Raw genomic sequence first — 102,039 nt, 5'->3', positions numbered from 1 at the left:
GCCCCCACCCGCCGGGGGCCGCGCCGGCCTCAGCGGCCCGGCCTCCCGCCCGCGCCCCCGCGCAGCGCCGCGCGCGCCGGCAGCCCGGTGGAGGCGAGGCCGAGCACCACGACACCGGCCGCGAGGGAGCCGTACAGCAGCGGCGGCACGTACGGTCCCTCGCCGGTGAGACCGCGCGTCATCGGGACCAGCGTCGCCAGCGCGATGCCCGTGCCCAGGGCCAGGCCGCCGAGCGCGACCAGCAGGGCCTCCCAGCGGATCATGCGCAGCACCTGGCGGCGGGTCGTGCCGATCAGCCGCAGCGTGCCCAGCTCGCGGCGCCGGTTCAGGACCGTCATCACCAGCGTGTTGGCGGCGGCGACCGCCGCGAAACCGCCCAGGACGGTGGCCATCACCCGGTTCGCCCAGGCGTTCAGCTCCTGGTCCACGCTCCGCGCGGCCGCCCGCCCGGCGCCGTCGGTCACCGTCCCCAGGGCCTCCAGGCCCTCGCCCGTACCGCCCCGGACCAGCACCTCCGTCGCGTACGGGGAGGTGACCCGGCCCGCCAGGTCCGACGCCGGCAGCGTCACCTCGGCGATCCCGAGCCCCCGCGCGTACGTGGCCACCACCAGCGGCTTCGCCTCGGCGCCGTCCGGCATCCGCAGCGTCATCCGCTCGCCGGCCCGGACGCCGGCCGCGTCCGCGAGCCGCTGGTCGACGGCGACCGTGCCCGCCCGCAGCGCCGCCAGGTCGCCCGTCCGGACACCGAGGTCCTGCACCGGCGACGGATCGCCGGAGACGGCCTGCGCGGACGCCGCGGAGAAGAGCACGCCGGACGGCACGAGGACGGACGTCCGCCCCACCGCCACGGCCGCCGTCACCCCGGGCGCCCCGGCCGCGCGCGCCGCCGCGTCGGCCGGCAGACCGGCCGGGTCCGCCACGACGTGGTCGGCGGTCAGCCCCGCCCGCCGCTGGTGCTCGGCGGCCCGGTCGGTGCTCGTGTGGAGGAACAGCAGGGTCGAGACGAAGGCCGTGGCCAGCACGATCGGGGTGATCGCCGAGGCCAGCCGCCGCGCGTTCGTACGGGAGTTGGCGGCGGCCAGATGACCAGCGGCGCCCGACCGCCGCAGCACCGTCCCGGCCAGCCCCGCGCACACCCGGGCCACCACCGGTCCGAGCAGCGCGACGCCCAGCATGTACAGGAACACCACCCCGAGGGCCGTGTTCGCCGCGTCGTCGCCGGACAGCCCCGCCGACACGCCCGCGAGGACCGTCCCGCCGACCAGCGCGAGGATCCCGAGCGGCGTCCGCACCGGCCCCGCCCCGGCCTGCTCCACCCGCGACTCGGCCAGCGCCCGGCCCGGCTCGATCCGCGAGGGCCGCCGCGCCGCGAGCAGCCCGCCCAGCAGCGCGGTGACGACCACGACGCCCACGGCCACCGCGTACGGGATCACGCCCCGGTCCAGACCGAGGCCCTCCGGCACCGCCCCCTTCGCCTTCAGCTCCCCGAACCACCAGACCGCCAGCGCCGTCCCGGGCAGGCAGCCGAGCACACCGGCGAGCGGGGCCACCAGCAGCGCCTCGGTCGCGATCGACCGCCGGAGCTGCCGGGGCGTCGCCCCGATCGCCCGCAACAGCGCGAACTCACGGCTCCGCTGGCCCACCGACAGGGCGACCGTCCCCGCCGCCGTGAAGACGGCCACCAGCGCCGCGACCCCGCCGAACGACCCCCCGAGGCCCGTCAGCAGCGCACGCGCCGCGGGCAGCGCCGAGCCCTCCGCGAGCGCACGGTCGTCCCCGGTCAGCACCCGTGCCCGGTCGCCGAGCGCCTCCGCCGCGCGGGCGGCGACCGCACCGGCGTCCGCCCCCCGCTCCGGCAGCACCGCGACGGCGTCGACCGTCCCCGGATGCCCCGAGACGGCGAGCGCCCCGGCGTCCGAGAACCACACCCCCGGACCGCGGGCGGTCCCGGACACGGTGAACTCCCGCTCACCGGCGGGCGTCCGCAGCACGACCCGGCCGCCCACCCGCGCGTCCGCGCCCCCGACCACCGCCTCTCCCGCTCCCGGGGCGCGCCCGGAGACGAGTCCGGCCCCGGTGAAGGACGCCGCACCCCAGCCGGAGGCGGTCAGCGGCGCCGACGCCCCCGCCCCCGGCGTGACCACCCGCACCGGGAAGGCGACATCGCCCACCGCCCGGGCCACGCCCGGCACCCGCTCCACCGTCCGCACCAGGGCGGCGTCGAGCCGCGCCCGGTCCGGCACGGCGGCCGACTCCACGGACCGCTCCGCGCCGTGGCGCACGGTCATGTGGACCTCCTGGTCGGCCGCGGCCACCACGGGCGCGCCCGCGTACCGCCCGGCCGGGACGGAGGCGGTCACCCCGGTCTGGAGGAGCAGCCCGCAGCCGGAGACGACGGCCGCCGCGAGGAGCAGCGCGACGAAGGTGCCCACGAAGGACGACGGCTTGAACCGCACGGCCGCGCGGGCGAGTCCGTTGGGGCGGAACGACCGCCGGGCGGGGCCGCCGCCGGAGCGCGTACGGGAGGAGGGGAGAGGGGACGTACGGGGGGACGTGCGAGGAGAGGTACGGGAGGACGGGCGGGAGGACCTGCGAGGAAGCATCAGCGCGTCACCGCCGCGCCGGCCGGTCCGGCCGCTCCGGCGAGGGCCTCGGCCCGCCGTCCGGCGCCCGGGAGGCTCGCCATCCGGGCCGCGATCCGGTCCGGCGTCGTCCGGGCCAGGGTGCCGGCGATCGATCCGTCCGCGAGGAACAGCACCCGGTCCGCCCAGGCCGCCGCGACCGGGTCGTGGGTGACCATGACGACCGTCGCGCCGAGGCCGTCCACGGCGTCGCGGAGCAGCGCCAGCACCTCGGCCGCCGTCGTCGTGTCGAGCGCGCCGGTGGGCTCGTCGGCGAAGACGACGTCGGGCCGGGTGACGAGCGCGCGGGCGAGCGCCACCCGCTGCTGCTGGCCGCCGGACAGCTCCGACGGCCGGCGTCCCGCCATGCCGTCGAGGCCCACCCGGGCCAGCAGCCCGGCCGCCCGCCGCCGGTCGGGGCGCTGCCCGGCCAGCCGCATCGGGAGCAGCACGTTCTCCTCGACGGTGAGCGAGGGCAGCAGGTTGAACGCCTGGAAGACGAAGCCCAGGCGGCTGCGGCGCAGTTCGGTCAGCCGGTTCTCGCCGAGCCCGGTGATCTCCGTGCCGCCGAGACGCACCGACCCGGCGGTCGGCCGGTCGAGCCCCGCCGCGCACTGGAGGAACGTCGACTTGCCCGATCCCGACGGCCCCATCACGGCGGTGAAGCTGCCGTGCGGGAGGGCCAGGTCGACGCCCCGCAGCGCGTGGACGGCGCCGTCGCCCCGCCCGTACTGCCTCCGTACCCCGTCGAGTTCGACGGCGTGCCCGGCCGGGTGCCCGGCCGGGCGTCCGCCGGCCGCGGGCCGCTCCGCCGGGTCTCGTACGGGGTCGCGTCGCGTGCCGCCGCGTCGCAGGCGCATGGTGTCTCCGCTCGTTCGGGGTGTCTTCTCCCGAACGTACGGAAAAGCGCAGGTCAGGAACCATGGCGGCGGCAGGTGGATCATTACGGGGGATTTCCCCACCCCGGTCCCTCCGGCCGGCCGCAGGGACCTGACGGCAGACGGAAACGGGGTGGGGCGGGGCCGGCCGGCCGTGATAGGCACTACCTGCACGGGGGAGGTGCGGACCGGTCACGGAGCGCGGGGACGCGCGGCCGTCCGGCGGAGGGGCGCGGACGTGTGCCGCGGCCGTCGGCCGCCCCCGTCGTACCGGCACCACCGAACGGAACACGGGAGACACCGCATGCGCGTGAAAGCCTTCGACCACCTCGTCCTCAACGTCACCGACGTCGAGCGGGCCCTCGCCTTCTACACCGGCCCGCTGGGCCTCGCGCCGGAGCGGGTCGAGGAGTGGCGGGCCGGCAAGGTGCCGTTCCCGTCCGTCCGGATCGACGAGGGCACCGTCATCGACCTCTTCTCCCGGCCCCGCGGCGAGTCCAACGTCGACCACATCTGCCTCGTCGTCGACCCGCTCGACTGGCAGGAGGTCATAGACTCCGGCGCCTTCGACGTCCTGGAGGGCCCCGTCCCGCGCTGGGGCGCCCGCGGCTCGGCCCAGTCCGTCTACGTGAAGGACCCGGACGGCAACACGGTCGAGCTCCGCTGGTACCCGCAGGACCAGCAGGCGTAGCCACCCCCCCCGCGGCCCGGGTGCCGTCCGCTCCGTACGGGCAGGCTTCCGCCATGACCGACGACACCTGGGCCACCGTCACCCGCCTCCACGACTGGCTCACGGACCATCAGGACCTGCCGCCCGGACAGGAGATCCTGCTCCGTGTCCTCAAACTCTCCGAGGAGGTCGGGGAGGCGGCCCAGGCGGTGATCGGGGCGACCGGGCAGAACCCCCGCAAGGGCACCAGCCACAGCTGGGGCGACGTCGAGGCCGAACTCTGCGACGTCGTCATCACCGCCATGGTCGCCCTGCGCACCCTCACCCCGGACGCGGCCGAGGTCTTCGCCGGCCATCTCCGGCGGGTGGCGGACCGCTCCCTTCCCCCGGCACCGCCCGGCGGGGGAGCCGCGCCGGGCGGGGACGGGCGGGCGCCGGAGATCCCCCGCGACCAGGCCCGATAATGGAGTCGTGATCGACAGACAGCTCCGCGTGGTCCTGGCCGAGGACTCCGTCGTCCTGCGGGACGGCATGGTCGAACTGCTCGGCGCCCGCGGCTGCCGGGTGGTGGCCACCGCCGGGACGGCACCCGAACTGGTCGCCGCGGTCGACGCGCACCGGCCCGACGTGGCCGTGGTGGACATCCGGATGCCGCCGACCCACACCGACGAGGGGATCCGGGCCGCCGTCGAGATCCGGGCGCGGACCCCCCAGGTCGGCATCCTGGTCTTCTCCCAGCACATCGAGACCGTCTGGGCCTCCCGGCTGCTGGCCGGCGGAGCGGCCGGCGTCGGCTATCTGCTGAAGGAACGCGTGGCCCGCACCGACGAGTTCGTGGCGGCGCTGCACCGGATCGCCGACGGCGGCACGGCTCTCGACCCCGAGGTGGTCACCGGGCTGATGCGCGGCGGGCGGCGCGGCCCGGTGGACGCGCTGACGGCGCGCGAGCGCGAGGTGCTGGAGCTGATGGCCCAGGGCCGTTCCAACCGTTCCATCGCCGCGTCGCTGGTGGTGTCGGAGCGGGCGGTGGAGAAGCACGTCGCCGCCGTCTTCGTGAAGTTCGGGCTGCGCGCGACGGACACCGACAACCGGCGCGTGAAGGCCGTCCTGGCGTACCTGGCGGAGAGCGGCGCCGGCTGAGCACCGCCGAGACGCGACGGCCGGGCACCGCGATCGCGGACGCGACGGCCGGGCAGCGCCGTTCGCGGACGCGGCGGCCAGGCAGGGCTCTCAGGGACGGGGGTACCGCTCAGAGGCGCGCCGGCAGTTCGGCGGTGACCGTGGTCGGGCCACCGGGCGGACTGTCCACCGCGAGGACGCCGTCCACCGCCGCCAACCGCTCCGCCAGGCCCGCCAGACCGGTGCCGGCGCCGGGCGCCGCACCCCCACGCCCGTCGTCGCGCACGGTCAGCAGGACCCGCCCCTCCGAGGCGCTCGCCAGGAGCTCGGCCCCGGTCGCGCCGCTGTGCCGGGCGACATTGGTGAGCAGTTCGGCGGCGCAGAAGTAGACGGCCCGCTCGACCGCCGGATCCGGGCGCTCCCGCAGATCCAGCCGGACGGCGACCGGCACCGGCGAGGTGGCGGTGAGGCCAGGCAGCGCCTGGGCGAGGCCGCCGTCGAGGGCCACCGGCCGGATGCCCCGGGTGAGCCGCCGGAGTTCGGCGACGGTGTCGTCGGTCTGGCCGCGGGCCCGTTCCACCAGGGAGCGCGTCCGTGCCAGGTCCGGGCCCGCGGCGGGCGCGAGGGCGTCGTCGGCCAGCGAGAGGGTGATGGCGAGGGCGACCAGCCGGGCCTGGGTCCCGTCGTGCAGGTCCCGCTCCAGCCGGTGGAGCCGGTCGGTGTTCTCCGCGAGCAGGGTGGCGCGGGCCGACTCCAGCCTCCTGACCCGCTGCTGCGCGGGGGCGGGGCCGAGCAGCGCACCGGCGAGCCGCCGGTTCGCGCGGCTCAGCGCCCTGATCGCGCCCGGCAGCGCGGCGAGCAGGAGAAGCCCCAGGGGTACGGAGACGGCGTCCGCCCAGCCGAACGGCCGCGGCTCCGGCTCCAGGAGCCGGGCCCAGAGGGGAAAACCGATCAGCCAGCCGCAGCCGGCCGGGAGCGCCACGGCCACGGCGAACCCCAGGACGCCGAGCGGCAGTCGCAGCACCAGGTAGAGCAGCGTCCGCCAGCCGACCGGGTCGGTCAGCACGGCCCGCCCTCGGGCGATCGGGCCCGTGGCTCGCGGAGGCCGGGACGGTGCCTCGACCCGCTCCCCGAGCAGCCGGCCGACCAGCCACCGGTGCGGCGTGCCGAGACCGCGCGCGCCCCGCAGCGCGGCGACCACGAACGGCAGCCCCAGCACCGTCAGCGAGAGCAGCACGCCCGCGTACAGGACGGCGATCGCGTACACGCCGCAGAGCAGCGCGAACGGCAGTCCGACGACGGCGAAGGCCCACTCGCCGCCCCGCACGGAGTACCGGCTCCGCCGCGCGGCCCTCGTCTCCGCCGCCCCGGTCCTGCCCGTCTCCGCCGCCCCCGCCCTTCCCGTCTCCGCCCTTCCCGCTTCCGCGCCGGGGACGGGCGCGGTGCGGGACCGCGCGCCGTCCGGCCCTGCACGGACCGGGCCGTCCCCGGCCGGGCCCACGCGGCCCGTGCACGCGCGGCCCGTGCCCCCGTCGGATCCGGCGCTCCCGTGTCCGGGTGCCGGGCCGTCCTCCCGTTCAGTCACCGTCCCCTCCCACACGGGCCGCCGCCGGCCCGTGGATCGCCCGCAGCCCGGTGGCCAGGATGACCGGGACGGTCAGCGTGGCGGCGCCCGCCACGATCCAGGCGCAGGTGGCCGCCGGGACGGCCGGGACCGGCGAGCCGGTGACCGCCGTGCTGAACGCGGCGGACGCGGCGCCCGCGACCGTGGCGCCGAGCAGGACGCCGACCACCGTCGTCAGGACGGCTTCCGCGGTCAGCATGCGCAGCAGTTGGGACGAGGTCGCGCCGACCAGCCGCAGCAGGGCGAACTCGCGGCGCCGGCCGGAGGTCACGGCGATCAGGGTGTTGACCGTGGACACGGTGGCGAAGCAGATCAGCAGGGCGAGTTCGCACTGGCGCAGCCAGCCGTCGGTGGCCGAGGTGACGCCGGTCCCGGCCATGCCCGGTGCGTGCGCGGCGGTGCTTGTCATGATCGACATGGTGCCCGACAGGCCCACGAGCAGCGCGACCGGCACCACGGCGGACGACAGCCGTCGCGCGTATCCGCGCAGGTTGGCGTCGGCGAGCCACCCCGCGCGCGGCGCCAGGAGCCGGACCGGCGCTCCCGCACCGGTCGCGAGCAGCCGGGCCGCGAGCGGGCCGAGCAGGGCGACCGCGACCAGCAGCACCAGCGAGCCCAGCAGCGCCGCCTGCCCGGCCTTGTCCGCCTCGTCCACCGGCCGTGTCGCCGCCAGCCGCAGCAGCAGACCGCCGCCCACCAGCGCGCCGGCGCCGGCGAGCAGCCGAAGCGCCCCCGTCCGGCCCTGCTCGGTCGCGCTCGCGGTGAGGGCGGCCGCGGGCGCGATCCGGGAGACGCGCCGGGCGGCGACGGCCGAGGCCGCCAGGCCGACGACGAGGGCGGCGGCCAGGGCCACCAGCATCGGCAGGAGGGTCTCCGGCACCCGCAGACCCGGTGCGGCCATGCCCCGGCGCTGGAGCTCGGCGAGGAAGCGGCGCGCCGCCCACGCGCCGACGGCCCAGCCCGGCGCGGTCATCAGCAGAATCGTCGCCACGACCTGGCCGCGGACCAGCCGCCGTGCCTGGCGGGGCGTGGCCGCGATGGTGCGCAGCAGGGCCAGTTCGCGGTGCTGCTGCCGGAGCGCGAAGCCGAGCGCGTTCACCACGACGAAGAACGCGACCAGGACGGCGATCTCCCCGAACGCACCCGCGATCACCATCGGGCCTGGCCCGGCGACCGTCCCCCGGACATCCGGCCCGGCGGTGAGCTCGGCGGCGAGGAGCAGGCCGAACGTCGTCACGGTGGCGATGGCGAGGAAGAGCGCGACGGCGAGGCCGGCGAAGGCGGCCGGGCGCCGGCGCAGCGGGCCGAGGGCGAGCGTCACCATCCGGCTCACCCGCCCAGCCGGCTCAGCCGCTCGCCCACCTGGGCCGCGGTGGGCCGGTCGAGCTCGTCGACCACCACGCCGTCGGCGAGCAGCAGCACCCGGTCCGCGTACCCGGCGGCGACCGGATCATGGGTCACCATCACACAGGTCTGCCCCTCCCGGTCCACCCCGGTCCGCAGCAGGCCGAGGATCTCGTGCCCGGTCGCCCGGTCGAGCGCGCCGGTCGGCTCGTCGGCGAAGAGCACCCGGGGCCGGGCGACCAGCGCCCGGGCGATGGCCACCCGCTGCTGCTGTCCGCCCGACAGCTGCCCGGGCCGGTGCCGGGCGCGCCCGGCCAGCCCGACCTGGGCGAGCGCGTCCAGCACCCGGCCCCGGTCCGGGCGTTCGCCGGAGAGCCGGCCGGGGAGCTCGACGTTCTGCGCGACGGTCATCGCCGGCATCAGGTTGAATCCCTGGAAGACGAACCCGACCCGGCTGCGCCGCAGCTCCGCCAGCCGCCGCTCGGGCAGCCGCGCGATCTCCGTACCGCCCCACCGGACCGACCCCCGGGTCGGCCGGTCCATCCCCGCGAGGCAGTGCAGCAGGGTGGTCTTGCCGGAGCCCGAGGGCCCCATCACCGCCGTGAACGTGCCGGGCGCGAACGCCACCGACACCCCGTTCAGCGCCCGTACGGCCGCCGCGCCCCGCCCGTACACGCGGTGCAGGTCCTCCGCCCGCGCGGCGGCTTCCGTCCCGATGTCCCTCGCCGTCTCGATCATGCCCTCATCCTCGGCGGACGGGGGAACGACGGTCGATGGTGCCCGCACCCGGACCGGGGGTTCGGGAAACCGAACCCCCGGTCCGGCGGAGGCACACCGGGCGGCCGTACTCCGAGGCCGGGGCGGGACCTCGGGTGATCGGACCCCGGGTCCGGCGGAAGGCGCCGAGGGCAGAGCGGAAGGTGCCGACGGTTGACACCCACCGCCGACGGCGGACGATCATGGTCCATGACCCGCGACTTCTCCACACCGCCCGTCATCGCCCCCGGCGTGCTCGGCGGCTCCCCCCAACCCCTGGTCCCCGCCGCCGGCGGGCTGCTGCTGCGCCCCTGGGAGGACGCCGACGCCCCCGCCTTCCTCTCCGCGTACCAGGACGAGGAGACCCGCCGCTGGCACACCCGCAGGCCCTCCTCCGAGGCGCGGGTCCTGGAGTGGTTCGACGCCTATCGCCAGGACTGGACGGCGGAGCGGGGCGGCCACTGGGCGATCACCCGCGACGGCGCCGAGGTGCTCGGCAGGATCGCGCTGCGCGGCCTGGACTTCGACGACGGCATCGCCTGCGTGGGGTACTGGGTGCTCCCGGCCGCCCGCGGCGCCGGCGTGGCGACGCGCGGCCTCGGGGCGCTCACCGCCTGGGCCCTGGACGAGGCCGGCTTCCACCGCCTGGAGCTGGACCATTCGACCCGCAACCACGCCTCGTGCGGGGTGGCCACCCGGGCCGGCTACCTCCTGGAGGGCACCAGGCGCAGCGCCGCCCTCCACGACGACGGCCGCCACGACATGCACCTGCACGCCCGCACCCGGGACGCCTGAACGGGCGGGGCCACCACGGCCGCCAGCAGGTGCGGGGGAGGTGCTAGGCCCTGTCCGGGGCAGCGCCGAGGCGGTCCCGGAGCGCCGTGCCCGCCGCGTCGAGGCCGGTGATCTCGACGGTCTTGCCGCGCCGGGCGTACGCCGCCTCGACGGCGTCCAGGGCGGCGACGGCCGACGCGTCCGAGACCTGTGCGGCGGACAGGTCGATCACGACCCGGTCCGGGTCCCCGGCGTGGTCGAAGCGGTCGGCGAACGCCTCGGCGGAGGCGAAGAACAGCTCGCCCGAGACCCGGTACACCACGCTCGTCCCGTCCGGGTCGGTGACGGAGGTGACGGTGGTGCGCCGGGCGACCCGCCGGGCGAAGACGACGGTGGCGGTGACCGAGCCGACGACGACGCCGAGGGCGAGGTTGTGGGAGACCAGGACGCAGCCGAGGGTGACCAGCATGACGACGGTCTCCCCGACGGGGGCCTTCCGCAGGGTGCGCGGGGCGACCGACTCCCAGTCGAAGGCGGCGACCGACACGATCACCATGACCGCCACCAGCGCGGCCATCGGGATCCGGGAGACCACCGGCCCGAGCACCACGCACAGCACCATCAGGAACACGCCGGCGAGGAAGGTGGAGACCCGGGTCCGGGCACCCGCGACCTTCACGTTCATCATCGTCTGGCCGATGACGGCGCAGCCGCCCATCCCGCCGAAGAGACCGGTGACGACGTTCGCGACGCCTTGCCCGACCGACTCCCGGGTCTTGCTCGACGGCGTGTCCGTGAGCTCGTCGACGAGCTTCGCGGTGAGCAGCGACTCGACCAGCCCGACGAGGGCGACGGCGAAGGCGTACGGGGCGATCGTCGCCAGCGTGTCCAGGGTGAACGGCACGTCGGGCAGGCCGGGGACGGGCAGCGCCGACGGCAGCGCGCCGCGGTCGCCGACGGTCGGCACGGCGATCCCCGCGGCCACCGTCACCAGGGTCAGGACGGCGATCGTGACGAGCGGGGCCGGGACCAGCGTCGTCACCTTCGGGAAGAGCACCAGCAGGACGATCCCGGCCGCGATCAGCCCGTACACGGCCATCGGCACGTTCCGGGTCTCGGGGAGCTGGGCGAGGAAGACCAGGGCGGCCAGCGAGTTCACCGAGCCGACCAGCACGGGCCGCGGGACGAACCGCATCAGCTTCGCCACCCCCACGATCCCCAGCGCGATCTGGAAGAGGCCGGCGAGGACGACCGTGGCGATCAGGAACTGCACGCCGTGCTCGCGGTTGACCGGGGCGATGACGAGCGCCACGGCACCGGTGGCGGCCGAGACCATCGCCCGCCGTCCGCCGACGATCGCCGTCGTGACCGCCATCGTGAACGAGGCGAAGAGTCCCATCGCCGGATCGACCCCGGCGATCACCGAGAAGGCGATGGCCTCCGGGATCAGCGCCAGGGCGACGACGAGCCCCGCGAGCACCTCCGTGCGCCACACCCGCGGGTCGCGCAGCCAGTCGGGCTTCCGGGAGCGGAACCGGGAGCGGACCGGGGCAGGGGCGGCCATGGGGGCGACGGCGGAAGGCAAGGAAGGAGGACCTGTCGTACGAGGGAGGGCGAGCCCCGGGCGACGGCTCGGCGGCTCGGGCGACCCGGAGACTTTACCTGGCCCGGCGCCCAGGATCCGGCCGCCTGTTCGACCGGATCCGGATCGGGCGGAACCGCCCGGGTGCCGCGCCGGCCGTCAGACCTGCCGTACCGGGTGCTTGCTGAGGATCGACACCCGGTTGAAGGCGTTGATGGTGATGGCCACCCAGATCACGGCGGAGAGCGCGGCGTCGTCCAGGACCTCGCGGGCCTCGGCGTAGGCCCGCTCCTGGGCGTCGGCGTCGGCCGGGTGGGTGGTGGCCTCGGCGAGGGCGAGGGCGGCCCGTTCGCGCGGGGTGAAGACCTGGGTGTCCCGCCAGGCGGCGAGCAGGCCGAGGCGGCGGGGGGTCTCGCCGGCGGTGAGGGCGGCGCGGGTGTGCGTGTCGAGGCAGTAGGCGCAGCCGTTGAGCTGGGAGACGCGCAGGTTCACCAGCTCGACCAGGATCCGGTCGAGCCCGGCCTCGTCGGCGGCGGCCCGGACCGTCTGGGCGGTGCGGACGTACGCCTTGTAGGCGTCCGGCGTCTGCTTGTCGAGGAAGATCCGCTGCCCGGCCGGTGCCGCCACGGCGTCGCTCACTGTCCGCTCCTTCACGGTCGCCCCGCGCCTGCCGCGGGTCGTGCGGACATCATCCCCCGAGTGATGGTTGAAAATCAAACTAAAAGCCTTCCGGGTGGCCGGGAGCCCGCCTCCCGCTGTGGGCGACGGGCTCCCGGCGGTCGGGAAAGGACCCGGGTCACCAGCGGTACCACCGCGAACCCGAGCCTCGGAACAGGAAGCCGAGCACCCAGAGGACCAGCACCACCAGGGCGATCCACCAGAGAGCCTCGACGGCGAAGCCGGTGCCGAAGAGCACCAGGATCAGCAGCAGTACGAGCAGAAGAGGGACCATGACCGAGCCTTTCGGATGACATGAAGCGGATGACATGAAGCGGATGTCGGGGGACGGGGAGGGTGGCCGGGGCCCGGAGGGACCCGGCCGGGCGGGCTCAGCGCGGCGGCGTCGGCCGCTGCCCGGCGGGGGAGTCGGGAGGAGGGGGCGGTACGGGACCCGCCGGTGGCCCGGCAGAGCGTCCGGCGTCGACGGGCCGGAGCCGGCCGCGCCAGGCGCCGGTCGCCGCGTGCCGGTCCTCGACGAAGTCCTTGAAGCGCCGGAGATCGCCCGAGACCCGGCTCGACACGACGCCGAGCGCCGTGGCAGCCTTCACCGCCCGCCCCTCGGGCTCCAGCTCCATCACCAGCCGCACGCGCGTGTGCGTGGCGTCGACGGCCTCGAAGGTGACGACGCCGCGCTGGCGCACCTCGCCGCCCACGGTCCGCCAGGCGATGCGCTCGTCCGGCAGCTGGTCGACGATCTCGGTGTCGAACTCCCGCCGGATCCCGGCGATGCCGGTCCGCCAGTGCAGATGGCGCGCGTCGGTCTGGTCCACCGCCACCACGCCGTGCATGAAGCGCGGGAACTCCTCGAACTGCGTCCACTGGTCGTACACCCGCCGCAGCGGCGCGTCGACCCGGATGGTGTCGTGGACCACCGTCGTCACCTCCTCGCGCGGCCGGACGGATCCGGCCTCACACCCCGCCTCTGCCCCTTGCGGGGCGGGGCACTCGCGGAAGCCCGCTCCACCGCGCCTCGCCTCACGCACCGGGGCGAGGACGCCGTCCCGTTCCCCGGTCACCGCGCGGTACGGCCCCGGTCGCGGCCTTCACCCGGACAGCCGGTCCCGGTCGCGGGGTACGGGTGACCCCGCGAGGCTGTGGCTGTCACGAGAGAGCGGCCCCCGCGCACAGAAGTGCGCGGGGACGGCCGCAGTGTCAGGAAGGTGGCGACCATGGCGGAGACACCCGGCGGTGTGCGACACGCCTCGGCGGAGCACCGCGACGCCCGGGGGGTGCCCGGCTCGTCCCTCTTCGCCGGCATCGCTCTGGAGCTGAGCGGAAGCCTGAGCATCGCCCTGGGCGCTGCCGGCATCGCGAACGACACGATCTTCAGGGCGTCACGCTACGTCTACCAGTTCAACCTGACGGCCTGGGGCTGGATCCACGTCGTGATCGGCGTCGGGCTGATCGCCGCCGGCCTGGGGGTGCTGCTCGGCAAGGGCTGGGCCAGAGGGGCCGGTGTGGCCCTGGGCGCGGTGAGCCTGATCTCGCAGTTCATGTTCATCCCGTACTACCCGATGTGGTCGATCACCGTGATGACGCTCGACATCGTCGCGATCTGGGCCCTCAGCAGGTTCCACGCCGGGTAGACCGCGCGCGGCCCGTCGCACGCGGGCGACGGCCGGCGGCGGGCGTGGGGAAGGCACTTGTCGTCGGCGGGCGCGTCGCGGAGGATCTTCCCCGATGGACCAGGGTGGGGACACGAGGGGAAGGGTCCGAGCGCGATGACGACGCTGATCAAGGGGGGCAACGGCTTCGTGCCCTCGGTGCCGTTGCGGATCGCCGTGCGCGGCCGGGGAACGGACGCCATGGCGCTCCTCCTCACCGAGCGGGGGCTCGTCCGGGGCGACGCCGACGTGGTCTTCCACGGCCGGCACGCGCACCCGGACGGCGCCGTGCGGCTGACCCGCGCCGAGGACGGCGGCGACTGGCTGGAGATCGGGCTGCCGGCCGTCGGGCCCGACGTCGCCCGGATCCTCGTCGTCGGCTCCACGGACCGCGGCGCCCTCCGGGACGTGCCCGGGCTCGGTGTGGAGGCGTTCGCCCCCGACGGCACACCGGTCGCCCGTTACGACGTGACGGACGCGGCGGGGGAGACCGCGATGGTCCTCGCCGAGCTCTACCGGCGGGCCGGCGGCTGGAAGTTCCGGGCCGTCGGCCAGGGCTGGGCCGACGGCCTGGAGGGCCTGGCCACCGACCACGGCGTCCATGTGGCCGGCGCGGAGACGCCCCGGGCCCCCGCGCCGCAGCCGCCGGCACCCGCCGTCGCGCCTCCGGCCCCCGTGCCCGCTTTCGCGCCGCCGCCCGCACCGGCCGCCTCCGGCCCCGGCGTCCCTCCGCCCGCCCCGGTCCCGGGTTTCGCGCCCCCGCCGGCCGCGCCCGCCCAGGTCCCGGGCTTCGCGCCCCCGCCGGCCGCGCCCGCCCCGGCACCGCTCACGCCGGCACCGTTCGCGCCGCCCGCCCCCGTACCCCCGCGGTCCCCGGCGGCTCCCGTCCCGGCCGCCCAGGCCCCGTACGGCGCCCCCGCGCCCGTGCCGCCCGCCCCGGCCGCGCCCGTGACGCCCGCCCAGGACGACGTGTGGGCCTACGGGCCGGTCTTCGCCCCGTACGTCCAGACCGGCCGCGACAACGACGTGATCACCGTCGAGGGGCTGCCGCCCGGCCCCGTCGTCGTCCAGCTGGAGGTCCCGGACGCCGGCTACACGGGCCTGACGGTCCTCGACCGGCGGAACAAGGAGCAGGACGACCTGGTCAGCAGCACCGAGGACCACTACTTCGGCCGGGTCCTCGCCACTGTCCCCGCCCACGGCACCCTGCGGTTCCGCCTGGAGGCCGAGGGCCCGTGGCGGGTGGAGGTCTCGCCGCTCGCCTCGGCCCGGCGGCTGACCGAGCAGGAGGGGGAGTTCCGCGGCCCGGACGTGCTGCTGCACACCGGTGGCGTCGCCGACCTGGCGATCCACTACCGCGGCGACGACAACCTCATCGTGAACGTCTTCGAGCTGGCCGGCCACGACGACCACTCCGCGCTCCCCGACGACGAGAACGTCGTCAACGAGATCGGCAAGCGGCGGGAGACCGTGCCGCTCACCGAGGGCCCGCTCCTCGTCCAGTTCGAGATGGCGGACGGCCCGTGGCGCGCCCGGCTCAAGCGCGTCCAGCCGCGCTCCGGCCCGCTCTTCGCGGGCGGGGCCCCCGCGAACCCCTGGCAGGCCCCCGCCCCGGCCGACCGCGGGAGCTGGTTCCCCCGGGGCCGCTGAGGCCCGCCCGCGGGACGCCCTCAGAAGCTCCGGCCGACCGGTGGCGGCCCGCCGAACACCTCGTCGCGGGCCGCCGCCAGGGCGAGCTCCAGGGCGCCGGCGAGCACCGGGTTCCCGGTCACCGCCGACAGCCGGATCCGGGCCCGCGAGTGGGCCAGGACCCGCAGCTCGCGCTCGACCAGCGCGCGCAGCGGCTCGCCGCCGGCCGCGCACAGCCGGCCCGCGAGGACCACGAGCCCGGGGTCCACGACGGTGACGATCGACGCCAGACCGGCGGCGAGCCGCGCCGCCACCAGCCCCAGCGCGGCCCGCGCCGCCCCGGCCCCGTCACCCGCCGTCCCGGCCTGCGCCGCCCCGGCCCCGCTCGACGCCGGGGGCGCTTCCGCCACCCCGTCCGGCGCCGGGAGCGGCTCCGCCACGCCGTCCGCCGCCGGCCCGTATCCGGCCCGGCGCACCGCCTCCGCCACCGCCTCCGCGAAGTCCGCTCCCGGCACCCCGTGGGCGTGCAGCAGCTCCCGTACGGCGTCCCCGCCCGCCAGCTCCTGGTAGCCGTGGCGGCCGTAGCGGTCACCGGCCTCCCGTGCGGTCGGCGCACCGGGCAGGGGCAGGTAGCCGACCTCGCCCGCGCCGCCGAAGTGGCCCCGGTGCAGGCGCCCGTCGAGGACGAGGGCCGCGCCGAGGCCCTCGTCCGCCCACAGCAGCACGAAGTCCGGGCAGCCGGCCGCCGCGTGCGCCCGCTCGGCGACGGCGGCGAGGTTGACGTCGTTCTCGATCCGGACGGGGAGCCCGAGGGCCTCGCCGAGCGTCCGCTCCACGTCGGGGAAGAGCCAGGCCGCCATGTCCTCCTCGCTGGCGTGGGCGAGTCGGCCGGTCGTCGGGTCGACCGCGCCCTGCACACCGACCACCACCCGCCGCGGCGGCCCCGGCGTCGGGATCCGGCCGAGCGCCGCGCGCAGCGCCGCCACCAGCTCCTCCCGGCCGGCCCCCGCGGGCGCGGGCGCCTCGGCCTCGCCGAGCACCGCGCCGGTGATGTCGGCCGCCCGCACCGCGATCCACTCCGGGGTCACGTCCACGGCCGCCACGTAGGCCGCCGCCGGGTTGACCCGGTACGTCTCCGGGACACGGCCCGGCAGGCCGGTGCGCAGCCCGTTGCCGACCACCAGTCCGGCGTGTTCGAGGCGGGCGAGGACCTGGGAGGCGGTGGGCTTGGACAGCCCGGTCAGCCGGCTGATCTCGGGTCGGGTGAGGGGCCCCTGACGGAGCAGCAGATGCAGGGCGGCGCGGTCGTTGACCGCCCGCACGAGGCCGGGGGTGCCGCGGACGAGCTCGGTCAACTGCCCTCCGCACGCGCATCGGCCTCGGTCCGGTCGCCACCCTACAACGCGCCCCCGGGCCCGGGGACGGGGACGGAGGGACCGCGGGCCGTGGCCCGTTCGGAGGACGCCGGGGCCCGTCGCGTGTCCCCCGGCGGAACGTTCCGTTGAGGAGGTGTGACCTCACCTCGACGCATCTCCTCGGTCCTCGCGGTCGCCGCCGCGTTCTCCTGCCTCGGCGGCGCCGCCACGCAGGCCGTCGCCGCCCCCGCGGGACCGCTCGGACCGCCGATCAGCCCGATCGCCGAACTGGACGCCCTCGCCACCACCGGCATGACGGAGGAGGCCCGCGCCTCCTACCCCGGCGTCGGCGAGCAGCTCGGCGGACTGAGCCGGCTCAGCGAACTCCACCAGCTCCACCAGCTCACCGACCAGGCGGCGCCGGTCGCCGGGCTGCTCCCCGAGATCTCCACCTGACGCACCGCCACCCGCGGGCGCGCCCCGCACGACTCCGGCGCCCGGACGGCCGCAGCACGACCGTCCGGGCGCCGGCTCGTCCCGGCCGGGTGCCGGGCCGGCCGGCGCGTCAGCGCAGGTCGAAGCGGTCCAGCTTCATCACCTTCGACCAGGCCGCGACGAAGTCACGGACGAACTTCGCGCCCGCGTCCTTCGCGGCGTACACCTCGGACAGGGCCCGCAGCTGGGCGTGGGAGCCGAAGACCAGGTCGACGGCGGTGCCCGTCCACTTCAGCTGCCCGGAGGCCCGGTCCCGGCCCTCGTAGACGTTCTCGTCGGTCTCCGAGACCTTCCACTCCGTCCCCATGTCGAGCAGGTTGACGAAGAAGTCGGTGGTCAGGCTGCCCGGACGGTCGGTGAACACGCCGTGCCGCACCCCGCCGTGCCCCGTGTCGAGCGCCCGCATGCCGCCGATCAGCGCGGTCATCTCCGGCGCGGTCAGCGTGAGCATGCTGGCCCGGTCGAGCAGCAGCGTCTCCGGCGACAGCTTCTCGCCCGGCCGCAGGTAGTTGCGGAAGCCGTCGGCGCGCGGTTCGAGCACCGCGAACGCCGCCACGTCCGTCTCCTCCTGCGCGGCGTCCGTCCGCCCTGGGGCGAACGGCACGGTCACCTCGTGGCCCGCGTCCTTCGCGGCCCGCTCGACCGCCGCGCAGCCGCCCAGGACGATGAGGTCGGCCAGCGAGATCCGCGTACCGTCGGTCCGTCCGGCGGCGAACTCCTCCCGGATGGCCTCCAGGGCGCCGATCGCCTCGGCCACCTCCGGCAGGTCGTTGACGTCCCAGTCCTTCTGCGGCGCGAGCCGGATCCGGGCCCCGTTGGCGCCGCCGCGCTTGTCGGTGCCGCGGAAGCTCGCCGCCGACGCCCAGGCGGTGGTGACCAGCTGGGGCACGGTCAGCCCGGAGGAGAGGATCCGCTCCTTGAGGGCGGCGATGTCCTCGTCGGAGACCAGGTCGTGGTCGACCGGCGGCACCGGGTCCTGCCACAGCTGCGGCTCCGGGACCCACGGGCCGAGGTAGCGCGACAGCGGCCCCATGTCACGGTGGAGCAGCTTGTACCAGGCCCTGGCGTACGCATCCGCCAGCAGCTCCGGGTTCTCGTGGTAGCGGCGGGCGATCGGCCCGTACACCGGGTCCATCCGCAGCGACAGGTCGGTCGTCAGCATCATCGGCGCGTGCCGCTTCGACGGGTCGTGCGCGTCCGGGACGGTGTCCTGGGCGGCCGCCTCGACCGGCTTCCACTGCTGGGCGCCCGCGGGGCTGGTCGTGAGCTTCCACTCGTACCGGAAGAGGTTGTCGAGGAAGCCGTTGTCCCAGGTGGTCGGGTTGTTGGTCCAGGCTCCCTCCAGGCCGCTGGTGAGGGCGTCGTCGCCGGCGCCCGTGCCGTACGAGTTCTTCCAGCCGAGCCCCAGCTGCTCGATCGGCGCGGCCTCCGGCTCCGGGCCGATGTACTCGGGGTTCACGGCGCCGTGACACTTGCCGAAGGTGTGGCCGCCGACGATGAGCGCGACCGTCTCCTCGTCGTCCATGGCCATCCGGGCGAAGGTCTCGCGGATGTCGCGGGCGGCGGCCAGCGGGTCCGGGTTCCCGTTCGGGCCCTCCGGGTTGACGTAGATCAGGCCCATCTGTACCGCGCCGAGCGGGCCCTTCAGCTCCCGGTCGCCGCTGTAGCGCTCGTCGCCGAGCCAGGTGTCCTCCGGGCCCCAGAAGATCTCCTCGGGCTCCCAGATGTCCTCGCGGCCGAATCCGAATCCGAAGGTCTTGAACCCCATCGATTCCATCGCGCAGTTACCGGCGAATACCAGGAGATCGGCCCAGGAGATCCGCTGTCCGTACTTCTGCTTGACCGGCCAGAGAAGACGCCGGGCCTTGTCCAGGCTGGCATTGTCGGGCCAGCTGTTCAGCGGAGCGAATCGCTGCGCGCCGCTTCCGCCGCCGCCCCGGCCGTCGGCGATGCGGTAGGTGCCGGCCGCGTGCCAGCTCATCCGGATGAAAAGCGGACCGTAGTGTCCGTAGTCCGCCGGCCACCATTCCTGCGAATCCGTCATCAGGGCGATGACGTCCCGCTTCAGTGCGTCGACGTCGAGGCCCGAGAACTCCTTCGCGTAGTCGAAGTCCTGGTCGAGGGGGTCGGCCTGAGGATCGTTCCGATGGAGTACGGAGAGGTCCAGCTGATTCGGCCACCAGTCCCGATTGGTCCGGGGCCGGGTGTCCTTCGGGCTGGGGGAGGGAATTACCGGGTTCTCGCTCTCGCTGCCGGTCACGTACGGCCTTCTTCCTGTGTGCTCGCTCTTTCCCGCCGCCGGCCGGGATTCTCACGACGGCGCGTCCGTATGGTCGCGCACCGGGATCCTCGCGGCCACGTGAACACGCAGGGCCGGGCCGCGCGGAATACGGCGGAACGGCGGTCCGACGGTTCGGGAGGCGTTCCTGTTGAGCCCCCGGAATCGCCTCCCTACGCTGGAGAAGTCCGCGGTTCGGGAAAGGCGAGCGACGAGGAGGACGCCGATGGCCGTCGTCGCCGTGCACCGGGCCGTCCTCGGCGGCGGGCGCCCGACGCTCCCGTACGCGGAGGCCGGCCGGCCCGGGAGCGGACCGCCGCTCGTCCTGGTCCACGGCTACGCCGACTCCTGGTGGACCTTCGAGCCGATGCTGCGCGCCCTGCCGTCCGCCCTGCACGCCTACGCGCCGACCCAGCGCGGCCACGGCGACGCCGACCGGCCGGAGGACGGCTACCTCCCCGACGACTTCGCCGACGACCTCGTCGCCTTCCTCGACCACCTCGGCATCGAGCGGGCCGTCCTCGTCGGCGGATCGAGCGGCGGGGTCCAGGCCCGGATCGTCGCGGGTCGCCGGCCCGACCGGGTCGCCGGCCTCGTCCTCCTCGGCGTCCCCGCCCTGCTGGCCGACAAGCCCGGTGTCACCGGCCTCTGGGAGACCGTCCAGGCCCTGGGGGACCCGGTGGACCGGGCGTTCGCCGCGGAGTTCACCCGCGGGCTCGCCGCCGGCAGGGTGGCACCCGGCTTCCTGGAGACCGTGGTCGACGAGAGCCTCAAGGCCCCGGCCCGCGTCTGGCGCGAGACCCTGCGCGGACTCCTGGAGACCGATCTGGCGGCCACGCTCACCGGGATCCTCGTCCCGACCCTCGTCGTCTGGGGCGACCGCGACCCGCTGCTCACCCGTTCGGACCAGCAGCTCCTCCTCGACGCGATCCCCGACTCCCGGTTCCTCGTCCACGAGGGCGCCGGCCACGTCGTGTACTGGGAGGACCCCGACCGGGTGGTGCGCGAACTCGCCGCCTTCACCGCCGCGCTGCGCGCCTGAGCCGTGCCCCCGCCCGGCCCGCCCGCCGCGCTCCCGGCCGGAAAACCCGTGGACCTCCCGGTCCGTCCTCCGCCACACTCCGTCACCGAACGTGTCGGAACGACGACGGAAGGTCGTGATGGGAACGTCTGAACAACGCGGCGGCGGACCGGGCAAGGGCTCGATCCGCCTCGCTCTCCGCCACTACGGGGGAGAGCTGGTCCGGCTCCGGCGGGTGGCCGCGCCCGCGCTGCTGATGCCGGCGCTCGGCAACATCTGCATCCAGTACCTCGCCCCCCTCGTGGTCGCCAAGCTCGTCGGCCGGGTCGCCGACGGCGGCTCCACCACCTTCGACCAGGTCCTGCCCTACGCCCTCGGCTTCGCCGCCGTCCTGCTGGTCGGCGAGGCGCTGTGGCGGGTCGGGTTCCACTGCCTCAACCGGCTCGACGCCCGCGGCATCGAGCACCTCTACGTCGTCGGGATGGACGAACTCCTCGCCAAGGACGCGGCGTTCTTCCACGACAACTTCGCGGGCTCGCTCACCAAGCGGGTCATCAGCTTCGCCGCGCGCTTCGAGGACTTCGTCGACACCCTGACCTTCCAGGTCATGGGCAGCCTCGTGCCCCTGCTGTTCGCCTCCGTGGTCCTCTGGCAGTACGACCCGCTGCTCGTCGTCGGCCTCCTCGTGATGATCGCGCTCACCGCCGTGTGCGTGTTCCCGCTCGTCCGCCGCCGCCAGCGCATCGTCGCCGACCGCGAGCAGGCCATCGCCCGCGTGTCGGGGCACGTGGCCGACGTGCTCACCAACATGGACAGCGTCCGCTCCTTCGCCGCCGAGGAGCGGGAGGCGGCCGAACACCGCGCCCGGGTCGGCGAGTCGCGCCGGATCACCCTGCGCTCCTGGGACTACGGCAACCTGCGCATCGACACCCTGGTCGCGCCGCTCTCCGTCCTCACCAACGTGCTCGGGCTGGTGCTCGCCCTGATGCTCGGCGCGGGGGAGCGGGGTGTGGAGGCGATCATCGTGGCGTTCACGTACTACGCCAACGCCACCCGGATCATGTTCGAGTTCAACCAGATCTACCGGCGTCTGGAGAGCTCCATGACGGAGGCCGCCCAGTTCACCGAGCTCCTCCTCGAACCGCCGACCGTCGTGGACCCGCCCGCCCCCGAACCGCTCGCCGGGCCGTCCGGCCACGTCCGGTTCGAGGGGGTGCACTTCGCCCACCGGGGCGCGAAGCCGCTCTTCGAGGGGCTCGACCTGGACGTGCCCGGAGGCACCAAGGTCGGATTCGTCGGCCGCTCCGGCGGCGGCAAGACCACCCTGACCCGGCTGCTGCTGCGGATGACCGACGTCGACGGCGGGCGGATCCTGATCGGCGGTCAGGACATCAGCCGCATGCGCCAGTCCGACCTGCGCGGTCTCATCGCCTCCGTGCCGCAGGATCCGGCGATGTTCCACCGCACCCTCAGGGAGAACATCGCCTTCGCCCGGCCCGGGGCCACCGAGGCCGAGATCCGGCGGGCCGCCGAGGCCGCCCACGTCACCGAGTTCGCCGACGGGCTGCCCGACGGGTTCGACACCCTGGTCGGGGAGCGGGGGGTGAAGCTGTCCGGCGGGCAGCGGCAGCGGGTGGCGCTCGCCCGGGCGATCCTGCGGGACGCGCCGATCCTCCTCCTCGACGAGGCGACCAGCGCCCTCGACTCGGAGAGCGAACTCCTCGTCCAGGACGCGCTGTGGCGGCTCATGGAGGGCAGGACCGCGCTCGTCGTGGCCCACCGGCTCTCCACCGTCGCCGGCATGGACCGGCTCGTCGTCCTCGACCGGGGCCGGATCGTCGAACAGGGCGACCACCACCGGCTGCTGGCGGCGCGGGGCGCGTACGCCAAGCTGTGGCAGCACCAGTCGGGCGGCTTCCTCGACGCCGACGACGACGCGGCCGGGCGGACCGGTCCGGGGGCCACCGTGTCCCGCTGACGGAAGCACCCGGCCGGCACCGCCCCGACCAGCGGGTTCGCCCCGTCCGGCGGTTCCGGGGGCTGCGGGCCGTGCGGGTGCGGACACGGTCCGCGTCTGCCAGCCTGGTGGCAGCGTGCCCGGCACAACGCCTTGACGGAAACCGTCCGTCCCACCGCTTCCGGGCGGTGGGACGGCGTACGACGGAAGGAGGCGGTCATGCTCATCGGCCACGCCTTCGAGGAGGGCGTCCTGCACCTGTCGCTCCCGGGCGACCTCGCTCTCACCAGCCGATCCGCGGCCGACCTGGAGGCCCAGGCATTGGCCCTCGCCCACCGGCCCCGGCACGTCCGGGTCCAGCTCTCCACCGCCGACCCCACCCCCGCCTCGCTGAGCGTGCTCTCGCGCGTGCGCCGCTTCTGCGAGAACGTCCGGATACCCCTCACCGTCGTCGGCCCGGTCAGGGTCGCGGCGGCACCCCTCCAGGAATGACCCGTGCTCCCCCCGGCGGCCCGCCGCCGGGGGGAGCACGGGCGCGACGGCCGGCCCGCGCGGGCCGGCCGTCGGACTTCCCCTCGTACCCGGTGGACTTGCCTCCGTTTACGACGGGCCGCCTCCGGCAAGGCGCCGCGCATGACGGATTTCGGCTACACGATGATGACCGAGCAGGCGGGCCCCCGCGCGCTCGTCGATCACGTGGTCGAGGCCGAACGTGTCGGTTTCGACTTCTCCGTGATCTCCGACCACTCCTTCCCGTGGCTCGACGCCCAGGGCCACGCGCCGTACGCCTGGAGCGTGCTCGGCGCGGCCGCCCAGGCCACCAGCCGCATTCCCCTGATGACCTTCGTGACCTGCCCGACCTTCCGCTACCACCCGGCCGTCGTGGCGCAGAAGGCGGCGACGCTGCAGCTCCTCTCCGAGGGCCGCTTCCGGCTGGGCCTCGGATCCGGCGAGAACCTCAACGAGCACGTCGCCGGCGTCGGCTGGCCCTCCGCCCGCGACCGCCTGGACCGCCTGGAGGAGGCCGTCGGCATCATCCGCGCCCTGTTCACCGGCGCGTACGTCACCCACCACGGGCGCCACTTCGACGTGACCGCGGCCCGCCTCTGGGATCTGCCCGACCGGCCGCCGCCGCTCGGCGTCGCCGCCTCGGGGCCGCGCTCCTGCGCGCTCGCCGGCCGCCTCGCCGACCTCCTCGTCGCCGTCGAGCCGCGGCGGGAGCTCACCGAGGACTTCGCGCGGCACGGCGGCTCCGGCAAGCCCCGGATCGGCCAGCTCGCCCTCTGCTACGACACCGACCGCGACGCGGCGGTGGCCCGCGCCCACGCGCAGTTCCGCTGGTCCCTCGGCGGCTGGGGGGTCAACGCCGAGCTGCCGCTGCCGGCGGGTTTCGCCCAGGCCACCGCGCACCTCGGCCCCGAGGACGTGGCCCGGGCGATCCCCTGCGGCGACGACCCCGGCGCCGTGGTCGAGGCCGCCGCGGCCTACCGGCGGGCGGGCTTCACCGACCTCGCCCTCGTCCAGATCGGGGGTGACCACCAAGGCCCCTTCCTGGAGTGGGCCGGGACCACTCTGCTGCCCGCCCTGCGGGCGGCGTGACGGCGGCGACGGAGGACGCGGTGACGCGCACGGTGGGGGTCGAGGAGGAACTGCTCCTGGTGAGCGAGCGGACGGGGGAGCCGCTGGCGCTCTCCACGGCGGTGCTGGCGGCCGCCGCGGCGGACGGGGACGACGGACGGGACGACGCGGCCCTGGAGAAGGAGCTGCACCAGGAGATGGTCGAGTTCGCCACCCGGCCGCGGCGCACCATGGACGGTGTGCGCGCGGAGGTCGTCCGGCGGCGCGCCGACGTCGCCCGGCACGCGCGCGGGGCCGGTGCCCTGGTCGCCGCCCTGGCGACCTCGCCGGTGCCGGTCCAGCCCTCCCTGAACCTCGGCCGCCGCTACCGGTGGATGGCGGAGCAGTTCGCGCTGACCACCCAGGAGCAGCTCACCTGCGGCTGTCACGTCCACGTGGCCGTCTCCTCCGACGAGGAGGGCGTCGGCGTGCTCGACCGGATCCGCGGCTGGCTCGCCCCGCTCAACGCGATCAGCGCCAACTCCCCCTTCTGGCAGGGCCGCGACAGCGGCTACGGCAGCTATCGCAGCCGGGTGTGGAACCGCTGGCCGTCCGCCGGACCGTACGACCCCTTCGGCGGCGCCGACGGCTACCACGCGCGCGTGCGGGAGATGATCGCCACGGGCGTCCTGCGCGACCCGGGGATGGTCTACTTCGACGCCCGGCTCTCGCACTCCAACCCGACCGTGGAGATCCGCGTCGCCGACGTCTGCCTCGCGGCGGACACCACCGTGGTCGTGGCCGCGCTCGTCCGCGGCCTGGTGGAGACCGCCGCCCGCGACTGGCGGGACGGCGCCCCGGTGCCGGACCTCCCGTGCGCCGTGCTCCGGCTCGCCTCCTGGCGGGCCGCCCGCTCCGGGCTCGCCGGACCGCTCCTCGACCCCCGCACCCTGCGGGCGGCCCCCGCCGAGGTGGTCCTCGGCGCCCTCGTCGAGCACACCGAGGCGGCGCTGCGGGACGCCGGGGACCTCGGTCTGGTCCGCCGCGGCCTGACCCGCCTGCTCGCCGAGGGTGGCGGCGCCGAGCGCCAGCGGGCCCTGTACGAGGAGCGGCGGGACCTGGGCGCCGTCGTCCGGGCCTGCGCCCGGATCACGGCCGGAGCCGGCTGACCGCACGGACGCCCGTGCCCGGGCGCGGGGCGGTGTCTGCGCCCGATGCGATTGATGTGACGTTATGGGCCTTTTGCCCCTATAAGGGAGTATCTCTTCGCTGGGACCCTCGTGGGGGGAAAGTCCACGGGGGAACCATGAGGAGGTCCTGTCGATGACCGGCACCACCACGCCGTACGGGGCGGGTGCCGCACCGGCGCCGGGGAGCGGCCACGCCGTCTCCCCCCGGGTGATCGGGCTGGTACTGGCCCTGGTCGCCGCCCTGTACGTCGTCGCGCCCGCCATGAACGCGGCCGTGGCCCCCCTCGTCCACACCGACCTCGGCGTCACCGCCGAGGACAACGCCGTCGCCCGGATCACCGGCGCCTGCCTGGCCATCGGCGTCCTCGCGGCGACCGGCCGCGCCGGCGACCTCAAGGGCCGGCGGACCGTCCTCACCGCCTCGCTCGCGGCGCTCTGCCTCGGCTCCCTCGTCCTCGCCGGCTCCTTCGACCCCGCCACCTACGTGCTCGGCCGGATCCTGGTGGCCACCGCCCTGGCCGCCGTCTTCGTCTCCTGCCTCGCCTTCATGACCACCGTCTCCATGCCCGGCCGCATCCGCCGGATCATGGGCGGCTGGCTCGCCGCCATGTCCGCCGGCTTCGTGCTCGCCGTCAACCTCGCCCCGCACGCGGCGGCGCTCACCGGCTGGCGCGTCACCGCCGGCCTCATGGCCGCCGCGGCCGGCACCGCCCTCGTGCTCGTCCGCCGGCTGCTCCCCGAGGCCGTTCCGCTCTCCCGCGAGGCGCTGCCCGACCCCGTCCGCACCGTCTGCCAGGTCCTGTGCGCGGTCGCGCTGGCCGCCGCGCTCCAGCTCGCCCCGCTCTGGGGCTGGCAGGACGTCCGCGTCGGCGTCCTGCTCACCACCGCCGTGCTCGCCTGCGCCGCCGCCCGGGCCCGCGCCCTGCGCCGTACCCCCGAGCGCCCCCGGCCCGAGCACGTGCCCGGCACCGTGTGGACCGGGGCGCTCGTCGCCGGGCTCGCCCTCGGCTTCACCCAGGTCGTCCTCACCATGGCCGTGCCGACGCTCGTCTCCGCCGTCGGCCTCTCCACCGCCACCGCCGCCCTGGTGCTCTCCGCCTTCGGCGCCGGCGGCGCGGCCGCCTGCCTGCTGATCCGGTACCGGGCCGTGTCCCCGCTGGCCGGCGCCTCCCTCGGGCTGCCGCTCGCCGCCCTCGGCCTCGCCCTGCTGCACGCCCTCGTCGACCACGCCACCCACGCCCTCGTGGGCGGCATCGCGGTCGTGACCCTCGTGGGCTTCGGCACCATGCTGGCCGCCGCCCCGCAGATGGCCCGCTTCCTCGCCGCCGTCCCCCGCCCCCACCTGGGCGTGAACGCGGCCCTGCTGCCCTGCGCGATCCTCGTCGGCACCGCCGCCGCCCAGGCCCTCCCCTACACCTCCGCCCTCGGCCCCCTGCCGCTGCCGGCCGAGGCCCGCGAGTTGCTCTGGGTCGGCACCGTCGTGGTCGCCGTCGCCGCGCTCGCCCTCGGCCGGCCCGTCGTCGCCCTCGCCGTGGCCGCCGCCTCGGTCCTCCAGTACGTGATGGTGGACGCCGACACCAGCCAGCCCATGAGCGTGATCGTCGCCCTCGCCGCCGGCGCGGCCGCCGGTGCGGTCGCCTGGGCGCGCCGCGAGCAGACCGAGCGGCTGACCCGGACGCGGGAGACCGCCACCGCCCTCCAGTGCGCCGTGCTGCACCCCATCCCGGACCGGCTGGGCGGCCTCCGTCTCGCCGGCCTGTACCGCCCGGCGACCGCGGGCACCGCCATCGGCGGCGACTTCCTCGAAGCCCTCGACACCCCCTACGGCACCCGCATCCTCATCGGCGACGTGCGCGGCAAGGGCCTCCAGGCCGTCCAGACCGTCACCGACCTGCTGGGCTGCTTCCGCAGCCAGGCCCACGAGACCGAGGACCTGGGCGAGGTCGCCGCCTGTCTGGACCGGCAGGTCCGGCGGGCCGCCACCGCCCGCGGCGACGAGGAGCTCTTCGCCACCGCCCTCCTCCTCCAGCACACCGGCGGGTCCCCGGACCTCCACGCCGTGAACTGCGGCCACCTCGCCCCGCTGGAGGTCGCCCCGGAGCGCACCCGCGAGCTGCACGTGCCCGCCGTCCTGCCGCTGGGCTTCGGCGTGCTCGGCGCGGCCGGAGCCGTACGGCCCCACCGGCTCGCCCTGGCCCCCGGAGCCACCCTGCTCACCCACACCGACGGCCTCAGCGAGGCGCGGAACTCCACCGGCGAGTTCTACCCCCTCGCCGAGCGGCTCGCCGCCGTACGCCCCGGCACCCCCGACGACCTCGTCCGTCACCTCGACGACGACGTCCGCGACTGGACCCACCACCTCGCCGACGACATCGCGGTCATCGCCCTCGGCGCCCGCTGACGGCCGGTTCCCGGGATGCGGGGCGCGGGGTGCTGCCGTTGACTGGGGCCGACGATCGCGCGAGAGCCGAGGGAGACCACGACATGACCGGACGCTGGGTACGCGGCGCCGCCGGCGGCCTGCTGGCGGGAGCCGTCCTGATGGGCACGGCGGCCTGCTCCGACGACGGCGACAACCCCGTGTCGGGGGCGGTCAGCGAGGCCGCCTCCGCGGTCGCCTCCGCCGCCGAGGGGGTCTCCGAGGCCGCCTCCGAGGCCGCCGAGAAGGCCGAACAGCAGATGTCGGAGATCAAGGACGGCGTCGACGCCAAGGACGAGGTGGAGCTCGGCGCCCCCGCCACCGACGCCGACGGCCGCACCACCGTCCCGGTCACGGTCGACAACACCGACGACAAGACCCGGTCCTTCGCGGTCCAGGTGCAGTTCAAGGACGGCGACGGCACGCTCGTGGACACCGTCGTCGTCACCATCTCCGACGTGCCCGCCGGCAAACCGGGCGACGGCACCGCCCGCAGCACCCACAAGCTCTCCGGCTCCGTGACCCCCTCGGTCGCCACCGCCCTGCGCTACTGACCCCGGCGGAACGCGCCGCGCCGGAAAACCGGTACCGTCCGGGCCGCCGGGCGCCCAGACTCCTGTCATGACCGACATGGACGCCTTCCGGGCCGAGGCCGCCGCCTGGGCGGCCGGCGGACCCGGCGACACCGCGCGCGAGCTCGCCGCACTCCTGCCCGTCCGCACCGTGGTGCTCGTGGAGGGACGCAGCGACGTGGCCGCGGTCGAGGCGCTCGCCGCGCGGCGGGACCGCGACCTCGCCGCCGAGGGCGTCTGCGTACTGTCCATGAACGGCGCCACCAACGCCGCCCGCCATGCCCGCCTCCTCGGCCCGCCCGGCCTCGGCCTGCGCCTCACCGGCCTCTGCGACGACGCCGAACGCGCCCACTACGCCCGCGGCCTGGAGGCCGCCGGGGCGGATCCCGGCGCCTTCTTCGTCTGCGTCGCCGACCTGGAGGACGAGCTGATCCGCGCCCTCGGCGTGGACCGGGTCGGAGAACTGGTCGAGTCCGAGGGCGAGGGGCGCGCCCTGCGCACCTTCCTGAACCAGCCCGCGCAGCGCGACCGGAGCCCCCTGCTGCGGATGCGCCGCTTCCTCGGCACGACGTCGGGACGGAAGATCCGCTACGGACGCGTCCTCGTCGAGGGCCTCGGCCCCGGCCGCGTCCCGGCCCCGCTGGACGACCTGCTGGCCTCCCTCTGAGCGGGGCCGCTCACGGGGTGACGATCGGGAAGTCCTGCCGCGGCGCGTCGAGGACGCCGAGGAGCCGGGGCAGCAGACCGCGGTCGCCGGTCATGGCGATCCCGTCGGTGCCCTGACCGGCGAGGAGCCGCAGCAGCTGGGGCCTCGTACATCCGGGCCCGCTGGGCCAGCAGCGCCGCCGCCTTGCGGGCCGTCCCCCACTCCGGCGGCACCGGCTCCGCGTGGGCCCGCCACCGCTCCGCCTGCCTCCGCGCGGCGGCCACGTAGAGCGCCTCGCGGTCCGCGAAGTGCACGAAGACCGTCCGCTCGGACACCCCGGCCCGCTCCGCGATCGCCTTCCGCGTCGGCTCCCGCCCGCTCTCGGCCACCAGCTGGAGCAGCGCGTCGACCAGCGCCGCGTACGTCCACTCCGGGTCCCGTCTCCGGCGTCGCGCCGGTCCCCCCGCACCCTCGCCGCTCCCGGCCGCCGTGTCGCTCACGGGCTCATGGTGACAGAGTGCCGGGATGCCGGAGCGTCAGTCCGGGGGCATCAGGGCGTCGAGGGCGCGGTCGAGCGCGGCGAGCAGGGACGGCGCCTCGCCGGGGGCGTAGAGCATGCGCAGGGCGAGACCGTCGGAGACGGCGATGAGGGCGTCGGCGGTCGGTTCAGGGAGCGGGCCGCCGAGGGATCCGAGCCGGCGGGCCAGCGCGTCGCGCAGCTCCCGGTCGACCCGCCGGCGGACCTCGGCCAGCCGGGGATGGTGGGCCGCGTGCACCGCGAAGGCCAGCTGGGCGGCGGTCTCGGCGCGCCGCTCCTCGTCCAGCGGCAGGGTGGTGAGGATCAGCTCGCGCAGCGCCCGCCGCGGCGGCAGGGAGGGGTCGATCGCCCCCATCCGGTGCTCGATCCGCTCGCCGGCGAGCTCGGAGGCGAACAGGAGCAGGTCCTCCTTGCTGCGGAAGTACTTCTGGACCGCGCCCGGGGAGCGGCCGCTCGCCGCCGCCACCGTGCGCACGCTCACCTGGTCGAGCCCCTCCTCCCCGGCCAGGCGCAGCAGGGCGGCGCCGATCTGCCGGCGTTGTTCCGACCGGTCGACGGTCCTGGGCATCGGCACGCTCCGCGTTTTAGGATACGGTCGTATCTTAACGAATGGGGGAACACATGGACCAGCAGCCCGACCGATCCGCCGACCCGCTGCGGAAGCGGGACACCGCCCCGGCCGTGCGCGTCTCCGACCAGGAGCGCGACGCCGCCGTCGACATCCTCGCCGCCGCCCTGACCGAAGGGCGGCTGGAGCCGCACGAACACGCCGAGCGCGTCGGCGCCGCCCTGAGCGCCCGCACCGCCGCCGAACTCGCCGCCCTCACCGCCGACCTGCCCGCCCCCCGGCCCAGCCCCGAGGAGCGCAAGCGCAAGGAGCTGGCCGACTGGTACGCCGAATGGCGCCACTGGCTCGGCGGCCTGCTGGTCATGTCGGTGATCTGGGGCGTCAACTGCCTGCGCCACGAGGAACTGGACTTCTACTGGCCGGTGACCCCGCTCGCCATCTGGGGAGCGGTCATCCTGGCCGCCGCGCTCCGCCCAGGAGGCGGGAAGGACGACGACACCCGCTGACACGCCCGGGAGGACGCGTCGAGCCCCCGTCTTCGGGGTAAACAGAGACCGAACGCCTCCTCTCCCGAACGGACTTGTGTGCGTTGAGCATGCCACTCGGATCCCGTGTGCCAGGCAGGACCTGGACGATTCGCCTCACCGGCCACCACGACCACTCGGCGCGGGTCAGCTGCACCACCGCGGGCTGCCGCATGCCCGACCGCTCCAAGGACGTGCGCGCCCTGCGCGCCTTCGCCGCCGAGCACGTACGGGCCCACGCCCGGCTGGCGACCCCCCGCCCGAACGCCTCGTGCGCCTGCGGGGGCGCCGGCTGCCGTCACCACCAGGCCCGGGCCCTGTGCTCCGGCCGGACCCTCCTCGTCCTCATCCACAACCCGGCCGTCGGCGAGGTCTGGACGCTCGCCGAGATCTGCGAGGCGTGCGCCCCGCTGATCACCCACGCCCGGATCGTGGCGCGCGCGGCGAGCCCCGCCGAGACCCGCGGACCGGAGCGGGTGCCCGAGCCGCGGACCGCCGCCCCGGCCGCCGCCTCCGGCCCGCCCGTCCCGGTGCTGTTCTCCTCGCCGGAGGCCGCCGGCGGAGCCACCGACTCCGGCGGCCCGCGCCAGGGCCGCCGCCCCCGCCGCGGCGGACGGGGGAACCGTACGGGTGGCGGACGGTACTGAACGCGGCGGGGGAGCGCCCCCCGCCGGGCCACACGCCGCCCCGCCCGGGCCCCGGAGCCCCCGGGCCCGCCCCACCCGGCCCGCCCCGCCGGGTCACGCGCCGGTGTGCCCCTGCCGGGGGACGAACGCCGGGCGCAGGGACGGGTCGACCGGGTCGTAGTAGCGGTGGAAGACCGGTGTGGCCGCGCCGGACAGGGGCGGGACGATCCAGCTCCAGTCGGCCGGTGTCGGCCGGCCGTGCCGCCGCTCCCGCGCGATGTGCTTCAGGAAGCGCTCGGACTCGGTGTGGTGGTCCGCCATCGTCACCCCGGCCTCCTGGAAGGAGTGCAGGACCGCCACGTTCAGCTCCACCAGCGCCCGGTCCCGCCACAGCGTCCGCTCCGAGGAGCGGTCCAGGCCCAGCTTCTCCGCGACCAGCGGCAGCAGGTCGTACCGGTCCGCGTCGGCCAGGTTCCGGGCGCCTATCTCGGTGCCCATGTACCAGCCGTTGAACGGCGCCGCCGGATACCGCACCCCGCCGATCTCCAGCACCATGTCGCTGATGGCCGGCACCGCGTACCAGCGCAGCCCGAGCCCGGCGAACCACGCGTGCTCCGGATGGCGCAGCGCCACCTCCTGCACCGCGCCGTCCGGCAGCTCGTACCACTCCGGGCGGGCGCCGGGCCGCTCCCGCACCATCAGCGGCAGCACCTGGAAGGGCTCCTCCTCCCGCTTCCAGCCCAGCTCGCGGGCGAGGGCCGTGACCGCCGCCGCGCGCGGATCCCCGATCCACCGGCCGGCGGGGGCGCGGTGGCCCGCGTACCGCACCAGCTGGTCGTTGACGATCCGGGGGGCCGGGCGGCCGGGCCGGTCCGGGGCGAAGACGGTGAGGACCGGGCGGATCCGCCCGCCGTTGCCCGCCGCGCGCAGGTGCTCGGCACAGGCGGCGGCGATCCCGTCGGCGGACGACACCCCGCGCAGGTCCCGCACGACGAGGCTGCTCCAGTAGAGCCGCCCGATGCAGCGCGCCGCGTTGCGCCAGGCGACCCGGGCGCCGAAGGCCAGCTCCTCGGGCGTGTGCTCGTAGGTGCCGGTACGGGCGATCTCGGCCCGCACCGCGCGGACCCGGGCGTCCGCGTCCCCGGCGCCCGGGGACTCCTCGTGGAACTGCCGTACGAACTCCTCCGCCTGCCGCCGGTCCACCCGGTCCGGCTCGCGCGCGGCGGCCGGGGGCGGCACGGGGACGGAGGCCGCGGCGGCGGCCGAGTAGGGGCATGCGGCGCCGGCGGGAGCGGACGCGCGGCGACGGATCAGACTGAAGACCAAGGTGTTTCCTCCCTGGCCCCATGACTACCGTACGGATTCGTCCGACTGTGGAGAGTGTTCGAACTTCGCCGGGAAGGACGGTCCGTCCTGGTATGGTGCCCGGCCCGCGCGCCCTCAGAGGACGGTCAGCACGTCCTCGCGCACCCGCTCCAGGACGAGCCCGCCGTCGAGCCGCACCCGTGCCGTGCCGACCGGCCGCCGGTTCCGGTACGCCTGCCACGCCGGCTCCAGGGCGCGCACCCGCTCCTCGGCGCGTTCCCGGCTCGCCGGCGGCATCTGCGCGCCGAACGACTCCAGAAGCGAAACGAGGCGCTCGTACTCCGCCGCCTCCGGGTCCGGCCCGGCCTCCTCCGGCGCGTCGACCCGCTCGACGACCCCCTCCGTGCCCTCCCCGAGCAGCAGCGCCCCGGCCACCGCCGCCGGCTCCTCGGCCGGATCGCCGGCCAGCGTGACCGTCCCGGCCACCCTCAGATCGGCCGCAAGGCGTACCCGCCGGCCCCGTGTGAGCGTCATCCGGCCTTCTTAGCACGGCGGGGATCCGCCGCCGGCGGCGGCGGGATCCGGAAGTACCGCCTAGGCGGGGACGGCGGCGGCCCGCTGCCGGGACGGGACGCCCCCGACCGGCGGCGAGGGCCTGTCCCTGACCACGAGAAGGGCCGTGGTGTCGTCGTCCAGGCCATGGGCGCCGAACCGGTCCAGATCCGCCCTGAGCAGCTCCGGGATCCGGTCGGCGGGCTCGGCAGCCCAGGCGCGCAGCCGGCGCTCCAGCGGGTAGAAGGCGCCGCTCGCGTCGCGGGTCTCGGAGACGCCGTCGGTGAACATCAGCAGCCGGTCGCCGGGCCCGAAGGGGACCTCCTCCACGGTGAACGGGGCGTCGACCGGCACCGGCAGATGGACCGGGACCGAGGGCGCGGAGAACTCGACCGTCTCCACGGCCCCGCCGCGCTGCACCACCGGCGCCGGGTGGCCGCAGCTGAGCAGCCGGATCACCGGGCGGTCGTCGGGGATCTCCGCCAGCAGCACCGTCGAGAAGCGGTCGGCCGCCTCCGACTCCGGGGCCCGTTCCGCGTACCGGGCCATGCTCGCCTCCAGGCGCTGGGCGATCGCGGGCAGGTCCGGAGCCGTGTAGGCGGCCTCGCGGAAGGAGCCGAGGAGCAGCGAGGCGGCCTCCACCGCCGGCAGGCCCTTGCCCTGGACGTCGCCGAGCATGATCCGGACGCCGTCCCGGACCTGGAGCGCCTTGTAGAAGTCCCCTCCGACGTGCGCGCCGGCGGCGGACGCCTCGTACAGCAGCCGGAGGTCGACGGTGCCGATGCGGGGCGGCAGCGGGCGCAGGACGGCCGTCTGGGCGGCCTCCGCGACCGCGCTGATCTGGCGCAGCTCGGCCTCCCGGCGCTGCCGGGCGTGGCTGGAGGCGGCCGCGGCGAGCACGACGACGGCGAGCACCACCTCGTTCGCGAGGAGCGCGGGGTACGGGTCCGCGCCGCGCACGGCCGAGAGGCCCGCCGTCGCCGCCATCGCGAGCGCGCCCACCGCGGCGGTGCCGCGGGCGCTCCAGGTGGCCGCGGCGAGCGCCGGGGCGGCGATCAGGAATCGGTCGAAACGTTCGTCCGGCGGAGTGAGGACGTCGGCCAGGGAGGTGAGCACGATCACCAGGAAGGGCAGCGCCCGCCCGAGCAGGTAGCGCAGCTCCGCCCGGCGGGCGGGGCCGGAGGGGGCGGCATCCGGGCCGGGGGCCCGCCGCGCGGTGGCGCTCGGATCCGCAGGCATGACTCTCCTTCGTCGGACTCGTCGGGTTCCCGCCGGAGGCGGGTCGCAACGGCCTTCGTCGGCAAGGATGCCCGGCGGCGGGGGCCGTCGGGCAGGGCCGGACGTCACCCGCGGCAGGGACGTCCGTCCCTGCCCGGGAGGAGAAGCCTCGGGTCCGCCTAGGACGGCAGGTTCTGCTCGGCCCAGACGACCTTGCCGCCGGAGGTGCGGCAGGAGCCCCAGCGGCGGCACAGCATGTTGACGAGCTGGAGGCCGCGGCCGCCCTCGTCGCTGAGGTCGGCGTGCTGGATCTGCGGCAGGTCGGGGCCGGTGTCCGAGACCTCGACGACCAGCCGCTCGCCGCGCAGCAGCCGCAGCTCGCCCGGCCCGTTGCCGTACCGCAGGGCGTTGCCCACCAGTTCCGAGACGACCAGCTCGCACACGTCGGCGAGGTCGTCCAGGCCCCACTCGGCGAGCTGGCCGGTGACCAGCCGCCGGGCCTCCGACGCGGCCCTGCCGTCGCCGGACAGCGGCCACACCCGCAGCCCGGTCTCGGCGCCGAGCGGCACGGCCCGCGCCGTCAGGAGCACCGCCTCGTCGGAGCGGCCCGGTCCCGCCGGGGCCGCCGTGATCAGCCCGCCCCCCTCCAGGGCCGAGGGCGGCAGCGCGAGCGCCGCCGTGCGGAGCCGGTCGAGCTGCTTCTCCAGGTCGGCGCCGCGCGCCTTCACCAGGCCGTCGGTGTACAGCACGAGCGCGCCGCCCTCCGGCACGGTCACCGTCACGGGGTCGTACGGGATCACCCCGGCGCCCAGCGGGGCCCCGGCCGGCAGCGCGACGAACTCGGCCCCGCCCCGTCCGTCGAGCAGCAGCGGCGGCAGCAGGCCGGCGCCGGCCAGGGTGCAGCGGGAGTCCGCCGGGTCGTAGACGGCGCAGAGGAAGGTGGCGACCTGGTCGTCCTCCAGGTCGCGGGTGGCGAGGTCGAGCCGGGCGAGGACCCGTTCGGGTGCCATGTCCAGCGTCATCAGGGTCCGGGCGACGGCCCGGAGCCGGCCCATGGTGGTGGCGGCGGGCAGGCCCTGGCCCATCACGTCGCCCGCCATCAGGGCGGTCCGTCCGCCGGGCAGGGACATGACGTCGTACCAGTCGCCGCCGACCGCGTGACGGACGGCCGAGGGCGTGTACTCGGCGCGCACCCGCAGCCCCGGGGTGACCGGGGTGGCGCGGGGCAGCAGGCTGCGCTGGAGCGAGACGACGTGCTCGCGCTCCCGGCCGTAGAGGCGCGCGTTGTCGATGAAGACGGCGGCGCGGGACGCCAGCTGTTCGGCGAGGGCCAGGTCGGTGGGGGAGAAGGGCGGGCTGCCGGGGCCGCGGACGAAGTCGGCGCTGCCGAGCAGCAGCCCGCGGGCGATCAGCGGCACCGCGAGATAGCTGTGCACGCCCAGGGCGCGCATCGCCGCCGCGCCGCTCGCGGTGGGCGCCACGCGGTCGAAGTCCTCGTCGCGCATCCGGGCCACCAGCACCGGCTTGCCCTGGCGCAGGCAGTAGCGGTGGAGCAGCGTCTCGTGGCGCTTCTGGTCGCGGACGAAGGTCTCGCCGACCGGGGTCGCCTCCAGGGTGGACATGGTGTCGACGGCGGAGAGGGCGACCGCCCGCATCGGCGGGACGCCGCGCCCCGTCCAGCGGGAGCCCTCCTCGCCGTGCAGGACGCTCTCCATGAGGTCCACGGCGGCCCCGTCGGCGAAGGCCGGCACGGTGAAGTCGGCCAGCTCCCGGGCGGTGCGCTCCAGGTCCAGGGTGGTGCCGATGCGGGTGCTCGCGGCGTTGAGCCAGGCGAGCCGTCCCTCGGTGCCGGTCCCGTCGAGCGGAATCGCCCCGCCGGCCCGGCGGCGCCGGGCGCGGAGCGCCGCGGACCGGTACACGGTCGAGGTCCGCACGGGCGAGACCCTGCCGGTCAGGCGCCGTCCGCCGCTGCCGCCGCTCACTCTTCCGGCCTCCAGACGGGAACTCGACCAGGTGTGGTGCACAGTCTGCACCGGAACCCCGTCCGGCGCACCATCCGAACAGCAGCGGAATCGAAGCCGAACGGTAGCTCTGTCACATCCGCCGAACGGGTGAAACCTGTTCGGGGTCTTGTTCGTCCTCTCCCCCGGGAGCGCGCCGGAAGGCGCGGGGTCGCATCGGGAACGCGAGGATCGGAGGGCGCATGCGCCGGATGGGCAAGTACACCGCGCACGTGGCCGTGTTGGCGTCGGCGGTCGGCATCAGTCTGGCCGCGTGGGGGGCCACGGCGCTGGTGGGCGGGGAGGACGACGCCGCCGCACCGGGGTCCGGGGGAGCGGCCCGGCCGGGGGTGCCGGCGCAGCGGGCCGAGGAGCCGGGCCGGCCCGCGAAGCCGACGGTCCGGGTGCCGGAGGGGATCGCGCACGCGGCCGAGGCGGGCGGACGGGCCGTCAACATCACCATCGACGACGGGCCGGATCCGCGCTGGACGCCGAAGATGCTGGACATCCTGAAGGAGAACGACGTCAAGGCCGTCTTCTGCATGATCGGCCCGCAGGCGAGGCAGCACCCGGACCTGGTGCGGCGCGTGGTGGCCGAGGGGCACCGGCTCTGCGACCACACCATGACCCACGACACGACGATGGACCGCAAGCCCGTCCCGTACCAGAAGCGGCAGATCCTCGACGCGCGGAAGATGATCGAGGAGGCCGCCGGCGGGGTGGAGGTGCAGTACTACCGCGCTCCGGGCGGGGCCTTCACGCCGGACAGCCGGAAGATAGCCGCGGCCGCCGGGATGCGGCCGCTGGGGTGGAACGTGGACACCAAGGACTTCGAGCGCCCCGGCGCGGCGGCGATCGTGGCGACCGTCAAGAACGAGCTGTCCAACGGGCCGACGATCCTCTTCCACGACGGCGGCGGCGACCGCTCGCAGAGCGTCACGGCGCTGCGGGAGGTGCTGCCGTGGCTGAAGGAGCAGGGCCGTACGTTCAGCTTCCCGGTCCGCACGGCCCCGGACACCCCGTGAGGCCCGGGGCCGTACGGACCGTCAGCGCTTGACGGTGTCGTCGGTCTTGAGGTCCTCGACGGCCTCGTCGAACTCGTCCACCTGGTCGGGGCAGTAGACCTGGAGCACGATCCGCTCGGCGTCGATGGCCTTGGAGTCGGCGATGATCGGGCGGCTGCCGGGGCCGGTGGCGCCGTTCGACAGCTGATGGAGGCGGTACAGCGCCTTCTTCAGGGCGTTGCCAGGGTCCTCGCAGACCTGGCCGCCGTCGCTGCCGAGCAGCCGCTCGACGGTCTCCTGGTCGGGAGCGGGGTAGCCCGCCTCCACCAGCTCCTCGCTGAGCTGCCCGGCCCTCTGGGCGGACAGGGCGTCCCGCTTGACGGCGCTGTACCGGACGAGGCCGGTGATCAGCAGGCCGACCAGGATCACGATCGCGCCCCAGTAGATCCACTTGTGCTCGGAGGCGAAGCGGGTCGGGCTCATGCGGCGTCTCCCTCGCTCTGGGCGGCGGCCTCGGCCGTGCGCCAGCTGGGCTTGCGGAACTTCAGGAAGGCCCAGGGGATGAGCAGTCCGAGGATCAGCAGACCGCCGCCGACGATGACGATGTACGACCAGACGCTGCCGCTGCCGAACTGCGAGGGCGGGACGAAGCCGATGAACATGGCCGCGAGCGAGGCGAGCAGGCCGACCGAGCAGATCAGGCCGAGGGCGGGCGCCCGGTAGCCGCGCGGGTGGTCCGGCTTGAGCTTCCGCAGCCGCATGGCGGCGACGAACATCAGCAGGTAGACGATGAGGTAGACCTGCGTGGTGATGGTCGAGAAGATCCAGTACACGCTGGAGACGTTCGGGATCAGGGCGTAGCCGAGGGCGATGACCGAGGTCACGATGCCCTGGGTGACGAGGATGTTCTGCTGGATGCCGAACTTGTTGAGCTTCTGCAGGAACGGCGGCAGGTAGCCCTCGCTGCGGGAGATCTCCAGGAGGCCCTTGGACGGGCCGGCCAGCCAGGTCAGCATGCCGCCGAGGGAGGCGGAGATCAGCATGATGGCCGCGATCGGGGTCATCCAGCCGATGTCGAAGTAGGCGAAGAAGGCGTCGAACGCCTGCATCACGCCGGCGGTGAGGCTGAGCTGGTCCGCCGGGACGACCCAGCTGATCGCCAGGGCCGGGAGGATGAAGATCAGCAGGACCAGGCCCATCGCCAGGAACATCGACTTGGGGTACTCCTTCGCCGGGTCCTTCAGCGAGGAGACGTGCACCGCGTTCATCTCCATGCCCGAGTACGACAGGAAGTTGTTGACGATCAGCACCAGGCTCGCGAGGCCGGTCCACTGGGGGAGCAGGTGGCTGCTGTCCATCGGCGCCGCCGAGGGGTTGCCCTGGCCGAGGAAGACCATGCCGAGCACGACGAGGATCGTGCCGGGCACCAGGGTGCCGATGATCAGGCCCCAGCTGGACAGTCCGGCGAGGGCCTTGGTGCCCCGCGAGGAGACCCAGACGCCGGTCCAGTACAGGACCATGATGACGATCGCCGTGTAGACGCCGTTCGAGGCGAGCGAGGGGTCGATCACGTACGCGATCGTCGAGGCCACGAAGGCCAGCAGGCTCGGATAGTAGAAGATCGTCATCGCGAACTGGCACCACACCGCGAGGAAGCCGAGCGGCTTCGTGAGCCCCTCGGCGACCCAGCGGTAGACACCGCCGGACCAGCCCGAGGCCAGTTCGGCGGAGACCAGGGCCGTCGGCAGCAGGAAGACGATGGCGGGCACCAGGTAGAGGAAGACGCAGGCGAGTCCGTACACCGCCATCGTCGGCGCGGCGCGGAGGCTGGCCACCGAGGCGGTGGTCATGAGGGCGAGCGTCACCCAGGTGATCGTGGGCGGTGCGACCGGCCGTGCTTCGGCGCGGGGTTTCGGCAGATCGGCCGGGACGTCCATCGATGCCATGGGCCCTCCCTGGGGGATTCGACGTGTTGCGCACCAGGCTCGGCGACGGCGGGCGCGCACGCAGGGCGGGGAGGCCGTTCGGGTGACGGACGGGCCGGGAGGGGCGCGGGGAACCGGCGGCGGATGCCGGGTGCGGCCGGACGGGGGATGCTGAGCTTTCGTCACCCTGTGCGCGAGGAGGCGGCCGTGGCACGAACGGCGGGGGACCCGGAGGAGCCGGTGGCCGGTGCCGCCGGTGCGCCCGGCACCGTGGGCGTCGTCGGTGCGGAGGGCACGGGCGGCGGGGGCGACGGGAGCGGCGCGGACGACGGGGGGCCGGACGGGGTCGCCGGGTTCCTGGCCCGGCTCACCGGGCTGATGCTGCGGACCTCCGGCGAGGGCGCCGAGCTGATCGCGCGCGAGGTCGTCGCGGCCGGACGCGCGCTGGGCGCCGAGGTGTCGGTGCTGCTCGTCATGGACACCGCCACCCTGACCGTCGCCGTCCCGGACGGGCGGGCGCGCACCGTCATCGTGCACGCCGCGCCCGAGGTGGCGCGGCTGGACCGGATCGCGGCCCTGAAGCCGCTCGTCGCCGACGTGTGCGCCGGCCGCGCCGGACTGCCGGAGGCGGGCGCCCGGCTGGCACGGATCGAGGCGGCGCCGGCGCCGTACCCGTGGTGGCTGAAGCTGTGCGGGATCGTGCTCTTCGCGCTGGGCTTCGCCCCGCTGATGCAGCCCACCTGGTACGAGCTCGGCACCACCGCCGTCCTCGCGGGGCTCGCCGCGGTCCTCGCGGTGGCGTCCGACCGGGTCCCGCGGCTGGCCCGGGTGCTGCCGCTGGTCGCCTCGGTGCTGGTGTCGGTCGTCACCCTGGCGCTGTTCGCCGGCGATCCGGCGCGCGGCGGGCCGGTGCTGCTCATGCTGCCCGCGCTCTTCTTCTTCGTCCCCGGCGACTATCTGAGCGCGGCCGCCGCCGAACTCGGCGCCGGGCTCATCACGACGGGCGCGATCCGGCTCGTGTACGCGGCCTTCCTGCTGGTCCAGCTGTGCGTCGGCGTCCTGCTCGGGGTGTACGTCACCGGCACCTCCACCCGCGCGCTCTTCGACACGGCGGCCGAGGCCGACCTGCCCCGCTGGGTGCTCTTCGCCTCGTGGACGGTCTTCACCGCCGGGACGGTGCTGGCCTTCGCGATCCCGCGCCGCTTCTTCTGGACGCTGCTCGCCCTCGTCTACCTGACCGTCGGCGTGCAGTCCGGGGCCACCGCGCTGATCGGGGAGACCGGTGGGACCTTCGTGGCGGCGGTGGTGCTCGCGGTGGTGGCGACGCTGCTGTCCCGCGGGCCGGCGCGGCCGCCCCGGCTGCTGCTGGTCCTGCCCGGGTTCTTCACGCTGACGGTCGGTTCGCTCGGCATGAGGGGGCTGACCACGCTGGCCGGCGGGCACGTCGTCGACGGCTTCTCGGACCTTCTCGAACTCGTCCTCGTCGTCACCGCGATCGCGGTCGGACTGGTCCTCGGCGCCACGCTCGTACCGGATCGGAGCGGTCGGAGGGAACCCCCTGTTCGGCCAAACTGAGCTTAGGCTAACCTAAGCATCGTGCAAGCAGGTGAAGAGACCCCCACGGTCCCCCGCCCGCACGGTCACGAGCTGTCGGCCACCGCCGTCACCGTCGCCTACGACGGAGTCGACGTCGTCCACGACGCCTCCCTGACCCTGCGGCCCGGCCAGGTGACCGTCCTCGTGGGACCGAACGGCAGCGGCAAGTCCACGCTGCTCCGTACGGTCGCACGCCTCCAGCGGCCCCGCAGTGCCGAACTCGTCCTCGACGGCGACACCGACGGGCTCGCCCTGAGCCCCCGTGAGTTCGCCCGCAAGGTGGCGCTCCTGACCCAGGGCCGGCCCACCCCGGGCGGGCTCACCGTCCGTGACCTCGTCGAGTTCGGCCGCTACCCGTACCGCGGCCGCTGGGGGAAGTCCGACCCGGACGGCCCCGCCGCCGTGGAGCGGGCGCTCACGCTCACCGGAGTCGCCGAACTCGCCGACCGGGGAGCCGAGCACCTCTCCGGCGGGCAGCTCCAGCGGGTCTGGCTCGCCGGCTGCCTCGCCCAGGAGACCGGCGTCCTCCTCCTCGACGAGCCCACCACCTACCTCGACCTGCGCTACCAGGTCGAACTCCTCGACCTCATGCGCGACCTGGCGGACCACCACGGCATCGCCGTCGGCGCCGTCCTCCACGACCTCGACCAGGCCGCCGCCGTCGCCGACCGCATCGTCCTGCTCCACGCCGGACGCGTCGTCGCCGACGGCCTCCCCGAGGACGTCCTCACCGGACCCCGCCTCACCGAGACGTACGGCATCCGCATCGAGGTCGACACCGACCCCCTCACCGGCCGGCTGCGCACCCGCGCCCTCGGACGGCACCACACGCGAACCCCCGCGCGACCCGAAAGGCTCACCCCCACCCCATGAGAAAGCACCTCCTCACCGCCGCGGCCCTCACCACGGCGGCCCTCGCCCTGACCACTCTCACGGCGTGTGGCACCACCGAGCCCGCCGCCGACGCGAAGGCCGACAAGAAGGCCGAACCGATCACCCTCACCGACGACACCGGCACCGAGGTCAAGCTCGACGGCCCCGCCACCAAGGTCGTCGGCACCGAGTGGAACGTCGTCGAGCAGCTCGTCTCGCTCGGCGTCGACCCCGTCGGCGTCTCCGACGTCAAGGGCTACAAGACCTGGAACACCGCCGTCCCGCTCAAGAACGAGCCCAAGGACGTCGGCACCCGCGGCGAGCCCAGCATGGACACCATCGCCGCCCTCAAGCCCGACCTCATCCTCGCCACCTCCGACCTGCCGCCGGCCGCCGTCAAGCAGCTCCGCGCCGTCGCGCCCGTCCTGGAGGTCAAGGCCGCCGACGGCGCGAACCCGATCGGCCAGATGACGAAGAACCTCGACCTCATCGCCAGGGCCACCGGCACCACGGCCAAGGCCGACGAGCTCAAGAAGGGCTTCGAGGCGAAGCTGGAGGAGGGCAAGAAGGCCCTCGCCGACGCCGGTCTCGCGGGCGCCGAGTACGCCTTCGCCGACGGCTACCTCGTCTCCAACCAGGTCTCCATCCGCCCCTTCACCAGCGGTTCGCTGATCGGCGGCGTCAACGAGAAGCTCGGCCTGAAGAACGCCTGGACCGTCAAGGGCGACCCGGCCTACGGCCTCGGCGCCACCGACGTCGAGGGCCTCACCAAGCTCTCCGACGGCGTCCACTTCGCCTACATCGGCAACGACGGCGACCCGAGCGCCACCCCCTTCTCCGGCGTCCTCGCCAAGGACAAGGTGTGGACCTCCCTGTCCTTCGTCAAGAAGGGCAACGTCCACCGCCTCCCCGACGGCATCTGGATGTTCGGCGGCACCGAGTCGATGAACCAGTACGTCGACTCCGTCGTCACCGCGCTCACGAAGAAGTAGGACACGAGGAAACCCCGCACCATGGCCGTCACCGCGACCACCCCCGCCGCCCGTCCCCAGGCCGCAGCCACCCGCACGGGCGCGGCAGCGGTGACGGCCGCCCTGCTCCTCCTCGTCACCTGCCTCGCGCTCGTCGACATCACCCAGGGCACCGCCTCCGTCGGCGCGGCCGAGATCGTCAAGGCGATCACCGGCCACGCCGACCCCGGCGACACCTCCGTCGTCGTCGCCTCCCGGCTGCCCCGCATGGTCGCCGGCCTCCTCGTCGGCGCCGCACTCGGCATGGCAGGCGCCGCCCTCCAGGCCGTCAGCCGCAACGCCCTCGCCGCGCCCGACACCCTCGCCGTCAACTCCGGCGCCTACTTCGCGCTCGGCCTCGCCGCCGCCACCGGCGTCTCCCTGCCCTTCCTCGCCTCCTCCGGCATCGCCTTCGCCGGCGGACTCCTCGCCGCCGCCGTCGTCCTCGGCCTCTCCGGCCTCGGCTCCGGCACCGTCCGGCTCGTCCTCGCCGGCAGCGCCCTCAGCCTGGGCCTCACCGCCCTCACCGAGGGCCTGCTCCTGCTCTTCCCGCAGCAGACCGAGGGCGTCTACCACTGGAACCAGGGCAGCATCGCCCAGAACGGCTTCGACGGCGTCCTCCAGATGCTGCCGTTCGCCGTCGTCGGCCTCCTCGGACTGCTCCTCCTCGCCCGCCGCGTCGACGCCCTCGCCCTCGGCGACGAGGCCGCCCGCGGACTCGGCGTGCCGGTCCGCTCCACCCGCGTCATCGCCGTCGTGCTCGCCGCGCTCCTCGCCACCGCCGCCGTCACCCTCGCCGGGCCCGTCGGCTTCGTCGGCCTCTGCGCCCCGGCCCTCATGCGCCCGCTCGCCCGCCGCTTCCGCGGCTACGCCCGCAGCCGGGTCTTCGTCCCCGCCGCCGGACTCGCGGGCGCCGCCCTCGTCCTCGGCGCCGACGTCCTGCTGCGCGCCGTCGTCCCCGCCGACACCGCCGTCTCCGTCCCGACCGGCGTCGTCACCAGCCTCGTCGGCGCCGTCTTCGTCATCGTCATGGCCACCCGCCTGCGGGACACCGGCGACGTCGCCGTCGACCGGCTCCGCATCCGCAGCCGCACCGCCTTCCTCGCCACCACCGCCGTCCTCGTCGCCGCGCTGGCCGGCGTCACGATCGGCGGCGTGCTCCTCGGCGACGCCAAGCTCCTCCTCGGCGACGTGAGCAACTGGGTGGCCGGACAGGCCGGCCAGACGGTCTCCTTCGTCCTCGACACGAGGGTGCCCCGGGTCCTCGCCGCGCTCCTCGCGGGCGCCGCCCTCGCCCTCGCCGGCACCCTCGTCCAGGCCGTCACCCGCAACCCGCTCGCCGAGCCCGGCATCATGGGCGTCTCCGGCGGCGCCGCCCTCGGCGCCGTGCTGCTCGTCACCACCGTGCCGATGGCCGGCTCCTGGAGCGTGGCCGGCGCCGCGTTCACCGGCGCCGCGGGCGCCGCCCTGATCGTCTTCGGCTTCGCCGCCCGCGGCGGCTTCAAGCAGACCCGGCTCGTCCTCGTCGGCTTCGCCGTCCACACCGCCACCGCCGCCGTCGTCGCCCTGCTCATCATCCTCACCGACCCCTTCAACGCGACCAAGGCCCTCACCTGGCTCTCCGGCTCCACCTACGGCCGGACCCTGCCCGACGTCCTGCCGCTGGCCGTCGCCGTCGCCGTGGGCGTGGCGATCGCCCTCGCCCGCCGCACCGAACTCGACCTGGTCTCCCTCGACGAGGACACCCCCCGCCTCCTCGGCCTCCCGCTCGGCCCCGGCCGGCTCGGCTTCCTCGTCCTGAGCGTGGTCCTCAGCGCCACCGCCGTCGCCGCCGCCGGCACGATCGGCTTCGTCGGCCTGGTCGCCCCGCACGCCGCCCGCGCCCTCGTCGGCCGCCGCCACCACCGGGTGATCCCGGTCGCGGTCCTCCTCGGCGCCGTCCTCGTCGGCGCCGCCGACACCGTGGGCCGTACCGTCATCGCCCCCGCGCAGCTCGGCGCCGGCACGATGACGGCCGTCATCGGCACCCCGTACTTCCTGTACCTCCTGGTCCGCAGCCGCCGCTGACCGGCCCGTAGGATCACCGGGACGTACGGGTGAGAGCGAGGAGAGCGTGGCCGTGACCGCCGTGGTGGAACCGACCCTGCCGGCCCTGCCCGCGCCCCCCGAGCTCCTGGAGCGGGACGAGGACGGGCAGGCGCTCGGCGCCCTTCTGTGGCGCCACGGGCCCGGCTGGCGGGCCGTCAGCAGCGCGGTGCTCGGCGGCGGGATCGGGGAGCGGTCCTGGGTGATGAACGTCCAGGTCGCCCACGGCTACACCCGCACCGACCCCGAGGCGCACCTCGCCGGCCTCGCCCGCCGGGCCGGCCTCCACGGCCCCGGGGTGGGACTGATGACCGCCGCCGACGTCGCCCGGCACGGGACCGCCTCCGACGGTGGCGTCGACGCGGTGGCCACCGCCGGCATCGACGTGCGGGGCTGGGCGGCGGCACCGGGACCGGTCGTGCCCGCGCCCCAGCCGCCCGGGACGATCAACATCGTCGTCACCGTGCCCGCGCCGCTCACCGACGCCGCCCTCGTCAACGCCGTGGCGACCGCCACCGAGGCCAAGGTGCAGGCGCTCCTCGACGCCGGTCACGACTGCTCGGGCACCCCGACGGACGCGGTCTGCGTCCTCGCCCGCCGGCCCGTGCCCGGCGGCCCCGCCGAGCCCTTCGCCGGCCCCCGCTCCCTCTGGGGCGCCCGGCTGGCGCGGGCCGTCCACGCGGCGGTCGGCGCCGCGCTGCCGGCGCCCGGCGTCAGCTGACCGCGGCGACCTCGGCGAGCAGGGTCTCCCGGTCGACGGCGTCGCTCACGGTGGCGGGCACGGTGCACGCGAACGCGCCGGAGACCGCTCCGTACAGGGCGCACCGCTCCGGCGGTTCGCCGGCCAGCCGGCCGAAGAGGAAGCCCGCCGCGTAGGCGTCGCCCGCGCCGTTGGAGTCGACGACCGGACCGCGCGGGGCGACCGCGGGGACGTGCAGCGGCTCGCCGCCGGCGCGCGTGAGCACGTACGAACCCTCCGCCCCGGCCGTCGCCACGGCGACCTCCGCGCGGCCCCGCTCCAGGATCCCGCGCAGCGTCGCCACCGGGTCGGGCAGGGCCGTCGCGGAGACGAAGACGACGTCGGAGCCGTACGCGAACGGCTCGTGGTAAGGGTTCTCCCCGTCCCAGTTGTGCAGGTCGGTCGAGACCGTGAGGCCCGCCTCGCGGAGCAGCGGCAGGGCGAACGCGCACGGGTACGTGATCGAGACGTGCGCGTGCCGCGAGACGGCGGCCAGCTTGCGTACCAGGTCCTCGGGGAGCCGGTCCGACTCCCGGGACCGGCTGTCGTCGTAGAGCGAGAGCCGGCGGCCGTCCGGCCCCACCAGGTTGACGGCCCGCTTGGTGCCGCCGGGGGAGGGGACCTCGGTGAAGTCGATGCCCCGGTCGCGGTGGAAGGCCCGCACCAGGTCGCCGGCCGTGTCGTCGCCGATCAGGTCCATGTGGTGGGTGCGCAGCCCCAGGGTGCTCAGACCCAGCGCCACGAAGTCGCCGGTCTGGCCCGCGCGGGCCTCGATGCCGGGACGGATCATGTAGCTGTCGGCGTACGGGAGCGGAAGCTCGGGGACGTACACGATCGTGTCGACGCCGGCCCCTCCCAGGACGAGGACGTCGTACGTGCTGCTCATGGCTCTGCCTCCCACGGGAACGCGGCTGCGTGTCCGGCGAGTCAACCAGCCCCCGCACGGCTCGGCAAGATCTTGCGCAAGTTTGCGGCAACTCCTTGCGGAGGGGGTGCCCCTGACGCACCGGTGGCCCGCCCCCCGAAGGGGACGGGCCACCGGTGCGCGGACGAGGGTGCGTCAGCCGAGCACGACCGGAAGGTCGAAGAGGTCGTTCTGGGTCACGACCGGCTTGTTCCGCAGCTCCTCGCGCGGCACCGCCAGCCGCAGCCCGGGGAAGCGCGCGTACAGCGCCGGCAGCGCCACCGACGCCTCCAGGCGGGACAGCGCGGCGCCCGGGCAGACGTGCGGGCCGTGACCGAAGGAGATGTGCCGGATCGGGCTGCGGGTGACGTCGAAGTCGCCCGCCGTCCCGCCGTGCTGCACCTCGTCCCGCCCGATCGCGCCGTGCGACACGATCAGCGCCTCGCCCTTCGGCAGGACCCGGTCGCCGACCTGGATGTCCTCGCTCGCGAACCGGATGAGCACGTGCGAGGTCGGCGTCGACCAGCGCAGGGTCTCCTCGATCACGTTCTCCCACGGCACCTCGCCCTTGAGGACCAGGGCGCGCTGCTCCGGGTGGGTCTCCAGGGCGACCACGGCGTTCACGATGAGGCTGATGGTCGTCTCGTGCCCGGCGGCCACCATCAGCTGGAGCGTGTTGGTGATCTCCTCCGTGGTGAGCCGGTCGCCGTCCTCCGACGCCTCGATCAGCGCGCTCGTCAGGTCGTCGCCGGGGGACTCCATCTTGCCCGCCACGATCCCGGCGAAGAGCGTGCCGAGGTCCGCCATCATCTGCGGCACCTCCTCCGGCGGCGTCTGCGTCGAGAAGAACTTCTCGAACAGCGCCTTCATCCGCGGGTGGTCCGCCGCGTCCACGCCCATCAGCTCGCTGACCACGTTCATCGGCAGCGGGTAGGCGAACTCGGCCTTCAGGTCCACCGTCTCGCCCGCCGGTCGCCCGGCGAGGCGGTCGAGCAGCCCGCCCGTCAGCTCCTCGATGCCGGCCCGCAGCCGCTCCACCCGGCGCGCGGTGAGCGCCTGGGCGACCAGGGTGCGCAGCCGGCGGTGCTCCTCACCGTCCACCGTCAGCATCGACCTGCCCGGGTTGGCGAGGCCGATCAGCGGCCAGTCGAGCGGTATCTCGCCGCGCTGCCAGGCCCCCCACTGCTCGATGTCCTTGACGAGCCGGGCGTCGGTGAGGAGCGCCCGGGCCTCGGCGTGGCGGGTGACGGCGAAGCAGGGCACGCCGCCGGGGAGCACGACACGGGCCAGCGGGCCCGCCGCGCGGAGCCGGGCGCCCTCGCCGTCGAGGTCGGTGACGAACGGGTCGAGGACGACGGGCTCGGCGGCCGCGGCGTGGTCGATGGGGGAGGTCATGCGGTCCCTCCAAGGGCGGGGGTCGGGGTGTACGTCACCGGCAGCGCGGTGAGGCCGCGCAGCCAGGGGGAGGGGCGACGGGTCAGGGTGGGCTCGGCGACGGCGAGATCGACGTCCGGCAGGCGGTCGAGGAGGACCTCGATGCCGGTCCTGGCGATGGTCTCGGCGACCTCCTGCGCGGGGAACGGGCAGCGGTGCTCGCCGTGGCCGAAGGAGAGGTGGGCGTTGTTGCCGCCGGTCAGCGCGCCGGCGTCGGCGCGGACGTGCGGGTCGGCGTTGGCGGCGGCCAGGCCGAGCAGGACCAGGTCGCCCTGCTCGATCCGCCGCCCGCCGAGGTGGGTGTCGCGCGAGGCCCAGCGGCCGGCGACGTTCTGCGTGGGGGTGTCCTCCCACAGGACCTCGTTCATCGCCTCGCCGACGCTGTGCCGTCCGCCGGAGAGCGAGGCCGCGAAGCGGTCGTCGGTGAGCATCAGCCGCAGCGAGTTGCCGATCCAGTCGGCGGTGGGCTGGTGGCCGGCGGCCATCATCACCATGAGGTCCTGGGCGACCTCCTCGACGGTGAACCCGGCGGTGTTGCCGAGCATCCGCGAGGCGACGTCGTCGCCGGGCGTCTCCGCCTTGGCGGCGAGCAGCGCGCCCATCGACCCGGCGAGGTGCCGCTGGCCGGCCAGCGCGCCCGGACCGCCGTTGATCATGTCGTTCATGGCGGTGACCAGCGCCGGCCCCTGCTCGTCGGCGAAGCCGTAGATGCTGGCGAGGACCCGCACCGGCAGCAGCATGGCGTACTCGGCGATGATGTCGCACTCGCCCTTGCCGCACAGCCCGTCGATGAGCTCGTCGGCGAACCGCTCGGCGCGCCGCCGCAGTTCGAACGGGTCGACGGACTCCAGCGCGGCGGAGATCACGCCGGCCCGCTCGCGGTGGCGCTCGCCGACCGTGTACAGGATCGACGGCTGCTTGCGGCCGATCATGGGGAGCAGCGGCCAGTCGGCCGGGATGGCGTCCCACTGGTTCCACAGCTCGGAGTCGCGGGAGAAGAGCACCGGGTCGCTGGTGACCTGGTGCAGCTCGCGGTAGCCGAGGACGAGCCACGCGGGCACGTCGCCGTCGAGGACGACGGGGGCGACGGCCCCATGGTCCCGCCGGATCCGCCGGTACAGCTCGACGGGGTCGGTGTGGAAGCGCGGGCCGCTCAGCGGGACGGGCGCGGGCTCGGCAGGGTTCACGGGGCGGGCTCCGGGACGGGCCGCGGACCCTGCTCGGGGTCGGCGGCGACGACGTTCTTCAGGTGCTCGACGAGCGAGATGAGGACCTGCTTGCTGGACTCCCGGGACCGGGCGTCGCAGAAGACCAGCGGGACCTCGTCGGGGAGGTCGAGGGCGTCGCGGATCTCGGCGGCGGTGTGCCCGGGCCCGCCGAAGTCGTTGCAGGCGACGACGAACGGGGTGCCGTGGTGCTCCAGGCGGTCGACCGCGTACCAGGAGTCCGCGATCCGGCGGGTGTCGACGAGGACGACCGCGCCGAGCGTCCCGGAGAACAGCCGGTCCCACAGGAACCAGAACCGCTCCTGGCCGGGCGCGCCGAACAGGTACAGCACGTTGTGCGCGTCGAGCGAGATCCGGCCGAAGTCGAAGGCGACGGTGGTGGCCGTCTTGGCGGCCACGCCGCCGGTGTCGTCGATGCCCTCGCCGGCCTGCGACATCGTCTCCTCGGTGTTCAGCGGGCGGATCTCGCTGACCGAGCGGACCAGGGTGGTCTTGCCGACTCCGAAGCCACCGACGACGACGATCTTCAGTCCGTTGTCGGCGGTGCTGCTCAGGGTCTGGTGCTGCTCAGAGATTGCGGAGTCCAACGAGCACCTGCTCCAGGATGTCGTGATCGGGAAGGCGGTACGAGGTGGGGCGCGGGTGCCGCGCGCTGATCCGGCCGGTGTCGTGCAGGTCGGCCAGGAGGATCCTGGTGATCGACACCGGCAGTCCGAGCCCGGCGGCGACCTCCACCACGGCGGTGGGGAAGCGGCACATGCGCAGGATGGCGGCGTGCTCGGACTGCATGCCGGGCACCGGATCGCACTCCGACACGACCAGCGTGACCACGTCGAAGGCGGTGGAGCCGGTGCCGCTGCGGCCGCCGGTCAGGGTGTAGAGCCGGTCGGGGGAGTCGTCGCGACCCGGCCTGACGCGGCTCATCCCCGCGGCCTCGCGACGAGGTGCTCGCCCAGCTGCTCGACCAGTTCGGTCATGTTGTGCCCGATGAGCCCGGCGTCGGCGTCCTCGTCGGCGACGAGCGCGAGGTGGGCGCCCTCCCCGGCCTCGACGATGAAGAGGATGCCGCCGTAGAACTCGGCCATCGCGGAGCGGACCCCGCCGGTGCCGTCGCCGAACTCCACGGAGGCGCCGTGCGACAGGCTCTGGATGCCCGCGGCGATGGCGGCGAGCTGGTCGGCCTGGTCGACGGAGAGCCCGGACGTGCGGCAGAGCTTGAGGCCGTCCCGGGAGAGCACCAGGGCGTGCCGGGTGCCCGGGGTGCGTTCCAGCAGGCCCTCCAGGAGCCAGCTGAGCTTGTCGTCGGTGGTCGTGCCGGTCATCGCGGATTGCCTTCCGAATGGGGGTGGTTCGAGGGCGGCGTGGTCGGTTCCGCCGCGGGGGGAGCGGCGTCGGGGTCGGTGGCGGGGGTACCGCCGGCCTTGCCCTCGGTGCCGCGGAGGCCGCTCTGGAAGCCGCCGAAGCGGGCGCGGGCCGCCTCGCCGGTGCGGGGCGTGGGCTTGCGGGCCGGGTCGGCCGGGGCCTTCCCGCCCTCCTGGTGCGCGGCCAGGGTCCGGCCGCGCCGGCGGCGCGGCAGCAGGATCCCGGGTGCGGCGTCCTCGGCCGGGGTCTCGTCCGCGGCCCCGCGGCCGGGCTCGGGCGCGGCGGCCGGCAGGGAGTCGGGGGCGGTGCGCGGGCCGGGCACGGCGCGCGGTGCGGCGGCCGGGGCGGGGGCGGGCACGGCGACCGCCTCGGCGCCGCGGGTGACGATCTCCTGGGGGATCATCAGGACGACGCCGGTGCCGCCGCGCGCGGAGGGCCGGAAGGAGACGGACAGGCTGTGCTTGCGGGCCAGCCGTCCGACCACGTGGAGGCCGAGGCGGGTGCCGGAGAGGCCGGCCAGGTCCTGGGTCGCCGCGTCGACGGCGGCCTCGGCGCGCCGCAGCTGGACGTCGCTCATGGTCAGACCGCTGTCCTCGACGGTGATGACGACGCCCGCCGGGACCTCCTCCACGTAGACGTGGACCTCCGCGCTGGGCGGGGAGAAGTTGGCGGCGTTGTCGAGGATCTCGGCGAGCGCGTGCATGACGCCCTCGGCGGCGTGGCCGGCGACGGCCGCCTCGCACTTGGAGTGCAGCCGGACCCGCTGGTAGCCGGCGATGCGGCCCATGGCGCCGCGCAGGATCGACTCCATGACGATGGGCCGGGCCCAGCGGCGGCCGGAGCGGGCGCCGGTGAGGACGGCGACGGAGTCGGCGAGCCGCCCGGCCTGGGCGGTGCGGTGGTCGAGGTGGAGGAGGTCGGAGAGGACGTCCTCGTCCGCGTGCCGGTGTTCCATCTCGCGCAGGTCGGCCATCATGCTCGTGGCCAGCGCCTGCATGCGGCCGGCCGCGTTGGCGGCGGCGGCGAGGGCGGCGGAGCGGGCGGACTCGGCGCGGCGCAGCCGCTGCTCCAGGCCGGCGACGGCGGCGGCGTGGCCGGCCGCGAGCCGCTCGGCCTCGGCCCGCTGGGCGCGGGTCAGTTCGTCGGCGCGGGCCGCGTGGGCGGCCGCCTCGGCGGCGGCCTGGGCCTCGTGACGCTCCTTCAGGGCCGCGGCCTCGCGCTCGGCGGCGGCCTGGCGCTGGGCGGCGTAGGTGTCCTGGGAGGCGACCTGGGCGGTCAGCCGTTCGGCCCGCTTGGCGAGGCCGCGCGCGGTGCGCGCGTACCAGGTGACGGCGAAGGTGGCGGCCGCGAGGAGCAGCACGCCGCAGACCGCGAACCAGGCCAGGGGGGCGCGGACTTCGGCCGGTGCGGCACTCGTCGCGGCGGCGGTGAGGGTACCGCCCGCGGCGACGGTCAGCACGGAGGCGATCAGGGCGGGGCGGAACGGGGTGGGCGATGCCGACATCAACCGGACTCTCGAGAGGCAGGCACAGGGGAGGTTCGGAACGACCGCACTATAGAGGCGTTCTTGATCGGTTCGGAACTCTCCCTGACCGGATTGGTATCCGAGATGACGCAAAACCTTCCAAATGGGAGGAGAGATTCCGCGCGGGCTCCGCGGTGAAGTCCGCCGGGGGCCGCCATGAGGCCCCTCGGATTCCGTCGTGGGCTCCGTCATGGGCTCCGCTCCGCCGCGGACGGAGGGGCCGCCGCGTCCATCGCCCCCGGGGGAGAGGCAGAATGACGGTCCGTACGGAACCTCCCCGTACCGAACGTCCCCGAGCGGAAGGCACAGCGGTGCAGCTGCCCGACACCGGCAGGCGCGTCCTCGTCAGCGGCGCCGCGCGCGGCCTCGGCCGCGCGGTCGCCCGCGCGTTCGCCGCCAACGGCGACAGGGTCGCCGTCCACTACGGCACGCGGGCCGAGGAGGCCCGCGCCACCCTCGCCTCCCTCGACGGGACCGGACACGTGCTGGCCGGCGGCGACCTGGCCGACCCCGCCGGGGCGGCGGAGGTCGTCGACGCGGCGGCCGAGGGGCTCGGCGGCGGGATCGACGTCCTGGTCAACAACGCCGCCGTGAACCTCCCGCACCCCCTGGCCGACACCCCGTACGAGGAATGGGCCGCGCTCTGGCAGCGGCACGTCGCCGTGAACCTCCTCGCCACCGCCAACCTGAGCCACCTCGTGGCCCGCGGGATGATCGACCGCGGCACCGGCGGACGGATCGTCAACATCGGCTCCCGCGGCGCCTTCCGGGGCGAACCCGACCACCCCGCCTACGGCGCCACCAAGGCCGCCGTCCACGCGCTCGGCCAGTCCCTCGCCGTCTCCCTCGCCCCGTACGGCATCGGCGTCGCCTCGGTCGCCCCCGGCTTCTTCGCCACCGAACGGGTCGCGCCCCGCCTGGAGGGACCCGAGGGCGAGGCGATCCGCGCGCAGAGCCCCTTCGGCCGGGTCGCCGGCGCGGACGAGATCGCGGAGGCCGTCCGCTGGCTCGCCTCACCGGCCGCCGAATGGGCGTCCGGCACGATCCTCGACCTCAACGGGGCCTCGTACCTGCGCAGTTGAACGGGCTTCTCCGGGCGGGCGCCGGCCCGGTCCGGCCGGGAGCCCCGGCGTGCGCCGGGTGAACGACTCGAACGCGTGCCTCCCGCGCGCTTGCCCGAAAGGATGAACGGCGGGCGTCGGCGGCGTTTCGCACCGGGGCCGCCGTCACCCTGCTGACGTGCGTAAGGAGCGCGAGTTCACGGTCCCCTCCCAGCGGACGCCGCGGCGGCCCCGGCCCGGTCCCGGTCCGGCCGCGCGGGCGGCCGGACCACCGGCGGCCGGGCCCGGGGTGCGGGCCAGGGCCCGGTACTGGGTCGACCGGACGGTGGTGCGCGGGGTGAGCGCCCTCGTCGCCTGGCTGGCCCTCGCCTGCCTGGGCCTGGTGGCCCCCGCGAGCGCCCTCCTCGTCTGGACCGACAGCAAGGCCCCGGACACCCTCCAGGGCAAGGCGGCCACGATCTGGCGGACCGTCGGCCAGACCCTCCGGCTCGGCGGCGAGGTCGGCCCGCCGCTGCGGATGGTCCTCTCGGTCTTCCTGGCGCTCGTCTCCCTGCTCTACGTCTCCTTCCTCGTCGGGATCGTGACCACCGCCCTCACCGACCGGCTCGCCGAGCTGGAACGCGGGCAGACCACCGTGGTCGAGCGCGGCCACACCCTGGTCCTCGGCTGGTCCGAGCAGACCCCCACGGTCGTCGCGGAACTCCTCGCCGCCCACGCCCAGCGGGGGCGCGGCGCCGTGGTGGTCCTCGCCGACCGCGACAAGACGGAGATGGAGCGGGAGTTACGGGACGCGCTGCCGCCCCGCGCGCGGGTGCGGCTGCTCTGCCGCCGGGGCCGCCCCGCCGACCCGGCCGCGCTCGCGCGGGTCACCCCCGCCGCCGCGGAGGCGGTCGTCGTGCTGCCTCCGGACACCCCCGGCGCCGACGCGCGGGTCATCAGGACGCTGCTCGCCCTGCGGGCGGCGGTGGGGGAGGGCTGCGCGGTACGGATCGTGGCGGCGGTCCGCGACGGCGCCCACCTCCCGACCGCCCGCCTCGCCGCCGGGCCCGGGGCGGTGGTCCTGGACGTCGACGACCTCGCGGCCCGGCTGCTCGTCCAGTGCGTCCTGGAGCCCGGGCTCGCCCTCGTCCTGGAGGACCTGCTCGACTTCGCGGGCGCCGAACTCCACGTCCTGCGCCCGCCCGGCCTCCCCGGCCGGCGCTACGGAGAGCTGGCCGCCGCCTGCCCGGACGCCTGCGCGATCGGGATCGTCCGCGCCGACGGCACCCCGCACCTCAACCCGCCCCCGGAGACCGTCCTGGTCCCGGGCGACGGTCTCGTCGTCCTGGCCGAGGACCACCGCGCCACCGTCCTCCCCGCCGCTCCGCCGTCCGGCGCGGTCCCCTTCCCCCTCCGGCCCCCGGCGGCGGCCCGTCCCCGCCGGGCCCTCGTCCTGGGCTGGAACCGCCGGGGCGAACGCGTGGTGGAGGGCCTGGCGCGCGGCGGTGTGGCGGCGGTGCGGGACGACGGCGACGGGGAGCCGGCGGCACCGGAGGAGTACGACCACGTGGTGGTCCTCGCCGGCCCGGACGACGACGGGCACCCCGACCCCGACGGCCGGGCCCTCGTCACCCTGCTCCACCTCCGGGCGCGGGCCCGGGAGTCGGGCCGGAGCGTGCCCGCGGTGGCCGAGCTCACCGACGCGCGCAACCGCCCCCTGGCCCCCGCCGGCCCCCGCACCGACCTCCTGCTCACCGGCCGGCTGGCCGCCCTCCTCATGGCCCAGGTCTCCCAGGACGCCCACCTCGCGGCGGCCTTCGACGCGCTCTTCGCCCCCACCGGCGACGGCGTCCGGCTCCGCCCCGTCACCGACTTCGTGCCGCCCGGCACCGAGGCCCCCTTCGCGACCCTGGTCACCGCCGCCGCCCGGCACGGCGCCGCCGCCATCGGCTACCGCCCCCGGAACTCTCCCCGGCCCCGCCTCAATCCGCCGAAGACCGGCACCCGGCAGTGGGGCCCCGGAGACGTCCTCATCGTCGTCGGGCCGGCCTGAACCGGCCCGGCCGGCACCCCGCGGGCGCGGTGCCGGCCGGCTGCCGCCCGTACGATCGAGGCCGACCGGAAGGCTTCCGCATGCAGTTCGTCCTCGACCCGCCCCACGGCGTGGCGCCCGTCCGGCTGGGCATGACCCTCCCCGAGACCGTCGCCGCCGTCTCGGCCTGGGGCGCGCCCCGCGTCCACCGCGCCGACGCCGTCCGCCCCTTCGACCTCGTCTCCACCGCCTACGACGGCATCGGCTTCCAGGCGGTCCTGGAGGGCGACGGCCGGGTCACCGCCGTCACGCTCTGGGGGCCCGACGAGGACGAGGACCCGGACGTCACGGTCCTCTGGGACGGCCTCGATGTCTTCCGCACCCCGGCGGCCGACCTCCTCGCCCACGCGGCGGGGCGCGGCCTGGCCGTCGCCGACGCCGACCCGCGGGCCCCGTACCTGCCGGGACTCACCCTCGCCTTCACCCGGGACACCTCCCAGGACGTGCCCCGGGACGCCACCGGGCTGCCGCTCCACTTCACCTCGGTGCTCGTCGCCGGCGAGGCGTACCGGGAGCGGTGACGCCCCCCCACCGGCCCGGCTCACCGCCGGCCCGGCCCGGCCTCGTCCCGCCTCGTGCGAGTTGCCGATTTTCGCAATTGGTCATATCGCTCATAGGATCGGTGGAGTGAACGAGAACCTGCCCCCGTGCCCCGAGTGCTCCGGCGTCTACACCTACGAGATGGGCGCCCTGCTGGTCTGCCCCGAGTGCGGCCACGAATGGCCGGCGGCCGGTGAGGCCCCCGCCGAGGGCGAGGCCGGCGGCGCCCAGGTGATCAAGGACGCCGTGGGCAACGTGCTCGCCGACGGCGACACGGTCACCGTCGTCAAGACGCTCAAGGTCAAGGGCAGCCCCACCGGCATCAAGGCCGGCACCAAGGTGCGCAACATCCGGCTCGTGGACGGCGTCGACGGCCACGACATCGACTGCAAGGTGGACGGCTTCGGCCCCATGCAGCTCAAGTCGAGCGTGGTCAAGAAGGTCTGACCGCGCCATGACCGGGTCCGCGCCGCTCTATCAACTGAAGGCGGAGTTCTTCAAGACGCTCGGCCATCCCGTGCGCATCCGCGTCCTGGAGCTGCTGAGCCTGCGCGAGCACGCCGTCGCGGAGCTGCTCGCCGAGATCGCCGTCGAGCCCGCCCACCTCTCGCAGCAGCTCGCCGTGCTGCGGCGCGCCAACCTGGTCGTCGCCCGCCGCGAGGGCTCCTCCGTGCGCTACTCGCTGACCGACCCACAGGTGGCGGAGCTCCTCGCGGTCGCCCGGGGCATCCTCTCGGGTGTCCTCGCCGGCCAGGCCGAGCTCCTCGCCGGCCTGCGGGCCGCCGGGCCGGAGGCGGCCGTCGCCACCGCCGGGCCTGAGACGACCGCCCCCACCACCTGACCGGTCGACCGCTCCCGCCGTCCGACCGATCGACCACCCGCACAGCCCGACCGAGGCCGTACCGGGGAGGGTGCCCCCTCCCCGGTACGGCCTTTCGCTTGTCGAGTCCGAAATGTCATGCCTTGACCCGTGTCGACCGGTCAATACCCCCTCGGTGCCCCCGTGTTCCGGCCCGGTGCCCCGTTCATTGTTGGAAATGAAAACGATTTCCGATAACGTCTGCGGCGCACGGACCGACGGCAGTCTGGGAGGAACCCCGTGGGACATCTGCTGGTGATCGAGAGCTGGGTGGGGTCGATGAGCAGGCTCCTGCCCGCCGCCATCCGCCAGGACGGGCACGAGTTCACCTTCGTCACCCGCGACCTGCACCACTACCTGCGCGGCACGACCGCGGACGAGGGCCCGCACCCGCTCCTCACCGCCCGCAACATCGTCACGGCGGACACCAACGACCTCGACGCCCTCCTGCCGCGGCTGGAGGCCCTGCACGCCGTCCTCCGCTTCGACGGGGTCGTCTCCTCCTGCGACTACTACCTCCCGGCCGTCGCCCGTACCGCCCGCCGGCTCGGCCTCCCCGGCCCCGCGCCGCAGGCCGTCGAGGCCGCCTGCCGCAAGGACCTGACACGCCGTACGCTCGCCGCCGCCGGCGTCGCGGGCCCCCGGTACGCGCTCTGCGAGGGAGCGGGCGAAGCCGCGGCCGCGGCACGGGAGATCGGCTACCCGCTCGTCGTCAAGCCCGTGGACCTGTGCGCCGGCATGCTGGTCCGCGCGGTGCGCGACGAGCACGAACTGGAGCGCGCCTGCCAGGACCTGGCCGACTTCCCGGTCAACGCCCGCGGCCAGGACCGCCACCCCGCCGTCCTGCTCGAAGAGCTGCTCCAGGGGCCCGAGGTCAGCGTCGAGACCGTCACCACCGGCGGCACCACCCACGTCGTCGGCGTCACCGACAAGAGCATCGGCGGAGCCCCCGCCTTCATCGAGACCGGCCACATGTTCCCCGCCGGGATCGAGGAGACGGCCGCCGCCGAGGCCGCCGCCACCGCGCGGCACGCCGTCCAGGCCCTCGGCCTCGACCAGGTGGTCTGCCACACCGAGCTCAAGCTGACCCCCGACGGCCCGCGCGTCGTCGAGGTCAACCCCCGCCCGGCCGGCAACCGCATCACCGAACTCGTCCGCCACGTCACCGGCGTCGACCTCGCCGTCGCCTGCGTGGACGTCGCCCTCGGCCGCGCCCCCGACCTCGCGCCCCGCCCGACCGGCGTGCGCAGCGCCGCCATCGCCTTCCTGCTGCCCGACACCGACGGCGTCCTCGCCGCCATCGACGGAGCCGACGCCGTACGGGACCGGGCCGAGGTCCTGGAACTCACCCTCGCCGCACCCGGCCGGGCCGTCCACCCCGCCACCAGCAACAACGCCTACCTGGGCCACGTCATGACCGCCGACACCGACGGTCCCGGCGCCCGCGCCGCCGCCGAGCGGCTGCTCGCCGGCCTGCGCCCCCGCTACACCGCGGCGGCGGTGCCCGCGTGACCCTCCCCGCCCCGCCCCCGCCCCCCGCCGTGTCACCCGCGCCCCCCGAGGCACCGGCCTCCGCGCCCGCCGGCGTCCCGGCCCCCGGCGTCCCGGCCCCGTCGCCGCACCCGCTCCCTGCCGCCCGCCCCGGCGTCCACGGCGAGCCGGTGGTCCGGAGCCTCGCCGGCCTCTTCCGTCTGGTCCGCGCCGGAGCGTACGGGCCCGACCCCGCGGGCGCCCGGATCGCCCTCGCCTTCACCACCGCCCAGGCCGTACGGCACCCGGGCCGCGCCCACGGCTACCGCAACGAGGTGCTGAGCCTGCGGCTCGCCGCCGCCGTCGGCTCCTGCGCCGTCGAACCGGGGGCCCTGCCCCCGGGCGCCCTCGACGACTGCGTCGGCGCCACCGTCGCCGACCTCCTCGACCACCCGCTGACCCCGGTGCGGATCGCCGCCCTCGACGCCTACCTCGCCCACGCGCGCCCCCACACCCCCGCCCACGGCGCGCGCCCCCACCCGCTGCCGGCCGGCGACAGCCTGACCCGCTCCCGCACCCGGGCCCGCGCCGTCGTGGACCTGCTGCCCGACCCCCTCCCGGGGCCCGGCGGCCGCCCCGGCCCGGTCCTGGTCGTCGGCGTCGTCAACTCGCTCCTGGAACGGCTCCGCGCCCGCGGCCTCGCCTACCTGCCCTGCGACCTCAAGGGCGGCACGACCGAGTGGGGCGAGCCCGTCCTCACCGACGCCGCCGCCCACCTCGACCGCTGCGGCGCCGTCCTCGCCTCCGGCATGACCCTCGGCAACGGCACCTTCCAGGACCTCCTCGACCACGCCGCCGGCACCGGCAAGCCCCTCGTGATGTTCGCCCAGACCGGCAGCGCCGTCCTGCCCCGCTTCCTCGGCGCCGGCCTGACCGCGGTGTCGGCGGAGCCGTACCCCTTCTTCTGGCTCGACGGCGGCCCCGGCACCCTCCACCGCTACGGAGACCGCGCATGACGCCCGCCCCCACCCTCACCCCGACCCTGCCCCCGCCCCGCTCCGGCACGGAGCCCGCCGAACCCGGGCTGCTGTCCCTGCTCGGCCGCACCCCCCTCGCCCGGATCCACACCCCGCTGCCCCACCCCCACCCCGGCTTCTGGGCCAAGCTCGAATGCCTCGGCGCCGGCGGGATGAAGGCCCGCGCCGCCGTCTCCATGCTCACCGGCGCACGGCGGCGCGGCGAACTGCTCCCCGGCGCCACCGTGGTGGAGTCCACCTCCGGCACCCTCGGCCTCGGGCTCGCCTTCGCCGGACAGGCCCTCGGCCACCCCGTCGTCCTCGTCGGCGACACCGAACTCGAACCGTCCATGCGCCAGTTGCTCCGCAGCCACGGCGCCCGGCTGGAACTGGTCGACCGGCCCGCCCCGCGCGGGGGCTGGCAGGCCGCCCGCCTCGCCCGGCTCCGGGAGGTGCTCGCCCGCACCGACGGCGCCTACTGGCCCGACCAGTACAACAACCCCGACAACCCCGCCGGTTACCGCTCGATGGCCGCCGAACTCGTCGCCCAGCTCGACCACCTCGACATCCTCGTGTGCAGCGTCGGCACCGGCGGACACAGCGCCGGTCTCATCGGCCCGCTGCGCCGCCGCTGGCCCCGTCTGCGGGTCGTCGGCGTCGACTCCGTCGGCTCCGCCCTCTTCGGCCAGCCCGCCCGGCCCCGCCTGATGCGCGGCCTCGGCAGCAGCATCAGCCCCCGCAACGTCCGCCCCGAACTCTTCGACGAGGTCCACTGGGTGGGACCCGCCGAGGCCGTCGACGCCTGCCGCCGGCTCGCCCGCGGCAGCTTCGTCTCCGGCGGCTGGAGCACCGGAGCCGTCGCCCTCGTCGCCGCCTGGGCCGCCCGCGCCGAGCCCGGCGCCGCCGTCGCCACCGTCTTCCCCGACGGCCCCCACCGCTACCTCGGGACCGTCTACGACGACGACTTCTGCGCCGCCCACGGACTCACCGGCACCACCCCGGCCGCCCGCCCGCTGGAGATCCCGCACCCGCGCGCGGCCGAGGCCGTCGGCTGGACCCGCTGCCGCACCCCCGCCCCCGCACGCCGCGCGCCGGCCCCCGGAGGAGCCGCATGAGACTCACCTGGACCACCACCACCCTCGAACTCGCCGAACCCCTCCGCATCTCCCGCTCCGTCACGGCCCGCCGTGACGCCGTCCACGTCCGGCTGGAGCACGCCGGGCTCGACGGCTGGGGAGAGGCCGTCAGCAGCACCTACCTCGGACTGCCGACCGACGCCGTCCTGCGGTCGCTCGCCGCACTGCGCCCCGCCGTCGAACGGCTGCCCGACCCCGAGACCGCCTGGGCCGAACTCGCCCCCACCGGACCCGTCGGCGCCGGCCGGCCCGCCGGAGTCCTCGCCGCCGTCGAGTCCGCCGTCCTCGACCTCGCCGGCCGCCGCGCGGACACCCCCGCCCACCGCCTCCTCGGCACCCCCCGGCCGCCCTCCGCGCCCACCGCCCGCACCCTCGGCATCGTCCCGCCCGCCCGCGCCGCCGCCCAGGCCGTACGGCTCGCCGCCGCCGGGTTCACCGTCCTGAAGATCAAGGCCGGCGCCCCGGACCCCGCCGACGACCTCGCCCGGGTCGCCGCCGTCCGGGACGCGGCCCCCGGCGCGGAGCTGCTGCTCGACCCCAACGGCGCCTGGAGCGAGGAGCGGGCCCACGCCCTGCTGCCCCGCTTCGCCGCCCTCGGCGTCACCGCCGTCGAACAGCCCGTCCCGCCCGGCCGGCCCGACAGCCTGGCCAGGGTCGCCGCCGCCTCCCCCGTCCCGGTCATCGCCGACGAGGACGCCGTCACCGTCGAGGACGCCGTCGCCCTCGCCGGCCGCGTCCACGGCGTCAACGTCAAACTCGCCAAGTGCGGGGGAGTCCGGGCCGCCCTCCGCATCCACGCCGCCCTGCGCGGCAGCGGCACCGACCTCATGCTCGGCTGCCTCACCGCCAGTTCGCTCGGGATCGCCCCCGCCGTGCACCTCGTCGACCGGGCCCGCTGGGCCGACCTCGACGGTCACCTCCTCCTCGCCGACGATCCCTGGACCGGCATCGGCGGCCACGACGGCACCGTGCGCACCGCCGCCCGCCCCGGTCTCGGCGTCCGCCCCCGGACGGACTCCACCGGGGACCCCACGCGGAACACCACCTGGGACCCCACGCCGGACTCCGCCCGGACCCGGACGCAGGACACCGCCCACCTCCGGACGCAGGACACCGCCCGCCCCCGGACGCAGGACACCGTCCGCACCGGCATACCGGGGGAGCCGCGGACGTGAAGACCCTCGCCGCCGTCCGCGGATTCCCGCCCGCCGTCCGGCTCCTGCTCGTCAACCAGCTCGGCGTCAACACCGGCTTCTACCTGCTCGTCCCCTACCTGGCCGTCCACCTCACCGACGACCTCGGGCTCTCCGCCGCCGTCGTCGGCCTCGTCCTCGGCCTGCGCAACCTCAGCCAGCAGGGCCTCTTCATCGTCGGAGGCTCCGCCGCCGACCGCCTCGGCGCACGCGGCGTGATCATCGCCGGCTGTGCGCTCCGCACCCTCGGCTTCGGCCTCTTCGCCCTCGGCGACGGACTGCCGGTGCTGATCGCCGCCTCCGTCCTCAGCGGCCTCGCGGGCGCCCTCTTCAACCCGGCCGTGCGGACCTACCTCGCCCAGGAGGCCGGCGACCGCAAGGCCGAGGCGTTCGCCCTCTTCCAGGTCTTCGCCACCACCGGCGCCCTCCTCGGACCGCTCCTCGGCGGCCTCCTGCTCCTCGGCGGATTCCGTACCGCCGCCCTCGCCGCGGCCGGTCTCTTCGCCGTCCTCACCGTCGCCCAGGCGGCCGTCCTGCCCGCCCGCCCCGTGCCGCCGCCGGCCGGCACCGTCCTCGGCGACTGGCGCGAGGCCGCCGCCGACCGCCGCTTCGCGGCCTTCGCCCTGGCCACCGTCGGCCTCTACGGCCTGGAGAGCCAGCTCTACCTGCTGCTGCCGCACGCGGTCCGGGAGGCCACCGGCCACCCCGCCGCCGTCGGCCTCCTCTTCGTCACCGGCACCCTCGCCGGCCTGCTCCTCCAGCTCCGCCTCACCCGCGCCCTCACCGCGCGCGGCGGCGGCAGGGGCCGCTGGATCGCCGCCGGACTCGCCCTCGCCGGCCTCGGCTTCCTCCCGCCGCTGCTCGCGGCCGGCGCGGGGGAACCGCACCCGGCCCGGCTCGCCGCCGTCCTCGCCGGCGTCCTCCTGCTGTACGCGGGACTCATGACCGCCCAGCCGTTCGTCATGGAACTCGTCCCCGCCTTCGGCCGGCCGGACCTCACCGGCACCCGCTACGGCCTCTTCTACGCCGTCTCCGGTGTCACCGCCGCCGGCATCGGCCTCGGCGTCGGCGCGGCCATGGACACCGCCGCCCGCGGCGGCCCGCCCTGGCTCCCGTACGCCTGCTGCGCCGCCCTCGGCCTCGGCTCGGCCGCGGCCGTCGCCCTGCTCCACCGGCGCCGGGCCCTCCCGGAACCGCCCGCCCCCGCCCAGGACGGGCCACGACCCCGCAGCGAGGCCCGATGAGCTCCGGCAACCTCCTCACCGACCAGCCCGAGCTGTACGAGGAGCGGTTCCCCGACCCCGAACGGCTCGCCGCCCGCTGGGCCGAGTCCGTCCTCCGCCGGTACGGCGCCGGCCCCCGCGTCCTCGACCTCGGCTGCGGCACCGGGCGCGACGCCGCCTGGCTGCACCACCACGCCGGCCGCCACGTCACCGGCGCCGACACCGCCCCGACCATGCTCGCCCACGCCCGGCGCCACCACCCCGGCCCCGACTACGTCCACGCCGACATGCGCGACGCCGACCTCGGCCGCACCTTCGACGCCGTCCTCTGCCTCGACAGCGCCCTCCTCCACTGCCACACCAACGCCGACCTCGCCGCCTGTCTCGCCGTCTGCGCCCGCCACCTCGCCCCGGGCGGGCTCCTCGTCGCCGAGATGCGCAACGGCGCCTTCCTCCTCGGCGACGGCTCCCTCCTCGACGGACCGGTCACCGCCGCCTTCCGGAGGCGCGGCACCACCCACACCTCCCGGACCACCCTCTCCCTCGACCACGGCGCCCAGCTCCTGCGCCGCCACCGCGTCTGGACCACCGACGACGGCTCCCCGCCGTACGAGGAACGGACCGCATGGCGGCTCCTCCTCCCGCAGGAGCTGCGCTACTTCCTCGCCGTCGCGGGCTTCGACGTCCTCGCCCTGTACGACGGCCCCGGCCCCCGCACCGAACCCCCCTGGAGCGAGGGCGACCCGCCCGGCACCGCCGCCGGTGCCGACCGCCTCCACCTCGTCGCCCGCCTCACCACCCCGCACAGCAACGGAGACACCACACCGTGACCAGCCCCCGCCCGCGCCTCGTCCTCGCCCGCGCCCGCCGGCGCCTGCTCCTCGTCACCGCCGCGGCCGCCCTCGCCCTCACCACCGGCTGCGCCGGCGGCACCGGCACCGCCGACGACCGCGGCCCCACCGCCGGACCCCAGCGCGGCGGCACCCTGCGCGCAGCCTTCGCCGGCGGTGGGGCGGCCGAGACCCTCGATCCGCACGCCGCCAACCTCTTCGTCGACGCCGCCCGCGCCAAGGCCCTCTACGACAAGCTCGCCGACTTCGGCGCCGACCTCGCCCCCGTCCCCCGGCTCGCCGCCCGCTGGAAGGCCAACCGCACCCTCGACACCTGGACGATCACCCTCCGCGAGGCCGTCTTCCACGACGGCCGTCCCGTCACCGCCGACGACGTCCTCTACAGCTACCGCCGCATCGCCGACCCGAAGGGCACCTTCCGCGCCAAGGCGTCCCTGGAACCCATCGACCTCGCCGCCAGCCGCGCCCCCGACGCGACCACGGTCGAGTTCCGCCTCAAGCGCCCCTACGCCGAATTCCCCAACGTCCTGGCCGCGTTCGGCACCTCCATCGTCCCCGAGGGCACCACCTCCTTCGACCGGCCCGTCGGCTCCGGCCCCTTCCGCTTCGCCTCCTTCACCCCCGGCACCTCCCTCGCCGTCACCCGCAACGACGCCTACTGGGACGGCGCCCCCCACCTCGACCGCGTCGAGTTCGTCATCGCCTCCGAGGAGTCCGCCCGCACCTCCGCCCTCCTCGCCGGCCAGGTCCAGTACGCCCACGAACTCGACCCCGCCACCGCCCGCACCCACGAACGCGGCGGACGCGTCCGGATCGTCCGGCTCCCCGGCAGCGCCCTCCAGGGATTCGTCATGAAGACCGACCGGCCCCCCTTCGACGACAAGCGGGTCCGCCAGGCGTTCTTCCTCATCGCCGACCGGCGCGAACTCGTCGACGGCGCCCTCTCCGGAGCCGGCGAGATCGGCAACGACCTCTTCGGCAAGGGATACAAGTACTACGCCTCCGGCATCCCGCAGCGCACCCAGGACCTCGACCGCGCCCGCGCCCTCCTCAAGGCCGCCGGCCAGGAGAACCTGAAGGTCACTCTCGACACCGCCCCCGCCGCCACCGGCTTCGTCGAGGCCGCCGGGATCTTCAAGGAGCAGGCCGCGAAGGCAGGCGTCACCGTCGAGGTCGCGGTCGGTGACAAGGACACGTACTGGAAGGACATCCTCGACGGCGGCACCTTCGCCTCCTACCGGTCCGGCGCCATGCCCATCGAGTCCCACGTCTCCCAGCGCCTGCTCACCGGCTCCACCACCAACGCCACCCACTGGCGCCACGACGACTTCGACGCCCTCTACCGCGAGGCCCAGTCCACCGCCGACGAGAAGCGCCGGACCGCCCTGTACGAGCGGATGCAGCGCCGGCTCCACGACGAGGGCGGCTTCCTCGTCTGGGGCTTCTCCGACTGGATCGTCGGCACCGCCCCCGGCCTCCAGGGCGTCGACACCGAGGCCCCCGCCAACACCCTCGACTGGGCCCGCTTCGACAAGATCTGGCTCACGTGACCCGGCACCTCCCCTGGATCGGCCGCCGTCTGCTCCTCGGAGCGGCGCAGACGGCGGCCGTCGTCCTCCTCGTCCTCCTCCTCACCGAAGCCCTGCCCGGCGACGCGGCCGTCGCCCTCGCCGGCGACCAGCCCGACCCGGAGCGCATCGCCCGGATCCGGGCCGGACTGGGCCTGGACCGGCCCGTCGGCGAACGCCTCCTCGACCGGATCGGCGGACTCCTCCACGGCGACCTCGGCACCTCCCTGGTCAGCGGCCGGCCCGTCGCCGAGCTGCTCGGCGGGGCGCTCGGACCGACGGCGCTGCTCGCCGCCGCCGCGCTCGCCGTGCTGGTCCCGCTCTCGGTGACGCTCGGCACGGTCTGCGCCCGGCGCGAGGGCGGACCGCTCGACCGGACGCTCAGCGCGCTGACCCTCGCCGTCCACTCGATCCCCGAGTTCGCCCTCGGCGTCCTGCTCGCCACCGTGTTCGGCCTCTGGCTCGGCTGGCTGCCGCCCACCGCCGTCGGCGTCGACCCGCTCGCCGCGCCCGCCGTCCTCGTCCTCCCGGTCCTCGTCCTCGTCGCCCGGCCCGTCTGCACCATCGGCCGGCTGGTCCGCGCCGGCATGATCGACGCCCTGGCCTCCCCGTACGTCGCCCAGGCCGTCCGGTACGGCGTCGGCGGCGCCCGGGTCCGCTGGACCCACGCCCTGCCCAACGCCCTCGCGCCCGCCGCCCAGCAGCTCGCCCGCACCTGCGACTGGCTCCTCGGCGGGGTCATCGTCGTCGAGGCCCTCTTCGTCGTGCCCGGGCTCGGCACCGTGACCGTCGACGCCGTCGCCACCCGCGACGTCCCGGTGCTCCAGGGCGCGGCCGTCGTCTTCGGCACGGTCACCGTCCTCGTCAACCTCGGCGCCGACCTCGTCGCCCGCCGCCTCGCGCCCCGGACGGAGGTGGCCGCGTGACCCGGAGCGGCACGGCCTCCCGCTACGCCCTCGCCACCGCGCTCGTCGCCGTCCCCCTGCTCCTCGCCGTCCTCGGACCGCTCGCCGCCGGGACCGCCGGGCCGCGCACGGTCTCCTTCGACCCCGCGGCGGGCCCGCTCGGCAGCGACTTCGCCGGCCGCGACGTCTGGCGCCAGATCCTCCTCGGCGGCCGCTCCGTCGTCCTCGTCGCCCTCGCCGCCACCGCCCTCGCCTACCTCGTCGCGGTCCCGCTCGGCCTCGCCGCCGCGCTCACCCGCCGCGCCTGGCTGGAGGAGGCCCTGATGCGCCCCCTGGACGTCCTGCTCGCCGTCCCCTCGCTGCTGCTGGTGCTCCTGGTGGCGGCGACCCTCGCCCCGGGGCCCGCCGGGCTGACCGTCCTCGTCGGCGTGGCCGCCGTCCCCGACGCCGCCCGCGTCGTGCACGCCACCGCCACCGGGATCGCCGCCCGCCCGGCCGTCGAGGCCCTGCGCATGCAGGGCGAGTCCTGGGCCCGCACGGCCCTGGGCCACGTGGCCCGGTCCATGCGCCGCACCCTCGCCGCCGACGCCGGGATCCGGCTCACCGGGGCCCTCTACCTGGTGGCCACCGCCGCGTTCCTCGGCGTCGGTGTGGCACCGGACGCCGCCGACTGGGCCGTGATGGTGGACCGCAACCGCACCGGCCTGTTCCTCCAGCCCTGGGCCGTCGTCGTCCCCGCGCTCCTCGTCGCCGCCCTCTCCATGGGCACCAACCTCCTCTTCGACGCCGCCCTGCGCACCCCGCCGCCCGCCCCGACCGAGGGAGACCGCCCGTGAAGCCCGTCGCCGAGACCGCCGGACTGCGGGTGGAGGCCGGCGGCCGCACCCTCCTGGACGGGGTGGACCTCACGGTCCGGGCGGGCCGGATCACCGCCCTCGTCGGCCCTTCGGGCAGCGGCAAGACCACCACCGGACGGGCCCTCCTGGGCGAGTTCCCGCCCGGCGCCCGGGTCACCGGACGGATCGTCACCCCCGGGGCCGGCCACGTCGGTTACGTGCCCCAGCACCCCGCGGCCGTCCTCAACCCCGTCCGGCGGGCCGGCGCGCTCCTCGCCGACATCGCCGCCCTCCGCCCCGGCAGCCGCCGGGACCGCCGGGAGCGCGTCGAACAGGCGCTGCGGGACGCGCAGTTGCCCGACCCCGACCTGGTCCTGCGCCGCTACCCCCACCAGCTCTCCGGCGGCCAGCAGCAGCGGGTCGTCCTCGCCCAGGCCCTCCTCCTCGGCGCGCGGCTGATCGTCGCCGACGAACCCACCACCGCCCAGGACCCGGCCACCCGGCAGGGCCTCGTGGAGACCCTCGCCCGCGTCGCCGAGCGGGGCGTCGCCGTCGTCCTGCTCAGCCACGACCACGACGTCGTACGCCGGCTGGCCGAGGAGACGGTGGTCCTGCGGGCCGGCCGGGTCGCCCGCCGCGGCCCCACCGCCGAGGTCCTGCCCGTCCCACCGCTCCCCGCGCCCCGCCGCCCGCCCGCCGCGCCCGCCGCCGCCCGCCTCGCGGTCCGCGGCCTCACCGCCCGGCACGGACGCGTCGCGGTGCTCCACGGCGTCGACGTGGACGTCGCGCCGGGGGAGTGCCTGGCCGTGGTCGGCCGCTCCGGCAGCGGCAAGACCACCCTGGGCCGCTGCCTCGCCGGACTCCACTCCGCCCACGACGGGACGGTCCTCCTCGACGACACCCCGCTCCCGCGCAGTCTGCGCGCCCGGGACCGCGCCCGACTCGCCGCGGTCCAGTACGTGTTCCAGGACCCCAGGGCCGCCTTCGACGAACACCGCCCGGTCCTGGACCAGGTGGCCCGCACCGCCGTCCGGCTGCGCGGCGCCGACCGTGCCACCGCCCGCCGCGCCGCCGTCCGCACCCTCGAACGGCTGGGCCTGACCGAGGAGAAGACCCGGAACCGGCCCGGCGAACTCTCCGGCGGCGAACTCCAGCGCGCGGCCGTCGCACGGGCGTTGCTCGCCGAACCCCGGGTCCTGATCTGCGACGAGATCACCTCGGGCCTCGACCCGGCCGCCCGCGACACCCTGCTCGCCCACCTCGCCGCCCTCCGCGACCGGCGGGACCTCGCCCTGATCCTCATCACCCACGACCTGACCGCCGCCGATACCCTCGCCGACCGCACCGCCGTCCTCGACGCCGGCCGCCTCACCGTCCGCACGTGATCACCGGCCCCGGACCGGCTGTCCGGGGCCAGGCCCCTGATCAGCGCGTTTCCTTGGGCGATACGAGTGCGGCCCCACCGCTTTCTCGTGTCATCCGACAGTACGGGGGGCGGGTGGAGGCGGCGCAGACTCTGTGCCACGGCCGCGCCCCGCGAGCCCCGGCGGACACCCCTGTCCGCGGGGCCGGCGCGCCCGCACACCACCCGACGAACACGAGGGGCAGCACATGACGGTGCAGCAGTACGACGGGATCGGCGAGGCGTTCGAGGGCTTCAAGGCCCTGCCGATCATCCGCTACGGAGAGGTCCCCAGCGTCCTGGAGCTGATCGGCGACGTCACGGGCAAGACGGTCCTCGACCTCGCCTGCGGCACCGGCTTCTACAGCCGGGAGCTCAAGCGGCGCGGCGCCGCGGACGTGTTCGGCGTCGACATCTCCTCCGAGATGATCGCCGCCGCCCGCGGCATCGAGGCCCGCGAGCCGCTGGGCCTGCGCTACGAGGTCGAGGACGTCGCCGAACTGAAGCCGGTGGACACGCCGTTCGACATCGCCCTCGGCGTGCAGTGTCTCAACTACGCCGGTTCCAGGGAGGAACTGGACCGGATGTGCGCCCGCATCCACCGCAGCCTGGTGCCCGGCGGCGCGTTCTACATCTTCGCCCAGAAGCCCGACTACGCCTTCGACTGCGCGTCCCTGGAGACGTACGGCTTCCGCTGCGAGCCGACCGGCGAGTCGAACGAGATGGGTCCGCGGGTCCGCGTCACCGCACTGCTCGACCCGGAGCCCATCAGCATCCTGGGCACCGCCCTGCGCCGCGAGGTCTACGAGGAGGCCCTGACCGGCGCGGGGTTCCGCGACGTGGAGTGGGTCCCGCTCCACGTGTCCGAGGAGGGGCTCCGCACCTACGGCGAGGAGTTCTGGGCCGAACTCCTCGCCCACCCGCCGCTGGTGCTCCTGCGCTGCCGCGCCTGACCGCGCCGCGAAGCCCCCGGGGGCACCCGCGCCGGCCCGCCGCCGGCCCGCGTGCCCCCGGGCCCGGGGCTTGCCGTGTGCCCGGCGGGATCCGGAAGGAACGGCCCAGGGCTCCAGCGGGATGCGGGTGTCCGGCCCGTGGGCCTTCGTCGGGCGGCTGGAGCGCGGCGGGCGGCGGGGTGCCAGGGGCGGGCCGGCGGAGGATTCCCGCGGTGTGCGGGCCGTCGCTCTCGTACGGTGTCCGGATGGACCAGCATCTCTCGATCAGGCACGTTCCCGCTGACCGTCTCGACGATCTCGCACCCCTGTGGCAGGCGCTGCATCGCCATCACGTGGCTGTGGCCGGGCATCTGGAACGGTTCTCGCCCTCGCTGTCGCCCGAGGCGTCGTGGAGGAACCGCAGGGCCAAGTACGCGGCCTGGCTCGCTTCCCCGGACGCTTTCGTCCTGGCGGTCGACGTCTCCGGTGAACTCGTGGGCTATGCCATGGCCCGCGTGCGGGAACAGTCGCCGGGGTCCTGGCAGCGAGGAGCGAAGACCGGTGTCCTGGAAAGCCTTTCCGTACGAGCCGACCAGCGGGGCGGCGGGCTCGGGACGCGCCTGTTCGACGCGGTCCGCGCCGAGTTCGCCCAGCGCGGGGCACAGGAGCTGCAGCTCGATGTCATCGCCACCAACGCGGACGCCCTCCGCTTCTACACCCGGCAGGGACTCGTGCCGTACGTGACGACGCTGCTGGGCCGCTGCTGACACTCCGGCAGGATCTCGCCCGGGAGCCCACGGTCGGCCCTGGCCCGGCCCCGAGCCGTCGCACCCGCGGCGAGGACGCCGATCCGGCGGTGCCGGAGAGCGGCGTCCCGCTGACGTGCTAGCCGCGGGGCGCGAGCAGCCGCGGCAGTTCGTGGGTGGCCGTCTGGCGGCCCGGGCGGAGGCCGACCGGGGTGGCGGAGTTGGCCCACTCCATCGTGACCACCGGCTCGGATCCGTCCCCCACCTCGACGGCGACGCCGTCGAAGGTCTCGCCGCCGGCGGTCGCGGGCCGCAGGGCGTCGGCGACGCCCCGGGCGGCCTCGGCGGACTCCGTCACGACGCACAGCCGTTCCCGCGAGGTGCCGTCCTCCGCGGCACGGGCGCCGAATCCGTAGAGGGCGACACCGGGCAGCGTGTTCCCGGACCGCCCGGCGAAGAGGTGGACGAGGTAGGCGTCCTCGCCGAGGCAGTCCACGGCCCGCCGGTACGCCGGGTCGTCCGCGAGCGACCGCTCGGGCCCGCCCAGCGGCGGGAGGGCGTCCTCGGCGGCGAAGGCCCCGGAGCGGACCGAGGAGGAGACCGCGACCCGCGCGTCCCCGTCCTGCCACAGCTCCCCGCCGTCCGTGGCCCCCTTCTTCCAGCCGCGCCGCTCCAGGGGCGGGCCGGCGGCCGCGGGGTCGAACCGGCCGGTGAGGCGGAAGCCGGTGCTCCCGATCCGGACCGAGGAGTCGACGTCGGCGGCGGTGAAGCCGAACGCGTCGCGCGGGTCGTCGCCCTCGTTCCGGGCGGCGGCGAGTTCGGGGATCCCGTAGTCCTCCAGGTCCCCGTAGAGCTTCCGGTCCGCCGCGACGAGCCCGCGGGCCCTCGCCACGTCGACGTAGGCCAGGTACGTGTCGGCCCGCTCGGCGGGGACGCCGTCGAGGGCCGCCGACAGGCCGCCGCCCGGCTTCGCGTCGTCCCCGTCGCCCCCGCAGGCGGTGAGCCCGCCGAGCAGCGCCGCCGCGAGGGCGGCCGCCGTGATCCCCCGCCGTGTCCGTCGGCCGTCCGCCGCCATCGCGTGTCCCTCGTCCCGTACGCCGGGCACGTCCCGCCGACGCGCCGAGGTCCGACAGTCTCGCAGGGTGCCGGGAGCGGGTGGCGGCCGGGAGCGGGTGGTGACCACCCTTCCTCCTCTACCTATGTTGACATAGGTATCGGCACATACATAAAGTGCGGGCGCCCGGCCTCCACCCCACCCGCACAGACAAGGCACCCCCATGTCCTCCGCACCCGTGGACACCACCGCGCCCCACGCGTCCACGCCGCCCCCGTCCGGCCGCCGCGCCAACCCGTGGCTGACGCTGATCGCCGTCGCCCTGGGCCTGTTCATGGTCAACCTCGACGGGTCCGTGGTCTCCGTCGCCAACCCCGAGATCGGCCGCGACCTCGGCGCCACCACCGCCGACCTGCAAGCGGTCACCAACGCCTACCTGATCGCCATGGCCGCCGCGCTGATCCTCGGCGGCAAGCTCGGCGACCGCTTCGGGCGGCGCACCTCCTACCTCGCCGGCGTCGCCGGCTTCGTCGTCGCCTCCGTGATGATCGGACTCATCGGCTCGGTCGAGGGCGTCATCGCCTTCCGCGCCCTCCAGGGCCTCTGCGCCGCGCTGCTCATCCCCAACACCCTGGGCCTGCTCCGCGCCGTCTTCCCGCCGGAGCGGTTCGGCACCGCGGTCGGTCTGTGGGCCATGGTCGCCTCCTGCTCGACCGCGCTCGGACCGATCGTCGGCGGCCTCCTCGTCGAGCACGTCAGCTGGGAGTCCGTCTTCTTCATCAACGTGCCCATCGGCGCGGCGACCCTCGCCTTCGGCGCGCTCGTCCTGCCGCGGAGCAAGGACTCCACCGGCCGGCACGGCTTCGACCTCCCCGGCGTGGTGCTTCTCGCCCTCGGCCTGGTCGCGCTGGTCCTCGGCGTCGTCAAGGGCGAGACCTGGGGCTGGACCTCGGCCGGCACCCTCGGCTCCCTCGCCGCCGGGCTGCTTCTCCTCGTCCTCTTCGCCCGGTACGAGACGCGTGTCGCCCACCCGCTGCTGCCGATGCGCCTCTTCCGCAGCCCCGCCCTGACCACCGGCACCCTCGTCACCGCCGTCAACTTCTTCGTGATGCTCGGCGTGATCTTCTTCCTCATGCTCTACCTGCAGAACGTCCGCGGCCTGACCCCCGTCGAGGTCGGCGTCCGCACCCTCCCGATGAGCCTGGCCTCCGTCGTCGCCGCCCCGCTCGGCGCCGCCCTCACCGGACGGTTCGGCGCCCGCGTCACCATGCCGGCCGGCATGGCGCTGGAGGCCGTGGCCGCGCTGTGGATGACGACCTGGGACACGCAGTCGCCGTACGCGGCGCTGTGGCCGCCCTTCCTCCTCATCGGTCTCGGCGTCGGCATGGTCATGTCCGCCTCCTCGGACGCCATCGTCGGCAACGCCCCCGTCCGCGACGGCGGCGTCGCCGGCGGGCTCCAGGCCACCGCCCTCCAGGTCGGCGGCGCGCTCGGCACCTCCGTCCTGGTCTCCCTCATCAGCGGCCGCGTCGGCGCCACCCTCACCGGCGAACTGACCGGCGCCGGAGTGCCGCCCGCCGTCGCCGAGGGCCTGGCCGGGGCGAAGGACGCCGTGGCGATGGGCATCGCCCCCGTCACCGACGCGATGCCCGCCGCCCTGCGGACCGCCGTCGTCGAGGGCAGCGGCAACGCCTTCATGAACGGCGTCCACACGGCCGCCCTCGTCACCACCGCCCTCTGCGTCGCCGGCGGCCTCCTCGCCGCCGTGGGCCTGCGCCGGCCCGCACCCGCCACGACCGCGCCCGCCGCGACCGCGCCCGCCACGACCGCGGCGCCCGGAGCCGTGCCCCACCCGTCCGCCGCGTCCCCCGCCGGCGAGCGGCCGCGGGCGGCCCTCTGACCGCCCGTCCACCCGTCACCACCGCCCCGCCGGCCTCGCGCGCACCATTGCCGCGGGGCCGCCGGGTGCCCATGCTGCGCGGATGCGCTTCTCCCTGCCGCCGCGCTCGCGACCTCCCGGATCCGCCTCGGCACCCTGCTCACCCCGGTGCCCCGCTACCGACCGCAGCGACTCGCCCGGCAGGTCGCGACCCTGGACGCGCTGAGCGGAGGACGGGCGGTCTTCGCCGCCGGGCTCGGCGGCCCCGTCGACGACGAGTACCGCAGCTTCGGCGACGACGCCGAACCCCGCGTTCTCGCCGCACGCCTGGACGAGGGCCTGGACCTGCTGCGGCGCTTCTGGACCGGCGAACCGGTGGACCACGACGGCACCCACTACCGGGTCCGGGACGCGGCCCTGCTGCCCGCCACCGTCCAGCGTCCCGCGCCGCCGGTCTGGATCGGCGGCTTCTGGCCGCGCCGGGCACCGATGCGCCGCGCGGCCCGCTGGGACGGCGCGGTGCCGCTCTTCGAGACCGCCCGGCACGGCCACGTGCCCGACGTGGCCGAGGTACGTGACCTGGTCGGCTACGTCCGGGCGAGGCGGGCGGAGGCCGGGGCCGAGGGCCCCTTCGAGTTCGTGCTCGGGGGAGCGACCCCGGCGGACGCCGCCCGGGCGAAGGACGTCGTCGGCCCGCTCCGCGACGCCGGCGCCACCTGGTGGGACGAACGCCGGATCCAGACCGGCCCCGACCTCGACCGCCTGGCGCCGGTCCTCCGGCGCGCCGAGGCGGGACCGCCGGTCGTCTGACGCCGGGCGTCCGGACGTACGACACGTCCAGGCGTACGAAACGTCCAGGCGTACGACACGCCCGGACGTGCGCACATCCGGGCGTACGAGACATCCGGACGCCCGGAACGCTCCCGCCGGCCCGTCCGTCAGGGTCCGGCGGCCGCTTCCCGCGTCGCCCGGGCCAGTTCGGCCCGGAGCGCCGCGAAGGGGGCGGCGCCGCGCAGCGCCGCGACGTCCACGCCCGGCCCGCGCGGCAGCGGCACCGCGACCTCCTCCACGACCCGCCCCGGTCCCGCCGCCATGACGAGGACCCGCGAGCCGAGCAGGACGGCCTCCTCCGCGGAGTGGGTGACGAAGACGACGGTGGTGCCGGTGACCGCCGCCAGCGTGCGGACCTCCTCCTGGAGCCGTTCCCGGGTGAGGGCGTCCAGCGCGGCGAACGGCTCGTCCATCAGCAGGATCTGCGGTTCGGCCGCGAGCGCCCGGGCGATCGCCACCCGCTGCTGCTGACCGCCCGACAGCTCCCAGGTGCGGCGCCCGCCCATGCCGGGCAGGCCGACGAGTTCCAGCAGCTCCGCGGTGCGCGCGGCCCTGTCCCCGCGCGGGACGCCGTGCCGGGCCAGCGCGAAGGCGAGGTTCCCGGCCACCGTCCGCCAAGGGAAGAGCCGCGGCTGCTGGAAGACCACGCCGACCTTCCGGTGCACCCGGACCGACCCCGTGGCCGGCCGCTCGAACCCCGCCACCAGCCGCAGCAGGGTCGTCTTGCCGCACCCGGACGGCCCGACCAGCACGACGAACTCGCCCGGGGCCACCGCCAGCGACACGTCCGCCACGGCCGTCACCGGGGCCTTCGCCGGTCCGTACCGGACGCTCACCCCCGCGATCTCGACGTCGACCGCCCCGGCGGTGTCAGCGGGCGCCACGGGCCAGCTCCTCGACCGCGAGCGCCTTCTCGAACACCGACCGCTCGGGCACGGCGTCGATCGCCTTCTGCCCGTGCAGGAAGACCGCCGCGTCCCGCAGGTTCCCGGCCAGCGCCCCCGGCTTCCCGGGCGTGCCCAGATACGCGGGCGCCCGCTGCTCCTCCGCGGTGAGCAGCACCAGCTCCTCCAGCTGGGCCAGCGCCTCCGCCGGCGTGAGGTTCAGCTCCGCCCCGATCGCCGCCGCGGCCTTCGCCGGATCGCTCTTCGCCAGCCTGACGGCCTGGTCCTCCGCCGACAGCCAGGCGTCGACGACCTCGGGGTGCTTGCCCGCGAACGCGTCGGTCACGACGCCGAGGTCGGCGGTCGGCTTCCCCCGGTCGGCGATCTCGCGGCTGGTGACCAGCACCTTCCCGGTCTTGCGCAGTTCGGTGAGGCTCGGCGTCCAGACGTAGGCGGCGTCGATGTCGCCGCGCTGCCAGGCGGCGAGCGCGTCCTGCGGCTGGAGGTCGACGAGCGACACGTCGGATGCGCTCAGCCCGGCCGCCTCCAGCGCGGCGAGGAGCGAGTAGTGGGCGGTGGACCCGAACGGCGCGGCCACCTTCCGGCCCTTCAGCGCCGCCACCGAACCGATCTCCTTCTTCGCGACGAGGGCCTCGTTGTCGCCGATGAGGTCGTGGATCCACAGCACCTTGTACGGGATGTCCAGCGGCGCGGACAGTCCCTTGGTGACGGGGCTGGAGCCGAGCAGGCCCAGGTCGACCGCGCCGGCGATGACGGCGGTGTTGACGTCGCCGCCCGAGTCGAACCGCACCCAGCGGATCTCCGCTTCCGGCAGCGCCTTCTCCAGCAGCCGCTGGTTCTTGACGACCAGATCGGCGTTGGGGATGGCCTGGTACGCGATCCGGACCCGCACCTTGCCCGACCCTTCCCCGTCGGCCGTCGCGGCACCGCCGCAGGCGGTCGCGGCCAGGGCGAGCAGCGCGGTGGCGCCGGCGGTCAGGACGGTGCGGCGGGGATGCAGGGACATGGGACTTCCTTGGCGGTGAGGTGGGGACGTACGGGACGACGGGGAGGGGGAGGACGACGGGGAGGGGGAGGGGGAGGGGACGTACGAGGGAGGGGGGAGACGGGGGAGGAAGGGGGGGCCGCCGGTCAGGCGCGGCCCCGCCAGGGCACTGCGGCCCGCTCGGCGCCCCGGAACAGGGCGTCGAGGACGATGCCGGACAGGCCGATGGCCAGCAGTCCGGCGATGACGAGATCGGTCTGGTTGTAGCGCTGCGCGTCGCGGATCATGCCGCCGATGCCGGGCACGCCGTTGATGGTCTCGGCGGCGACGACCGAGGTGTAGGCGATGCCGACCGCGATCCGCACCCCCGTCAGGATCTCGGGCAGCGCCGCCGGGAGCCGCACCGACAGCAGCACGGACACCGGTCCCGCGCCCAGCGCGCGGGCCGCCTCGACCAGGTCGCCCGGCACGCCCCGCACGGCCGCCGCGGTGGCCGCGGTGATCGGCGGGAGGGCGGCGACGACGAGCAGCCAGATCTTCGGGGACTCGTCGATGCCGAACCAGATGACGAGCAGCGAGAGGTACGCGAGGGGCGGCAGCGTGCGCAGGAAGGTGACGGCCGGCTCCAGGACGACCGCCAGCGGCCGGACGACCCCGATCAGCAGGCCCAGCGGAACGCCGGCGAGGGCCGCGTACCCGGTGCCGATCGCGATCCGCCGCAGGGACACGGCCAGGTGCTCGACGAGCAGGTGCCCGCTGACGCCGCGCACCCCCTCGTGCACGGTGGAGGCGCGGACCAGGGCCCGCCAGACGTCGGCAGGGGCCGGTACGAGGACGCGCGGCCAGACGCCGGCCGTGACCACCGCCTGCCAGGCGGCGACCAGCACGACCAGGGCCAGCAGCCGCAGGGCGGTCCACCGGAGCACCCGCCCGCCGCGCCAGGTGGGCCGGACCGGACGTCCGGCCCGCTCGTCCGCCGCCGCGGGTGCCTTCCCGCGAGTGTCGAGGAGCGTCACGCCGCCGCCCCTCCGGCCCGTACGGGCTCCGCCGCCGCGGCCTCGGCGAGGGTACGCAGCCGGGGCGCGACCTCCTCGCCGATCCGGTACGCCTCCTCCAGGTGCGGGTAGCCGGAGAGCACGAACTCGTCGATGCCCAGCCGCCGGTACTCCCACAGGCGGGCGGCGACCTCGTCGTGCGAGCCGACCAGCGCGGTCCCGGCGCCCTCCCGGACGAGCCCGATGCCGGCCCACAGGTTCGGCGCGACGGTGAGCCGGTCGGCCGACCCGCCGTGCAGGGCGGTCATCCGGGCCTGCCCGGTCGAGTCCATCCGGGCGAAACGCTCCTGCGAGGCCCGTACGGCCTCCGGGTCGAGGCCCGCCAGGATCCGGTCGGCCTCGGCCCACGCCTCGTCGGCGGTGTCGCGGCTGATGACGTGGAGGCGCAGGCCGAAGCGCGGGGCCCGGCCGAGGAGGGCCGCCTCGGCGCGGAGCCGGGCGACGCGGTCGGCGACGGCGGCCGGGGGCTCGCCCCACAGCAGCTGCACGTCCGCGTGGCGGGCGGCGACCTTCTCGGCGGCCGGGGAGGCGCCGCCGAAGTACAGGGGGACGGGCGAGGAGAGCGTCGGCTCGTGCAGCCGCGCGTCGGTCACGCGCACGTGCGGCCCGTCCGTGTCGACCCGTCGGCCCTCCAGCAGTTCCCGGACGACGTGCATCAGTTCACCGCTGCGCGCGTACCGCTCGTCCTTCGGCAGGTGGTCGCCGTAGGCCCGCTGCTCGGCCGGGTCGCCGCCGGTCACGACGTTGAGCGCGATCCGGTCGCCGTACAGGCGGCGGAAGGTGTCGGCCTGCTGGGCGATCAGCGTCGGCTGCGCGAGCCCGGCGCGGAAGGCCACGAGGAAGCCGATGCGTTCGGTCAGGGCGGCGAGCGCCGGGGTGAGGACCCAGGGGTCGGCACAGCCCAGCCCGACCGGCGTCAACAGCTTCGAGAACCCGGCCCGTTCGGCGGCCCGGGCTACCTGGGCGAGGTAGTCGACGTCGGCCCGCCGCCGGGTGGCGGCGGCGGTGCGGCCCTGGACGGCGGTGACGCCGCCCGGATCGCGGCCGTCGCCGCCGGTGGGCAGGAACCAGTGCAGGACGGGATGGTCGGACGGGGGCATGCGGAGGACACCTCGGTGGAGGACGGGACGCGGAGGCGCACACCGGCGGGCGCGACGATCCGGGGACGACGGAGACGCGTCCGGGGGAGACCGGCGAGACGGCGGTGCGCGGCCGCGGCTGCTGCGGCAGGAGGGGAACGGTCGCCGCCTGCGCCGGCGCGGGAGTCGGCGCGGCGTGCTCACGGACGGCCCGTCAGGAACCGTGGCGCGACGGGGGCGACGGTCCGGGACGGGCGGGGGTCAGCGGTGGGCGGCGGTACGGCGGCCGGGCCGACACAGCATCCCGGCGACACGCATGAGGTCCACGTGTCGGCGGCGGATGAGGTCGGGGCGCAGGCCCCGCATCCTGACGGCCGCATCCGCCCACCGACAACCATGTTCCGCCATGTGGACATCCGGATCTCACATGCCGAAAGGGGAGACCCAGGGAGACCCCGGGGCGCACGCATGGCCCGACTCCACGTACACCCCCGCCCCCGCCTCCGGCCGCGCCCCCGCCTCCGGCCGTGCTCACGCTCCGGCCGGCCCGTGCGGCCCCGTCAGTTCCGTCAGCAGGTCGGGGTTGACGATCCGCAGGATCGTCGCCACCCGCTCGGGGTCAGCCGCGGGCCACAACACCCGTCGGGCGGCCCGGTACTTGGCGGCGAGCCGTTCCCGCTGCTCCGGCGGCAGTCCGGCCGCCCGGTCGGCGCGGCTGTTGTGCGCGTTGTCGGCGATCTTCACCAGGGTGGCGTCCGGATCCCGCGTCAGCCGCAGGATCTTCTCCTCGTACGGGCGGTCCGGGTCGTTGGTGACGGCCTCGACGATCCCGACCACGCGGTCGGGGACCCCTGCCGCCCGCAGCCCCTCGGCCGTCCAGGACGTGTCCTCGACGACGTCGTGGAGGAGCCCCGCCATGGCCAGTTCGGTCCCGAACGGCACCAGGCCGGCGGCGACGGCCCGCACGTGCTCCACGTACGGGACGCCGATCTTGTCGGTCTGGCCGGCGTGCGCGCGGTCGGCCAGGGCGTCCGCTTCGGTGAGAGTCATCATGCCCCCATCATCCCTGCGCGGGTGCGTGCGTGCGGGCGGGCGTGCGGGCGCGCGGGCCGGCCGGCACGCATCCGTGCGTGACCTGGCGGCGGGCCGCCGCCGCGCGGCGCCACACACTGTTCACACGGCGGAGGAATTCCCTTGCCCGGGCGGTCCGTTGCCCTCTGCATGACTCTCGGCGTAACGCTCAGCTCGACCCACCGCCAACTCCCCGTCGACGCCACCGTGGGCCTCGCGCGCGAGGCCCACGGGGCCGGTCTGCACTCCGCGTGGTTCGGCCAGACCTTCGCGTACGACTCGCCCACGCTGGCCGCGATCGTCGGCCGCGAGGTGCCGGGGCTGCACGTGGGGACGGCCGCCCTGCCCGTCTTCGGCCGCCATCCGCTGCTCGTCTCCAGCCAGGCCCAGACCGCCCAGGCCGCCACGGGCGGCCGCTACCACCTCGGGCTCGCCCTCGGCACCCGGCACCTCACCGAGGCCGCCTTCGGGCTGCCGTACCAGCGGCCCGTCGGCCTGCTGAGGGAGTTCCTCACCGCACTGCGGCCGCTGCTCGACACCGGCGAGGCCGACTTCCACGGCGAGCTGCTGACCGCGACGACGCCGTACTCCGCGGCCGTCCCGGGTGCCCGGCCGCCGGTGCCCGTCCTGGTCGCCGCCATGGGTCCGCAGGCCCTGCGCGTCAGCGGCGAGCTCGCCGACGGCATCCTGCCCTTCCTCGCCGGCCCGCGCGCCCTCGCCGAGCACATCGTCCCCGCCGTGACCGCCGCGGCGCGGGCCGCGGGCCGCCCCGCGCCGCGGATCGTGGCCCTCGTGCCCGGTGTGGTCACGGCCGACCCGGAGGGCCTGCGGCAGCGGGCTGCCGAAGCCCTCGCCCTCTACGGGACGATCCCCTCCTACCAGCGCGTCATCGAGCTCTCCGGCGCCGAGGGCGCGGCCGGTCTCGCCGTCCTCGGCGACGAGGAGGCCGTCGCCGCCGAGGTCGGCCGCTACCGGGACGCCGGCGCGACCGAGGTGGTCTTCACGGCGACCGACCTCGGCGGCGAGGAGGCCCGGCGGCGCACCTGGAAGCTCCTCGGCGAGCTCTCCGGAGGCCCGTCGGCCGGGAGCCTCGGCTGACGGGACACGATATTCGAGCACCTGTTCGGTTTCATGGGTATCCTGGATCCATGACCGCCGCACCACCGGACCTCCCCGGCCTCCAGGGATCCCTGTTCGACCAGGGGGACGACCCCCGCCCCGGGCCCCTGGACGGCATCCGGAGGACCCTGCTGGCCGGCGGGGCCTGGGTCGACCACCTGCCGGGGTGGTTCCTCGGTGCCGACACCCTCTTCGAGGAGCTGGCCGGGCGGGTGCCGTGGCGCGCCGAGGAACGCCGGATGTACGACGACGTGGTCGCCGTCCCCCGGCTCCTCGCGCACTACCGCGAGGGCGAACCGCTCCCGCACCCCGCGCTCGCCGAGGCCCGCACGGTCCTCGGCGAGCACTACGCGCCCGAGCTCGGGGAGGAGTTCGTCACCGCGGGACTCTGCCTCTACCGCGACGGGCGCGACAGCGTCGCCTGGCACGGCGACCGCACCGGCCGCTCCTCCACCCGCGACACCCTGGTCGCCATCCTCTCCCTCGGCGATCCCCGCGATCTCGCCCTCCGCCCCCGCGGCGGCGGCACGGTCGCCCTCCGCCTCCCGCTCGGCCACGGCGACCTGGTCGTGATGGGCGGCTCCTGCCAGCGCACCTGGGACCACGCCGTCCCCAAGACGACCCGCGCGGTCGGGCCCCGCATCAGCGTGCAGTTCCGCCCGCGCGGCGTACGCTGACCCGGCCGCCCGGCCCGCATGGCCTGGGCTCCGGAGATCATCGAGCGAGGGGGCGCAGTGACGTACAGGGGTGGGGTCCACGTCCACGGAATCCACGGCACCGGCGGCGGCGCGCACGCCCGCGGGTGCCGGCGGCCGCACGCCCCCGGGAGCGCGTGACCCCGAACGCGCCGGGTGGCGGCTTCTGTTGCCAGCCGGAACTGGCCAAGGTCGTCCCGCCCGCACACCTCCGCGCGAGGGCGCCCCGAATGGGGCCCCGTCGCTTCAGGAGGACACAACTGCCCAGCAAGACGCCAGGGTTCCCGGAATCCGGACTCGTCCGGTCCGGGGGTTGTGGCCCGGGTCGGGCGGGCAGGTTTGCAGCGTCGCGTGGCGGGAATTGTCGGCCGTCAGTGACAGCGGCAACATGAAAACGGATTCCGAGGACTGAAGGAGGTGGAGCGACCATGCCCCTGCATGCCGTCGAAATCCCCGAGTTGTGGATGCCTCACCCGCTCAAGGTCAATCCCCATCTGCCGGGCCTGCGGGCGGAGAGCGAGACGTGGGCGCGCGAGATGGGCATGCTGGACACCGGCGACGGACGGCCCGACCGCCGCCCGATCTGGACCCGGACCCAGTTCCAGGCGATGACGGTGGACCTGCTCACCGCCTGGACGCTGCCCGACGCCACCCCCGCCGCCCTGCGGCTCAACCACCGCTTCAACATCTGGGCCCTCGCCTGGGACGACTACTTCGCCCACGCCTTCAAGCGGACCAGCGACCTCCAGGGCGCCCACGACTTCACCGCCCGGCTCCACGCCTTCCTGCGCCCCGAGGAAGGCGCCCGGCTGCCCGAGCCCGTCAACGCGGTCGAGCGCGGCATCGCCGATCTCCAGCAGCACCTCTTCCCGCCCCGACTGGCCCACTGGCGGCAGGAGTTCTGCCGCGCGCTGGCCCGCTACATCGACGCGGGCGTCGAGGAGCTGGCCAACAGCCGTACCGGCCGCGTCCCCCACCTCATCGACTACGCGCCCTTCCGGCGCGAGAGCTTCGCCGCCCACACCGCCCCCTACTCCGTCGAGCTCGCCACCGGCGCCCGAATACCCGAGCGGATCCGGCACAGCAGGACCGTCCGCGGACTGACCGCCGCGTTCATGGACGTCATGGGCCTGGCGAACGACATCGCCTCCTACGAACGGGAGGTCCACGAGGAACACGACGTGAACAACCTCGTCGTGGTCCTCGGCACCTCCCTCGGCATCCCCCTCCGCGAGGCCGTTCCGGCCTCCGTCCACCTCGTCAACTCCCGCATGCGCGACTTCGAGCAGCTCCGCGAGGAGGACATCCCGCTGCTCGCCCGCCGCGCCGGACTGAGCCCCGGCGAACAGGGCGAGCTGGACACCTGGCTGGGCGGGGCGTGCAGCTTCCTCTCCGGCCTGCACGCCTGGTACACCGGCGCCCCCCGGTACGTCCCCGACGCCCCGGCCTTCCCGGAGCAGCGCCTCCCCGCCTCCTCCGCGGAGGAGTGGTTCGGAAGGGGTGCCGGCAGGCACACGCCGACACCCCCCTCCGCCGTCGGACTCGGCCTCGACGCCGAGCCATGACCGGACTACCGCAGCCGCAGCACCCCCAGCAGCCGCTCCCACCACGACGGCCGCGCCCCGGACCGTCCGGCGGGCGGCGGCCCGGGCACGGCCGGCGCGACCGTCTCCCGGGTCGCGGCCGGCGCGGGGATCCCGGGCAGTTGCGAGGGCGGGGCCGTCGGCAGCGGGGCCTCGAACTGCTGCCCCCGCGGGGCCCGGGGGGCGAACGTGACCGGAAGCGCCGTCAGGTGCCGCGCCCAGGTCGAGGAGCGCCAGCTGAGGTCCTCCTCCGGCACGGCCAGCACGATGTCGGGCAGCCGGGTGAGGAGGATGTCGATGCCGGTGTCGGCGATGATGCGGCCCACGTCCTGGCCGGGGCACTCGTGACTGCCGGCGCTGAACGACAGGTGCGCGCGGTTGTGGTGGACCGGCGCCGACGGGTCCGGGCGGACCGCCCGGTCCATGTTCCCCGCGGCCAGCCCGAGCAGCAGCATGTCGCCCGCCCTGATCCGCTGTCCGCCGAGCGTGGTGTCCCCGTTGGCGTACCGGGACGGGCAGACCATCAGCGGCGGCTCGTCCCACAGGACCTGCTCGACCGCCTCCGGAAGCGTCATCTGGCCGCCGGCCAGCGAACCGCGGAACCTCGGGTCGGTCACCACCATCCGCAGCACGTTCGACATCAGGTTGGCGGTCGTCTCGTAGCCGGCGAGCAGGATCAGCCGCAGGTGGTGCACGACCTCCTCGTCGGTGAGGCCCGCGGGGTGGGACATCAGCGCCGAGGCGATGTCCTGACCCGGCTTGTCGCGCTTGTCGCGGACAAGCTGCTCCAGGCTCGCCACCACGAACGCGTTGCTCGCGAGCGAGGTCTCGGTCGCCTTGAACAGGTCCCGGGCGGCCTGGACGAGCTTGGGCGCGGCCTCGTCGGACATGCCGAGCAGGTGGATGAGGGTGAGCATCGGCAGGTGCTCGGTGAACCGGTCGACCAGCTCGGCCTCGCCGTTCTCGCAGAACGTGTCGATCAGCTCGTGGGCGAAGCGGTTGATGCGGCGCCGGATCCCCCGGTGGTCGAACTGGTCGAGGGAGGCGGTGACCGCGCTGCGCAGCCGCTGGTGCTCCTCGCCGTCCGCGCACACGCAGTCCGGCCGCCAGCCGATCATCGGCATCAGCGGGGAGGTGGCCGGGTCGATCTCCCCGGTGCTCCAGCCGTGCCAGACCCGCGGGTCGCGGGAGAACTGGGTGGAGCGGGTGGCCACGTCCCGGTTCTCGTTGTAGCCGAGGACCAGCCAGGCGCGGACGTCGCCGTCGAGCAGGACGGGTGCCACCGGGCCGTGGGCGGCGCGCAGCTCCTCGTACAGGCCCATCGGGTCGGTCTCGGCGGTGGGGCCGTAGAGCCGGGCCGCCCCGCCGGGTCCGGTGGCCGCGTGGGCCGGGCAGCCGGGCGGTGGGACGAGCCCGCTCTCGTGCGGGGCGTGCTCGTGGGCGGGGAGGGTCATGCGGTCTCCTGGGCGGCGAGGGAGCACAGGTAGACCATCAGCGAGAGCAGGGCGTCCCGGCAGGACGCCCGGTCACGTGCGTCGCAGGTGACGAGGGGGACGGACTCGCTGAGGGCCAGCGCCGTGCGCAGTTCTGGTAGCGGGTACTGCGGGGCCTCGGGGAAGGTGTTGACGGCCACGACGAAGGGGACGCGCCGGTCCTCCAGGCGCGTGATGACCTCGAAGCAGACCTCGATCCGGCGGGTGTCGACGAGGACGACGGCGCCGAGCGCGCCCTCGAAGATCCCGTTCCACAGGAACCAGAAGCGCTCCTGGCCCGGGGTTCCGAACAGGTAGAGGATCAGCTCCTCGTTGATGCTGATCCGGCCGAAGTCCATCGCGACGGTCGTGGTGCTCTTGCCCGACGCCCCGGGATTGTGGTCGATCCCGACGCCGGCCTGCGTCATCCGTTCCTCGGTGGTCAGCGGAGGGATCTCGCTCACCGCCCCGACCATCGTGGTCTTGCCGACGCCGAAGCCGCCGACGACGACGACCTTGACGCCCCTGGCGCCGTGCGGCAGGAGCAGGTCGGTGTCGCGCGGTCCTGCCCTGAGCGTGTCAGAGTCTCCGTAGTCCATGGATCACCGCCTCCAATAGGCCGCGGTCGGGGAAGGCCGCGACGGGCACGGGTGCAATCGCCTCCACGCGTTCGTCGTCGACGAGCTGGGACAGCAGCACGGTGACGACGCTGAAGGGGAGGCTGAGGTAGGCCGACACCTCGGCCACCGACAGCGGGTACGCGCACATGGAGAGGATGGCCGCCTGTTCGGGCTGCATCGAGGGTTCCGGTGCGGACCTGGTCGCGATCAGCGTGACGAGGTCGAAGGTCTTCGCCGAGGAGCCCTCGCCGCCGGTGATGACGTACAGCGGTACGGGGGTGCCCTCGTCCCAGCGGCGGGGGGTGTCCGGGGGATGGGGGTTGTCCGAGGTCACATCGCCTGCCGGACGACGTCTTCACGGGGCGGACTGGTCATGTGCCGGCCGATCCTGACCACGAGCGCGCGCATGCGGGCGCCGAGCAGTCCCGCGTCCACCTCCTCGTCGGCGAGGACGGCGAGGTAGGCGCCGGGGCCGGCCGCCATCAGGGAGAAGTAGCCGCCGTCGGCCTCGATCCCGACCATGTGGGTGGTGCCGTTCCCGTGCGGGAACATCTGGGCGATGGCCCGGGCCAGGCTCTGGATGCCGGAACAGGCGGCGGCGATCGCGTCCGCGGTGTCGGGCGCGGTGTTGGCCTGCCCGATGCACAGGCCGTCCGCGGAGAGGACGACCACGTGCCGTACGTGCGGAACGCCGCCCACGAGCTCGGTGAGCATCCAGTCGATGTTGGGCAGTGGCTGCATGTTATTCGACCTCATCAGACGGCTGGCTGTGCGGAGTGGGGGATGCGGTGTCCGCGTGCTTGTCGGCGTTGAACGCCTCCCACATCAGCCCGGGCTCGCGCGCGGACCGGCGGGGGGCGGGGGCGGGCTCGGGGCCCGTGCGGAGGACCGGCGTGGGGACGGGCGTGTCACGGCGACGGCGCGGCAGGCCGTTGAGGGTCGTCCCGTCGATGAACGGGTCCGCTCCGTCGTCCGGCGACGTGAGGAGGGGGATGGGCGGCGGCAGGGGCAGCGGCGCGGGGGCCGGCGGCGGTACGGTCGGGTTGGCGCGCGACGGCAGGGGCCGGATCGGTCCCGCCGCGCGCTTCCGGGCGGGCTCAGGGGTTCTCACGACGGGCTTCTCCACCGTGGTGATCAGGCGCCGGGGTACGAGGATCACGGCCCGTACGCCTCCGTAGGCGGAGGGACGCAGGTCGACGTCGCAGCCGTGCTCGCGGGCCAGCCGGCTCACGACCGGCAGGCCGAGCTGCGTCACCTCGCCCAGTCCGGCCAGGAACAGGCCCGACGCCGACTCCGTCATCACACGGTTGATGCGGTGCCGGACCTCCTCGGTGAGGCCGACGCCGCGGTCCTCGATCTCGATCGCGATGCCCGAGGGCACCTCGACGGCGCTCACCTCCACGGGGGTGTGCGGGGGCGAGAACGACGTGGCGTTGTCGAGGAGTTCGGCGAGCAGGTGGATGAGCGGCTCGGCGCCGGGGCCGATGACCGCGGCCTCCGTGACCGACTGGAGCTTGACCCGCGGGTAGTCGACGATGCGCGACATGGCGCCGCGCAGCACGTCGTAGAGCGGGATGGGCTTCGACCACTGGCGGCCGGGGCGGGCGTCGCCGAGGACGGCGATACTGGCCGCGAGGCGGCCGATGAGGGCGTTGCGGTGGTCGACGTCCTGGAGACCGCGGGCGAGCACCAGGTCCGTGCCGTGGACGATCTGCATCTCCCGCAGGTCCTTGGCGAGCTGGTGCACGATCGCCTGGACGCGGCGCGCGACGGCCACGAGCGCCCGCTGGGAGGAGTCCCGGGTGTTCTCCTCGGCCTCCACGGCCTCCAGGAGGGTCTGCAGCGCTCCTCTGAGCGCCTCGGTGAACCCGTCGTCGAGGTGGTCGCCGAAGCGGACGGAGTTCACGATCTCCGAGGCGGGGTCGCCCTTCTGGAGCCGGGAGACGGCGGCCGGGAGCAGCTCCTCGGCCAGCCAGACGGTGGTGGTCCGCTGGTCCGCGAGCCGGCCGAGCAGCGCGGCCTCGCGCTCGGCGTGCGCCTGGTACGCGGCCTGGACCGCCCGGGTGTGCCGGGCCGCCTCCGCCGCCCGCGCCAGGCGGACGGTCAGGGCGGTGCTGCCGACCGTGAGGGAGACCGCCGCGAAGCCGTACCAGGCCACCGGTGTCCGTATCTGCGCAGGCGCGAAGAGCAGCCCTATGGCGAAGAGAGCGGTCAGGACCCCCGGCGGGACGAGCCACACCGGAGCCATCGCACCGGGCCTGGCTCTGGAAGTTGAACCTGCGCGAACCATCAACGGTTTCCCTCAGCGTCTGGAATAGGGGAGGACTGAAGTGGCGCGACGTACCGACAGGAAAGAAGCGGACATTCGATCGATCACGTACGCGTGCTCGAATGGGACCGTTTTCGGGTCCCTTCGCCCACGCGTCGATGCCCGTGTCTCCTGGTGGCCGTGCTCCGTCGAGGCGCCCGCTCCCAGCGTTCATGACTCGCTGTGAGCGCGGCGCAACACATCTGCGGAGCATAGTCAGTTCGGGATTGGCGTGTGACCTCGATGGAGGGAAGGGTTCTATCGATCAAACTGGCCCTATAAGAGGGCGGGAATGCGTATCGAAAATGACAACAACTGATCAGACTGCGTGGCAGCGTGTCTTTTACCGGTCATTCCGAAAGGCGGTGCGAGCCGGAGTTCTCCTCCTCCGGGTCGCCCTCCGCGGTGGCCGCCGTCAGCGCCGCCGCCGGATCCCGGTCCGCGGGACCCACCGGGCACCAGTCGCCCCCGCCGCGCCGGTACGGCCACCACCGGCCGTCCTCGCCCAGCCGCAGCTGCGCCTCCGTGCCCGCCACCGTCCAGCGCGCCCCCGACCGGACCAGCTCCGGGCGCTCGCCGTCCTCCCAGGCGTCGGCGAGCCGCGCCGCGGCCCGCGTCAGGGCCTCCTCGTCCGGAGTCCAGGACTCCTCCAGGACGGCGAGGGCCGCGGCCCCGCCCCACCGCCACGCGCGCGTGGCGGCGTCCAGATCCGCCCGCGACCGCCCGGTGCGCGAGGCGAGCCGCGCGGCGACCCACGACGGCGGGCGCCCGACGGCCAGCCGGACCGCGTCCCCCGAGACCGTCGCCTCCGCCCCCAGGAGGCCCGGCGGGACCGCCCGGCCGGCGAGGAGCTCGGTGAGCAGCCGGTGGGCGCGGGCGGCCGTGTCCGCCGCCAGGAACTCCAGCGCGTCCGGCTCCACCCCCGGCTCCGGGTCCGTCTCCGTGTCGAGCGACGGCGGCTCCCCGGGGCCCGCCGCCGGCACCGGCACCGCGGGCAGCGGCGGCAGGATGTCCCGCAGCGCGTACGCCTCCGCCGCAGACACCCCGGCCGCCGAGCCGCCGGCACCCTCCTCCGCCCCGGCGTCGCCCGCCGTCCAGGACGAGGTCCCGCCCGCGCGGGCGGCGCTGCGGGCCCGGAGCGCGTCGACGACCGCCCGCTGCCCCCGTCCCCGCATCAGGAGCAGCGCGAACGGGTCCTCGTCCAGGATCCGCGCCGTCTGGTGGCAGAGCGCCGCCGTGTGCGGGCAGTGGTCCCACGCCTCGCAGCCGCACTCCGGCTCCAGGTCGCCGATGCCCGGCAGCAGGTCGACGCCGGCCGCCGCCGCGTCCTCCACCAGGTGCGGCGGCATCTCGTGGTCGAGCAGCGCGGCGATGTGACCGGCGCTGTCGACGGCGAGGTCGAGCAGCCGGTCCCACTCCTCGTCCGTCAGCGTGCGCACCAGCACGTCGCTGCGGTACGCGGTGCCGTCCCGGTCCTGCACGACGGCGGTGATCCGCCCCGGCCGCACCGTCACCGCGCCCACCGCGCCCGCGCGCGCGTGCCGCCGTCCCGCCTTCACCTGCTGCCCGTCGAGCGCCGTGTCCTCCAGCGCCTGCAGCCACGCCCGCCCCCACCAGGTGCGGGTGAAGGCCCCGCCCCGCGCCGGCGGCGCCGCCGCGAGGGTCAGCTCCTCGGCCTCGTGGCCCGTCCCGTACTCGCTCATCGTCCGTCCCCGTCCCCGCGCAGGGAGACCAGCTCCGCCAGTTCCGCGTCGGTCAGTTCGGTCAGTTCCGCGGGCGCGTCGCCCGACGTGCCGAGCACCGCGTGGGCCAGCTCGCGCTTGCGGGCGAGCATGGCGGCGATCCGGTCCTCGACGGTCCCCTCGGCGACGATCCGGTGCACCTGCACCGGCCGCGTCTGCCCGATCCGGTAGGCCCGGTCGGTGGCCTGCGCCTCGACGGCCGGGTTCCACCAGCGGTCGTAGTGCACCACGTGCTCGGCCCGGGTCAGGTTGAGTCCCGTCCCGGCCGCCTTCAGCGACAGCAGGAAGACCGGCACCTCGCCGTCCTGGAAGCGGGCGACCATCGCCTCCCGCTCGGCGACCGGCGTGCCGCCGTGCAGGAACTGCGTCCGCACCCCGCGCTCCGCCAGGTGCGCCTCCAGCAGCCTGGCCATCCCCACGTACTGGGTGAAGACCAGGGTGCTCGCCCCCTCGGAGAGGATCGTGTCGAGCAGTTCGTCGAGGAGTTCGAGCTTGCCGGACCGGCCGGCGATCCGGGGCCGCTCCTCCTTCAGGTACTGCGCGGGGTGGTTGCAGATCTGCTTCAGCGAGGTCAGCAGCTTCACCACGAGCCCGCGCCGCGCCATGCCCTCGGCCTCCGCGATGGCCAGCAGGTTCTCGCGCACCACCGCCTCGTACAGACCGGCCTGTTCCGGCGTCAGGGAGACGGCCCGGTCGGTCTCGGTCTTCGGCGGCAGCTCCGGCGCGATCCCCGGATCGGACTTGCGGCGCCGCAGCAGGAACGGGCGGACCAGCGCGCCGAGGCGCTCCGCCGCGGCCGGGTCGGTGCCGCCCTCGACGGCGGCGGCGTACCGGCGCCGGAACGCCCCGAGCCCGCCGAGCAGCCCCGGGGTCGTCCAGTCGAGGATCGCCCACAGTTCGGACAGGTTGTTCTCCACCGGGGTCCCGGACAGTGCCACGCGCGCGCGTGCGCCGACCGTCCGGAGCCGGCGGGCCGTCGCCGAGTACGGGTTCTTCACGTGCTGGGCCTCGTCCGCCACCAGCAGCCCCCAGGGGCGGGCGGCGAGCCGTTCGGCGTCGAGCCGCATCGTGCCGTACGTGGTGAGGACGACGTCCCCGTCGCCGAGCCCGCCGAGGTCGCGCGTGGTGCCGTGGAAGCGGCGCACGCGCGTGCCAGGCGCGAACCGCTCGAACTCCCGCTGCCAGTTGCCCATCAGCGAGGTCGGGCAGACCACGAGGGTCGGGCCCGCGGTGGCCGGGTCGTCCTGCCGGTGCAGGTGGAGCGCGATGACGGTGATGGTCTTGCCCAGGCCCATGTCGTCGGCGAGGCAGCCGCCGAGGCCGAGCGAGGTCATCCGGTGCAGCCAGTTCAGTCCGCGCAGCTGGTAGTCGCGCAGGGTCGCGGCGAGCGCGGCGGGCTGGGGGACCTCGTGGACGCCGCCCTCCGGATCGGCCAGCCGCTCGCGCAGCCGCTCCAGCGCCCCGGTGGCGACCACCTCGACCTGGCGGCCGCCGATCTCCGTGGTGCCGGTGAGGACGGCCGCGAGCGCGTCGACCGGCGTCACCTTGGCGTCCTGCCGCTCCCGGGCGTGCCGCACCTGCGCCGGATCGACGAGGACCCACCGGTCGCGCAGCCGGACGAGGGGCCGTCCGGCCTCGGCGAGCCGGTCCAGCTCGGCCCGGGTGAGCTCCTGGTCGCCCAGGGAGAAACGCCAGTTGAAGGCGAGCAGCGCGTCGGCGGACAGGAACGACGGCAGGCCGCCCCCCGCTCCCGCGCCGCCGGAGCCGTCGTCCCGGGGGCCGTCCTCGGCGGTCCCGGCGTCCGGCACGGTCCCGGCCGCGGTCTCCACGGGCCCGATCACCGCGCCGACGGTCAGCCGGTCCGCCAGTCCACGCGGCCAGTGCACCTGCATGCCGGTCGCGGCGAGCGCCCGGGACGCCGGGCCCAGCAGTTCGACGATCTCCTCGTCGGCCAGTTCCACGGTGTCCGGCACCGCGGACGTCAGCAGCGGGGCGAGCGGCGGCCAGGCGCGCGCCGCGCGCCGCAGCGCGAGCAGCGCGTCCATCGGGGCGCGCGGTCCGAGCGCCGCCGCCGGACCGGTGCCGGACCAGGCGTCGGACGCGTCCACGACCAGCGCCGGGTCGGCGGCGGAGTGCAGCTGGAGCACCGCGCGGAAGCCGGGGGCGGCCTCGGGCGCGCCGGAGCCGGTGAGTTCCAGGCGCAGCGACAGCCGTACGCCGGCGTCGTGACCGGCCGCCAGATCGTCGGCCCACGGCCGCTGTTCGGGGACGGTCTGCGGCTCCTCGGCGGCGAACGCGGGCCCGCCCGCCGCCAGCGGGGCGGCCGGGGTGCGGGGGAGGGTGTCGGCGACGGCGTCGAGGAAGGCGCGGAGCAGGGTCTCCGGCTCGGGCAGCAGCGGCTCCGCGTCCGCGTCCTCGTCCGGGCCGGCGTCCAGCGGGACCGCGTGCGCGGTCGGCGGCATCGACGCGGCGAGCGTCCTCAGCCGGTCCAGCTCCTCGGGGCCCAACGGCCCGGCCCGCCAGGCGTCGTGGCCGCCGGGCGTCACACCGGGCAGCAGCAGGCCGCGCGCCGTGAGGTCCAGGGCGAGCAGGGCGGCGCCGCCCCAGAAGGCGGCCGCGGGGTCGGCGTCCGCGGCGAACCGTGCGCGGGCGAGGAACGGCAGGGCGTCCTGTACGGACAGGGAGAGCGCAGGGACGGACACGGTCTGGAGGTCGGTCCCGTCCACGACCGTCAGCTCGTCCGGCACCGCTCCGGCCGGTCCCGGCAGGGGGAGGGGCTCGTCCTCCGGCGACCAGAGGACGATCCGGCCGGCGCGCGGAGGGTCGGCGGGCAGGAAGACGGCGGCGGGTGCGGCGGAGGATTCGGGGGCGGGACGAGAGGATCCGAGCGACGTCAACGCATTCCTCAAATTTGACTACCTGCGGAAGGAGTGGCCGACCTTACCCCAACCGCGGCGCGGAACACGCACATCCGGGCGTGACGCCCGACACATGTGCACCGTGCGGAGGCGGGGGTGGGGAACACCCCACCCCACGGCCCCGGCCCGCCCCCGCACCGGGCCGGGTGGTGACGCCATGGTTCCGGAACGTCACCGATCCGTACGGTGAGGACCGCCGCCGCCCCCTCGGCGCGGACGGCCGCCGCCCCCCGCCTCACAGAAGCCGGAGCCCTCCGATGCCCCAGGCCACCGCCCTCGCCCCCGCCCCGGCGTCCTCCGCCCGGACGCGGCGCGGCGGCAGCGAGTTCTCGCCGCTCCTGCGCACGGTGAAGGAGCAGGGGCTCCTCGACCACCGCCCCGGCTGGTACGCCCGGGACATCGGCCTCACCCTCCTCGGCCTCGCCGCCGTCGCCGGCACCCTCCTCCTCGCCGGCCCGACCTGGTGGGCCCTCCTCCTCGCCGTGCCGCTCGCGGTGCTCTCCGCCCGCGCCGCGTTCCTCGCCCACGACGCCGGACACGCCCAGATCACCGCGGACCGCCGGGCCGGCCGCGCGATCCAGCTCGTCCACGCCAACCTGCTGCTCGGCATGAGCCGCGAATGGTGGAACGACAAGCACAACCGCCACCACGCCCACCCCAACCACCTCGACAAGGACCCGGACGTCGCCGCCGACGTCCTGGTCTTCGCCGAGCACCAGACCGCCGGCCGCACCGGCCTGCGCGGCTTCCTCACCCGCCACCAGGCCCTGCTCTTCTTCCCGCTGACCACCCTGGAGGGGCTCGCGCTCAAGCTGTACGGCGTCCAGGCGCTGCTCGCGGAGGACGGCCCCTACCGCACCCGGCGCGAGCGCCTCACCGAAGGCGCCCTGCTCCTGCTCCACTTCACCGGCTACGCGGCGCTGCTCCTCACCGCCCTCACCCCCGCCCAGGCCCTGGTCTTCGCGCTCGTCCACCAGATGCTGCTCGGCGTCCACCTCGGCATGGCCTTCGCCCCCAACCACAAGGGCATGGAACGGCCCGACCAGCACGAGGACGGCGACAGCTGGGGCCATCTGCGCCGCCAGGTGCTCACCTCACGCAACATCCGGGGCGGCGCCCTCACCGACTGGTTCCTCGGCGGCCTCAACTACCAGGTCGAGCACCACCTCTTCCCGTCGATGCCCCGCCCCCACCTGCGGCTCGCCCAGCCCGCCGTCCGCGCCCACTGCCGCGCCCTGGGCATCCCGTACACCGAGACCGGTTTCGCCGACTCCTACCGGCAGGCGCTCGGCCACCTCCACGAGGTGGGCGCCACCCTCCGCGAGGAGCGCGCGGGACGCCCCGAGTAGGGTCGGGCGCGCATCAGGTCACCGAGAGCACCAGGGGGGCTCCACATGAGCGACGGCACCGTCACCACGGTCAGCAGCAACGGCGTCTACTCCTTCACCAAGCCCAACCGCGCGTCCGTCACGCTCCTCGCCGGCCTCGGCGTGGAGGGCGACGTCCACGCCGGCGTCACCGTCAAGCATCGTTCGCGCGTCGCCCAGGATCCGACCCTGCCCAACCTCCGGCAGGTCCACCTCATCCAGAGCGAACTCTTCGACGAGGTCGCCGAGGCCGGCTTCCGGGTCGCCCCGGGCGACCTCGGAGAGAACGTCACCACCCGCGGCATCGACCTGCTCGCCCTGCCCACCGGCGCCCTCCTCCGCCTCGGCGACGAGGCCGTCGTCGAGATCACCGGGCTGCGCAACCCCTGCGCCCAGATCGACAACTTCAGCCACGGCCTCCTCAAGCAGGTCCTGGGCCGCGGCGCCGACGGCGGACTCGTCCGCAAGGCCGGGATCATGGGCATCGTGCTGACCGGCGGCGAGGTGCGCCCCGGCGACCCGATCCGGGTGGAGCTGCCCGCCGGGCCGCACCGCCCGCTGGAGCGCGTCTGAGCCCCCGCGGCCCGCGGGACGCCCCTCAGGAGGGGCGGACGGCCAGCGCGTCGAGCCCTTCGAGCAGGGCCGGCAGCAGCGGACCGCGGGTCACCGGCAGCACCTCGCGCGGCAGGTCGTCGAGGAGGACGAAGGCCATGTCGTCGGTGCGGGCCACCAGCGACCACCCCGGGCCGTCGGCGCGGAGCGTCCGCGTGCCCTCGCCGGCGAAGCCGGACCGCACCCGGCCCACCGGCGGCGGCTCCTCCAGATAGCCCCGCAGCTCCTCCAGGGCGCGGCGCACCCCGGTGTACGGGCCGGGCCCGCCGTCCGCCGCCGCTCCGGCCGGCCGTTCCGCGGCGGGCTCCGGCTCGACCTGTTCGCGCCACTCGTTCCAGTGCAGCGCCACCTCGTCGGCGCCCAGCCGCCGCTGCGCGGGGCCCCAGGCGTCGCCGGAGGGCGGGACCAGCGGGGCGGGGTCGCCCTCCTCGGGCTCGGGGTCGTGCGGGTCGGGGACGCCGGGGGCCTGGGTGGCGACGGCGAGCGGCCAGCCCGGCAGGCCGGCGACCACGGACGCCTCGTCGGGGGAGAGGTCGTAGGCCATGCCGCAGTCCCAGGAGGCGATGGCCACCGCGACCAGCGACACGTCGTCGATGACGACGGTCCAGCGGGCGCCGAGCCCGTCCTGGCCGAAGACGAGCCCGTACCCCTCCTCGTACGGTTCGAGGCCGAGCGCCGCACAGGCCGCCGGGTAGTCGTCGCCGAGCACGCTCGGGAAGCGCGCGGGCGTCAGCAGGCACGCGGTGAGCACGAACAACGAGTCGTCGTCCGCCGGCGCACCGGCCGGGGACGCCGCCCGCACGTCGCCGGCCGTCGGTTCCTCCGCTGCCACGGCACCCTCCTCGCCTCGCTGCCCATCGGATCGTCGGCGCACCTTAACCAGTGAGTAGCTTCGCCGTCGAGAGGGGGAGAGACACCCCACGCGGACGCGGGACGTGTCCGGCCACGGGGGCGCCGGCCCGTCACAGGGACGGGCCGGGGCGCCACCGCGGCCGGACACGTCCCGCGACGTGAGCCGGCCCCGGACCTCCCCGGGGGAGGGGGCTCAGGCGGTGTTCCGGGCGGCGACGGCCCGGCGGCGTCCGGCGATCAGGAGACCCGCGGCGGCGAGGCCGAGCGCGCCGGCGCCGTACGCGACGCCCGAGCCCCCGTCCGTGCCCCCGTCCGCGCCCGCCGCCCATCCGAAGCCCGCCTCCACGGCGCCGTTCGGCGTGGCGGAGATCCGGTACGTGACGGTCTGCTTGATGCGGGGCGGGCACTTGAGGGTCACGGTGTCCGTGCCGGGCGCGGCGTCCGACGGCAGCGTGAACCTGCCCACCAGGACTCCGGGCCGGTCTCCGGCGAACAGGTGGAACGGGCCGCCCGCCACCGATTCGCCCTTGCCGTAGGTCTCCGCGCCGCAGGCGGTGGTGGTGACGGTGACGGTGCTGCCGGGGGCCGCGAGCCCCGGGTTGACCCGGACGTCACCGGAGGGTGCCGCCACGGCGGAGGGGGCGGACAGGACGAGGGCGGACAGGGCCAGGGCGAGCTGGGCACCCGTACGTGCGAGGCGCATGCTTCCTTCTCTCGTTCGGCGGAGCCTTCCCGGCCGGCTGGACAGCGCGGCACCTGTGCTGTGCTCCGAGCACGAGAAGAACCCCGACCCGTGACCACCGCAACGGGAGGTTCGCCCGCGATGTCGCGCGTTCGGGGGCTTGATCGTCCGCTCGTGCGGCCATCGCCGCAGGTCACGGGCGTCCAGACAGATTCGGAGAACACGGGGTGGTCTGCGCGCGAACGGGCGAGGGGCGGGAACCGGCCGGGTTCCCGCCCCTGGAGGCTCCGCGTCGGAGAAAGGGGTCAGCCCAGGCTCAGGACCGCCGTGAGCACCTTCCGCAACTCCGCCTCGGGATCGGCCGAGGCCCCCGGGGACCGCCAGGCGACGAATCCGTCCGGCCGGACGAGCACCGCGCCGTCCGCGGTGACGCCGTGGGCCTCCGCCCAGTCCGTGTCGCTCGCGGGCGAGAGCTCGGCGTCGGGTCCGCCGCCGATCCGGAAGGCGTCGAGCGGCACCGAGAGCTCGCCGCCGACGCGCGCCGCCGCCGTGTGCCAGCCGCCGGCGCCGTCCTCGGAGCTCAGCAGGACCATCGACCGCTCGTACAGGTCGAGGGTGGAGACCCGGGTCCCGGCGCGGTCCAGCCACAGGTGAGGCGCCCGGCTGCCGGGTTCGCCCGTCAGGCGCAGCCCGTCGGACACGGCCGGCTCCGCGGGATCGGCGCCCAGGACGGCGCCCTGCGGATAGCGGTAGCCGAGCACCTCGTTGAGGATGCCGCCCTTGCCGCCCTTGCCGCCCTTGGGGCCGCCGAATCCGGTCGCGGGCGCGTAGCCGGGGTGGCTGTGCTCCACCGAGCGGGCCGCGGCCCGGGCGCTCGTCACCACGGCCACCGGCCGCCGCTCCGCGTCGTAGGAGGTGAGCAGGCCCGGTCCCGCCCAGCCGCCGAGGACGGCGGCGAGCTTCCAGGCGAGGTTGTGCGCGTCCTGGATCCCGGTGTTGGAGCCGAACGCCCCGGTGGGCGGCATCTCGTGCGCGGCGTCGCCGGCGAGGAACACCCGTCCGCCCGCGTACCGTTCGGCGATCCGCTCGGCCGCGTGCCACGGAGCCCGGCCGGTGATCTCCACGTCCAGGTCCGGGACGCCCACGGCGCGCCGGATGTGGTCCGCGCACCGCTCGTCCGTGAACTCCTCCAGCGTCTCGCCGTGTTCGGGGTGCCAGGGGGCGTGGAAGACCCAGCGCTCCTGGTTGTCGATCGGCAGCAGGGCGCCTTCGGCGTCCGGGTTCGTGAGGTAGCCGACGATGAAGCGCCGGTCGCCGACGACGCCGGCGAGGCCGCGCGAGGTGAAGGTGACGCTCACGTTGTGGAACAGGTCGCCCTGGCCGGTCCGGCCGATGCCGAGCAGCTCGCGGACCGGGCTGCGCGGACCGTCCGCAGCGACGAGGTAGTCCGCGCGGATCGTGGTGTGCTCGCCGGTCTCACGGCTCTTGACCCGGGCGGTCACCGCCTCGGCGTCCTGCTCGAAGGACATCAGCTCCGTCGAGTACCGCAGATCGCCGCCGAGCTCCCCGGCGCGTGCGCGCAGCACCGGTTCGAGGTCGTTCTGGCTGCACAGGCACCATCCGGCGGGGCTGAAGCGGGCGAGTCCGCCGCCGGGGTCGATCTCCTTGAACAGCCACTCGCCCTCCTCGCCCACGAGGCTCGGCGTCTGCAGGATGCCGTTGTTCTGCAGGAGGACCGAGGCGGCGCGCTGGACGGACTCCGCGATGCCGGCACCGCGGAAGAGCTCCATGGTGCGGACGTTGTTGCCCCGGCCGCGCGGATGGATCGACGTGCCCGCGTGGCGCTCCACCAGCGTGTGCGGCACACCGAGGCGCCCCAGGAAGAGCGAGGTCGAAAGGCCCACCAGCGAGCCGCCGACGATGAGTACGGGTGTGTGGTGACCGATCGCCTCACCGGCCGGTTCGAGTCGGGTCATGCTGCGCCTCCTGCGTCGCCTGCGACGAGAGTCGGGGATGGAATGCAGATTCAAGTCCTTCGGAGCCGGGCCCGCGTGCCGGGGCACCCGGATGGCCCGCGGTTCACCCGCCTGCTCCACGGAACTCGCGCGCTCCGGGCGCTCCTGTCAACCATCGACACGTGACGGTCCCGGCGTGTCGGACACGCGGATCGTTCGCACCCCCCTCCCACTGAAGAGAAAGAGGTGTGCCGGATGGCCCCCTCGGGACGCATCTCCCAGTCGGTGTTCGACGGCTCCAGGCTGCGGGTGATCCTCCTGCTCGACCTGTACGAGGGAGCGCAGCAGCAGTTCCTCGACGCGTACGAGCTCATGCGCCGGCAGGTCGCCTCCGTGCCCGGCCACATCAGCGACCAGCTGTGCCAGTCCATCGAGAACCCCTCGCAGTGGCTCATCACCAGCGAGTGGGAGAGCGCGCCGCCCTTCCTCGCGTGGGTGAACAGCGAGGAGCACGTCGAGACCGTCAAGCCCATGCACAGCTGTGTCCGGGACACCCGGTCGATGCGCTACAGCATCCTCCGGGAGACGAACCCCGCGCAGCCGCAGCGGACGGTGCCCGCGGACACGCACGTGGAGGCCCGCGTCGGCGACGGAGTGGCACGCCACGCCCTGACCTTCACCGTCAAGCCGGGATCGGAGTCGAAGGTCGCCGAGATCCTCTCCGGGTACCAGTCCCCGTCGGCCCAGGTCGACGAGAACACCCGGCTCCGCCGCACCTCGCTCTTCATGCACGGCAACCGGGTCGTGCGGGCCGTGGAGGTCGAGGGCGACCTCCTCGCGGCGCTGCGGCACGTCGCCCGCCAGCCCGAGGTGCGGGCGGTCGAGGAGGCCATCAACCCGTACCTGGAGCAGGATCGGGACCTGAGCGACCCGGATTCCGCCCGCGTCTTCTTCACCCGCGCCGCCCTCCCGGCCGTCCAGCACGTGGTGGCGGACCGGCCGGCCCCGGCCGGGCTGCGCCGGCACGCGCTCTACTACCCGGCCGGGGAAGGCCGCGGGACGGAGCTCGCCCGGCTGCTCGCGCAGCAGGACAGGGACGCGGCGAGCGACCCGGACAGCCCCGTGTACGGCAGCACCGTCTTCCAGCGCGACGACATCGTGGTGCGCCTGATCGACATCGTCGGCGAACCGGACCTCGACGCCCTCGCCTCCCTCGGGCTGAAGGGCGCGGGGAAGCCCGCGGAGCTGGAGCGCCTGCTCGACGGCGCCGCGATCGGCGTCGAGGGCTCCCTGGACACGGAGCGCAACGTCAACCGCCTCCTGTCGCACGCCGACATGCTGCCGGTCACCGACCGCTCGGCGACTTCCTGACCGTCCGGTCGCGGCTTCCCCACCGCCGCTCCCGCCCACGGCACCGCCACATCTGGAGGTATCAACCATGCTCAAGCAGCGTCCGCGGATCGTGAACCTCAGCGAGACCGAACCCAACCGCAGGCGGGGAGGCGACCTCCGGGCCATGCTCACCCCGGCCACGGTCGGGTCCACCAGCGGCTTCATGGGCCTGGCCATCGTGCAGCCGGGCGAGCGCATCGGCGAGCACTACCACCCGTACTCCGAGGAGTTCGTGTACGTGGTCTCCGGCGCGCTGGAGGTGGACCTGGACGGCGAGACGCACCAGCTCCGGCCGGACCAGGGGCTCCTCATCCCGATCGACGTGCGGCACCGCTTCCGCAACGTGGGCGACGAGGAGGCCCGGATGGTCTTCCACCTGGGCCCGCTCGCCCCCCGGCCGAGCCTCGGCCACGTGGACACGGAGGTCACCGAGGACGGTGGACCCGTCGCCGCGGGACCCCACCTGACCGTGCACGACCCCGGTCCGGCGGCCGAGCGAAGCGGGGCAATCGAGTGACCCGGCGAGTGGCCGTCACCGGTATCGGTGTGGTCGCTCCGGGCGGGACCGGAGCGAAGGCGTTCTGGGACCTCCTCACCGCCGGCCGTACCGCGACGCGCGGCATCACCCTCTTCGACCCGGCCGGGCTGCGCTCCCGCATCGCCGCCGAGTGCGACTTCGACCCGGAGGCCCACGGGCTGGAGCCGGAGCTGAGCCGCCACGCCGACCGGTACATCCAGTTCGCCGCCGTCGCCGCGGACGAGGCCGTCCAGGACGCCGGGCTCGACACCGCCGCGGAGGACCCCTGGCGCGTCGCCGTCTCCCTGGGCAGCGCCGTCGGCGGCACCACCCGGCTCGAACACGACTACGTCCTGGTCAGCGAGGGCGGCCGGAGGTGGGACGTGAACCACCGGGCGGCCGACCCACGGCTGCACCTGGCGTTCTCGCCCAGCACGCTCGCCTCCCTCGTGGCCGAACGGTTCGGCGCCCGCGGCCCGGTGCAGACGGTCTCCACCGGCTGCACCTCCGGCCTCGACGCAGTCGGCTACGCCTTCCACACCATCCAGGAAGGCCGGGCGGACGTCTGCATCGCCGGCGCCTCGGACTCGCCGATCTCCCCGATCACCATGGCCTGCTTCGACGCCATCAAGGCCACGTCGCCCGACAACGACGACCCGGAGCACGCCTCCAGGCCCTTCGACAACAACCGCAAGGGGTTCGTCATGGGCGAGGGCGCGGCCGTCCTCGTGCTGGAGGAGTACGAGCACGCCCGGGCCCGGGGCGCGCACGTCTACTGCGAGATCGGCGGCTACGCCACCTTCGGCAACGCCTACCACATGACCGGCCTGACCGGCGAAGGCGTGGAGATGTCCCGGGCCATCGACTCCACGCTCGACCAGGCCCGGATGGACCCCACCCGCGTCGACTACGTCAACGCGCACGGATCCGGCACCCGCCAGAACGACCGGCACGAGACCGCCGCGGTGAAGCGGTCGCTGGGCGCGCACGCCTACGACACGCCCATGAGCTCCATCAAATCCATGGTGGGGCACTCGCTGGGCGCGATCGGCGCGATCGAGGTGGCGGCCTGCGTCCTGGCGCTGAAGCACCAAGTGGTGCCCCCGACGGCGAACTACGAGACCCCCGACCCCGAGTGCGACCTGGATTACGTGCCGCGCACCGCCCGCTCCCGGAAGCTCAGGAACGTGCTCTCCGTGGGCAGCGGATTCGGCGGCTTCCAGTCCGCGGTCCTCCTCACGGGGCCGGCCGGGAGGACACGATGAGCACTGAGCGCCCCGCGCGGGTGGCCGTCACCGGCATCGGGGTGGTCGCCCCCAATGGACTGCGCGCCGACGCGTACTGGAAATCCGTACGGGAAGGGCTCGGCGCCCTGGACCGCGTCACCCGTGAGGGGTGCGAGGACCTGCCGCTCAAGGTCGCGGGCGAGGTGCGCGGCTTCGAGGCGGCCGACCTGATCGAGGAGCGCTTCCTCGTCCAGACCGACCGGTTCAGCCACTACGCGATGGCGGCCGCCCAGCTCGCCCTCGACGACGCCGGCATCGCCCGCGACGCCCCGGAGGACCCGTTCTCCGTCGGCGTCGTCACGGCGGCCGGTTCCGGAGGCGGCGAGTTCGGCCAGCGCGAGCTCCAGAAGCTGTGGGGCCAGGGATCCAAGTTCGTCGGCCCCTACCAGTCCATCGCCTGGTTCTACGCCGCGAGCACCGGCCAGATCTCCATCCGCAGCGGCTTCAAGGGGCCGTGCGGGGTGGTCGCGAGCGACGAGGCGGGCGGACTGGACGGCATCGCCCACGCCGCCCGGGCCGTGCGGCGCGGGACCGGTGCCGTGGTCGTCGGAGCGGCGGAGGCCCCCCTCGCCCCGTACTCGGTGGTGTGCCAGCTCGGATACCCGGAGCTCAGCACCGTCGAGGACCCGGACCGCGCCTACCGTCCCTTCACCGAGGCGGCCTGCGGCTTCGTCCCCGCCGAGGGCGGAGCGATGCTCGTCGTGGAGGACGAGGAGCGCGCCCGGGACCGGGGTGCGGCCGTCCGGGCCTTCGTGGCCGGCCACGGCGCCACGTTCACCGGCGCGTCCCGGTGGCGGGAGTCCCGGGAGGGACTCGCCCGCGCCGTCCGCGTCGCCCTGGACGAGGCCGGGTGCGCCCCGGAGGAGATCGACGTCGTCTTCGCCGACGCCCTGGGCGTGCCCGAGGCGGACCGCGCCGAGGCGCTGGCGATCGCCGACGCCCTCGGGGCGCACGCCACCCGCGTGCCCGTCACGGCGCCCAAGACGGGCATCGGCCGCGCCTACTGCGGGGCGCCCCTCCTGGACACCGCCGCCGCGGTGTTCGCGATGGAGCACGGCGTGGTGCCCCCCACTCCCTATGTGTTCGACATCTGCCACGACCTCGATCTGGTGATGTCCCGCGCTCGCCCCGCCGAGCTGCGCACGGCCCTGGTGCTCAGCCGGGGACTCATGGGATCCAACGCGGCGCTGATCGTGCGCCGCGGCGACGACTCCGCCCGGTAGGACCGGGCGGGAAGGAGAGCACAGATGATCACCACGGCACTGACCTTCGACGAACTCGCCGCGCTGATGAAGCAGTCGGCCGGGGTCACCGTCGACCCCGCGGAGCTGGAGAAGGCCCCGGACGCGCCGTTCAGCACCCTCGGCGTCGACTCGCTCGGCCTGCTGGGCATCGTCGGCGAGCTGGAGAACCGGTACGGCGTGGCGCTGCCCACCGACGCCGAGCGCAGCAAGTCGCCGGCCGACTTCCTCGCCCTGGTCAACGGCGTCTTCCAGAAGGGGGCCTGACGTGTCCGGCCGCACCGACAACAGCATCACCATCGAGGCGCCGCTCGACCTCGTCTGGGACATCACCAACGACATCGAGAACTGGCCCTCCCTCTTCAGCGAGTACGCCTCCCTCGAGGTGCTCTCCCGCGAGGGCGACTCCACCACCTTCCGCCTGACCATGCACCCGGACGAGAACGGGAAGGTCTGGAGCTGGGTGTCGGAGCGCACCGTGGACCGCGCCGGGCGGTCCGTCCGCGCCCGCCGCGTCGAGACCGGCCCGTTCGCCCACATGAACATCCGGTGGGAGTACGAGGACACCCCGGCCGGCGTCCGCATGCGGTGGCTGCAGGACTTCGCGATGAAGCCCGACGCCCCGGTCGACGACGCCTGGATGACCGACAACATCAACCGCAACTCCCGCACCCAGATGGCCCTCATCCGGGACCGCATCGAGCAGGTCGCCCGTGACCGCCGGAGCGCCCCGGTCCTGCCCGGCTGACCGGATCCGGCCCGCGCACCCGCACCCCCAGGAAGGACGCTCGATGCACCACTCCCTGATCGTCGCCCGCATGGCACCGGATTCCGCTCCAGCCATCGCCGACGTCTTCGCCGCCTCCGACCGCGGTGAGCTCCCGCACCTCGTCGGCGTCACGCGCCGCCGCCTGTTCCAGTTCGGCGACGTGTACCTGCACCTCATCGAGTCGGAGCAGGATCCCGGGGCCGCCATCGCGAGACTGACCGGTCACCCGGAGTTCCGGGACGCCAGCGAGAAGCTGTCGGCGTACGTCAGCGCGTACGACCCGGAGACGTGGCGGAGCCCGAAGGACGCCATGGCGCAGTGCTTCTACCGCTGGGAGCGCGGCGGAGGATCCTGATCCTCCGAGGCGCCGCACGGCAGGAGCGAACCGAGGCCGCCCGCCCCGCACGACGCGGGGC

95 protein-coding genes and 2 pseudogenes are annotated in these 102,039 nt (G+C 75.3%); 54 read left to right on the top strand and 43 right to left on the bottom strand.

Translation table 11 applies throughout. The features are described from left to right. Window positions 1-29: 29 nt before the first annotated feature. Window positions 30-2,603 carry an FtsX-like permease family protein gene (locus ACFVU3_RS31625; protein WP_390071622.1) on the bottom strand — a complete coding sequence of 858 codons (2,574 nt, stop codon included), beginning with the start codon at window positions 2,601-2,603 and terminating at the stop codon, window positions 30-32. Beyond that, a complete protein-coding gene (locus ACFVU3_RS31620; RefSeq protein WP_390071620.1) occupies window positions 2,603-3,481 on the bottom strand; it encodes an ABC transporter ATP-binding protein in 879 nt (292 codons plus the stop codon). The genes ACFVU3_RS31625 and ACFVU3_RS31620 overlap by 1 nt, the downstream gene beginning before the upstream one ends. 322 nt (window positions 3,482-3,803) lie before the next feature. Here ACFVU3_RS31620 and ACFVU3_RS31615 point away from each other — a divergent pair, with 322 nt between their 5' ends. The 3 genes from ACFVU3_RS31615 to ACFVU3_RS31605 are packed head-to-tail and all read left to right on the top strand — an operon-like array spanning window position 3,804 to window position 5,309. Then, a complete protein-coding gene (locus tag ACFVU3_RS31615) occupies window positions 3,804-4,190 on the top strand; it encodes a VOC family protein (protein ID WP_390071618.1) in 387 nt (128 codons plus the stop codon). A gap of 53 nt (window positions 4,191-4,243) precedes the next feature. Next, the gene (locus tag ACFVU3_RS31610) at window positions 4,244-4,633 is read left to right on the top strand and encodes a MazG-like family protein (RefSeq protein WP_390071616.1); all 390 of its coding nucleotides are present in this window, start codon (window positions 4,244-4,246) and stop codon (window positions 4,631-4,633) included. Window positions 4,634-4,640: 7 nt separating this feature from the next. Continuing rightward, the gene (locus ACFVU3_RS31605) at window positions 4,641-5,309 is read left to right on the top strand and encodes a response regulator (RefSeq protein WP_390071615.1); all 669 of its coding nucleotides are present in this window, start codon (window positions 4,641-4,643) and stop codon (window positions 5,307-5,309) included. Window positions 5,310-5,418: 109 nt separating this feature from the next. Here the strand turns inward: ACFVU3_RS31605 and ACFVU3_RS31600 are convergent, their stop codons facing one another. The 3 genes from ACFVU3_RS31600 to ACFVU3_RS31590 form a co-directional block, all read right to left on the bottom strand. After that, window positions 5,419-6,615, bottom strand: coding sequence for a sensor histidine kinase (locus ACFVU3_RS31600; RefSeq protein ID WP_390071613.1), 1,197 nt, complete (start codon window positions 6,613-6,615; stop codon window positions 5,419-5,421). A 250-nt stretch (window positions 6,616-6,865) separates the two neighbouring features. Then, window positions 6,866-8,236: an FtsX-like permease family protein gene (locus ACFVU3_RS31595; protein ID WP_390071611.1), complete on the bottom strand. Its 1,371-nt coding sequence runs from the start codon at window positions 8,234-8,236 to the stop codon at window positions 6,866-6,868. 5 nt (window positions 8,237-8,241) lie between these two features. Then, a complete protein-coding gene (locus ACFVU3_RS31590) occupies window positions 8,242-8,994 on the bottom strand; it encodes an ABC transporter ATP-binding protein (protein ID WP_390071610.1) in 753 nt (250 codons plus the stop codon). 228 nt (window positions 8,995-9,222) lie between these two features. On the opposite strand from ACFVU3_RS31590, the gene ACFVU3_RS31585 reads away from it, so the two are divergent. After that, window positions 9,223-9,807, top strand: coding sequence for a GNAT family N-acetyltransferase (locus ACFVU3_RS31585; RefSeq protein WP_390071608.1), 585 nt, complete (start codon window positions 9,223-9,225; stop codon window positions 9,805-9,807). A gap of 43 nt (window positions 9,808-9,850) precedes the next feature. Here the strand turns inward: ACFVU3_RS31585 and ACFVU3_RS31580 are convergent, their stop codons facing one another. The 4 genes from ACFVU3_RS31580 to ACFVU3_RS31565 all read right to left on the bottom strand — a co-directional run bounded on the left by ACFVU3_RS31580 (window position 9,851) and on the right by ACFVU3_RS31565 (window position 12,960). Beyond that, window positions 9,851-11,350, bottom strand: coding sequence for a SulP family inorganic anion transporter (locus ACFVU3_RS31580; protein WP_390071606.1), 1,500 nt, complete (start codon window positions 11,348-11,350; stop codon window positions 9,851-9,853). A gap of 177 nt (window positions 11,351-11,527) precedes the next feature. After that, the gene (locus tag ACFVU3_RS31575) at window positions 11,528-12,007 is read right to left on the bottom strand and encodes a carboxymuconolactone decarboxylase family protein (RefSeq protein WP_390071605.1); all 480 of its coding nucleotides are present in this window, start codon (window positions 12,005-12,007) and stop codon (window positions 11,528-11,530) included. Between the two features lie 157 nt (window positions 12,008-12,164). Further along, complete coding sequence (locus ACFVU3_RS31570) at window positions 12,165-12,320, bottom strand: hydrophobic protein (RefSeq protein ID WP_390071604.1); 156 nt, start codon at window positions 12,318-12,320, stop codon at window positions 12,165-12,167. 97 nt (window positions 12,321-12,417) lie between these two features. Then, complete coding sequence (locus tag ACFVU3_RS31565) at window positions 12,418-12,960, bottom strand: SRPBCC family protein (protein ID WP_390071602.1); 543 nt, start codon at window positions 12,958-12,960, stop codon at window positions 12,418-12,420. 297 nt (window positions 12,961-13,257) lie between these two features. Here ACFVU3_RS31565 and ACFVU3_RS31560 point away from each other — a divergent pair, with 297 nt between their 5' ends. Both ACFVU3_RS31560 and ACFVU3_RS31555 read left to right on the top strand, forming a co-directional pair. Then, window positions 13,258-13,674: a hypothetical protein gene (locus ACFVU3_RS31560; RefSeq protein ID WP_390071600.1), complete on the top strand. Its 417-nt coding sequence runs from the start codon at window positions 13,258-13,260 to the stop codon at window positions 13,672-13,674. 135 nt (window positions 13,675-13,809) lie between these two features. Further along, window positions 13,810-15,342: a TerD family protein gene (locus ACFVU3_RS31555; protein WP_390071598.1), complete on the top strand. Its 1,533-nt coding sequence runs from the start codon at window positions 13,810-13,812 to the stop codon at window positions 15,340-15,342. A gap of 20 nt (window positions 15,343-15,362) precedes the next feature. On the opposite strand, the gene ACFVU3_RS31550 is transcribed toward ACFVU3_RS31555, so the two are convergent. Next, window positions 15,363-16,676 (bottom strand): ROK family transcriptional regulator, encoded by a 1,314-nt coding sequence (locus ACFVU3_RS31550; protein ID WP_390071596.1) that lies wholly within the window; start codon window positions 16,674-16,676, stop codon window positions 15,363-15,365. Window positions 16,677-16,832: 156 nt separating this feature from the next. Between ACFVU3_RS31550 and ACFVU3_RS31545 the strand changes: the two genes are divergently transcribed. After that, the gene (locus ACFVU3_RS31545) at window positions 16,833-17,132 is read left to right on the top strand and encodes a hypothetical protein (RefSeq protein ID WP_390071594.1); all 300 of its coding nucleotides are present in this window, start codon (window positions 16,833-16,835) and stop codon (window positions 17,130-17,132) included. 109 nt (window positions 17,133-17,241) lie between these two features. On the opposite strand, the gene katG is transcribed toward ACFVU3_RS31545, so the two are convergent. Beyond that, complete coding sequence (gene katG, locus ACFVU3_RS31540; RefSeq protein ID WP_390071592.1) at window positions 17,242-19,431, bottom strand: catalase/peroxidase HPI; 2,190 nt, start codon at window positions 19,429-19,431, stop codon at window positions 17,242-17,244. Window positions 19,432-19,675: 244 nt separating this feature from the next. Here katG and ACFVU3_RS31535 point away from each other — a divergent pair, with 244 nt between their 5' ends. The 8 genes from ACFVU3_RS31535 to ACFVU3_RS31500 all read left to right on the top strand — a co-directional run bounded on the left by ACFVU3_RS31535 (window position 19,676) and on the right by ACFVU3_RS31500 (window position 28,832). Next, a complete protein-coding gene (locus ACFVU3_RS31535) occupies window positions 19,676-20,491 on the top strand; it encodes an alpha/beta fold hydrolase (RefSeq protein WP_390071590.1) in 816 nt (271 codons plus the stop codon). Between the two features lie 118 nt (window positions 20,492-20,609). After that, window positions 20,610-22,448, top strand: a complete 1,839-nt coding sequence (locus ACFVU3_RS31530) for an ABC transporter ATP-binding protein (protein ID WP_390071588.1) — start codon at window positions 20,610-20,612, stop codon at window positions 22,446-22,448. Between the two features lie 198 nt (window positions 22,449-22,646). Next, on the top strand, window positions 22,647-22,919 hold the full coding sequence (locus tag ACFVU3_RS31525) for a hypothetical protein (protein WP_390071587.1): 273 nt from the start codon (window positions 22,647-22,649) through the stop codon (window positions 22,917-22,919). A 141-nt stretch (window positions 22,920-23,060) separates the two neighbouring features. After that, complete coding sequence (locus ACFVU3_RS31520; RefSeq protein ID WP_390071585.1) at window positions 23,061-24,026, top strand: TIGR03557 family F420-dependent LLM class oxidoreductase; 966 nt, start codon at window positions 23,061-23,063, stop codon at window positions 24,024-24,026. 20 nt (window positions 24,027-24,046) lie between these two features. Beyond that, a complete protein-coding gene (locus tag ACFVU3_RS31515) occupies window positions 24,047-25,153 on the top strand; it encodes a glutamate--cysteine ligase (protein ID WP_390071583.1) in 1,107 nt (368 codons plus the stop codon). 154 nt (window positions 25,154-25,307) lie between these two features. After that, window positions 25,308-27,575 carry an MFS transporter gene (locus ACFVU3_RS31510; protein ID WP_390071581.1) on the top strand — a complete coding sequence of 756 codons (2,268 nt, stop codon included), beginning with the start codon at window positions 25,308-25,310 and terminating at the stop codon, window positions 27,573-27,575. Between the two features lie 83 nt (window positions 27,576-27,658). Further along, the gene (locus tag ACFVU3_RS31505) at window positions 27,659-28,147 is read left to right on the top strand and encodes a hypothetical protein (protein ID WP_390071580.1); all 489 of its coding nucleotides are present in this window, start codon (window positions 27,659-27,661) and stop codon (window positions 28,145-28,147) included. A 67-nt stretch (window positions 28,148-28,214) separates the two neighbouring features. Continuing rightward, window positions 28,215-28,832, top strand: a complete 618-nt coding sequence (locus tag ACFVU3_RS31500) for a TOPRIM nucleotidyl transferase/hydrolase domain-containing protein (protein WP_390071578.1) — start codon at window positions 28,215-28,217, stop codon at window positions 28,830-28,832. 10 nt (window positions 28,833-28,842) lie between these two features. Here the strand turns inward: ACFVU3_RS31500 and ACFVU3_RS31495 are convergent, their stop codons facing one another. The 3 genes and pseudogenes from ACFVU3_RS31495 to ACFVU3_RS31485 all read right to left on the bottom strand — a co-directional run bounded on the left by ACFVU3_RS31495 (window position 28,843) and on the right by ACFVU3_RS31485 (window position 29,917). Then, the gene (locus ACFVU3_RS31495) at window positions 28,843-28,926 is read right to left on the bottom strand and encodes a hypothetical protein (RefSeq protein WP_390071633.1); all 84 of its coding nucleotides are present in this window, start codon (window positions 28,924-28,926) and stop codon (window positions 28,843-28,845) included. 175 nt (window positions 28,927-29,101) lie between these two features. Continuing rightward, a pseudogene (locus ACFVU3_RS31490) lies at window positions 29,102-29,311 on the bottom strand (TetR family transcriptional regulator); the annotation flags it as partial. A gap of 36 nt (window positions 29,312-29,347) precedes the next feature. Further along, window positions 29,348-29,917, bottom strand: coding sequence for a TetR/AcrR family transcriptional regulator (locus tag ACFVU3_RS31485; RefSeq protein ID WP_390071632.1), 570 nt, complete (start codon window positions 29,915-29,917; stop codon window positions 29,348-29,350). A gap of 53 nt (window positions 29,918-29,970) precedes the next feature. Here ACFVU3_RS31485 and ACFVU3_RS31480 point away from each other — a divergent pair, with 53 nt between their 5' ends. Both ACFVU3_RS31480 and ACFVU3_RS31475 read left to right on the top strand, forming a co-directional pair. After that, window positions 29,971-30,423 (top strand): DUF1707 domain-containing protein, encoded by a 453-nt coding sequence (locus tag ACFVU3_RS31480; protein WP_390071576.1) that lies wholly within the window; start codon window positions 29,971-29,973, stop codon window positions 30,421-30,423. Window positions 30,424-30,530: 107 nt separating this feature from the next. Further along, window positions 30,531-31,088: a hypothetical protein gene (locus ACFVU3_RS31475; RefSeq protein WP_390071574.1), complete on the top strand. Its 558-nt coding sequence runs from the start codon at window positions 30,531-30,533 to the stop codon at window positions 31,086-31,088. A 93-nt stretch (window positions 31,089-31,181) separates the two neighbouring features. Here the strand turns inward: ACFVU3_RS31475 and ACFVU3_RS31470 are convergent, their stop codons facing one another. From ACFVU3_RS31470 to ACFVU3_RS31455, 4 genes are all read right to left on the bottom strand, one after another. Beyond that, window positions 31,182-32,393, bottom strand: coding sequence for a nitric oxide synthase oxygenase (locus tag ACFVU3_RS31470; RefSeq protein ID WP_390071573.1), 1,212 nt, complete (start codon window positions 32,391-32,393; stop codon window positions 31,182-31,184). 114 nt (window positions 32,394-32,507) lie between these two features. Further along, on the bottom strand, window positions 32,508-32,906 hold the full coding sequence (locus ACFVU3_RS31465; RefSeq protein WP_390071572.1) for a hypothetical protein: 399 nt from the start codon (window positions 32,904-32,906) through the stop codon (window positions 32,508-32,510). A gap of 60 nt (window positions 32,907-32,966) precedes the next feature. Continuing rightward, entirely contained in the window at window positions 32,967-34,163 is a 1,197-nt protein-coding gene (locus tag ACFVU3_RS31460; RefSeq protein ID WP_390071571.1) for a PP2C family protein-serine/threonine phosphatase, read from the bottom strand. 158 nt (window positions 34,164-34,321) lie between these two features. Next, window positions 34,322-36,124, bottom strand: a complete 1,803-nt coding sequence (locus ACFVU3_RS31455; protein WP_390071630.1) for a SpoIIE family protein phosphatase — start codon at window positions 36,122-36,124, stop codon at window positions 34,322-34,324. A gap of 221 nt (window positions 36,125-36,345) precedes the next feature. Here ACFVU3_RS31455 and ACFVU3_RS31450 point away from each other — a divergent pair, with 221 nt between their 5' ends. Beyond that, on the top strand, window positions 36,346-37,167 hold the full coding sequence (locus ACFVU3_RS31450) for a polysaccharide deacetylase family protein (protein WP_390071570.1): 822 nt from the start codon (window positions 36,346-36,348) through the stop codon (window positions 37,165-37,167). A 21-nt stretch (window positions 37,168-37,188) separates the two neighbouring features. Here the strand turns inward: ACFVU3_RS31450 and ACFVU3_RS31445 are convergent, their stop codons facing one another. After that, window positions 37,189-37,629, bottom strand: coding sequence for a hypothetical protein (locus tag ACFVU3_RS31445; protein ID WP_390071569.1), 441 nt, complete (start codon window positions 37,627-37,629; stop codon window positions 37,189-37,191). Then, window positions 37,626-39,092 (bottom strand): APC family permease, encoded by a 1,467-nt coding sequence (locus ACFVU3_RS31440; RefSeq protein WP_390071568.1) that lies wholly within the window; start codon window positions 39,090-39,092, stop codon window positions 37,626-37,628. The genes ACFVU3_RS31445 and ACFVU3_RS31440 overlap by 4 nt, the downstream gene beginning before the upstream one ends. A gap of 186 nt (window positions 39,093-39,278) precedes the next feature. Here ACFVU3_RS31440 and ACFVU3_RS31435 point away from each other — a divergent pair, with 186 nt between their 5' ends. Genes ACFVU3_RS31435 through ACFVU3_RS31415 form a run of 5 tightly spaced genes read left to right on the top strand, consistent with a single transcriptional unit; the run spans window position 39,279 to window position 45,356 of the window. After that, window positions 39,279-40,646 carry a threonine/serine exporter family protein gene (locus tag ACFVU3_RS31435; protein ID WP_390071567.1) on the top strand — a complete coding sequence of 456 codons (1,368 nt, stop codon included), beginning with the start codon at window positions 39,279-39,281 and terminating at the stop codon, window positions 40,644-40,646. 21 nt (window positions 40,647-40,667) lie between these two features. Continuing rightward, a complete protein-coding gene (locus tag ACFVU3_RS31430; RefSeq protein ID WP_390071565.1) occupies window positions 40,668-41,540 on the top strand; it encodes an ABC transporter ATP-binding protein in 873 nt (290 codons plus the stop codon). Continuing rightward, window positions 41,537-42,532, top strand: a complete 996-nt coding sequence (locus ACFVU3_RS31425; protein WP_390071563.1) for an iron-siderophore ABC transporter substrate-binding protein — start codon at window positions 41,537-41,539, stop codon at window positions 42,530-42,532. Before ACFVU3_RS31430 ends, ACFVU3_RS31425 begins: the two co-directional genes overlap by 4 nt. A gap of 21 nt (window positions 42,533-42,553) precedes the next feature. Then, window positions 42,554-44,617 (top strand): iron ABC transporter permease, encoded by a 2,064-nt coding sequence (locus ACFVU3_RS31420; RefSeq protein ID WP_390071561.1) that lies wholly within the window; start codon window positions 42,554-42,556, stop codon window positions 44,615-44,617. A gap of 52 nt (window positions 44,618-44,669) precedes the next feature. Further along, complete coding sequence (locus tag ACFVU3_RS31415) at window positions 44,670-45,356, top strand: adenosylcobinamide amidohydrolase (protein ID WP_390071628.1); 687 nt, start codon at window positions 44,670-44,672, stop codon at window positions 45,354-45,356. Here ACFVU3_RS31415 and ACFVU3_RS31410 read toward each other — a convergent pair. The 7 genes from ACFVU3_RS31410 to ACFVU3_RS31380 all read right to left on the bottom strand — a co-directional run bounded on the left by ACFVU3_RS31410 (window position 45,349) and on the right by ACFVU3_RS31380 (window position 51,804). Next, on the bottom strand, window positions 45,349-46,260 hold the full coding sequence (locus ACFVU3_RS31410; RefSeq protein ID WP_390071559.1) for an adenosine kinase: 912 nt from the start codon (window positions 46,258-46,260) through the stop codon (window positions 45,349-45,351). The genes ACFVU3_RS31415 and ACFVU3_RS31410 overlap by 8 nt on opposite strands. 174 nt (window positions 46,261-46,434) lie before the next feature. Next, window positions 46,435-47,673, bottom strand: a complete 1,239-nt coding sequence (locus tag ACFVU3_RS31405; RefSeq protein ID WP_390071557.1) for a cytochrome P450 — start codon at window positions 47,671-47,673, stop codon at window positions 46,435-46,437. Next, window positions 47,670-48,899 carry a cytochrome P450 gene (locus ACFVU3_RS31400; protein WP_390071556.1) on the bottom strand — a complete coding sequence of 410 codons (1,230 nt, stop codon included), beginning with the start codon at window positions 48,897-48,899 and terminating at the stop codon, window positions 47,670-47,672. Before ACFVU3_RS31400 ends, ACFVU3_RS31405 begins: the two co-directional genes overlap by 4 nt. Beyond that, the gene (locus ACFVU3_RS31395; RefSeq protein ID WP_390071554.1) at window positions 48,896-49,525 is read right to left on the bottom strand and encodes an ATP/GTP-binding protein; all 630 of its coding nucleotides are present in this window, start codon (window positions 49,523-49,525) and stop codon (window positions 48,896-48,898) included. Before ACFVU3_RS31395 ends, ACFVU3_RS31400 begins: the two co-directional genes overlap by 4 nt. Further along, the gene (locus ACFVU3_RS31390) at window positions 49,506-49,862 is read right to left on the bottom strand and encodes a DUF742 domain-containing protein (RefSeq protein WP_390071552.1); all 357 of its coding nucleotides are present in this window, start codon (window positions 49,860-49,862) and stop codon (window positions 49,506-49,508) included. The genes ACFVU3_RS31395 and ACFVU3_RS31390 overlap by 20 nt, the downstream gene beginning before the upstream one ends. Further along, entirely contained in the window at window positions 49,859-50,260 is a 402-nt protein-coding gene (locus ACFVU3_RS31385; protein ID WP_390071550.1) for a roadblock/LC7 domain-containing protein, read from the bottom strand. The genes ACFVU3_RS31390 and ACFVU3_RS31385 overlap by 4 nt, the downstream gene beginning before the upstream one ends. Then, the gene (locus ACFVU3_RS31380; protein ID WP_390071548.1) at window positions 50,257-51,804 is read right to left on the bottom strand and encodes an ATP-binding protein; all 1,548 of its coding nucleotides are present in this window, start codon (window positions 51,802-51,804) and stop codon (window positions 50,257-50,259) included. The genes ACFVU3_RS31385 and ACFVU3_RS31380 overlap by 4 nt, the downstream gene beginning before the upstream one ends. 332 nt (window positions 51,805-52,136) lie before the next feature. Between ACFVU3_RS31380 and ACFVU3_RS31375 the strand changes: the two genes are divergently transcribed. From ACFVU3_RS31375 to ACFVU3_RS31295, 17 genes are all read left to right on the top strand, one after another. Continuing rightward, window positions 52,137-52,907, top strand: coding sequence for an SDR family NAD(P)-dependent oxidoreductase (locus ACFVU3_RS31375; RefSeq protein WP_390071546.1), 771 nt, complete (start codon window positions 52,137-52,139; stop codon window positions 52,905-52,907). A gap of 157 nt (window positions 52,908-53,064) precedes the next feature. Continuing rightward, window positions 53,065-54,918: an NAD-binding lipoprotein gene (locus ACFVU3_RS31370; RefSeq protein WP_390071544.1), complete on the top strand. Its 1,854-nt coding sequence runs from the start codon at window positions 53,065-53,067 to the stop codon at window positions 54,916-54,918. A gap of 80 nt (window positions 54,919-54,998) precedes the next feature. Beyond that, window positions 54,999-55,478 (top strand): hypothetical protein, encoded by a 480-nt coding sequence (locus ACFVU3_RS31365; protein WP_390071543.1) that lies wholly within the window; start codon window positions 54,999-55,001, stop codon window positions 55,476-55,478. Window positions 55,479-55,584: 106 nt separating this feature from the next. Continuing rightward, the gene (locus ACFVU3_RS31360) at window positions 55,585-55,944 is read left to right on the top strand and encodes a zinc ribbon domain-containing protein YjdM (RefSeq protein ID WP_390071541.1); all 360 of its coding nucleotides are present in this window, start codon (window positions 55,585-55,587) and stop codon (window positions 55,942-55,944) included. Between the two features lie 7 nt (window positions 55,945-55,951). Beyond that, window positions 55,952-56,338 (top strand): ArsR/SmtB family transcription factor, encoded by a 387-nt coding sequence (locus ACFVU3_RS31355; protein WP_390071539.1) that lies wholly within the window; start codon window positions 55,952-55,954, stop codon window positions 56,336-56,338. 258 nt (window positions 56,339-56,596) lie between these two features. After that, entirely contained in the window at window positions 56,597-57,868 is a 1,272-nt protein-coding gene (locus ACFVU3_RS31350) for an ATP-grasp domain-containing protein (RefSeq protein WP_390071537.1), read from the top strand. Between the two features lie 149 nt (window positions 57,869-58,017). Continuing rightward, the gene (locus tag ACFVU3_RS31345) at window positions 58,018-58,842 is read left to right on the top strand and encodes a Rossmann-like domain-containing protein (protein ID WP_390071626.1); all 825 of its coding nucleotides are present in this window, start codon (window positions 58,018-58,020) and stop codon (window positions 58,840-58,842) included. After that, on the top strand, window positions 58,839-59,957 hold the full coding sequence (locus ACFVU3_RS31340) for a PLP-dependent cysteine synthase family protein (RefSeq protein ID WP_390071535.1): 1,119 nt from the start codon (window positions 58,839-58,841) through the stop codon (window positions 59,955-59,957). Before ACFVU3_RS31345 ends, ACFVU3_RS31340 begins: the two co-directional genes overlap by 4 nt. Continuing rightward, complete coding sequence (locus ACFVU3_RS31335; RefSeq protein WP_390071533.1) at window positions 59,954-61,153, top strand: enolase C-terminal domain-like protein; 1,200 nt, start codon at window positions 59,954-59,956, stop codon at window positions 61,151-61,153. Before ACFVU3_RS31340 ends, ACFVU3_RS31335 begins: the two co-directional genes overlap by 4 nt. Continuing rightward, complete coding sequence (locus ACFVU3_RS31330) at window positions 61,150-62,415, top strand: MFS transporter (protein WP_390071531.1); 1,266 nt, start codon at window positions 61,150-61,152, stop codon at window positions 62,413-62,415. The genes ACFVU3_RS31335 and ACFVU3_RS31330 overlap by 4 nt, the downstream gene beginning before the upstream one ends. Next, a complete protein-coding gene (locus ACFVU3_RS31325) occupies window positions 62,412-63,224 on the top strand; it encodes a class I SAM-dependent methyltransferase (RefSeq protein ID WP_390071529.1) in 813 nt (270 codons plus the stop codon). Before ACFVU3_RS31330 ends, ACFVU3_RS31325 begins: the two co-directional genes overlap by 4 nt. After that, window positions 63,221-64,795: an ABC transporter substrate-binding protein gene (locus ACFVU3_RS31320; RefSeq protein WP_390071527.1), complete on the top strand. Its 1,575-nt coding sequence runs from the start codon at window positions 63,221-63,223 to the stop codon at window positions 64,793-64,795. The genes ACFVU3_RS31325 and ACFVU3_RS31320 overlap by 4 nt, the downstream gene beginning before the upstream one ends. Then, entirely contained in the window at window positions 64,783-65,739 is a 957-nt protein-coding gene (locus tag ACFVU3_RS31315) for an ABC transporter permease (RefSeq protein ID WP_390071624.1), read from the top strand. The genes ACFVU3_RS31320 and ACFVU3_RS31315 overlap by 13 nt, the downstream gene beginning before the upstream one ends. Further along, entirely contained in the window at window positions 65,736-66,554 is an 819-nt protein-coding gene (locus tag ACFVU3_RS31310) for an ABC transporter permease subunit (protein ID WP_390071525.1), read from the top strand. Before ACFVU3_RS31315 ends, ACFVU3_RS31310 begins: the two co-directional genes overlap by 4 nt. Beyond that, entirely contained in the window at window positions 66,551-67,939 is a 1,389-nt protein-coding gene (locus tag ACFVU3_RS31305) for an ABC transporter ATP-binding protein (protein ID WP_390071523.1), read from the top strand. Before ACFVU3_RS31310 ends, ACFVU3_RS31305 begins: the two co-directional genes overlap by 4 nt. Before the next feature lie 226 nt (window positions 67,940-68,165). Beyond that, window positions 68,166-68,909, top strand: a complete 744-nt coding sequence (locus ACFVU3_RS31300; RefSeq protein ID WP_390071521.1) for a class I SAM-dependent methyltransferase — start codon at window positions 68,166-68,168, stop codon at window positions 68,907-68,909. A gap of 245 nt (window positions 68,910-69,154) precedes the next feature. Continuing rightward, window positions 69,155-69,655, top strand: a complete 501-nt coding sequence (locus tag ACFVU3_RS31295; protein ID WP_390071519.1) for a GNAT family N-acetyltransferase — start codon at window positions 69,155-69,157, stop codon at window positions 69,653-69,655. Window positions 69,656-69,773: 118 nt separating this feature from the next. Here the strand turns inward: ACFVU3_RS31295 and ACFVU3_RS31290 are convergent, their stop codons facing one another. Next, a complete protein-coding gene (locus ACFVU3_RS31290) occupies window positions 69,774-70,709 on the bottom strand; it encodes a hypothetical protein (RefSeq protein ID WP_390071517.1) in 936 nt (311 codons plus the stop codon). Between the two features lie 202 nt (window positions 70,710-70,911). Here ACFVU3_RS31290 and ACFVU3_RS31285 point away from each other — a divergent pair, with 202 nt between their 5' ends. Continuing rightward, entirely contained in the window at window positions 70,912-72,588 is a 1,677-nt protein-coding gene (locus ACFVU3_RS31285; protein ID WP_390071515.1) for an MFS transporter, read from the top strand. 54 nt (window positions 72,589-72,642) lie between these two features. Then, window positions 72,643-73,377: pseudogene (locus ACFVU3_RS31280) on the top strand (LLM class flavin-dependent oxidoreductase); the annotation flags it as partial. Between the two features lie 128 nt (window positions 73,378-73,505). On the opposite strand, the gene ACFVU3_RS31275 reads toward ACFVU3_RS31280, so the two are convergent. The 5 genes from ACFVU3_RS31275 to ACFVU3_RS31255 form a co-directional block, all read right to left on the bottom strand. Continuing rightward, a complete protein-coding gene (locus ACFVU3_RS31275; protein WP_390071514.1) occupies window positions 73,506-74,282 on the bottom strand; it encodes an ABC transporter ATP-binding protein in 777 nt (258 codons plus the stop codon). Further along, window positions 74,269-75,309, bottom strand: coding sequence for an ABC transporter substrate-binding protein (locus tag ACFVU3_RS31270; protein WP_390071513.1), 1,041 nt, complete (start codon window positions 75,307-75,309; stop codon window positions 74,269-74,271). The genes ACFVU3_RS31275 and ACFVU3_RS31270 overlap by 14 nt, the downstream gene beginning before the upstream one ends. Window positions 75,310-75,434: 125 nt before the next feature. Beyond that, window positions 75,435-76,304, bottom strand: coding sequence for an ABC transporter permease (locus tag ACFVU3_RS31265; RefSeq protein WP_390071511.1), 870 nt, complete (start codon window positions 76,302-76,304; stop codon window positions 75,435-75,437). Continuing rightward, window positions 76,301-77,443: an LLM class flavin-dependent oxidoreductase gene (locus tag ACFVU3_RS31260; protein ID WP_390071509.1), complete on the bottom strand. Its 1,143-nt coding sequence runs from the start codon at window positions 77,441-77,443 to the stop codon at window positions 76,301-76,303. Before ACFVU3_RS31260 ends, ACFVU3_RS31265 begins: the two co-directional genes overlap by 4 nt. Before the next feature lie 510 nt (window positions 77,444-77,953). Next, window positions 77,954-78,475, bottom strand: a complete 522-nt coding sequence (locus ACFVU3_RS31255) for an HD domain-containing protein (protein WP_390071507.1) — start codon at window positions 78,473-78,475, stop codon at window positions 77,954-77,956. Between the two features lie 168 nt (window positions 78,476-78,643). Between ACFVU3_RS31255 and ACFVU3_RS31250 the strand changes: the two genes are divergently transcribed. The 3 genes from ACFVU3_RS31250 (at window position 78,644) to ACFVU3_RS31240 (ending at window position 81,872) form a co-directional block, all read left to right on the top strand. After that, window positions 78,644-79,591 carry a TIGR03564 family F420-dependent LLM class oxidoreductase gene (locus tag ACFVU3_RS31250; RefSeq protein ID WP_390071506.1) on the top strand — a complete coding sequence of 316 codons (948 nt, stop codon included), beginning with the start codon at window positions 78,644-78,646 and terminating at the stop codon, window positions 79,589-79,591. Between the two features lie 50 nt (window positions 79,592-79,641). After that, window positions 79,642-80,289, top strand: a complete 648-nt coding sequence (locus ACFVU3_RS31245; RefSeq protein WP_390071504.1) for an alpha-ketoglutarate-dependent dioxygenase AlkB — start codon at window positions 79,642-79,644, stop codon at window positions 80,287-80,289. Window positions 80,290-80,735: 446 nt separating this feature from the next. Beyond that, complete coding sequence (locus ACFVU3_RS31240) at window positions 80,736-81,872, top strand: hypothetical protein (RefSeq protein ID WP_390071503.1); 1,137 nt, start codon at window positions 80,736-80,738, stop codon at window positions 81,870-81,872. 5 nt (window positions 81,873-81,877) lie between these two features. On the opposite strand, the gene ACFVU3_RS31235 is transcribed toward ACFVU3_RS31240, so the two are convergent. The 7 genes from ACFVU3_RS31235 to ACFVU3_RS31205 form a co-directional block, all read right to left on the bottom strand. Then, window positions 81,878-83,344 (bottom strand): cytochrome P450, encoded by a 1,467-nt coding sequence (locus ACFVU3_RS31235; protein WP_390071501.1) that lies wholly within the window; start codon window positions 83,342-83,344, stop codon window positions 81,878-81,880. Beyond that, window positions 83,341-83,961, bottom strand: coding sequence for an ATP/GTP-binding protein (locus ACFVU3_RS31230; RefSeq protein ID WP_390071499.1), 621 nt, complete (start codon window positions 83,959-83,961; stop codon window positions 83,341-83,343). The genes ACFVU3_RS31235 and ACFVU3_RS31230 overlap by 4 nt, the downstream gene beginning before the upstream one ends. Beyond that, the gene (locus tag ACFVU3_RS31225; RefSeq protein ID WP_390071497.1) at window positions 83,942-84,316 is read right to left on the bottom strand and encodes a DUF742 domain-containing protein; all 375 of its coding nucleotides are present in this window, start codon (window positions 84,314-84,316) and stop codon (window positions 83,942-83,944) included. The genes ACFVU3_RS31230 and ACFVU3_RS31225 overlap by 20 nt, the downstream gene beginning before the upstream one ends. Then, complete coding sequence (locus ACFVU3_RS31220; RefSeq protein WP_030493298.1) at window positions 84,313-84,723, bottom strand: roadblock/LC7 domain-containing protein; 411 nt, start codon at window positions 84,721-84,723, stop codon at window positions 84,313-84,315. The genes ACFVU3_RS31225 and ACFVU3_RS31220 overlap by 4 nt, the downstream gene beginning before the upstream one ends. A gap of 1 nt (window position 84,724) precedes the next feature. Next, on the bottom strand, window positions 84,725-86,230 hold the full coding sequence (locus ACFVU3_RS31215; RefSeq protein WP_390071495.1) for a sensor histidine kinase: 1,506 nt from the start codon (window positions 86,228-86,230) through the stop codon (window positions 84,725-84,727). A gap of 410 nt (window positions 86,231-86,640) precedes the next feature. Next, window positions 86,641-87,993 carry an SWF or SNF family helicase gene (locus tag ACFVU3_RS31210; protein ID WP_390071493.1) on the bottom strand — a complete coding sequence of 451 codons (1,353 nt, stop codon included), beginning with the start codon at window positions 87,991-87,993 and terminating at the stop codon, window positions 86,641-86,643. After that, window positions 87,990-90,929: a DEAD/DEAH box helicase gene (locus ACFVU3_RS31205; RefSeq protein WP_390071491.1), complete on the bottom strand. Its 2,940-nt coding sequence runs from the start codon at window positions 90,927-90,929 to the stop codon at window positions 87,990-87,992. Before ACFVU3_RS31205 ends, ACFVU3_RS31210 begins: the two co-directional genes overlap by 4 nt. A gap of 278 nt (window positions 90,930-91,207) precedes the next feature. On the opposite strand from ACFVU3_RS31205, the gene ACFVU3_RS31200 reads away from it, so the two are divergent. Both ACFVU3_RS31200 and ACFVU3_RS31195 read left to right on the top strand, forming a co-directional pair. After that, window positions 91,208-92,299 (top strand): fatty acid desaturase family protein, encoded by a 1,092-nt coding sequence (locus tag ACFVU3_RS31200; protein ID WP_390071489.1) that lies wholly within the window; start codon window positions 91,208-91,210, stop codon window positions 92,297-92,299. Between the two features lie 45 nt (window positions 92,300-92,344). Beyond that, window positions 92,345-92,890 carry an MOSC domain-containing protein gene (locus ACFVU3_RS31195; protein WP_390071488.1) on the top strand — a complete coding sequence of 182 codons (546 nt, stop codon included), beginning with the start codon at window positions 92,345-92,347 and terminating at the stop codon, window positions 92,888-92,890. Window positions 92,891-92,915: 25 nt separating this feature from the next. Here ACFVU3_RS31195 and ACFVU3_RS31190 read toward each other — a convergent pair whose 3' ends face one another. From ACFVU3_RS31190 to ACFVU3_RS31180, 3 genes are all read right to left on the bottom strand, one after another. Continuing rightward, entirely contained in the window at window positions 92,916-93,761 is an 846-nt protein-coding gene (locus ACFVU3_RS31190; protein WP_390071486.1) for a hypothetical protein, read from the bottom strand. Between the two features lie 213 nt (window positions 93,762-93,974). Beyond that, on the bottom strand, window positions 93,975-94,484 hold the full coding sequence (locus tag ACFVU3_RS31185; RefSeq protein ID WP_390071484.1) for a sortase: 510 nt from the start codon (window positions 94,482-94,484) through the stop codon (window positions 93,975-93,977). A 284-nt stretch (window positions 94,485-94,768) separates the two neighbouring features. Then, window positions 94,769-96,439 (bottom strand): FAD-dependent oxidoreductase, encoded by a 1,671-nt coding sequence (locus tag ACFVU3_RS31180; protein ID WP_390071482.1) that lies wholly within the window; start codon window positions 96,437-96,439, stop codon window positions 94,769-94,771. A 234-nt stretch (window positions 96,440-96,673) separates the two neighbouring features. On the opposite strand from ACFVU3_RS31180, the gene ACFVU3_RS31175 reads away from it, so the two are divergent. The 7 genes from ACFVU3_RS31175 (at window position 96,674) to ACFVU3_RS31145 (ending at window position 101,978) form a co-directional block, all read left to right on the top strand. Further along, the gene (locus ACFVU3_RS31175; protein ID WP_390071481.1) at window positions 96,674-97,789 is read left to right on the top strand and encodes a SchA/CurD-like domain-containing protein; all 1,116 of its coding nucleotides are present in this window, start codon (window positions 96,674-96,676) and stop codon (window positions 97,787-97,789) included. Between the two features lie 67 nt (window positions 97,790-97,856). Further along, window positions 97,857-98,327, top strand: coding sequence for a cupin domain-containing protein (locus tag ACFVU3_RS31170; protein ID WP_390071479.1), 471 nt, complete (start codon window positions 97,857-97,859; stop codon window positions 98,325-98,327). Continuing rightward, window positions 98,324-99,592, top strand: a complete 1,269-nt coding sequence (locus ACFVU3_RS31165; RefSeq protein WP_390071477.1) for a beta-ketoacyl-[acyl-carrier-protein] synthase family protein — start codon at window positions 98,324-98,326, stop codon at window positions 99,590-99,592. The genes ACFVU3_RS31170 and ACFVU3_RS31165 overlap by 4 nt, the downstream gene beginning before the upstream one ends. Further along, window positions 99,589-100,836 (top strand): ketosynthase chain-length factor, encoded by a 1,248-nt coding sequence (locus tag ACFVU3_RS31160; RefSeq protein ID WP_390071475.1) that lies wholly within the window; start codon window positions 99,589-99,591, stop codon window positions 100,834-100,836. Before ACFVU3_RS31165 ends, ACFVU3_RS31160 begins: the two co-directional genes overlap by 4 nt. Before the next feature lie 24 nt (window positions 100,837-100,860). Further along, window positions 100,861-101,121 (top strand): acyl carrier protein, encoded by a 261-nt coding sequence (locus ACFVU3_RS31155; protein ID WP_390071473.1) that lies wholly within the window; start codon window positions 100,861-100,863, stop codon window positions 101,119-101,121. A gap of 1 nt (window position 101,122) precedes the next feature. Then, window positions 101,123-101,602: an SRPBCC family protein gene (locus ACFVU3_RS31150; RefSeq protein WP_390071471.1), complete on the top strand. Its 480-nt coding sequence runs from the start codon at window positions 101,123-101,125 to the stop codon at window positions 101,600-101,602. A 43-nt stretch (window positions 101,603-101,645) separates the two neighbouring features. Then, the gene (locus ACFVU3_RS31145) at window positions 101,646-101,978 is read left to right on the top strand and encodes a TcmI family type II polyketide cyclase (RefSeq protein ID WP_390071470.1); all 333 of its coding nucleotides are present in this window, start codon (window positions 101,646-101,648) and stop codon (window positions 101,976-101,978) included. The last annotated feature ends 61 nt before the right edge of the window (window positions 101,979-102,039 follow it).

It is taken from the genome of Streptomyces sp. NPDC058052 (assembly GCF_042885515.1).
Taxonomy (GTDB): Bacteria; Actinomycetota; Actinomycetes; order Streptomycetales; family Streptomycetaceae; genus Streptomyces.
This window is presented reverse-complemented; position numbering and strand designations above follow the sequence as displayed.

What these genes read in the sequence shown, in the direction of transcription:
- ACFVU3_RS31535 (WP_390071590.1), top strand. Translation starts at nt 19,676, where the DNA reads ATGGCCGTCGTCGCCGTGCACCGGGCCGTCCTCGGCGGCGGGCGCCCG.
- ACFVU3_RS31235 (WP_390071501.1), bottom strand. Translation starts at nt 83,344, where the DNA reads ATGACCCTCCCCGCCCACGAGCACGCCCCGCACGAGAGCGGGCTCGTC.
- ACFVU3_RS31230 (WP_390071499.1), bottom strand. Translation starts at nt 83,961, where the DNA reads ATGGACTACGGAGACTCTGACACGCTCAGGGCAGGACCGCGCGACACC.
- ACFVU3_RS31390 (WP_390071552.1), bottom strand. Translation starts at nt 49,862, where the DNA reads ATGAGCCGCGTCAGGCCGGGTCGCGACGACTCCCCCGACCGGCTCTAC.
- ACFVU3_RS31520 (WP_390071585.1), top strand. Translation starts at nt 23,061, where the DNA reads ATGACGGATTTCGGCTACACGATGATGACCGAGCAGGCGGGCCCCCGC.
- ACFVU3_RS31335 (WP_390071533.1), top strand. Translation starts at nt 59,954, where the DNA reads ATGAGACTCACCTGGACCACCACCACCCTCGAACTCGCCGAACCCCTC.
- ACFVU3_RS31185 (WP_390071484.1), bottom strand. Translation starts at nt 94,484, where the DNA reads ATGCGCCTCGCACGTACGGGTGCCCAGCTCGCCCTGGCCCTGTCCGCC.
- ACFVU3_RS31200 (WP_390071489.1), top strand. Translation starts at nt 91,208, where the DNA reads ATGCCCCAGGCCACCGCCCTCGCCCCCGCCCCGGCGTCCTCCGCCCGG.
- ACFVU3_RS31500 (WP_390071578.1), top strand. Translation starts at nt 28,215, where the DNA reads ATGACCGACATGGACGCCTTCCGGGCCGAGGCCGCCGCCTGGGCGGCC.
- ACFVU3_RS31570 (WP_390071604.1), bottom strand. Translation starts at nt 12,320, where the DNA reads ATGGTCCCTCTTCTGCTCGTACTGCTGCTGATCCTGGTGCTCTTCGGC.
- ACFVU3_RS31285 (WP_390071515.1), top strand. Translation starts at nt 70,912, where the DNA reads ATGTCCTCCGCACCCGTGGACACCACCGCGCCCCACGCGTCCACGCCG.
- ACFVU3_RS31295 (WP_390071519.1), top strand. Translation starts at nt 69,155, where the DNA reads ATGGACCAGCATCTCTCGATCAGGCACGTTCCCGCTGACCGTCTCGAC.
- ACFVU3_RS31525 (WP_390071587.1), top strand. Translation starts at nt 22,647, where the DNA reads ATGCTCATCGGCCACGCCTTCGAGGAGGGCGTCCTGCACCTGTCGCTC.
- ACFVU3_RS31410 (WP_390071559.1), bottom strand. Translation starts at nt 46,260, where the DNA reads ATGAGCAGCACGTACGACGTCCTCGTCCTGGGAGGGGCCGGCGTCGAC.
- ACFVU3_RS31355 (WP_390071539.1), top strand. Translation starts at nt 55,952, where the DNA reads ATGACCGGGTCCGCGCCGCTCTATCAACTGAAGGCGGAGTTCTTCAAG.
- ACFVU3_RS31325 (WP_390071529.1), top strand. Translation starts at nt 62,412, where the DNA reads ATGAGCTCCGGCAACCTCCTCACCGACCAGCCCGAGCTGTACGAGGAG.
- ACFVU3_RS31445 (WP_390071569.1), bottom strand. Translation starts at nt 37,629, where the DNA reads ATGAGCCCGACCCGCTTCGCCTCCGAGCACAAGTGGATCTACTGGGGC.
- ACFVU3_RS31160 (WP_390071475.1), top strand. Translation starts at nt 99,589, where the DNA reads ATGAGCACTGAGCGCCCCGCGCGGGTGGCCGTCACCGGCATCGGGGTG.
- ACFVU3_RS31620 (WP_390071620.1), bottom strand. Translation starts at nt 3,481, where the DNA reads ATGCGCCTGCGACGCGGCGGCACGCGACGCGACCCCGTACGAGACCCG.
- ACFVU3_RS31505 (WP_390071580.1), top strand. Translation starts at nt 27,659, where the DNA reads ATGACCGGACGCTGGGTACGCGGCGCCGCCGGCGGCCTGCTGGCGGGA.
- ACFVU3_RS31595 (WP_390071611.1), bottom strand. Translation starts at nt 8,236, where the DNA reads ATGGTGACGCTCGCCCTCGGCCCGCTGCGCCGGCGCCCGGCCGCCTTC.
- ACFVU3_RS31365 (WP_390071543.1), top strand. Translation starts at nt 54,999, where the DNA reads ATGCAGTTCGTCCTCGACCCGCCCCACGGCGTGGCGCCCGTCCGGCTG.
- ACFVU3_RS31585 (WP_390071608.1), top strand. Translation starts at nt 9,223, where the DNA reads ATGACCCGCGACTTCTCCACACCGCCCGTCATCGCCCCCGGCGTGCTC.
- ACFVU3_RS31580 (WP_390071606.1), bottom strand. Translation starts at nt 11,350, where the DNA reads ATGGCCGCCCCTGCCCCGGTCCGCTCCCGGTTCCGCTCCCGGAAGCCC.
- ACFVU3_RS31180 (WP_390071482.1), bottom strand. Translation starts at nt 96,439, where the DNA reads ATGACCCGACTCGAACCGGCCGGTGAGGCGATCGGTCACCACACACCC.
- ACFVU3_RS31175 (WP_390071481.1), top strand. Translation starts at nt 96,674, where the DNA reads ATGGCCCCCTCGGGACGCATCTCCCAGTCGGTGTTCGACGGCTCCAGG.
- ACFVU3_RS31420 (WP_390071561.1), top strand. Translation starts at nt 42,554, where the DNA reads ATGGCCGTCACCGCGACCACCCCCGCCGCCCGTCCCCAGGCCGCAGCC.
- ACFVU3_RS31300 (WP_390071521.1), top strand. Translation starts at nt 68,166, where the DNA reads ATGACGGTGCAGCAGTACGACGGGATCGGCGAGGCGTTCGAGGGCTTC.
- ACFVU3_RS31495 (WP_390071633.1), bottom strand. Translation starts at nt 28,926, where the DNA reads ATGACCGGCGACCGCGGTCTGCTGCCCCGGCTCCTCGGCGTCCTCGAC.
- ACFVU3_RS31380 (WP_390071548.1), bottom strand. Translation starts at nt 51,804, where the DNA reads ATGTCGGCATCGCCCACCCCGTTCCGCCCCGCCCTGATCGCCTCCGTG.
- ACFVU3_RS31480 (WP_390071576.1), top strand. Translation starts at nt 29,971, where the DNA reads ATGGACCAGCAGCCCGACCGATCCGCCGACCCGCTGCGGAAGCGGGAC.
- ACFVU3_RS31245 (WP_390071504.1), top strand. Translation starts at nt 79,642, where the DNA reads ATGACCGCCGCACCACCGGACCTCCCCGGCCTCCAGGGATCCCTGTTC.
- ACFVU3_RS31440 (WP_390071568.1), bottom strand. Translation starts at nt 39,092, where the DNA reads ATGGCATCGATGGACGTCCCGGCCGATCTGCCGAAACCCCGCGCCGAA.
- ACFVU3_RS31255 (WP_390071507.1), bottom strand. Translation starts at nt 78,475, where the DNA reads ATGATGACTCTCACCGAAGCGGACGCCCTGGCCGACCGCGCGCACGCC.
- ACFVU3_RS31210 (WP_390071493.1), bottom strand. Translation starts at nt 87,993, where the DNA reads ATGAGCGAGTACGGGACGGGCCACGAGGCCGAGGAGCTGACCCTCGCG.
- ACFVU3_RS31615 (WP_390071618.1), top strand. Translation starts at nt 3,804, where the DNA reads ATGCGCGTGAAAGCCTTCGACCACCTCGTCCTCAACGTCACCGACGTC.
- ACFVU3_RS31425 (WP_390071563.1), top strand. Translation starts at nt 41,537, where the DNA reads ATGAGAAAGCACCTCCTCACCGCCGCGGCCCTCACCACGGCGGCCCTC.
- ACFVU3_RS31610 (WP_390071616.1), top strand. Translation starts at nt 4,244, where the DNA reads ATGACCGACGACACCTGGGCCACCGTCACCCGCCTCCACGACTGGCTC.
- ACFVU3_RS31260 (WP_390071509.1), bottom strand. Translation starts at nt 77,443, where the DNA reads ATGCCCCCGTCCGACCATCCCGTCCTGCACTGGTTCCTGCCCACCGGC.
- ACFVU3_RS31240 (WP_390071503.1), top strand. Translation starts at nt 80,736, where the DNA reads ATGCCCCTGCATGCCGTCGAAATCCCCGAGTTGTGGATGCCTCACCCG.
- ACFVU3_RS31590 (WP_390071610.1), bottom strand. Translation starts at nt 8,994, where the DNA reads ATGATCGAGACGGCGAGGGACATCGGGACGGAAGCCGCCGCGCGGGCG.
- ACFVU3_RS31530 (WP_390071588.1), top strand. Translation starts at nt 20,610, where the DNA reads ATGGGAACGTCTGAACAACGCGGCGGCGGACCGGGCAAGGGCTCGATC.
- ACFVU3_RS31220 (WP_030493298.1), bottom strand. Translation starts at nt 84,723, where the DNA reads ATGCAGCCACTGCCCAACATCGACTGGATGCTCACCGAGCTCGTGGGC.
- ACFVU3_RS31270 (WP_390071513.1), bottom strand. Translation starts at nt 75,309, where the DNA reads ATGTCCCTGCATCCCCGCCGCACCGTCCTGACCGCCGGCGCCACCGCG.
- ACFVU3_RS31405 (WP_390071557.1), bottom strand. Translation starts at nt 47,673, where the DNA reads ATGACCTCCCCCATCGACCACGCCGCGGCCGCCGAGCCCGTCGTCCTC.
- ACFVU3_RS31250 (WP_390071506.1), top strand. Translation starts at nt 78,644, where the DNA reads ATGACTCTCGGCGTAACGCTCAGCTCGACCCACCGCCAACTCCCCGTC.
- ACFVU3_RS31215 (WP_390071495.1), bottom strand. Translation starts at nt 86,230, where the DNA reads ATGGCTCCGGTGTGGCTCGTCCCGCCGGGGGTCCTGACCGCTCTCTTC.
- ACFVU3_RS31145 (WP_390071470.1), top strand. Translation starts at nt 101,646, where the DNA reads ATGCACCACTCCCTGATCGTCGCCCGCATGGCACCGGATTCCGCTCCA.
- ACFVU3_RS31510 (WP_390071581.1), top strand. Translation starts at nt 25,308, where the DNA reads ATGACCGGCACCACCACGCCGTACGGGGCGGGTGCCGCACCGGCGCCG.
- ACFVU3_RS31460 (WP_390071571.1), bottom strand. Translation starts at nt 34,163, where the DNA reads ATGCCTGCGGATCCGAGCGCCACCGCGCGGCGGGCCCCCGGCCCGGAT.
- ACFVU3_RS31155 (WP_390071473.1), top strand. Translation starts at nt 100,861, where the DNA reads ATGATCACCACGGCACTGACCTTCGACGAACTCGCCGCGCTGATGAAG.
- ACFVU3_RS31290 (WP_390071517.1), bottom strand. Translation starts at nt 70,709, where the DNA reads ATGGCGGCGGACGGCCGACGGACACGGCGGGGGATCACGGCGGCCGCC.
- ACFVU3_RS31465 (WP_390071572.1), bottom strand. Translation starts at nt 32,906, where the DNA reads ATGACGCTCACACGGGGCCGGCGGGTACGCCTTGCGGCCGATCTGAGG.
- ACFVU3_RS31560 (WP_390071600.1), top strand. Translation starts at nt 13,258, where the DNA reads ATGGCGGAGACACCCGGCGGTGTGCGACACGCCTCGGCGGAGCACCGC.
- ACFVU3_RS31340 (WP_390071535.1), top strand. Translation starts at nt 58,839, where the DNA reads ATGACGCCCGCCCCCACCCTCACCCCGACCCTGCCCCCGCCCCGCTCC.
- ACFVU3_RS31485 (WP_390071632.1), bottom strand. Translation starts at nt 29,917, where the DNA reads ATGCCCAGGACCGTCGACCGGTCGGAACAACGCCGGCAGATCGGCGCC.
- ACFVU3_RS31385 (WP_390071550.1), bottom strand. Translation starts at nt 50,260, where the DNA reads ATGACCGGCACGACCACCGACGACAAGCTCAGCTGGCTCCTGGAGGGC.
- ACFVU3_RS31170 (WP_390071479.1), top strand. Translation starts at nt 97,857, where the DNA reads ATGCTCAAGCAGCGTCCGCGGATCGTGAACCTCAGCGAGACCGAACCC.
- ACFVU3_RS31625 (WP_390071622.1), bottom strand. Translation starts at nt 2,603, where the DNA reads ATGCTTCCTCGCAGGTCCTCCCGCCCGTCCTCCCGTACCTCTCCTCGC.
- ACFVU3_RS31450 (WP_390071570.1), top strand. Translation starts at nt 36,346, where the DNA reads ATGCGCCGGATGGGCAAGTACACCGCGCACGTGGCCGTGTTGGCGTCG.
- ACFVU3_RS31555 (WP_390071598.1), top strand. Translation starts at nt 13,810, where the DNA reads ATGACGACGCTGATCAAGGGGGGCAACGGCTTCGTGCCCTCGGTGCCG.
- ACFVU3_RS31195 (WP_390071488.1), top strand. Translation starts at nt 92,345, where the DNA reads ATGAGCGACGGCACCGTCACCACGGTCAGCAGCAACGGCGTCTACTCC.